Source organism: Sandarakinorhabdus sp. FBCC-B8862 (assembly GCF_059745315.1).
On record NZ_CM185574.1, the window covers coordinates 279,685 to 393,650 of the forward strand.

102 protein-coding genes and 2 tRNA genes (2 of these 104 only partly in view) are annotated in these 113,966 nt (G+C 66.2%); 57 read left to right on the forward strand and 47 right to left on the reverse strand.

All coding sequences use genetic code 11. The annotated features are described in order from the left end of the window. The 4 genes in view from AC6BOR_RS01435 to AC6BOR_RS01450 are tightly spaced (at most 32 nt apart) and all read right to left on the reverse strand, a layout consistent with a single transcriptional unit that may run on beyond the window. Positions 1-381 carry the 5' portion of a Ppx/GppA phosphatase family protein gene (locus tag AC6BOR_RS01435; RefSeq protein WP_498059461.1) on the reverse strand. Its footprint begins 1,155 nt before the window's first position, so only the first 381 of its 1,536 coding nucleotides appear in the window; it begins with the start codon at positions 379-381; its stop codon lies beyond the left edge, outside the window. Continuing rightward, on the reverse strand, positions 362-2,533 hold the full coding sequence (locus tag AC6BOR_RS01440) for an RNA degradosome polyphosphate kinase (protein WP_498059462.1): 2,172 nt from the start codon (positions 2,531-2,533) through the stop codon (positions 362-364). The genes AC6BOR_RS01435 and AC6BOR_RS01440 overlap by 20 nt, the downstream gene beginning before the upstream one ends. 32 nt (positions 2,534-2,565) lie before the next feature. Continuing rightward, positions 2,566-3,174: an HdaA/DnaA family protein gene (locus AC6BOR_RS01445; RefSeq protein ID WP_498059463.1), complete on the reverse strand. Its 609-nt coding sequence runs from the start codon at positions 3,172-3,174 to the stop codon at positions 2,566-2,568. Continuing rightward, positions 3,171-4,406, reverse strand: coding sequence for a heavy-metal-associated domain-containing protein (locus AC6BOR_RS01450; RefSeq protein WP_498059464.1), 1,236 nt, complete (start codon positions 4,404-4,406; stop codon positions 3,171-3,173). The genes AC6BOR_RS01445 and AC6BOR_RS01450 overlap by 4 nt, the downstream gene beginning before the upstream one ends. An 81-nt stretch (positions 4,407-4,487) precedes the next feature. Between AC6BOR_RS01450 and purM the strand changes: the two genes are divergently transcribed. Both purM and purN read left to right on the forward strand, forming a co-directional pair. Continuing rightward, on the forward strand, positions 4,488-5,576 hold the full coding sequence (gene purM / locus AC6BOR_RS01455; RefSeq protein WP_498059465.1) for a phosphoribosylformylglycinamidine cyclo-ligase: 1,089 nt from the start codon (positions 4,488-4,490) through the stop codon (positions 5,574-5,576). After that, a complete protein-coding gene (gene purN, locus AC6BOR_RS01460; RefSeq protein ID WP_498059466.1) occupies positions 5,569-6,510 on the forward strand; it encodes a phosphoribosylglycinamide formyltransferase in 942 nt (313 codons plus the stop codon). The genes purM and purN overlap by 8 nt, the downstream gene beginning before the upstream one ends. Before the next feature lie 61 nt (positions 6,511-6,571). On the opposite strand, the gene AC6BOR_RS01465 is transcribed toward purN, so the two are convergent. Together AC6BOR_RS01465 and AC6BOR_RS01470 are read right to left on the reverse strand one after the other, a co-directional pair. Continuing rightward, positions 6,572-6,892 carry a 2Fe-2S iron-sulfur cluster-binding protein gene (locus AC6BOR_RS01465; RefSeq protein ID WP_498059467.1) on the reverse strand — a complete coding sequence of 107 codons (321 nt, stop codon included), beginning with the start codon at positions 6,890-6,892 and terminating at the stop codon, positions 6,572-6,574. Between the two features lie 14 nt (positions 6,893-6,906). Further along, positions 6,907-8,250, reverse strand: coding sequence for a cytochrome P450 (locus AC6BOR_RS01470; RefSeq protein WP_498059468.1), 1,344 nt, complete (start codon positions 8,248-8,250; stop codon positions 6,907-6,909). 157 nt (positions 8,251-8,407) lie between these two features. Here AC6BOR_RS01470 and AC6BOR_RS01475 point away from each other — a divergent pair, with 157 nt between their 5' ends. After that, positions 8,408-9,343 (forward strand): glutaminase, encoded by a 936-nt coding sequence (locus tag AC6BOR_RS01475; protein ID WP_498059469.1) that lies wholly within the window; start codon positions 8,408-8,410, stop codon positions 9,341-9,343. 4 nt (positions 9,344-9,347) lie between these two features. Here AC6BOR_RS01475 and AC6BOR_RS01480 read toward each other — a convergent pair whose 3' ends face one another. The 5 genes from AC6BOR_RS01480 to proS all read right to left on the reverse strand — a co-directional run bounded on the left by AC6BOR_RS01480 (position 9,348) and on the right by proS (position 17,344). After that, on the reverse strand, positions 9,348-10,343 hold the full coding sequence (locus AC6BOR_RS01480) for an amidohydrolase family protein (protein ID WP_498059470.1): 996 nt from the start codon (positions 10,341-10,343) through the stop codon (positions 9,348-9,350). 95 nt (positions 10,344-10,438) lie between these two features. Continuing rightward, complete coding sequence (gene dnaE / locus AC6BOR_RS01485; protein WP_498059471.1) at positions 10,439-13,939, reverse strand: DNA polymerase III subunit alpha; 3,501 nt, start codon at positions 13,937-13,939, stop codon at positions 10,439-10,441. A 174-nt stretch (positions 13,940-14,113) separates the two neighbouring features. Then, a complete protein-coding gene (locus AC6BOR_RS01490) occupies positions 14,114-14,797 on the reverse strand; it encodes an ABC transporter ATP-binding protein (RefSeq protein WP_498059472.1) in 684 nt (227 codons plus the stop codon). Then, the gene (locus AC6BOR_RS01495; protein ID WP_498059473.1) at positions 14,790-16,037 is read right to left on the reverse strand and encodes a lipoprotein-releasing ABC transporter permease subunit; all 1,248 of its coding nucleotides are present in this window, start codon (positions 16,035-16,037) and stop codon (positions 14,790-14,792) included. Before AC6BOR_RS01495 ends, AC6BOR_RS01490 begins: the two co-directional genes overlap by 8 nt. Continuing rightward, entirely contained in the window at positions 16,034-17,344 is a 1,311-nt protein-coding gene (proS, locus tag AC6BOR_RS01500; protein WP_498059474.1) for a proline--tRNA ligase, read from the reverse strand. Before proS ends, AC6BOR_RS01495 begins: the two co-directional genes overlap by 4 nt. A 442-nt stretch (positions 17,345-17,786) precedes the next feature. Here proS and AC6BOR_RS01505 point away from each other — a divergent pair, with 442 nt between their 5' ends. The 4 genes from AC6BOR_RS01505 (at position 17,787) to AC6BOR_RS01520 (ending at position 21,733) form a co-directional block, all read left to right on the forward strand. Continuing rightward, on the forward strand, positions 17,787-18,569 hold the full coding sequence (locus AC6BOR_RS01505) for an enoyl-CoA hydratase-related protein (RefSeq protein ID WP_498059475.1): 783 nt from the start codon (positions 17,787-17,789) through the stop codon (positions 18,567-18,569). A gap of 56 nt (positions 18,570-18,625) precedes the next feature. Next, positions 18,626-20,155, forward strand: a complete 1,530-nt coding sequence (locus AC6BOR_RS01510; protein WP_498059476.1) for an OFA family MFS transporter — start codon at positions 18,626-18,628, stop codon at positions 20,153-20,155. Between the two features lie 48 nt (positions 20,156-20,203). Continuing rightward, positions 20,204-20,797 carry a hypothetical protein gene (locus AC6BOR_RS01515; protein ID WP_498059477.1) on the forward strand — a complete coding sequence of 198 codons (594 nt, stop codon included), beginning with the start codon at positions 20,204-20,206 and terminating at the stop codon, positions 20,795-20,797. A 267-nt stretch (positions 20,798-21,064) separates the two neighbouring features. Continuing rightward, entirely contained in the window at positions 21,065-21,733 is a 669-nt protein-coding gene (locus tag AC6BOR_RS01520; protein WP_498059478.1) for an MOSC domain-containing protein, read from the forward strand. Here AC6BOR_RS01520 and AC6BOR_RS01525 read toward each other — a convergent pair. The 4 genes from AC6BOR_RS01525 to trxB all read right to left on the reverse strand — a co-directional run bounded on the left by AC6BOR_RS01525 (position 21,669) and on the right by trxB (position 25,098). Continuing rightward, positions 21,669-22,697 (reverse strand): lysylphosphatidylglycerol synthase domain-containing protein, encoded by a 1,029-nt coding sequence (locus AC6BOR_RS01525; protein WP_498059479.1) that lies wholly within the window; start codon positions 22,695-22,697, stop codon positions 21,669-21,671. The two genes, AC6BOR_RS01520 and AC6BOR_RS01525, sit on opposite strands and share 65 nt — an antisense overlap. A gap of 31 nt (positions 22,698-22,728) precedes the next feature. Beyond that, positions 22,729-22,801: transfer RNA gene (locus tag AC6BOR_RS01530), tRNA-Ile, on the reverse strand. 425 nt (positions 22,802-23,226) lie between these two features. Continuing rightward, a complete protein-coding gene (locus AC6BOR_RS01535) occupies positions 23,227-24,138 on the reverse strand; it encodes a LysR family transcriptional regulator (RefSeq protein WP_498059480.1) in 912 nt (303 codons plus the stop codon). A 27-nt stretch (positions 24,139-24,165) separates the two neighbouring features. Beyond that, positions 24,166-25,098: a thioredoxin-disulfide reductase gene (gene trxB, locus AC6BOR_RS01540; RefSeq protein WP_498059481.1), complete on the reverse strand. Its 933-nt coding sequence runs from the start codon at positions 25,096-25,098 to the stop codon at positions 24,166-24,168. Between the two features lie 193 nt (positions 25,099-25,291). Between trxB and AC6BOR_RS01545 the strand changes: the two genes are divergently transcribed. Then, on the forward strand, positions 25,292-25,771 hold the full coding sequence (locus tag AC6BOR_RS01545; RefSeq protein WP_207759205.1) for an Lrp/AsnC family transcriptional regulator: 480 nt from the start codon (positions 25,292-25,294) through the stop codon (positions 25,769-25,771). Here the strand turns inward: AC6BOR_RS01545 and greA are convergent, their stop codons facing one another. From greA to carA, 4 genes are all read right to left on the reverse strand, one after another. Continuing rightward, entirely contained in the window at positions 25,772-26,251 is a 480-nt protein-coding gene (greA, locus tag AC6BOR_RS01550) for a transcription elongation factor GreA (RefSeq protein ID WP_086116302.1), read from the reverse strand. It abuts the gene before it with no gap. A gap of 98 nt (positions 26,252-26,349) precedes the next feature. Next, positions 26,350-29,592: a carbamoyl-phosphate synthase large subunit gene (gene carB, locus AC6BOR_RS01555; RefSeq protein WP_498059482.1), complete on the reverse strand. Its 3,243-nt coding sequence runs from the start codon at positions 29,590-29,592 to the stop codon at positions 26,350-26,352. Then, the gene (locus AC6BOR_RS01560; protein ID WP_086116304.1) at positions 29,592-29,954 is read right to left on the reverse strand and encodes a ribonuclease E inhibitor RraB; all 363 of its coding nucleotides are present in this window, start codon (positions 29,952-29,954) and stop codon (positions 29,592-29,594) included. The genes carB and AC6BOR_RS01560 overlap by 1 nt, the downstream gene beginning before the upstream one ends. Next, positions 29,951-31,123 carry a glutamine-hydrolyzing carbamoyl-phosphate synthase small subunit gene (gene carA / locus AC6BOR_RS01565; protein ID WP_498059483.1) on the reverse strand — a complete coding sequence of 391 codons (1,173 nt, stop codon included), beginning with the start codon at positions 31,121-31,123 and terminating at the stop codon, positions 29,951-29,953. The genes AC6BOR_RS01560 and carA overlap by 4 nt, the downstream gene beginning before the upstream one ends. A gap of 136 nt (positions 31,124-31,259) precedes the next feature. On the opposite strand from carA, the gene AC6BOR_RS01570 reads away from it, so the two are divergent. The 6 genes from AC6BOR_RS01570 to AC6BOR_RS01595 all read left to right on the forward strand — a co-directional run bounded on the left by AC6BOR_RS01570 (position 31,260) and on the right by AC6BOR_RS01595 (position 38,603). Continuing rightward, positions 31,260-31,712, forward strand: a complete 453-nt coding sequence (locus AC6BOR_RS01570; protein WP_498059484.1) for a GatB/YqeY domain-containing protein — start codon at positions 31,260-31,262, stop codon at positions 31,710-31,712. A 50-nt stretch (positions 31,713-31,762) separates the two neighbouring features. Beyond that, entirely contained in the window at positions 31,763-32,116 is a 354-nt protein-coding gene (locus AC6BOR_RS01575) for an endonuclease domain-containing protein (RefSeq protein WP_498059485.1), read from the forward strand. Positions 32,117-32,210: 94 nt separating this feature from the next. Continuing rightward, complete coding sequence (gene dnaG / locus AC6BOR_RS01580) at positions 32,211-34,046, forward strand: DNA primase (RefSeq protein ID WP_498059486.1); 1,836 nt, start codon at positions 32,211-32,213, stop codon at positions 34,044-34,046. A gap of 120 nt (positions 34,047-34,166) precedes the next feature. Then, positions 34,167-36,176 (forward strand): RNA polymerase sigma factor RpoD, encoded by a 2,010-nt coding sequence (gene rpoD, locus AC6BOR_RS01585; RefSeq protein WP_086116309.1) that lies wholly within the window; start codon positions 34,167-34,169, stop codon positions 36,174-36,176. 68 nt (positions 36,177-36,244) lie between these two features. After that, complete coding sequence (locus tag AC6BOR_RS01590; protein WP_498059487.1) at positions 36,245-37,867, forward strand: hypothetical protein; 1,623 nt, start codon at positions 36,245-36,247, stop codon at positions 37,865-37,867. A 40-nt stretch (positions 37,868-37,907) separates the two neighbouring features. After that, positions 37,908-38,603 (forward strand): hypothetical protein, encoded by a 696-nt coding sequence (locus AC6BOR_RS01595; protein WP_498059488.1) that lies wholly within the window; start codon positions 37,908-37,910, stop codon positions 38,601-38,603. Here AC6BOR_RS01595 and AC6BOR_RS01600 read toward each other — a convergent pair whose 3' ends face one another. Continuing rightward, positions 38,604-40,133: a hypothetical protein gene (locus AC6BOR_RS01600; protein ID WP_498059489.1), complete on the reverse strand. Its 1,530-nt coding sequence runs from the start codon at positions 40,131-40,133 to the stop codon at positions 38,604-38,606. A 142-nt stretch (positions 40,134-40,275) separates the two neighbouring features. On the opposite strand from AC6BOR_RS01600, the gene AC6BOR_RS01605 reads away from it, so the two are divergent. Continuing rightward, entirely contained in the window at positions 40,276-41,118 is an 843-nt protein-coding gene (locus AC6BOR_RS01605) for an AAA family ATPase (RefSeq protein ID WP_086116313.1), read from the forward strand. A gap of 9 nt (positions 41,119-41,127) precedes the next feature. On the opposite strand, the gene AC6BOR_RS01610 is transcribed toward AC6BOR_RS01605, so the two are convergent. From AC6BOR_RS01610 to AC6BOR_RS01620, 3 genes are all read right to left on the reverse strand, one after another. After that, a complete protein-coding gene (locus AC6BOR_RS01610) occupies positions 41,128-42,975 on the reverse strand; it encodes an amidase family protein (RefSeq protein ID WP_498059490.1) in 1,848 nt (615 codons plus the stop codon). Between the two features lie 96 nt (positions 42,976-43,071). After that, positions 43,072-43,788 (reverse strand): SDR family NAD(P)-dependent oxidoreductase, encoded by a 717-nt coding sequence (locus AC6BOR_RS01615; RefSeq protein ID WP_498059491.1) that lies wholly within the window; start codon positions 43,786-43,788, stop codon positions 43,072-43,074. Beyond that, a complete protein-coding gene (locus AC6BOR_RS01620) occupies positions 43,785-44,510 on the reverse strand; it encodes an SDR family NAD(P)-dependent oxidoreductase (RefSeq protein WP_498059492.1) in 726 nt (241 codons plus the stop codon). Before AC6BOR_RS01620 ends, AC6BOR_RS01615 begins: the two co-directional genes overlap by 4 nt. Before the next feature lie 42 nt (positions 44,511-44,552). Here AC6BOR_RS01620 and AC6BOR_RS01625 point away from each other — a divergent pair, with 42 nt between their 5' ends. The 4 genes from AC6BOR_RS01625 (at position 44,553) to AC6BOR_RS01640 (ending at position 48,186) form a co-directional block, all read left to right on the forward strand. Continuing rightward, positions 44,553-45,506, forward strand: a complete 954-nt coding sequence (locus AC6BOR_RS01625) for an SDR family NAD(P)-dependent oxidoreductase (protein WP_498059493.1) — start codon at positions 44,553-44,555, stop codon at positions 45,504-45,506. Next, on the forward strand, positions 45,503-46,147 hold the full coding sequence (locus AC6BOR_RS01630) for a glutathione S-transferase family protein (protein WP_498059494.1): 645 nt from the start codon (positions 45,503-45,505) through the stop codon (positions 46,145-46,147). The genes AC6BOR_RS01625 and AC6BOR_RS01630 overlap by 4 nt, the downstream gene beginning before the upstream one ends. Positions 46,148-46,211: 64 nt before the next feature. Beyond that, on the forward strand, positions 46,212-47,390 hold the full coding sequence (locus AC6BOR_RS01635) for a vWA domain-containing protein (RefSeq protein ID WP_086116319.1): 1,179 nt from the start codon (positions 46,212-46,214) through the stop codon (positions 47,388-47,390). 7 nt (positions 47,391-47,397) lie between these two features. After that, the gene (locus AC6BOR_RS01640; protein ID WP_498059495.1) at positions 47,398-48,186 is read left to right on the forward strand and encodes an enoyl-CoA hydratase/isomerase family protein; all 789 of its coding nucleotides are present in this window, start codon (positions 47,398-47,400) and stop codon (positions 48,184-48,186) included. Here AC6BOR_RS01640 and AC6BOR_RS01645 read toward each other — a convergent pair. Both AC6BOR_RS01645 and AC6BOR_RS01650 read right to left on the reverse strand, forming a co-directional pair. Then, positions 48,183-48,560: a hypothetical protein gene (locus AC6BOR_RS01645; protein ID WP_498059496.1), complete on the reverse strand. Its 378-nt coding sequence runs from the start codon at positions 48,558-48,560 to the stop codon at positions 48,183-48,185. The genes AC6BOR_RS01640 and AC6BOR_RS01645 overlap by 4 nt on opposite strands. 108 nt (positions 48,561-48,668) lie before the next feature. Next, complete coding sequence (locus AC6BOR_RS01650) at positions 48,669-49,076, reverse strand: nuclear transport factor 2 family protein (protein WP_086116322.1); 408 nt, start codon at positions 49,074-49,076, stop codon at positions 48,669-48,671. A gap of 134 nt (positions 49,077-49,210) precedes the next feature. Here AC6BOR_RS01650 and AC6BOR_RS01655 point away from each other — a divergent pair, with 134 nt between their 5' ends. Next, on the forward strand, positions 49,211-50,431 hold the full coding sequence (locus AC6BOR_RS01655) for a cytochrome-c peroxidase (protein WP_498059497.1): 1,221 nt from the start codon (positions 49,211-49,213) through the stop codon (positions 50,429-50,431). Between the two features lies 1 nt (position 50,432). Here the strand turns inward: AC6BOR_RS01655 and AC6BOR_RS01660 are convergent, their stop codons facing one another. The 3 genes from AC6BOR_RS01660 to AC6BOR_RS01670 all read right to left on the reverse strand — a co-directional run bounded on the left by AC6BOR_RS01660 (position 50,433) and on the right by AC6BOR_RS01670 (position 55,712). Beyond that, positions 50,433-53,546, reverse strand: a complete 3,114-nt coding sequence (locus AC6BOR_RS01660; RefSeq protein WP_498059498.1) for an efflux RND transporter permease subunit — start codon at positions 53,544-53,546, stop codon at positions 50,433-50,435. Further along, positions 53,546-54,769, reverse strand: a complete 1,224-nt coding sequence (locus AC6BOR_RS01665) for an efflux RND transporter periplasmic adaptor subunit (protein ID WP_498059499.1) — start codon at positions 54,767-54,769, stop codon at positions 53,546-53,548. Before AC6BOR_RS01665 ends, AC6BOR_RS01660 begins: the two co-directional genes overlap by 1 nt. A 112-nt stretch (positions 54,770-54,881) precedes the next feature. Next, positions 54,882-55,712, reverse strand: coding sequence for an ABC transporter permease (locus AC6BOR_RS01670; protein WP_498059500.1), 831 nt, complete (start codon positions 55,710-55,712; stop codon positions 54,882-54,884). A gap of 70 nt (positions 55,713-55,782) precedes the next feature. On the opposite strand from AC6BOR_RS01670, the gene AC6BOR_RS01675 reads away from it, so the two are divergent. From AC6BOR_RS01675 to AC6BOR_RS01685, 3 genes are all read left to right on the forward strand, one after another. Then, a complete protein-coding gene (locus AC6BOR_RS01675) occupies positions 55,783-56,331 on the forward strand; it encodes a GcrA family cell cycle regulator (RefSeq protein WP_498059501.1) in 549 nt (182 codons plus the stop codon). 70 nt (positions 56,332-56,401) lie between these two features. Beyond that, the gene (locus AC6BOR_RS01680) at positions 56,402-57,883 is read left to right on the forward strand and encodes a flavin-containing monooxygenase (protein ID WP_498059502.1); all 1,482 of its coding nucleotides are present in this window, start codon (positions 56,402-56,404) and stop codon (positions 57,881-57,883) included. A 14-nt stretch (positions 57,884-57,897) separates the two neighbouring features. Next, complete coding sequence (locus AC6BOR_RS01685) at positions 57,898-59,439, forward strand: serine hydrolase domain-containing protein (protein ID WP_498059503.1); 1,542 nt, start codon at positions 57,898-57,900, stop codon at positions 59,437-59,439. Positions 59,440-59,615: 176 nt separating this feature from the next. Here the strand turns inward: AC6BOR_RS01685 and AC6BOR_RS01690 are convergent, their stop codons facing one another. The 4 genes from AC6BOR_RS01690 to AC6BOR_RS01705 form a co-directional block, all read right to left on the reverse strand. Next, positions 59,616-60,194 carry an FxLYD domain-containing protein gene (locus AC6BOR_RS01690; protein ID WP_498059504.1) on the reverse strand — a complete coding sequence of 193 codons (579 nt, stop codon included), beginning with the start codon at positions 60,192-60,194 and terminating at the stop codon, positions 59,616-59,618. Between the two features lie 578 nt (positions 60,195-60,772). Next, the gene (locus AC6BOR_RS01695) at positions 60,773-60,919 is read right to left on the reverse strand and encodes a hypothetical protein (protein WP_498059505.1); all 147 of its coding nucleotides are present in this window, start codon (positions 60,917-60,919) and stop codon (positions 60,773-60,775) included. 33 nt (positions 60,920-60,952) lie between these two features. Beyond that, complete coding sequence (locus tag AC6BOR_RS01700) at positions 60,953-61,282, reverse strand: hypothetical protein (RefSeq protein WP_498059506.1); 330 nt, start codon at positions 61,280-61,282, stop codon at positions 60,953-60,955. A gap of 137 nt (positions 61,283-61,419) precedes the next feature. Next, positions 61,420-63,162 (reverse strand): PHA/PHB synthase family protein, encoded by a 1,743-nt coding sequence (locus tag AC6BOR_RS01705; RefSeq protein WP_498059507.1) that lies wholly within the window; start codon positions 63,160-63,162, stop codon positions 61,420-61,422. A gap of 324 nt (positions 63,163-63,486) precedes the next feature. On the opposite strand from AC6BOR_RS01705, the gene AC6BOR_RS01710 reads away from it, so the two are divergent. From AC6BOR_RS01710 to AC6BOR_RS01730, 5 genes are all read left to right on the forward strand, one after another. Continuing rightward, positions 63,487-64,698: an LL-diaminopimelate aminotransferase gene (locus AC6BOR_RS01710; RefSeq protein ID WP_086116331.1), complete on the forward strand. Its 1,212-nt coding sequence runs from the start codon at positions 63,487-63,489 to the stop codon at positions 64,696-64,698. Between the two features lie 3 nt (positions 64,699-64,701). Then, positions 64,702-65,994, forward strand: coding sequence for a homoserine dehydrogenase (locus tag AC6BOR_RS01715; RefSeq protein WP_498059508.1), 1,293 nt, complete (start codon positions 64,702-64,704; stop codon positions 65,992-65,994). A gap of 70 nt (positions 65,995-66,064) precedes the next feature. Next, on the forward strand, positions 66,065-67,045 hold the full coding sequence (gene glpX / locus AC6BOR_RS01720; RefSeq protein ID WP_498059509.1) for a class II fructose-bisphosphatase: 981 nt from the start codon (positions 66,065-66,067) through the stop codon (positions 67,043-67,045). Between the two features lie 154 nt (positions 67,046-67,199). Next, positions 67,200-68,975 carry a single-stranded-DNA-specific exonuclease RecJ gene (gene recJ / locus AC6BOR_RS01725; protein ID WP_498059510.1) on the forward strand — a complete coding sequence of 592 codons (1,776 nt, stop codon included), beginning with the start codon at positions 67,200-67,202 and terminating at the stop codon, positions 68,973-68,975. A gap of 84 nt (positions 68,976-69,059) precedes the next feature. Beyond that, positions 69,060-69,135: transfer RNA gene (locus AC6BOR_RS01730), tRNA-Glu, on the forward strand. A gap of 73 nt (positions 69,136-69,208) precedes the next feature. On the opposite strand, the gene galK is transcribed toward AC6BOR_RS01730, so the two are convergent. From galK to AC6BOR_RS01745, 3 genes are read right to left on the reverse strand one after another with little or no spacing between them, the layout of a single operon-like run. Further along, positions 69,209-70,330, reverse strand: a complete 1,122-nt coding sequence (gene galK, locus AC6BOR_RS01735; RefSeq protein WP_498059511.1) for a galactokinase — start codon at positions 70,328-70,330, stop codon at positions 69,209-69,211. After that, positions 70,327-71,343 carry a UDP-glucose--hexose-1-phosphate uridylyltransferase gene (locus tag AC6BOR_RS01740; RefSeq protein WP_498059512.1) on the reverse strand — a complete coding sequence of 339 codons (1,017 nt, stop codon included), beginning with the start codon at positions 71,341-71,343 and terminating at the stop codon, positions 70,327-70,329. The genes galK and AC6BOR_RS01740 overlap by 4 nt, the downstream gene beginning before the upstream one ends. Beyond that, a complete protein-coding gene (locus AC6BOR_RS01745; protein WP_498059513.1) occupies positions 71,340-73,427 on the reverse strand; it encodes an alpha-galactosidase in 2,088 nt (695 codons plus the stop codon). The genes AC6BOR_RS01740 and AC6BOR_RS01745 overlap by 4 nt, the downstream gene beginning before the upstream one ends. Positions 73,428-73,665: 238 nt before the next feature. On the opposite strand from AC6BOR_RS01745, the gene AC6BOR_RS01750 reads away from it, so the two are divergent. From AC6BOR_RS01750 to AC6BOR_RS01760, 3 genes are all read left to right on the forward strand, one after another. Further along, a complete protein-coding gene (locus tag AC6BOR_RS01750; RefSeq protein ID WP_498059514.1) occupies positions 73,666-74,433 on the forward strand; it encodes an esterase/lipase family protein in 768 nt (255 codons plus the stop codon). Positions 74,434-74,489: 56 nt separating this feature from the next. After that, complete coding sequence (locus AC6BOR_RS01755; RefSeq protein WP_498059515.1) at positions 74,490-76,022, forward strand: wax ester/triacylglycerol synthase family O-acyltransferase; 1,533 nt, start codon at positions 74,490-74,492, stop codon at positions 76,020-76,022. A gap of 73 nt (positions 76,023-76,095) precedes the next feature. Beyond that, entirely contained in the window at positions 76,096-77,409 is a 1,314-nt protein-coding gene (locus tag AC6BOR_RS01760; RefSeq protein WP_498059516.1) for an ABC1 kinase family protein, read from the forward strand. Here AC6BOR_RS01760 and AC6BOR_RS01765 read toward each other — a convergent pair. Then, a complete protein-coding gene (locus AC6BOR_RS01765; protein ID WP_498059517.1) occupies positions 77,397-77,873 on the reverse strand; it encodes a YbaK/EbsC family protein in 477 nt (158 codons plus the stop codon). The genes AC6BOR_RS01760 and AC6BOR_RS01765 overlap by 13 nt on opposite strands. Positions 77,874-77,982: 109 nt before the next feature. On the opposite strand from AC6BOR_RS01765, the gene AC6BOR_RS01770 reads away from it, so the two are divergent. The 8 genes from AC6BOR_RS01770 to queE all read left to right on the forward strand — a co-directional run bounded on the left by AC6BOR_RS01770 (position 77,983) and on the right by queE (position 88,440). Continuing rightward, positions 77,983-78,720: a hypothetical protein gene (locus tag AC6BOR_RS01770; protein ID WP_498059518.1), complete on the forward strand. Its 738-nt coding sequence runs from the start codon at positions 77,983-77,985 to the stop codon at positions 78,718-78,720. Between the two features lie 26 nt (positions 78,721-78,746). Further along, positions 78,747-81,959 (forward strand): WD40/YVTN/BNR-like repeat-containing protein, encoded by a 3,213-nt coding sequence (locus tag AC6BOR_RS01775; RefSeq protein WP_498059519.1) that lies wholly within the window; start codon positions 78,747-78,749, stop codon positions 81,957-81,959. Further along, a complete protein-coding gene (locus AC6BOR_RS01780) occupies positions 81,959-83,902 on the forward strand; it encodes a TonB-dependent receptor plug domain-containing protein (RefSeq protein ID WP_498059520.1) in 1,944 nt (647 codons plus the stop codon). The genes AC6BOR_RS01775 and AC6BOR_RS01780 overlap by 1 nt, the downstream gene beginning before the upstream one ends. Positions 83,903-84,026: 124 nt before the next feature. Continuing rightward, entirely contained in the window at positions 84,027-85,214 is a 1,188-nt protein-coding gene (locus AC6BOR_RS01785; RefSeq protein ID WP_498059521.1) for an aspartate aminotransferase family protein, read from the forward strand. A gap of 115 nt (positions 85,215-85,329) precedes the next feature. After that, on the forward strand, positions 85,330-86,256 hold the full coding sequence (gene argF, locus AC6BOR_RS01790) for an ornithine carbamoyltransferase (RefSeq protein ID WP_498060685.1): 927 nt from the start codon (positions 85,330-85,332) through the stop codon (positions 86,254-86,256). Next, positions 86,238-87,146: an Hsp33 family molecular chaperone HslO gene (gene hslO, locus AC6BOR_RS01795; RefSeq protein WP_498059522.1), complete on the forward strand. Its 909-nt coding sequence runs from the start codon at positions 86,238-86,240 to the stop codon at positions 87,144-87,146. Before argF ends, hslO begins: the two co-directional genes overlap by 19 nt. Beyond that, on the forward strand, positions 87,143-87,811 hold the full coding sequence (gene queC, locus AC6BOR_RS01800) for a 7-cyano-7-deazaguanine synthase QueC (protein ID WP_498059523.1): 669 nt from the start codon (positions 87,143-87,145) through the stop codon (positions 87,809-87,811). Before hslO ends, queC begins: the two co-directional genes overlap by 4 nt. Then, positions 87,808-88,440, forward strand: coding sequence for a 7-carboxy-7-deazaguanine synthase (gene queE, locus AC6BOR_RS01805; RefSeq protein WP_498060686.1), 633 nt, complete (start codon positions 87,808-87,810; stop codon positions 88,438-88,440). The genes queC and queE overlap by 4 nt, the downstream gene beginning before the upstream one ends. 4 nt (positions 88,441-88,444) lie before the next feature. Here the strand turns inward: queE and AC6BOR_RS01810 are convergent, their stop codons facing one another. Together AC6BOR_RS01810 and queF are read right to left on the reverse strand one after the other, a co-directional pair. Next, the gene (locus tag AC6BOR_RS01810; RefSeq protein WP_498059524.1) at positions 88,445-90,163 is read right to left on the reverse strand and encodes a DUF885 domain-containing protein; all 1,719 of its coding nucleotides are present in this window, start codon (positions 90,161-90,163) and stop codon (positions 88,445-88,447) included. Between the two features lie 22 nt (positions 90,164-90,185). Beyond that, entirely contained in the window at positions 90,186-90,635 is a 450-nt protein-coding gene (gene queF / locus AC6BOR_RS01815; RefSeq protein WP_086116347.1) for a preQ(1) synthase, read from the reverse strand. A gap of 122 nt (positions 90,636-90,757) precedes the next feature. Between queF and sseA the strand changes: the two genes are divergently transcribed. The 3 genes from sseA to AC6BOR_RS01830 are packed head-to-tail and all read left to right on the forward strand — an operon-like array spanning position 90,758 to position 93,373. Continuing rightward, complete coding sequence (gene sseA, locus AC6BOR_RS01820; RefSeq protein WP_498059525.1) at positions 90,758-91,597, forward strand: 3-mercaptopyruvate sulfurtransferase; 840 nt, start codon at positions 90,758-90,760, stop codon at positions 91,595-91,597. Then, positions 91,594-92,799, forward strand: coding sequence for a cystathionine beta-lyase (metC, locus tag AC6BOR_RS01825; protein ID WP_498059526.1), 1,206 nt, complete (start codon positions 91,594-91,596; stop codon positions 92,797-92,799). The genes sseA and metC overlap by 4 nt, the downstream gene beginning before the upstream one ends. A gap of 31 nt (positions 92,800-92,830) precedes the next feature. Beyond that, positions 92,831-93,373 carry a chlorite dismutase family protein gene (locus AC6BOR_RS01830; RefSeq protein WP_498059527.1) on the forward strand — a complete coding sequence of 181 codons (543 nt, stop codon included), beginning with the start codon at positions 92,831-92,833 and terminating at the stop codon, positions 93,371-93,373. A 3-nt stretch (positions 93,374-93,376) separates the two neighbouring features. On the opposite strand, the gene prfB is transcribed toward AC6BOR_RS01830, so the two are convergent. The 4 genes from prfB to eno all read right to left on the reverse strand — a co-directional run bounded on the left by prfB (position 93,377) and on the right by eno (position 99,582). Then, a protein-coding gene (gene prfB / locus AC6BOR_RS01835) for a peptide chain release factor 2 (protein WP_498059528.1) occupies positions 93,377-94,505 on the reverse strand; the annotation gives its coding sequence in 2 pieces (ribosomal slippage) (positions 93,377-94,435 and positions 94,437-94,505; 1,128 coding nt in all). Positions 94,506-94,550: 45 nt separating this feature from the next. Next, the gene (locus tag AC6BOR_RS01840; protein ID WP_498059529.1) at positions 94,551-96,959 is read right to left on the reverse strand and encodes a penicillin-binding protein 1A; all 2,409 of its coding nucleotides are present in this window, start codon (positions 96,957-96,959) and stop codon (positions 94,551-94,553) included. 26 nt (positions 96,960-96,985) lie between these two features. Further along, a complete protein-coding gene (locus AC6BOR_RS01845) occupies positions 96,986-98,266 on the reverse strand; it encodes an N-acetylmuramoyl-L-alanine amidase (RefSeq protein ID WP_498059530.1) in 1,281 nt (426 codons plus the stop codon). 41 nt (positions 98,267-98,307) lie between these two features. After that, positions 98,308-99,582, reverse strand: a complete 1,275-nt coding sequence (eno, locus tag AC6BOR_RS01850) for a phosphopyruvate hydratase (protein WP_498059531.1) — start codon at positions 99,580-99,582, stop codon at positions 98,308-98,310. 125 nt (positions 99,583-99,707) lie between these two features. Here eno and AC6BOR_RS01855 point away from each other — a divergent pair, with 125 nt between their 5' ends. From AC6BOR_RS01855 to AC6BOR_RS01885, 7 genes are all read left to right on the forward strand, one after another. Then, positions 99,708-100,130, forward strand: a complete 423-nt coding sequence (locus AC6BOR_RS01855) for a hypothetical protein (RefSeq protein ID WP_498059532.1) — start codon at positions 99,708-99,710, stop codon at positions 100,128-100,130. Beyond that, positions 100,130-100,534 carry a phage holin family protein gene (locus AC6BOR_RS01860; RefSeq protein WP_498059533.1) on the forward strand — a complete coding sequence of 135 codons (405 nt, stop codon included), beginning with the start codon at positions 100,130-100,132 and terminating at the stop codon, positions 100,532-100,534. The genes AC6BOR_RS01855 and AC6BOR_RS01860 overlap by 1 nt, the downstream gene beginning before the upstream one ends. Next, a complete protein-coding gene (locus AC6BOR_RS01865) occupies positions 100,524-101,012 on the forward strand; it encodes a hypothetical protein (protein ID WP_498059534.1) in 489 nt (162 codons plus the stop codon). Before AC6BOR_RS01860 ends, AC6BOR_RS01865 begins: the two co-directional genes overlap by 11 nt. Before the next feature lie 36 nt (positions 101,013-101,048). Next, the gene (locus tag AC6BOR_RS01870) at positions 101,049-101,690 is read left to right on the forward strand and encodes an MlaC/ttg2D family ABC transporter substrate-binding protein (protein ID WP_498059535.1); all 642 of its coding nucleotides are present in this window, start codon (positions 101,049-101,051) and stop codon (positions 101,688-101,690) included. Further along, on the forward strand, positions 101,687-102,259 hold the full coding sequence (locus AC6BOR_RS01875) for a gamma carbonic anhydrase family protein (RefSeq protein WP_498059536.1): 573 nt from the start codon (positions 101,687-101,689) through the stop codon (positions 102,257-102,259). The genes AC6BOR_RS01870 and AC6BOR_RS01875 overlap by 4 nt, the downstream gene beginning before the upstream one ends. Positions 102,260-102,285: 26 nt before the next feature. Next, positions 102,286-102,498 (forward strand): DUF4170 domain-containing protein, encoded by a 213-nt coding sequence (locus AC6BOR_RS01880; RefSeq protein ID WP_498059537.1) that lies wholly within the window; start codon positions 102,286-102,288, stop codon positions 102,496-102,498. A gap of 76 nt (positions 102,499-102,574) precedes the next feature. Continuing rightward, complete coding sequence (locus AC6BOR_RS01885) at positions 102,575-104,140, forward strand: AMP-binding protein (protein WP_498059538.1); 1,566 nt, start codon at positions 102,575-102,577, stop codon at positions 104,138-104,140. Between the two features lie 66 nt (positions 104,141-104,206). On the opposite strand, the gene rpmE is transcribed toward AC6BOR_RS01885, so the two are convergent. Further along, positions 104,207-104,437, reverse strand: coding sequence for a 50S ribosomal protein L31 (gene rpmE, locus AC6BOR_RS01890; protein WP_086116359.1), 231 nt, complete (start codon positions 104,435-104,437; stop codon positions 104,207-104,209). Between the two features lie 222 nt (positions 104,438-104,659). Between rpmE and AC6BOR_RS01895 the strand changes: the two genes are divergently transcribed. The 5 genes from AC6BOR_RS01895 (at position 104,660) to AC6BOR_RS01915 (ending at position 109,875) form a co-directional block, all read left to right on the forward strand. Then, positions 104,660-106,180 carry a carboxyl transferase domain-containing protein gene (locus AC6BOR_RS01895; protein ID WP_498060687.1) on the forward strand — a complete coding sequence of 507 codons (1,521 nt, stop codon included), beginning with the start codon at positions 104,660-104,662 and terminating at the stop codon, positions 106,178-106,180. A gap of 8 nt (positions 106,181-106,188) precedes the next feature. After that, the gene (locus tag AC6BOR_RS01900; protein WP_498059539.1) at positions 106,189-106,968 is read left to right on the forward strand and encodes an enoyl-CoA hydratase-related protein; all 780 of its coding nucleotides are present in this window, start codon (positions 106,189-106,191) and stop codon (positions 106,966-106,968) included. Positions 106,969-106,979: 11 nt separating this feature from the next. Then, complete coding sequence (locus AC6BOR_RS01905) at positions 106,980-107,429, forward strand: Cif family virulence factor (protein WP_498059540.1); 450 nt, start codon at positions 106,980-106,982, stop codon at positions 107,427-107,429. Positions 107,430-107,503: 74 nt separating this feature from the next. Then, entirely contained in the window at positions 107,504-109,462 is a 1,959-nt protein-coding gene (locus tag AC6BOR_RS01910; RefSeq protein ID WP_498059541.1) for an ATP-binding protein, read from the forward strand. After that, the gene (locus tag AC6BOR_RS01915; RefSeq protein ID WP_498059542.1) at positions 109,459-109,875 is read left to right on the forward strand and encodes a hypothetical protein; all 417 of its coding nucleotides are present in this window, start codon (positions 109,459-109,461) and stop codon (positions 109,873-109,875) included. The genes AC6BOR_RS01910 and AC6BOR_RS01915 overlap by 4 nt, the downstream gene beginning before the upstream one ends. Positions 109,876-109,934: 59 nt before the next feature. Here AC6BOR_RS01915 and AC6BOR_RS01920 read toward each other — a convergent pair whose 3' ends face one another. The 4 genes from AC6BOR_RS01920 to AC6BOR_RS01935 are packed head-to-tail and all read right to left on the reverse strand — an operon-like array spanning position 109,935 to position 111,279. Next, positions 109,935-110,069 (reverse strand): hypothetical protein, encoded by a 135-nt coding sequence (locus AC6BOR_RS01920; RefSeq protein ID WP_498059543.1) that lies wholly within the window; start codon positions 110,067-110,069, stop codon positions 109,935-109,937. Continuing rightward, the gene (locus AC6BOR_RS01925; protein ID WP_498059544.1) at positions 110,066-110,536 is read right to left on the reverse strand and encodes a hypothetical protein; all 471 of its coding nucleotides are present in this window, start codon (positions 110,534-110,536) and stop codon (positions 110,066-110,068) included. The genes AC6BOR_RS01920 and AC6BOR_RS01925 overlap by 4 nt, the downstream gene beginning before the upstream one ends. 15 nt (positions 110,537-110,551) lie before the next feature. Next, positions 110,552-111,007 carry a hypothetical protein gene (locus AC6BOR_RS01930; protein ID WP_498059545.1) on the reverse strand — a complete coding sequence of 152 codons (456 nt, stop codon included), beginning with the start codon at positions 111,005-111,007 and terminating at the stop codon, positions 110,552-110,554. Then, on the reverse strand, positions 111,007-111,279 hold the full coding sequence (locus tag AC6BOR_RS01935; RefSeq protein ID WP_498060688.1) for a helix-turn-helix transcriptional regulator: 273 nt from the start codon (positions 111,277-111,279) through the stop codon (positions 111,007-111,009). Before AC6BOR_RS01935 ends, AC6BOR_RS01930 begins: the two co-directional genes overlap by 1 nt. A 127-nt stretch (positions 111,280-111,406) precedes the next feature. Between AC6BOR_RS01935 and AC6BOR_RS01940 the strand changes: the two genes are divergently transcribed. The 3 genes in view from AC6BOR_RS01940 to AC6BOR_RS01950 are tightly spaced (at most 42 nt apart) and all read left to right on the forward strand, a layout consistent with a single transcriptional unit that may run on beyond the window. Beyond that, on the forward strand, positions 111,407-112,570 hold the full coding sequence (locus AC6BOR_RS01940; protein ID WP_498059546.1) for an isovaleryl-CoA dehydrogenase: 1,164 nt from the start codon (positions 111,407-111,409) through the stop codon (positions 112,568-112,570). Then, entirely contained in the window at positions 112,567-113,094 is a 528-nt protein-coding gene (gene mobA, locus AC6BOR_RS01945) for a molybdenum cofactor guanylyltransferase (protein WP_498059547.1), read from the forward strand. Before AC6BOR_RS01940 ends, mobA begins: the two co-directional genes overlap by 4 nt. Before the next feature lie 42 nt (positions 113,095-113,136). After that, on the forward strand, positions 113,137-113,966 hold the 5' portion of the coding sequence (locus tag AC6BOR_RS01950; protein ID WP_498059548.1) for a glutamate carboxypeptidase. The gene runs 400 nt beyond the window's last position; only the first 830 of its 1,230 coding nucleotides appear in the window; it begins with the start codon at positions 113,137-113,139; its stop codon lies off the right edge, out of view.

Here is a 113,966-nt window from a genome sequence, read left to right on the forward strand (position 1 = left end):
CTCAAGCCCGCATTCGGCCGCCACCCGGGCGGTGAAGGCGGCACCGTTCTTCGCCTCGCGCACGGCCGCCGTGGCCACGGTGCGCACATTGGCAATGCCCATGGCACGGGTGAGCGCGGCAAAGCGGCGGAGGCCGGCGACCGCCACATCCATCGACGCGTCGGACAGTTTGCCGTTGGCGGCGAGCCCACGCCCCAGCCCGGCCATCACCTTTTCGTTGAACATGGTGGCCGGGATGCGGGTGCGGCCCTGATAGACGACAAGGCGGATGCTGTTGCTGCCGATGTCGATGATGGCGCAGCGGTCGTCCCCCGCCGGGGCCGCCGCCAATCCCACCCGTCGCGCCAGGCCCAGCATCGTGTCAGGCAATCCCGGCGGCATCGGTCGCATCGGTCAGTTCATCCTCCTCCTCGGGCAGCAGCAGCACCGGCACGGAAGTGGCATCGCGCATGTGGCCGCGGCCCGACAGGGAGGGGTTGGTCATGAAATAGCGGTGGAGGTTGAACGGATCGTCCCGGTCGGCGGCCACGCGGGCATAACGGCCAGCGGCGTCCATCTCCCAGCTCTGCTGATTGTCCTTCAAATTGGCAACCATCACCTGATCCAGCACCTGGGCGTGGACGGTGGGATTCTCGATCGGCACCATGATCTCCACCCGGCGATCAAGGTTGCGCGGCATCCAGTCGGCCGAGCTGATGAACACCCGCGCCTTGCGGCTGGGCAATTCATGGCCGCCGCCAAAGACATAGATGCGGCTGTGTTCGAGGAAGCGGCCGATGACCGAGCGGACGCGGATATTGTCGGACAGGCCGGGCACGCCGGGGCGCAGGCAGCAGATGCCGCGCACGATCAGATCAATCTCCACCCCGGCGCGGCTGGCGTCATACAGCTTGTCGATGATGCCGGTGTCGACAAGGCTGTTCAGCTTGACCCAGATTGCCGCCGGCCGGCCGGCCCTGGCATGGGCGATTTCCTCGTCGATCAGGCCATAGAGCCGATCGCGCATGGCCAGCGGCGCCATGCCGAGCTTTTCCAGCCGGGTCGGCTGCACATAACCGGTGATATAGTTCATCACCTGGGCCGCATCGCGGGCGAGGCGCGGATCGGCGGTGAAGAAGGACAGATCGGTGTAGATGCGCGCGGTGATCGGGTGATAATTGCCGGTGCCGAAGTGGACATAGGTGCGGATCGCCGCCCCTTCCCGCCGCACCACCATACTGAGCTTGGCGTGGGTCTTCCATTCGACAAAGCCATAGACGACCTGCACGCCGGCCCGCTCCAGCTCGCTGGCCCAGCGGATATTCTGCTCCTCGTCAAAGCGCGCCTTCAGCTCGACCACCGCCGTCACCGATTTGCCGGCCTCGGCCGCATCAATGAGTGCGCGCACGATGGGGCTGTTCTTGCCGGCGCGATACAGCGTCTGCTTGATGGCAATCACATCGGGATCGGCCGCGGCCTGGCGCAGGAAGGCCAGCACCACCTCGAAGCTTTCATACGGGTGATGGACCACCAGATCCTTGGCACGGATGGCCGCAAAACAATCGCCGCCATGTTCGCGGATGCGTTCCGGGAAGCGCGGCGTGTGCGGTTCGAACTTCAGGTCGGGCCGGTCTTCCTCCACCAGCAGCGCCAGATCGTTGATGCCGAGCACGCCCGAAACCAGGATGGTGTCGCGATCCTCCACCCCCAGCTGCCCCTGCACCAGCGCATGCAGATTGGCCGGGGTCGTCTCCTCCATGGTCAGGTGGATCACCTCGCCGCGCCGCCGCCGCTTCAGCGCGGTCTGGTAGAAGCGGACCAGGTCTTCGGCCTCTTCCTCCACTTCGATATCGCTGTCGCGGATCACCCGGAACACGCCGTCGCCAACCAGTTCATAGCCCGGGAACAGCTGGTTGAAGAAGGCACGGATGGTGTTTTCAAGGGAAATCCAGCGCACGGCCCGGCCCGGCAGGCGGATGAACCGCGGCAGCATCGCCGGCAGCATCAGCAGCGCGCGCAGCAGCTCCTCATCCGATTGGCGGCGCAGTTCGAGGATGAGCGAAAAGCCCTTGTTGGGGATGAAGGGAAACGGATGCGCCGGATCAATGGCCTGGGGCGTCAACACCGGGAAAATCTGGTCAAGGAAATGGCTTTCCAGCCATTGCCGTTCCGCCTTGGTCAACCTGTTGGCGGTGATGACATGGAAATCGGCGCGGGCCAGTTCCTTGATCAGCTTGGCCCACACCGCCTGCTGGTCTTCCATCAGCCGGTCGGCCTGTTCGGCAATCGCGGCCAGCTGCTGCGCCGGGGTCAGGCCATCGGCGCTCAGCGTATCGATGTTGCCGCGCACCTGGCCGCGCAGGCCGGCGACACGCACCATGAAGAACTCATCGAGATTGTTGCCCGAAATCGACAGGAAGCGCAGCCGTTCCAGCAGCGGGTGGGCGCGGTTCATCGCTTCGGCCAGCACGCGATCGTTGAACGACAGCCACGACAGCTCGCGGTTGATATAGCGCTCTGCCGGGCTGAGCTGGGGGGCGGGTGTGGGGGCCATGTCCCGTCTTCTACGGCAGGCGTGGGGCAGCGTCAAAACAGGCTGAACTGGCCATCGATCACCTCGCGCGCCAGCGGGATGGTGATGGCCCGGCGCCGGGCCAGCGCTTCCGCGTCCAGCGCCGCCACCACCGTCTGCGCGGCGCTCAGGCTGCGCTCCATCCGCACCAGCAGCCAGCGGATCAGATCATCGCCCACCTTGATGCCGCGTTCGGCAAACAGCTTGGCCAGCACGGCGGCAAGCAGCTCATCATCCGGCTCGCCCAGCCGCACCTGCGGCGTGGCACCCAGCCGGCTGGCGAGATCGGGCAGACCATGGCCCCAATCGCGCGGGACGAGCCGGCTGGTGAGCAGCAGCGGCGTGTCGCGGGTGGCGGCGTTCCAGGCATGGAACAGGCTTTCGGGATCGCGGGTTTCGGCCTGTTCGATGATGCGCGCCCGGGTGCGGGCGGCGAACCAGCCGGCCAGGTGCGATTTGCCGCTGCCTTCCGGCCCGATCAGCAGGGTGACCGGCACCGGCCACAGGCCAGGCGTGGCCAGCCAGGCCGCGGCCGACTGGTTGGCGGCGGTGATGGCCAGGCGTTCCGGGCGATGATCAACCGGCCAGGCCAACGGCAGCGCCGGTTCGGGCGGCAGGCTCATGGTTTGGTGGCAGGCGGGGGCTTGGGCGCGGGCGGTGCCGGTTGCGGGGCAGCCGCAGGCGCGGCGCGGCGCAGCACCCGGTCATTGCCGTTGGCGACCAGCGTCCAGCCCTTGGCAGCCAGTGCGGCCTGCAACGCCGCCTCCCCGCCCGGCATGGCCAGTTCGAACCGGCTGGTGCCGCCCACCGCCGATTGCCGCACCAGCACCTCGCCGCCCGACACCGCGCGCAGCAGATTTTCGGCCCCGGCCAGTGTCGCCGCATCGGGCGTGATCGCCGCCACCAAAAGGGCGTCGGCATCGGCCATCGGATCGCCGATCAGCGGCTCGGCCTCCACCACCGGCGCCATGTCGATGCCCAGATCGCGTTCGGCCTGCAGTCGGCCGGCGCGCAGCGCCTCGGCATAAATCGCATCGATGCGGCGCACGCCTTCGTCCATCAGCGTGGGCAGCGCGTTCTCGCTCTTCACCGTCAGGGCAAAGCGGCCCAGTTCCACCCCATCAGGGCCATGCCGGGCGATGAACTGGCCCTTCACCGGCCCGCCGGGGAAGCTGCGGATCAGGCGCACCTCGGCGACCAGCACATCGACCGTGTCGAACCGGGCCATGATGCTGCGCCATGGCCCCCGCTCCGGCCGCCCGGCCTGCCACGCGTTGAGCCACAGATTCTCGGCCGCACCGCCACCGGGCAGCACATAATCAATCGGGGTGACATTGCCGCGCCAGCGCGCCCACGCCTCAGCCCAGGGCGTGCGCGCCTGCATCACAAGGGCTGCACCGCCATCCACCTCGATGGGCAGCAGCAGCATCGGCGGCGATTGCAGCAGGGCGAGGCCGCCGCCGACATAATCAGCCGCGCGGCTGCGATCGAACACCACGCCAAGCTTGGCGATATAGCGGGTGGCGGAAAACTGCTCGCCCTGGCTTTCGATGCCGGCCACCATGGCATCGATCTGGCCATCCGACAGCGCGGGCGCCTCCAGCGCCGGCCGGCCGGTCAGCCGGGCCCACAGCTGCGGCCAGGCCAGGCGCTGGGCGCGGGTCCAGGCGATGCGGCGGGCGTCGTCGACATTTTTCGCTGTCACGTCCACGGCAATGCCGCCCACGGCATAGGCGCTGCCGCCCCCGCCCGACGCGTCGGGGGGCGGCACTTCGGCCTTGGGGCTGGCCTGCTGGGCAACGGCGATTGCCGTGATCAGGCCCGCCCCGGCCAGCAGGGCCAGAATGCGCTTCACATCGGCTGTTTAAGGCGGCCGCGCGGCGGTTGCAAAGGCTGATGCTGGCATTGGCCGGCATCTGGCGCTATGGCGGCGGCCATGACCGACAAACGCCCCCTCACTTATGCCGATGCCGGCGTTGACATCGCTGCCGGCAACGCGCTGGTGAAGGCCATCGCGCCGCTGGCCCGCGCCACCGCCCGGCCCGGTGCGGATGCAGAACTGGGCGGCTTTGGCGGCTTCTTCGATCCCCGGGCCGCCGGCTACAAGGATCCGCTGCTGGTCGCCGCCAATGATGGGGTTGGCACCAAGCTGAAACTCGCCATCGACACCGGCCGGCACGACACGGTGGGCATTGATCTGGTTGCCATGTGCGTCAACGATCTGATCGTGCAGGGCGCCGAACCGTTGTTTTTCCTTGATTATTTCGCCACCGGCAAGTTGGAGAATGGTGTGGCCGCGCGCGTGGTCGCCGGCATTGCACAGGGGTGCAAGCAAGCCGGTTGCGCGCTGATCGGCGGCGAGACGGCGGAAATGCCCGGCATGTATGCGCCGGGCGACTATGATCTGGCCGGCTTTGCCGTCGGCGCGGTGGAGCGCGGCGAGCAATTGACCGGTGACGGGGTGGCGCCGGGCCAGTTGCTGGTCGGCATCGCCTCATCCGGCGCCCACAGCAATGGCTACAGCCTCATTCGCCGCATCCTGGAACGGTCGGGCGCTGATCTGGCGGCCCCGGCCCCCTTCGATGCCAGCCGCAGCCTCGCCGAAGCGCTCATGGCCCCCACCCGCATCTATGTGAAGCCGCTGCTGCCGCTGATCCGCGCCGGCCGCATCAAGGCGCTGGCCCATATCACCGGCGGTGGCTTCCTCGAGAATATCCCGCGCGTGCTGCCCACCGGTTCGCGTGCGTTGGTCGCCGCCCCCACCCTGCCGCCGCTGTTTGACTGGCTGCGCGCCGAAGGCGGCGTCGCGGCGGCCGAAATGGCCCGCACCTTCAACTGCGGCACCGGCATGGTGCTGGTGGTGGACCGCAGCGACGCCGACGCCGTGATCGCGGCGCTGGTGGCAGCCGGCGAGCAGGCCAGCGTGATCGGCGAAATCATCGCCGGCCAGAAGGGCTGCGAGGTGCATGGCGCCCCCGGCCAATGGGGCGAAGCGGCCGCCTGGACGGCCAGCCACGATGCCTGAAAAAACGCGGGTCGGCGTCCTCATCTCCGGGCGCGGCAGCAACATGGCCGCGCTGCTCTATGCCAGCCGGTTGGATCCGGCCTGCCCCTATGAGATCGTGGTGGTGGGCAGCAATGATCCCGAAGCCGCCGGCCTGACACTGGCCGCCGCCGAAGGCATCCCCACCTTCGCGCACAGCCATAAGGGCCTGAAGCGCGCCGAGTTTGATGCGATCATGACCGCCGAACTGGAACGGGCCGGCGTCACCCACATCGCGCTCGCCGGTTACATGCGGCTGCTCTCGGCCGAATTCGTGGCCCACTGGCAGGGCCGCTGCCTCAACATCCATCCCAGTCTGTTGCCGAAACACAAGGGCCTGCACACGCACGCGGCCGTGCTGGCGGCGGGCGAGCTTGAGACCGGCTGCACCATCCACATCGTCACGCCCGAACTGGATGATGGCCCGATCCTGGGCCAGGCCCGCATCGCCGTGCTGCCCGGCGACACGCCGGAAACCCTGGCCACCCGGGTGCAATATGCCGAGCATCAGCTTTACCCCCGGGTGCTGGCCGATTTCGTTTCGGCGGCCGACCGGCCGGCGGCGCTGCTCGAACGCGTGCGCGGCCTTGCGCTGAACCTGCCGGCGGTGACGGAAAAACTCTCCCACGGCGCCAACGGCTTCACCATCGAAGGCGGCAAATTCTTCGCCTATTTCTCTGACAATCATCATGGCGACGGCATCACCGCCCTGCTGCTGAAAGTCTCGGGCCTCGATGAACAGGCCATGCTGATCGAACAGGATCCTGACCGGTTTTTCCGCCCGAAATATTATGGGCCATCGGGCTGGATCGGCATTGTCCTCACCGACGGGCCAGACTGGGCAATGATCGACGCGATGATGGCCGCGGCCTGGCGCCTCTGCGCGCCCAAGCGTCTGGCGACGCTGCCGATCTGATCCGAAACAAGAAAGGCGGCCCCGAAAGGCCGCCTTTTTCAGTTCACTGCTGGTGCCACTATCAGTGCTGTGTCGCCGGCATATACACTTCCAGACCGTCGAGCGCGGCGCTGGCCTTGATCTGGCAAGCGAGGCGGCTGTTCGGCTTGGCGGTGTCGGCCAGTTCGATCATGGAATCCTCCAGATCGCTGCGGCTGCCCGTCAGAGCTTCCCATTCGGCCGGGATATAGCAATGGCAGGTGGCGCAGGCAGCGTTGCCGCCGCAATCGCCGTCGATGCCGGGCACATTGTTCTGCACAGCGCCTTCCATCAGATTCTCGCCATCGGCGACATTGACTTCGTGGCGGGTGCCGTTGTGTTCGACGTAGATGATCTTGACCATGGGTTCCTCTGTGATCAGGCCGGGATGCGGACCATGAGCTTCTTGTAGCCCTTGACGAAGGCGCTGGGCACACGCTCCGGCTCTTCCAGAACCTCGATATGATCAAAGCGCTTGAGGATTTCTTCCCAGAGGATCTTCAGTTGCAGTTCGGCCAGGCGGTTGCCCACGCAGCGGTGGATGCCAAAGCCGAAGGCCATGTGCTGGCGGGCGCGCGGGCGATCGATGATGAAGGCATCCGGATTGTCGAGCACCGTGTCATCCCGGTTGGCCGACGAATACCACATCACCACCTTGTCACCCTTGTGGATCAGCTGGCCGCCCAGCACCGTATCCTGCAGGGCGGTGCGGCGCATGTGGGCGAGCGGGGTCTGGTAGCGGATGATCTCGCTGACCATGTTCTCAACCAGGCCCGGGTTTGCCTTGAGCTTGGCATATTCGGCCGGGTTCTTGTTGAGGAAGTAAAGCCCGCCGGTGATGGAGTTGCGGGTGGTGTCGTTGCCGCCCACGATCAGCAGCACCAGATTGCCCATGAACTCCATCGGCGGCATGTTCCTCGTCGCCGGATTGTGGGCGAGCATGGAGACAAGATCGCCGGTCGGCTCGGCATTCACCCGCTCGTTCCACAACATGGTGAATTCCTGCAACATGCCCAGCAGGATGCCCTGCCGCTCTTCCTTGCCGGGGTTGCCGGGCAGTTCGGGATCGGAGGTGGAGATATCCGACCAATAGGTCAGCATGCGGCGCCGTTCCTGCGGCCAGCCGAACAGGGTGGCGAGCATGCGGGAGGTCAGCTCGATCGACACCCGGTCCACCCAGTCAAAGGCCTCCCCGCGCGGCAGGCCATCCAGCACCTCGGCGGTGCGCTCGCGGATCAGGCTTTCGTAGGAGGCGAGATTCTGCCCCGAAACGATTGGGTTGACCGCCTTTCTCTGCACATCATGCTTGGGCGGATCCATGGCGATGAACATCGGCATGATGAAATCCGGGTCCATGTCGAACAGGGTGATGCCGCCCAGCGTGGCTTCGGAACTGAACACCTGGTGGTTGGTGTCCACCGCCATCACATCGTTCCAGCGGGTGACATTCCAGAAACCGCGGTGGCGGTTGCTGTTGACATGGGTGAAGAACACCGGCGCTTCGGCGCGCAGGCGCTTGAAATAGACATGGTGGGTGTCGCTTTCCCACCACAGCGGATCGGCGATATCCACCTCGTCCAACGGGGCGGTGGCGAGATAGGCTTCCAGCGTCGCCTTGTCATGATCGGGCAGATCCGGCCGCACGCGCGGCGGCAGCGGCCAGCTCACGCTGCCCTGCGGCAGGGTCTGGGTCTGGCGGGTGTCTTTCAGCTGGGTTGCCATGGGTTTCCTCCCCGTATGTGTGGACGTTCGTGCCCGTCAGGTGCGGAGATACACTACGCAAATATTTTGCACCAGATCAAAATGCGGATTTCATCTCCGCATTTGCACGGATGGCCGCGGCCGCGCATGATGACGGCCGCCCGCGACGGAGCTTGAGATGGCCGATCTAGCCGAACTGGTGCCCCGCATTGCCGCCGCGATGGCCGCCCGCACGGCCCGTGGCCGGGTGGCGGACTATATCCCGGAACTGGCCAAGGTTTCGGCAGGCCATTTCGGCCTTGTCGTGATCACCGCCGATGGCCGCGAACATGCCGCCGGCGATGCCGACATCGCCTTTTCCATCCAGTCCATCTCCAAGGTCTTTGCGCTGGTTGAGGCGCTGGCCAGCCATGGCGAGCGCGTGTGGCAACGCGTGGGGCGGGAACCGTCGGGCAGCGCCTTCAACTCGATCGTGCAGCTGGAGGCGGAAGGCGGCCGGCCGCGCAATCCCTTCATCAATGCCGGCGCCATCGCGGTGAGCGATCTGATCACCGATGGCGATGATCCCCGCGCCGGCGCCGGCCGCGTGTTGCGGCTGCTGCGCGACTTGTCGGGCACGCAGAGCATCGCGGTGGATGGTGCCGTCGCCTATTCGGAGGCCGCGACCGGCCATCGCAACGCCGCGCTGGCCCATTTCATGAAGGCGCATGGCGTGCTCACCGGCGATGTCGCCGCCACGCTCTCCACCTATTTCCACCAGTGCGCCATAGCCATGAGCTGCCGCGAACTGGCGCGGGCCGGGCGGTTCCTGATGCACGGCGGCATCGATCCGGCCAGCGGCCGCCGCATCGTTTCGGCCGAGCAGGCGCGGCGGATCAACGCCCTGATGCTCACCTGCGGCCATTATGATGCCTCGGGCGATTTCGCCTTTTCCGTCGGCCTGCCGGCCAAATCCGGCGTTGGCGGCGGCATCCTCGCCATTGCGCCGGGCCGGGCCAGCATCGCGGTCTGGTCACCTGGGTTGAGCCCGCAGGGCAACAGCCTGCTGGGCACCGCCGCGCTCGAGGAATTGGCCAGCGCGATGGGGTGGAGCGTGTTCAACCCCGACGCATAAGGCCCTACATCGCGTTGTGACGGGCGATGGTTGCCGCATCCAGCCGCAGGAAGCGGGCGGCGTTGTCATAGAGAATGGCGCGCTTCTGGGCCTTGCTGAGGAACGGAGCGGCTTCGATCACCGCAATGGAACGTTCGATGGTTTCCGGCCACACCATCTGATCGGAGCCGAACATGATCCGGTTGCCAAACCCAGCCTCCACCAGCCCGCGCAGATAGCGGTAAAAGGCAGCGCGCGGCTGGGTGTGGACGATCACGCCAACGTCCAGATGCACCTGCGGATGGGCATAGAGCAGCGCCAGCGTGTCATCCAGCATGGGGAAACCGGCATGCATCACATTCACGCGCAGCATTGGATGGCGGGCCAGCACCGGTTCCAGCTGCAACGGGCTGGACAGGCGGGCGCGATAGGGGCTGCCGGGAAATTGGGCAATGCCGGGCGGGCCGGGGCCGATGTGGATGGCCACCGGCACATCAGCCGCCTCGGCGGCCTGCCACAGCGGCTCCAGGCGCGGATCATCAGCGCTGATGCCATCATATTGAAAGCCCAATTCGCCGATCACCGCCAGCTTGCCCGCCGCCTTGGCGGCCTTGATCTCGGCAGTGAGCGCGGCGGCATCGCCAATGTCTTCAAGATTGATGATCAGTGACGGCATCACCCGTTCCGGTGCCTGTGCCTGCCACGCCGCCACCATGCGCTGCTTGCCGGACACCACGCCGATGACATTGTGTTTCTGCATCACCGCCAGCGAGCGGTTGCGCACCCCATCATCCGTCGTGGGCGACCACACCGGGTTCTTGCACGGCGGGTTCTTGAAATAGGCCATGATCTGTTCGATCCACGGCCCCTTCTGGTCCCACACCGGCATCGGATCGATGGGCGAGCACAGCGCCAGTGGCGGCGGACCCTGATCATCGGCCGCCAGTGCATGAACATGCATGTCGATGATCGGCGGCCGGGCGGCGGCAACACCAGCCCACAGGAACAGAAAGACTGTCAACAACTTGCGCATCATTGCCCCCCGGCACATTGACGGCTGGCATGGCACGGCCGGCGGCGGATTGACAGGCCGCCGTGGCAGGCTGCGGCAAATAATCAGCCCACCAGTGCCAGTTGCGGCGGATCAAGCTGTTCCTGCACCAACCGGTCCGACCCCAGCGCGCGGCTGATTTCCGCTTCCAGATCGGCATCGATCAGGAAATTGCGGCCCAGCACGATCCGGGCGGGGCCGGCAGCGGTGGTCACTTCGGCCACCAGTTCGCCGCGCCCCTGGGCCGGGTTGCGGGTGAGCGCGGTGTGCAGGGCCTGCGCCTCCATCGCGCTGTCGAGTCGCACCACCAGCCGGCCGCGGGTGCGGCGGGCGATATCGGCCAGAGACCGGGCGCTGCGCAGGGTGAGGCGCGGCACATCCTCCCCCTCTTTCCACTGCACCTCCATCGCCAGCAGCAGCGGCGGCGGATCGCTGGCCAGGCCTTCGATGCTGGTCTGCAGCTCCTCATCGAAACAGCTGGTCACGAACTGGCCGGAGCGGTCGGAGAAGCTGAGGAACTGATATCGCCGGCCCGTCTGGGTGGTGCGCCAGCGCCGCTCTTCCAGCAGGCCAGCCATGTTGACCAGCACGCGCCCGCCGCCGGCCGGCGCCGGCATGGCCAGCACATCGGCAAAGCTTTTCACATCATTGGCCAGCAGCACATTGGCATAGCCATCAACCGGATGACCGCTGAAGAAATAGCCGAAGGCGTCCTTCTCATGGCCCATGCGCTCGGCGACGCTCCAGGCCAGATTGGGCACCATCAGCGCAAGGCTGGCATGATCGGCCACGCCGGTGGCATCGCCGAACAGCGCCACCTGCGCTGATTCGCGTTCTGCCGCAGCGGCCTGGGCGCTGGCCATGATGGCTTCGGCCAGCGCGTGCACTCCGGCGCGGTTGGAATTGATGGCATCAAAACCGCCGGCCGCAATCAGGCTTTCCAGCTGGCGCTTGTTGAGGCTCCTGGGGTCGCAGCGGCGGGCAAAATCGGCCAGATCGGTGAAGGCCCCCTGCCCGCCCCGATCGGCCACCAGGCTTTCCATGGCCTTCATGCCAACGCCTTTCAGACCGGCCAGCGCATAGCGCACGGCCCCATCCTCGACCGTGAAATCCGCGGCCGAGGCATTGATGCACGGCGGCAGCATGGCCACGCCCGACCGGCGCGCATCTTCAGCAAAAATGGCCAGCCGGTCTGTGTTGTCGATATCGTATGCCATGGAGGCGGCATAGAATTCGGCGCGGTGATGCGTCTTCAACCAGGCGGTGTGGTAGGAAACCAGCGCATAGGCGGCCGCGTGGCTCTTGTTGAAGCCATAGTTGGCAAACTTCAGGATCAATTCGAAGATGGCATCCGATGTCGCTGCATCAATACCATTTTTTTCAGCGCCTTCGGAAAAGCGCGCCTTTTGCGCCACCATTTCGGCGTGGATCTTCTTGCCCATGGCGCGGCGCAACAGATCGGCCTCGCCCAGGCTGTAGCCCGCGAGTTCGCGCGCCAGGCTCATCACCTGTTCCTGATAGACGATGATGCCATAGGTTTCGCGCAAGATGGGTTCCATCGCCGGGTGGAGCAGCTCCACCTTCTCGCGGCCGGCCTTGCGGGCGGCAAAGCTGGGGATATTGTCCATCGGGCCGGGGCGATAAAGCGCGCCCAGTGCGACGATGTCGGCAAAACAGTCGGGCCTCACCAGGCCCAGCGCCCGGCGCATGCCTTCGGATTCAAACTGGAAGACGCCAACCGTGTCGCCTTCGGCAATCAGCTTGTAGACTTGGGCATCGTTGGTCGGCAGCGTCGCCCAATCCACCGCCACCCCGCGCTGGCGCAACATCGCGGCGGCGCGATCGAGGACGGAGAGGGTCTTCAGCCCCAGAAAGTCGAACTTGACCAGGCCGGCCTTTTCGGCGGCCTTCATCTCGAACTGGGTCACCTGCATGTCGGACCTGGGGTCGCGATAGAGCGGCACCAGTTGCGACAGGGGCCGGTCGCCAATCACCACGCCGGCGGCATGGGTGGAGCTGTGGCGCGGCAGGCCTTCCAGTTGCAGGGCGATATCAACGAGGCGCTTGACCTTGGGGTCGCGCTCCACCTCGGCGATGAAGGCGGGTTCGCCCGGATAGCGCTTGCCATCCTTGTCCTTGCCGATGCCGAGCGTGCGGGCCAGCGTCCACGGATCGGTGGGGTGGCTGGGCACCAGCTTGGCCAGCCGGTCGGTCTGGCCATAGGGCATCTGCAGCACGCGCCCCACATCCTTCAGCACGGCGCGGGCCTTCATCTTTCCGAAGGTGATGATCTGCGCCACCTGCTCGCGGCCATAACGCTGCTGCACATAATCAATGACTTCGCCGCGCCGGGTTTCGCAGAAATCGATATCGAAGTCGGGCATCGACACGCGGTCAGGGTTGAGGAAGCGTTCGAACAGCAAGCCATGCTCAAGCGGATCGAGATCGGTGATGGTCAGCGCCCAGGCCACCACCGAGCCGGCGCCGGAGCCGCGGCCGGGACCCACCGGGATCCCCTGCGCCTTCGCCCACTGGATGAAATCGGCCACGATCAGGAAATAGCCGGGAAAGCCCATGGACTTGATGACATCAAGCTCGAACGCCAGCCGGGCTTCATAGGGAGCGCGCTCGTCAGGCGATTTGCCCAGTGCCTCCATGCGGCGGGCAAGGCCGCTGGTGGCCGCCGCATCCAGCGCCTCATCCTCGCCGCCGGCCGACAGGCGCGGCAGGATCGGCTTGCGGCCGGCAGCCATCACGGCGCAGCGCTGGGCAACGACGAGCGTGTTGGCGATGGCTTCGGGCAGATCGGCGAACAGCGCGTGCCAGTCGGCAGCGGACTTCAGCCAATGTTCGGGGTTGGAGCGGCGGCGGTCCTCGGCCTCGACATAGGACGAATCGGCGATGCACAGCAGCACATCATGGGCTTCGTGCATGCCGGCATCGCGATATTTGACCGGCGCGGTACCGACAATGGGCAGACCATGGGCTTCGGCCAGGCGCAGCAGTGCAGCCTCGCTGCGCTGCTCGATCGGGTCAGCCGACCGCGCGATCTCGACATAAAGCCGGCCGGGAAACAGCGCCATCAGCCGGGCGGCCATCCCCTCGATGTCCTGGCCATCGGCGGCCAGCCGGGCGAGCGCGCCATCGGCACCGCCGGTCAGGCAAATCAGGCCATCGGTGCGGCCATCGAGCTGGTCGAGCGTGAGCAGCGGATCGCCGGGCGTGGCAGCGGCGAGATGGGCATCGGAGACCAACGCGATGAGATTGGTGTAGCCGGCCTGATCCTGTGCATAAAGCGCCAGCCAGTCGACCAGCGGCCGGCTGTTGATGGTGGCCGATCCCGGCCGTTCGATGGGCAGCAACGCGCCGATGATCGGCTGCACGCCCTGATCCTTGGCCGCAGCGGAAAAATCCATAGCGGCGAACATGTTGGCGCGATCGGCCAGGCCAATGGCCGGGAAGCCCAATTGGCGCGCCAGCTTGGCCAGCGTTTCGGGCTGGATGGCACCCTCCAGCATGGAGTAGGCGCTGTGGCAGCGAAGGGGAACGAATCCGGCGTGGGCCATGGCGCAACAATGCGGCGAAGCGCGGCCAAGGTGAAGGGCGCGTGGCGATTTATCCACCGCGAAGAAAATCCTCCCCTTCTGGGGGAGGTGGCGCCGAAGGCGACGGAGGGGGCGCACGCGCCGGACCAGGCCGGCCCCCTCCGCCCTTCGGGCACCTCCCCAGAGGGGGAGGATCTATTGGGTCGGGACCAGCTTGCCGGCCTGCAGCGTCACCACCCGGTCCATGCGGCGGGCGAGATCGAGATTGTGGGTGGCCACCAAGGCCGCTGCCCCGGTTGAGCGGACCAGATCGAGGAAGGCGGCCAGCACCAGGCCAGCGGTCGCCTCATCGAGATTGCCGGTGGGCTCATCGGCGAGCACCAGCGCCGGGCGGTTGGCCAGCGCGCGCGCCACCGCAACCCGTTGCTGCTCCCCGCCCGACAATTGCGCCGGCTTGTGGGTGAGCCGGCCGCCAAGGCCGAGGCGGGTGAGCAGTTCATCGGCACGGGCCTGGGCGGCAGCCGGCGCCGTGCCGGCCACCAGCCCGGCCAGCATGACATTTTCCCGCGCCGAGAAATCGGGCAGCAGGTGGTGGAATTGATAGACAAAGCCCAGGCGCTGGCGGCGCAGGCGGGTGCGGCCGGCTTCGTCGAGCTGGCCAGCCTCTTCCCCACAGATGCAGATACGCCCCGAAAAGCCGCCTTCCAGCAGGCCAACCGCCTGCAGCAGCGTGGATTTGCCTGAGCCCGAAGGCCCGAGCAGCGCGACAATCTCGCCCGGCGCGATGGCCAGATCAACGCCGCGCAGCACCTCGATCCGCTCACCGGCCTGTTCGAAATGGCGGGCAAGGCCAATGGTTTCTAGCACCGGCTCATTCATAGCGCAGCACCGTGACCGGATCGGTGGAGGCGGCCTTCCACGCCGGATAAAGCGTGGCCAGGAACGACAGGCCGAGCGCGAGGACGACGATGCCCAGCACCTCCACCGGATCGGTCTTGGATGGCAGCAGGGTGAGATAACGCACCGACGGATCCCAGATGTTGGTGCCGGTCAGCGCCGAAACGCCATCGACCAGCGGCTGGCGGAAGCGCAGCAGCAGGAAACCCAGCGCCAGGCCAGAGGCCACGCCGGCCGCGCCGATCAAGGTGCCCACCGCCATGAACACCCGCATCATGCTGGCGCGGCTGGCGCCCATGGTGCGCAGGATGGCGATATCCCGCGTCTTGGCGCGCACCAGCATGATGAGCGACGAGAGGATGTTGAACACGGCGACCAGGATGATGATCGAAAGCACCCAGAACATCACCGTCTGTTCCACCACCATCGCCGAAAACAGCGCGGCATTGCTGCGCGTCCAGTCGCTCACCACCGCGATCCCGGCCCATTTCTGGCGCAGCGGCTCGAGGAACGCGGCGGCGCGGTCGGGATCGGTGGTTTCCACCTCGACCATGCTCACCGCATTGTCGAGCCGCAACAGGGTCTGCGCGTCGGACAATGGCATCACCACGAACGCCTTGTCATAATCATAGACGCCCACTTCAAACACCGCGGCGATGCGATAGGCGACGATGCGCGGCACGGTGCCGAACGGGCTGGAGCGGCCGGCCGGGTTGATCAGGCTGATCTCGTCCCCCACGCGCAGGCCCAATTGCTCGGCCAGGCGCGCCCCTATGGCGACGGTGGAGCCGCCGGGCACCAGATCATCCAGCGTGCCGCCGCGCACATTGGTGGCGATGGTGGGGTTGGCCTTGATATCGGCCAGCGTCAGGCCGCGGACGATCACGCCCTCCACCCGGCCGCTGGCGCTGGCCATCAGCGGCTGTTCGATCATCGGCGCGGCGCGGGTGACGCCGGGCAGTGCCCTGGCATCGGCCACGACCTGCGGCCATTGATCGAGCCGCCCGCCATAGCCCTGCACCACGGCATGGCCGTTGAGGCCAATGATCCGGTCAAACAGCTCGGCGCGAAAGCCGTTCATCACGCTCATCACCGCGATCAGCGCGGCAACGCCAAGCGCAACGGCCACCAGGCTGATGCCGGCGACGAGGAAGATGAACCCCTCCCCCTGGCCCGGCGTCAGGTAACGGCGGATGATGAGGCGTTCGTGCGCGCTGATCAAATGCGGCCCACCACGGCTTCGATCGGCACTTCGATCCGCTCGCCGGTGGCGCGGCGCTTCAGCTCGACGATGCCGGCAGCAAGGCCCTTGGGCCCGACGATCACCTGCCAGGGCAGGCCGATGAGATCGGCGGTGGCGAACTTGGCGCCGCCGCGTTCATCCCGGTCATCATAGAGGACATCAACGCCGGCCGCAGTGAAATCGGCATAAAGCTTGTCGCAGGCGGCCGTGCAGGCGCCATCATCGGCACGCAGGTTGATCAGGGCCAGCTTGAACGGCGCCACGGCTTCCGGCCAGACAATGCCGGCGTCATCATGACACGCTTCGATGATGGCGCCGGCCAGGCGGGAAACGCCAATGCCATAGCTGCCCATCAGCGGGGTGACCGGCGCGCCGTCGGGGCCCTGCACGGTGACGCCCATCGGCGCGGTATATTTGTCGCCGAAGTAAAACACCTGGCCAACCTCGATGCCCTTGGACTGTTTCAGCGCAACCCCGCAGGCGGCCTCGGCGGCAAGATCGCGCTTTTCATCGGTGGCGGCATAATCGGCGTTGAGGCCGTTGATGAAGGCAGCGAGGCCTGCGCGGTCATCGGCGTTGATGCCGGCGGTGTCGCGCGGCTTCAGCCAGTTTTCATGATAGAAGACATCGCTTTCACCCGTGGGTGCCAGCACGATGAATTCGTGGGAAAGATCGCCACCGATCGGGCCGGTATCGGCCTGCATCGGAATGGCATTCAGGCCCATCGCGGCGAACGTGCGCATATAGGCGATGAACATGCGGTTGTAGCTGTGGACCGCACCGTCATAATCGAGGTCAAAGCTGTACGCGTCCTTCATCAGGAACTCGCGGCCGCGCAGCACGCCAAAGCGCGGGCGCACCTCGTCACGGAACTTCCACTGGATCTGGTAGATGTTGCGCGGCAGGTCGCGATAGGATTTGGCGCCATTCTGGAAGATCGCGGTGAACAGCTCCTCAGCCGTGGGGCTGAACAGCATCTCGCGATCATGCCGGTCGGTGATGCGCAGCATTTCCGGGCCATAGGCATCATAACGGCCGGACTGCCGCCACAAATCGGCGGACTGGATGGTGGGCATCAGCACCTCGATGGCGCCGGCGCGATCCTGTTCGCGCCGCACCATCTTCTCGATGTTGGCCAGCACGCGCTTGCCCAGCGGCAGCCAGGCATAGATGCCCGCCGATGTTTGCCGGATCATGGCGGCGCGCAGCATCAGCTGGTGCGAAATCACCTGGGCTTCGCCCGGCGTTTCCTTGAGGACAGGCATGAAATAGCGGGACAGGCGCACGGTCGTCTCTTGGGCTGTGGAATATGAACGCGGCCTTAGCACGTCTGGGCAGAGGGGCAAGCGTTGGCCGCCATAGTGTTGCGGCGATGCAACAGTTCACGATTTCGTCACAAAGGGGTCAAACAGCCGGCCTGACAGCCGCAAAGAATCGGCATATCAACTGCCACCAGACAAGGGCTGCGTTTGCGGCCAGGGTCTAAGGGGAGAACGACGATATTCGTTCACCGCTTGCGCGCCGGGCTCACGCTTTGGCAGCGCGCGCCGGCTGGGGCAGATGGGGGCATTGGCCCCGGCCGGCGCCGAACGGTGGACAGGATATCTGGCTCGTCACCGGGCCCCCGGTCAGGCAACTGGCCGGGGGCCTTTCCTTTTCCCCCTGCTTTCATCAGGCCGCCCTCCCCGCTCCCCCATGGCACAAGCAGATGCAAAGGGAGGACAGGCCATGGCCCATGAACATGTGACGTTGGAACGCGACGGCAAGGTGCTGATCGTCACCATCAACCGGCCGGACCGGATGAACGCGCTGCACCCTCCGGCCAATGCGGAGCTGGACCAGGTGTTCAACGATTTCGCTGCCGATCCCGATCTGTGGGTGGCGATCATCACCGGGGCGGGCAACCGCGCCTTTTCCGCCGGCAATGATCTCAGGTGGCAGGCGGAAGGCAATGCCATCACCGTGCCGCTATCGGGCTTTGGCGGGCTGACCAGCCGCTGGGACCTCGACAAGCCGGTGATCGCGGCCGTCAACGGGGTCGCCATGGGCGGCGGTTTCGAGGTGGCGCTGGCGGCCGACATCATCCTCGCGGCCGAAAATGCCAGCTTCGCCCTGCCCGAGCCCAAGGTGGGCCTGGCGGCGCTGGCCGGCGGCCTGCACCGGCTGCCCCGCGCCATCGGCCTGTCGCGCGCCATGGTGATGATCCTCACCGCCCGCACGGTATCGGCTGCCGAAGGCAAGGATCTGGGCTTTGTCACCGAAGTGGTGCCAGCCGATGATCTGATGGCGCGCGCCAAGGCGCTGGCGGCGGCGATGTGCGAACTGTCGCCGCTCAGCCTGCGAGCCTCCAAACAGGCGGTCCTGAAGGGGCTTGAGGAGGATTCGGTCCGCGCCGCCTATGAAGGCCAGGGCAAATATCCGGCCGTGCAGGCGCTGTTCCGTTCCGAAGACCTGCGCGAAGGGCCGCTGGCCTTTGCCCAGAAGCGCAAGCCGGAGTGGAAGGGCCGCTGAGCCTGCGTCAACCCACCCGTTGACCCACAGCGCCCAAGCCGGCAGCAGGCGCGGCCATGGGGGAATTTCTGTCCATCGCGCGCATCACGGCGCCGGCTGATCATGATCGCTGGCTGGTGCCGCCTTGCGCGCTGGCCATCCACCTGTGCATCGGCATGGCCTATGGCTTTTCGGTCTTCTGGCTGCCCTTGAGCCATGCGCTGGGCGCGGCCGAATGCTCCAGTCTTGGAACAGCCCTCCTCAGCGCCGGCTGCGACTGGCGGGTGAGCGATCTTGTCTGGGTCTACAGCCTGTTCTTCGTCGTGCTCGGCCTCGCCGCCGCGCTGTTTGGCGCCTGGGTGGAGCGGGTTGGCCCGCGCCGGGCCGGGTTGGTGGCGGCGGGCTGCTGGGCGGGCGGCATGGCGATCGGGGCCATTGGCGTGGCGTTGCACCAGCTCTGGCTGTTCTGGCTCGGCACCGGGGTGATCGGCGGCATCGGGCTTGGCATCGGCTATATCACGCCGGTCTCCACCCTGCTCAAATGGTTCCCGGATCGGCGCGGGCTTGCCACCGGCATGGCAATCATGGGCTTTGGCGGCGGTGCCATGGTAGGCAGCCCGGCGGCGGACCGGTTGATGGCCGCGCTCGGCAGCCCGGCGCAGACGATGCTGCTGATGGCCGCCGTCTATGCCGTGGTGATGGCGGCCGGGGCACTGGGCTTCCGGCTGCCGGCACCGGGCTGGCACCCGCCGGGCGCGCGGCAGGTGGTGGCCGGCGGGCGCTTTGTGCCGCTGGGCGTGGCCTGGCGCACCCGGCAGTTCTGGCTGGTCTGGTGCGTGCTGCTGATGAATGTCTCGGCCAGCATCGGCATCATCGGTCTCGCCTCCCCCATGGTGCAGGAGATGTTTGCCGGCCAATTGATCGGCCTGCCCGATCTTCGCTTTGAAGCGCTTGATGATGCACAGAAAAAATCCATCGCCACCATTGGCGCGGCCTTCGTTGGCCTGATCAGCCTGTTCAACATCGCCGGCCGGTTTTTCTGGTCGTCGCTGTCGGATCGCTTCGGCCGCAAGCCGCTCTATCTGCTGATGCTGGCGCTCGCTGGGCTGCTTTATGGCGCCCTGCTCCCCGCCGGCCCGGCGCTGCCTTGGTTGCTCGCGGCCTTTGCCCTGATTGCGTCCATGTACGGCGGGGGCTTTGCCGCCGTACCGGCCTGGCTCGCCGATCTGTTCGGCACGGCGCAGGTGGGCGCCATCCACGGCCGGCTGCTCACCGCCTGGTCAACCGCCGGGGTGGTGGGGCCGCTGCTCGTCGCCTATGTCCGCGATGCCAGCCTGGCCGCCGGCGTGGCCCGCGCCGATGTCTATGGCCCGATCTTCCTCGCGCTGGCCGGCCTGCTGGCCATTGGCTGGGGGGCAGCGCTGCTGGTGCGGCCGGTGCCCGACGCGCTGTGGCAGGATGCGCCTGCCAGCCCCGGCAATGTGGCAGGCCCAGCGAGCGCTGCCCGGGTGCACTGGCCGCTGCGGCTGCTGGCCTGGGCCGCCGTGCTGTTGCCATTGGGATGGGGGGCGGCGATCACGATTGGCAAGGCACTTCTGCTGCTCTGATCTGTCCTACAGCTGGCCGACTCGCTTATGATCGGCGGCATGAGCCAGATGTTCGAACCCCTCCCGGAACCTGTTCCTGTACGGCCCCTGCGCCCGCGCCGCGATGGCTGGACTGCGGCGCGCCAGCAGGAATTTCTGGAGATGCTGGCCGACAGCGGCAGTGTCGCCCAGGCCGCGCGGAGGGTCGGGCTCAGCAGGCAGGCCGCCTATCGCCTGCGCCGCCACCCTGATGCCGAGGATTTTCGCCGCGCCTGGGATCTGGCGCTGGCCGAAGCCTGGCGGCAATTGCCCGCCACCGCGCTGGAACGCGCGCTGAACGGCGAGGAAGAGCAGCTGGAGCGCGACGGGGTGCTGGTCGCCGTGCGCAGGCGCCCCTGCGATGCCCGATTGATGCTGGCCCTGCTGCAGCGTGAAGATGACCGCCGCGCCAGCAGCAGCCGTATCGAACAGGAACTGGCCGCCCTGCGCCACATCATCGACCGGCTGCCCAATCGCCAGAACTGGCTGGGCGATCGACTTGATCCGCAGCATTTCCACGAATTGGACCGGGTGCCGCCGCCGGTGCGTGAAATCAGGCCCGACCCGGTCAACCTACCGCTTCCGGCCCGGCGCTCACGGGTCAAGCCCATGTCAACTTCGTGAAGAAAATTCAGCAAAAACAATCACCATTCCAGCGAAATCTGTCAACTTCGTCAACTTCCGCAACCGGCCATTGCAAACAAACGGGGCCACCGGTTTCCCGATGGCCCCACATTGTCATCCGGTCGCAAAAGGCCGGTGTCTGGTGTCAGCGCGCCCCGATCTCGACCGGGGCCACCAGCGCTTTTGCGCCAATGATGAAGCAATGAGACACTGGATCACCTCCTTTCAGCTTGTTGAACAAGGTCCTCAGTGTCAGAGGAAATGGCCATGATCGCAAGTGGCATAATCGCGCAGCTGCGCATCGGGCGGCCGCAACCCATTGCTGGGGTGGCGCTTCCGTCAGCCTATCACCGCCAGCCGGTTGCAGGGCCGGTTGCGGTGCACGCACTCGGGCTGGAAGGCGACCAGGTTGGCAACACCCGCGTGCACGGCGGGCCGGACAAGGCGGTCTATGCCTATCCGCTGTCGGGCTATGCCGGCTGGATCGCCGAATTTCCGGAGTTTGCGGATCGCTTCGTGCCCGGTGCCATGGGCGAGAATCTCGTGGTGGATGGGCTGGACGAGGCCAGCCTGTGCCTGGGCGACGTGATCCGCTGTGGCAGCGCCACGCTGCAGATCGCCCAGATCCGGGAGCCCTGCTCCACCTTTGCCGCCGTGCTGGGCAGCAAGCGGGTGGTGAAGGCAATGACTTTGTCGGGCCGCTGCGGCTGGTATTTCCGCGTGCTCGAAGGCGGCGCGATTGCCGCTGGTGATGGCCATGATGTGATCGAACGGCCGCACAGCGATTGGCCGATCAGCCGCTTCACCCCGATTGCCGCCGGACGGGCCGGAAAGCTCGATGAGCTGGTGGAACTGGCGGCGATGGCCGCGCTCACGCCTCGCTGGCGGCAGAAACTGGCCGATCGGGCAGAGCAGCTGCGGCGCGGGCCGTTCTGAGCGCCTTCCATTCCAGCACGGCGATCACGCCAGCGCCCAGCACGAACGGCACGAAGGTGTACATCAGGCGGAACAGCGCCACGGCGGCGAGCACGCCGGCCTTGTCCGCCTCTGGCATCAGGCCAACGATGACCAGTTCGAACACGCCGATGCCGCCCGGCGCATGGGCCAGCGCGCCAGAGACCATGGCAACGGCATAGATGACGAGGAAGGTGAGCAGATCGGGGATGCCGGCCACCGGCAGCAGCAGGATGTAGAGGGCGCCGCCGGCAAAGGCCAGATCGACGGTGCCGATGGCGATCTGCTGCAGGGTTTCCTTGCCGTTCGGTATAGTGAAGCGATAGCGCCACAGCCGGAATTCGCGCCGCCAGGTGGAGGCAAGAACGGTGTAGAGCGCGACGCCGGCCAGGAACAGTGCGCCGATGAACTCCTCCACCGCCGGCGGCGCCCATTCGCGCAGCTGCTGCGGCATCAGCGTGGGGGAGACGACGAGACCAACGCCAGCGACGAAGATGATGCCCAGCCAGAAGGTCCAGCCGCAGAGCAGGATGATCATGGCGATATCGGCCGGGCGCACCCCTTCGCGGGTGTAGATGCGATAGCGGACCGTGCCGCCGGTGAGGATGGTAACGCCCAGCGTGTGGCTCATGGTGAAGCTGGAGAAGCTGGCGGCGGCCAGCATCGGCCAGCCGATCTTGTACCCCAGATGCCGGGTGGCGAACCAGTCATAGCCGACCAGCACGACATAGGAGAGGAAGGTGGAAGCCGCAGCAAACACAATCAGATGCGCCGGGGTGGAGTTGATCTCGCGGATCACGTCATCCAGCGTGACCTGGCCGGAAATCTTCTTGAGGCCCCAGGCCGCAAGGCCTAGCACCAGCAGGCCCAGCGCAGCGCCGACCCAGGTGGTCCAGGTGGCGCGGGGGCGTTTGGCGGGTGTGGATTCCGCTTGTTCTGCCGACACGCCCAGACGCCTCATCCTTTCACAACACCGGTGGGCCCGGAGGGATTCGAACCCCCAACCTAGCCGTTATGAGCGGCCAGCTCTAACCGTTGAGCTACAGGCCCGGCCCGGTGCCCCTGCGGTTAGCGCAGCCGTGTGGAAATGGGAAGGCCAGCTCGGCCCATCGAGAGGACGCTTGGTCGCAGGTGAAAAAAAGGGCCGGATGCCTGGGGGAGGCATCCGGCCCGAAATTTCGCCCGGAATGGCGCCGGGAGGGGAGGAGTGGCGCATCCGGGCTGGCAAGGCGCATCAAGGGGGGAGGAGAGCGCCTGCCGGCCGGGTGAACCGCGGGAGGGGAGGAGTGCGGCGGACCCGGCGTGACCGCTATCGCGGCGACACGATCTATCTACGGATTCGCCGGGGCGTTTTGCAGTGCACAATATCGGTCTGCAGCCATGCATTTTTTGCATGGGGCTTGCATGCAATGGCAGACAGATCTTTGATTTTGCGCAAATTTCCGCCACAGCCAAAATGGCTGCGACAGCCTGCCTCACATATCAAGGGCCTGGCTGGTCATGCGATCGACCAGGAAATCCCGCAGCGCGGCAATGCGCAGGGACCGGCGCAGTTCCGACGGATAGGTGAAGAAGGTGCGGAACACCGGCCCTTCCACCTGCGGCAGCACCACCTGCACCCTTCCCGACGAACGGATCAGATAAGATGGCAGCGCGGCGATGCCGGCGCCCGACTCAACCGCTTGCAGCACGCCATGGCTGTTGTTGATGGTGAGCGCGGCCGGGCGGGGATGGCCTTCGTGGCCAAGTTCCAGGATCCAGTTGATGCCCTTCAGATAATCGGGGGCGGCATCGCCATAGGCAATCAGCCGGTGCTGCTCCAGATCGGCGATGGTCCTGGGTTCGCCGTGGCGGGCGAGATAATCGGGGCTGGCAACCAGATAGTGACGGATATTGGCGAGCGGGCGCTGCATCAGCTCGCTCTGGAACGGACGGTGGAAGCGGATGGCGACATCGGCCTCACGCTTGGCCAGATCCAGATCGGCATCGGTCAACATCAGGTGGACGCTGATATCGGGATAGAGATCGAGGAAATCGCCCAGCTGCCGCGCCAGCCAGGTGGAGCCGAAGGAAACGGTGGTGGTGAGCCGGATCGCGCCGGTTGGCCGGTCGCGGCTGGCATCGATCGCCTGGGCGGCACGGTCGATGCGCTCGTGCATGTCGGCGGTGGCGTTGCGCAGCTGCTCGCCCTCGTGCGTCATGGCAAGGCCGCGGGCGTGGCGGTGGAACAGCTTGGCGCCCAGGCTTTCTTCCAGCGCCGCGATCTGGCGCGACAGGGCGGGCTGGCTCATGTGCAGGCGGCGGGCGGCCTCGGTAAAGCTGCCGGCGTCCGCCACGACATCAAACAGGCGCAGCTTTTCCCAATCGAGATTGATGCCCGGCTGCACCCCTGGTCCCCTGCCCCCGTTCAGGCCTCAACCGTGCGCCAGAAACCGCTCGGCTTCAAGCGCGGCCATGCAGCCCATGCCGGCGGCGGTGACGGCCTGGCGATACAGCTTGTCCTTCACGTCGCCAGCGGCAAACACGCCGGGCACGCTGGTGGCGGTGCTGTCGGGCTGGGTGATGATATAGCCTTCGTCATCCATGGTCAGCTGGTCGGTGAACAGGCTGGTCGCCGGCACATGGCCGATGGCGACGAACAGGCCATCGGCCGGCAGATGGCGGGTGCTGCCATCGCGCGTGTCGCGCAGGGTCACACCCTCCACCTTCAGCGGCATGTCCTGGCCGTGGACCTCCGCCACTTCCGCGTGCCAATGCATCACCACCTTGGGGTTTTCCAGCAGGCGGGCCTGGTTGGTCTTGTCGGCCCTGAGTTCGCCGCGGCGGTGGACGAGATGGACCCGGGAGGCAAACTTGGTGAGGAACATCGCCTCCTCCACCGCCGTGTTGCCGCCGCCGACGACCACGACCTCCTTGCCGCGGAAGAAGAAGCCATCGCAGGTGGCGCAGGCCGAAACGCCGAAGCCGCGGAATTTCGTCTCACTTTCCAACCCCAGCCAGCGGGCCTGGGCGCCGGTGGCGATCACCAGCGTGTCGGCCGTCCAGCCCTGGCCGCTGTCGGTTTCCAGCACGAAGGGGCGCTGCGACAGGTCAACTTTCGTCACGATGTCAGTGATGATCTCGGCGCCGACGTGGGCAGCCTGGGCCTCCATCTTCACCATCAGATCGGGGCCCATCACCATGGTTTCGCCCGGCCAGTTTTCCACCTCGGTGGTGATGGTCAACTGGCCGCCGGGCTGCAGGCCCTGGATCAGCACCGGGGCCAGCATGGCGCGCGCGGCATAGACGGCGGCGGTATAGCCGGCCGGGCCGGAACCGATGATGAGGACCTTGGCATGACGGGACATGATTGCGAATCTCCGGATGGGCGGGAACGCCGCCTGCGTGTTTGCGCCTGACTTAAGGCAAAATGCCGGCTTTTCCAGCCCGCCGCGGCGCGCATGGGTCGGCTTGCGCAAACGACGCAGTTATCACACCGCATCTTGCGCGGTTTTGAAACAATGTTATCAATCCCGGCACTGAAAGATTGGAGTCTTGCCCTTGGTCCACCGTTCGCGCCTGCCGATCGACGATATCGACCGGGTGATCCTGCGCCATCTGCAGTCGGAAGGCCGCATCACCAATGTCGATCTGGCCAATCGTGCCGGGTTGACCGCGCCGCCCTGCCTGCGCCGGGTGCGCGCTCTGGAGGACAATGGCGTCATCCGCGGCTATCACGCCGATCTGGACAGCGTGGCGCTGGGCTATGGCATCACCGTGTTCGCCATGGTCAGCCTGAAGAGCCAGGCCGAAGCCGACCTGCGCGCCTTTGAAGAGCATGTCGCCACCCTGCCCCAGGTACGCGAATGCCATATGCTGAACGGCGAGATCGACTTCATGCTGAAGGTGGTCGCCCACGATCTGCAGGAGTTCCAGAAATTCCTGACCAGCCAGCTGACCCCGGCCCCGAACGTTGAAAGCGTGAAGACCAGCTTCGTGATCCGCACCAGCCTGCAACGCCCGGGCGTGCCGGTGGATTGATCAGACGAATTCCAGCGTTTCAATCAGATAATATTTGTCGCCCGACGGGGTGTTCACTTCCACCTCGTCGCCCTTGCGGCGGCCGATCAGGGCGCGGCCCAGCGGCGAGGAGAAGCTGATGCGGCCGGCGCGCACATCGGCCTCATGCTGGCCGACGATCTGATACTTGACCGGCTTGTCGTCCTCATCAAGCAGGTGGACGGTGGCGCCAAACACCACCTTGTCGCCCGACAGGGTCTTCGGATCGATCACGACGGCGCGGGCCAGCATGTCTTCCAGTTCGATCACCTGGGCTTCGATCTGGCCCTGGCGTTCCTTGGCGGCGTGATATTCGGCATTTTCCGAAAGATCGCCATGGGCGCGGGCTTCCTCGATGGCTTCCACCACCGCCGGACGCTCCACTTCCTTCAGTTGCCGCAGCTGCACCAACAGGGCTTCATGCCCGGTCGGCAGCATCGGCACCTTGTCCAAACTCGCCATGGTTTCAAACTATCCTGCAAGTCGTTTCAAAGATATGCCCCTGAAGCCGCGTCCGCAAACGCCGCCGCCAGGGGCTGTTCAACGGGCCGTCATGCCCGTCAGGATTGGTGATGATAGGATTGTAGCGGCCGAACTTCAAGGGAATGCCGCCGCATCGCCGCAATCGCCGCCACCGCCGCCCGGCTGGCCGGCGCCGTCGTATAATAAGGCACGCGGCCATATAGGGCAGAGGCCCGGATCGACTGGCTGTCCTTCAGCGATTGCAGGCCTTCGGTGGTGTTGAAGATCAGCGCGATCTCGCCGTCCTTGATGCGGTCAACGATGTGCGGCCGGCCTTCGGCAACCTTGTTGACCAGCGTGACCGGGATGCCGGCGGCGCCGAGCACGGCAGCAGTGCCACTGGTGGCAACCAGCTGGAAGCCCATGCCCACCAGATCGCGGGCGGCATCGATGATCTGCGGCTTGTCGCTGTCCTTCACGCTGATGAACACGCGGCCTTCGTTGGGCAGCCTGGTGAAGGCACCCAATTGGCTCTTGGCAAAGGCGGTGGCGAAATCGCCATCAATGCCCATCACCTCGCCAGTGGAGCGCATTTCGGGGCCGAGCACCGGATCAACGCCGGGGAAGCGGGCGAACGGGAACACGGCTTCCTTGACGGCGATATGGTTGCCGACATTGCGGGGTGAGAGGTCGAAATCCGCCAGCCGCTCGCCTGCCATCACGCGCGCGGCGATCTTGGCCACCGGGATGCCGGTGGCCTTGGCAGTGAACGGCACAGTGCGGCTGGCGCGCGGGTTGACCTCGATCAGGTACACCTCGCCGTCCTTCACGGCGTATTGCACGTTCATCAGGCCCTTGACCTTGAGCGCGCGGGCCAGAACATCGGTCTGGCGCTCGATCTCGGCGATGATGTCGGCGGGCAGGCTGTATGGCGGCAGTGAGCAGGCGCTGTCGCCCGAGTGCACGCCGGCCTCCTCGATATGCTGGAGCACGCCGGCCACGTGCACGGTCTCGCCATCGGCCACCGCGTCCACATCCACCTCGATGGCATCGCGCAGATAACGGTCGATCAGCACCGGCGACGTGCCCGACACCACCACCGCCTCGCGAATATAGGTTTCGAGCTGGGCGCGGGTGTCGACAATCTCCATGGCGCGGCCGCCCAGCACATAGGACGGGCGCATCAGCACCGGATAGCCGATGGTTTCGGCGACCTTCACCGCTTCCTCGGCCGAGCGGGCGATGCCGTTTTCCGGCTGCTTCAGGCCAAGCTGGTTGATGAGGGCGGCAAAACGCTCCCGGTCTTCGGCCAGATCGATGCTGTCGGGGCTGGTGCCCAGGATCGGGATGCCGGCATCCTGCAACGCCTGCGCCAGCTTCAGCGGGGTCTGCCCGCCAAGTTGCACGACCACGCCGACCAGTTCGCCATTCTTCTGTTCGGTGTGCAGGATTTCCAGCACATCCTCGGCGGTCAGCGGTTCGAAATAGAGCCGGTCCGACGTGTCATAATCGGTCGACACGGTTTCCGGGTTGCAGTTGACCATGATGGTCTCGAACCCGGCGTCCCCCAGCGCGAAACAGGCGTGGCAGCAGCAATAATCAAATTCGATGCCTTGGCCGATGCGGTTGGGGCCACCACCGAGGATGACGATCTTTTTGGCGGCGCTCGGGTTGCTCTCGCAATCGGGCGTGCCAAAGCTGGGCGCCTCATAGCTGGAGTACATATAGGGCGTCTTCGCGGCGAATTCGCCGGCGCAGGTGTCGATGCGCTTGAACACCGGCCGCACATCGAGGGCGCGGCGGGCGGCGGCGACCTCGGCTTCGCTGATGCCAGCGAGCTTCGCCAGCCGGGCATCGGAAAAACCCAGCGATTTCAGGCGGCGGAACCCGGCGGCATCGGTGGGCAGGCGGTTCGCCTTCACGCCGGCTTCCACCGCGATCAATTCCTGCATCTGGCGCAGGAACCAGGGCTCGAACTTGGCAATCTGGTGGATGCGCTCCACGCTCATGCCCGCACGCAGCGCGTCGGCCGCCACCAGCAGCCGGTCCGGCGTCGGGCTCGACAGCGCCGCCTCGATCTCCTCGATGGTGGCGCCTTGCAGATGCGGCAGCTCGTCAAAGCCGGTCAGCCCGGTTTCGAGGCCGCGCAGCGCCTTCTGCACGCTTTCCTGCCAGTTGCGGCCGATGGCCATCACCTCGCCGACCGACTTCATGGCGGTGCCAAGCAGCGGCTGCGCGCCCTTGAACTTTTCAAAGGCAAAGCGCGGGATCTTGGTGACGATATAATCGATGGTCGGTTCGAACGAGGCCGGGGTCGCCCCGGTGATGTCGTTCATGATCTCGTCGAGTGTGTAGCCGACGGCGAGCAGCGCTGCGACCTTGGCGATGGGGAAACCGGTCGCCTTGGACGCCAGCGCCGACGAACGCGACACGCGCGGGTTCATCTCGATCACGACCAGGCGGCCATCCTTGGGATTGACCGCGAACTGCACGTTGGAGCCGCCCGTCTCCACCCCGATCTCGCGCAGCACCGCGATGCTGGCGTTGCGCATGATCTGATATTCCTTGTCGGTCAGCGTCAGCGCCGGGGCGATGGTGATGCTGTCACCGGTGTGGACGCCCATCGGGTCGATATTCTCGATCGAGCAGATGATGATGGCATTGTCGTGCTTGTCGCGCACGACCTCCATCTCATACTCCTTCCAGCCCAGCACGCTTTCCTCCACCAGCACTTCGGTGGTGGGGCTGGCGTCCAAGCCGCCGGTGACGATGCGGATGAACTCTTCCCGGTTGTAGGCGATGCCGCCGCCGGTGCCGCCCATGGTGAAGCTGGGCCGGATGATGGAGGGCAAGCCGACATGCTCCAGCGCCGCCAGCGCTTCCTCCACGCTGTGGGCGATGCGGCTGCGCGGGCTTTCCAGCCCGATCTTGTCCATCGCGTCGCGGAATTTCAGCCGGTCCTCGGCCTTGTCGATGGCTTCGGCATCGGCGCCGATCAGGGCGACGCCATATTTTTCCAGCGTGCCATCGCGGTGCAGGGCAAGCGCGGTGTTGAGCGCGGTCTGGCCGCCCATGGTGGGCAGCACGGCATCGGGGCGTTCCTTGGCGATGATCTTGGCGACGATCTCGGGCGTGATCGGCTCCACATAGGTCGCGTCCGCCAACTCCGGATCGGTCATGATCGTCGCCGGGTTGGAATTGACCAGGATGATGCGATACCCCTCCCCCTTCAGCGCCTTGACCGCCTGAGTGCCCGAATAATCGAACTCACAGGCCTGGCCGATGATGATCGGGCCGGCGCCGATGATGAGGATGGATTTGATGTCGGTGCGTTTGGGCATCAGTCTGCAAGTCCAGTTTCAGCGTGACAGCCCCAGCCGTCAAACTCGACGGCATGAAGAATCTCGATTTCAAGGGCGCGGCGGGTCAGGGCGGAGATGGCCTCACGGTCAGACGTGCTGTCGATCTGCAGATCGGCCGCCATGTCGCCATCCTCATATTCGGCAAAGCCAACAAAGCGAAAACCCAGCGTTTCGGCGTTGCTGGCCAGCATCTCGATATTGGTCTGGTTGCCCTTGAAGTGCAGATCGATCGGGCGCGAAATCGCGGCGATGTCGCCATTTTCGGCCAGTGCGCTCAGCACCTCCTCATTGGCGGCCAGCTCTTCGGCAAGCAGGGCAGGATCGACCTTGGCAACGCTCATGCCACCGGCTCCAGCGCGCTCACGAACTTCTGGAACAGATATTGGCTGTCCTGCGGGCCGGGGCTGGCTTCGGGGTGATATTGCACGCTGAACGCCGGCCGGTCGGTCAACTCCAGGCCCGCCAGCGTGCCGTCGAACAGCGAGATATGGGTGGGCCGCGCCGTCGGCGGCAGCGTGTCGGTGTCCACGGCAAAGCCATGGTTCATCGAGGTGATCTCGACCCGGCCGTCAGACAGGCGCTTGACCGGATGGTTGGCGCCGCGGTGGCCCTGCGTCATCTTCAGCGTCTTGGCGCCCACGGCGAGGCCAAGCAGCTGGTGGCCCAGGCAGATACCGAACAGCGGCAGGCCGGCGTTCAGGATCTTCTGGATGGTCGGCACCGCATGGACGCCGGTGGCAGCCGGATCGCCGGGGCCGTTGGACAGGAAGATGCCCGCCGGCTTCAGGGCCATGATCTCGTCGAACGTCGCAGTGGCCGGCACCACCGTCACCCGGGCCCCGGCGGCGACCAGGTTGCGCAGGATGTTGTGCTTCATGCCATAATCAATGGCGACCACATGCGGGCCATTGGGGTTGCCGCTGTGCACCGCATAGCCGCCGTGCAGCGTCCACAGGCCATCGTCCCAGCTGTAATTCTGGGTGGCGCTGATCACGCTGGCAAGGTCCATCCCCTCCAGCCCCGGCCAGCCACGCGCCTGGTTCAGCAGCTGCTTGAGGTTGAACTGGCCGGCCTTGTTGTGGGCAATCACGCCATTGGGCGCGCCGCCGGTGCGGATGCGCTTGGTCAGTGCGCGGGTGTCGACACCGGAAATGCCGATGCGGCCCCATTTCTTCATCCAGTCGTCAAAGCGGCGCTGGCTGCGGAAATTGGCGGCCGGGGTGACGGGTTCGCGCACCACGCAGCCCAGCGCATGCGGGTTGGGCGATTCGATATCGTCATCATTGGCGCCAACATTGCCGATGTGCGGGAAGGTGAAGGTGATGATCTGCCCGGCATAGCTGGGGTCGCTCATCACTTCCTGATAACCGGTCATGGCGGTGTTGAAGCACACCTCCCCCACCGCAACCCCTTCGGCGCCAAAGCCATGGCCCCAGATCACACTGCCATCCGCCAGCACCAGAACGCCAGTTGCGCCTTTGGGTTGGACGGGCGCTTTGGCATCGGCCATGGGTGGAATCCTTCGGGTTGCGGGCAAACGGCCGCGCACCTAAGGGTGTGCAGCCGCGCCGTCAATCTATTCTTGTCCGCCCCAAGACGCTATCGAGGGGCAAACATCAATCCGCATTTTCATTCATGAGGACGCCATGCTGCGCGATGCCATCAAGACCGCCACGATCGAAGCCATGAAGGCCCGTGACACCGCCCGCACATCGGCGCTGCGCCTGATCAGCGCCGCCTTGAAAAACAAGGACATCGAGCTGCGCACCGGCACGGCCCCGGCCGATGACGATGCGGTGGTGGCCGATGTGCTGATGAAGATGGCCAAGCAGCGCCGGGAATCGATCGAGATGTATGACAAGGGCGGCCGCGCCGAACTGGCCGACGCCGAACGCGCGGAACTGGCGGTGATCGAAAGCTTCCTGCCCAAGCAGATGGACGAGGCCGAGGCGATGGCGGCGATCAAGGCCGTGGTGGCCGAACTGGGCGCTTCCTCCGTGAAGGACATGGGCCGCGTGATGGCCGCGGTGAAGGAGCGCTTTGCCGGCAAGCTGGATATGTCGAAGGCGAGCGGGATGGTGAAGGCGGCTTTGGGGTAACAACTCCCCTCCCGCTTGCGGGAGGGGTTGGGGGTGGGCATCATCCGGCAATGCCAGGCAAGACCCCCAGAAGCATCGCGCCCGAACAATTGCGGCGCGCGCGCAGCCTTCGCCGCAACGGCACCCGCCACGAAGCGTTATTGTGGAGCCGGCTGCGTAACAGCGGATGTGGCCACAAGTTTAGCCGGCAGATCAGCATAGGACCGTGGATCGTCGATTTCGTGTGCCGTAAGTCTCGGCTGATCGTGGAACTGGATGGCGCGCACCACAATGTTATCCGAGATGCACGACGCGATCTTGATCTGGCCACGCGCGGCTATCGCGTGATCCGGTTTGGCAACTGGTCCGTCGATGAGGATCTCGACGCTGTTGTCCGCCAGATCGTGGCGGCGATTGAGGGCTGACCTGTGGCATTCCCACCCCCAACCCCTCCCGCAAGCCGGAGGGGAGCCGTGGCGACACATTGCGCCAGCGGCCGGGCCTCGGCATGAGGAGGCCATGACCCTCTCCCCCGCCTTTCTGGACGAACTGCGCGCCCGCGTGCCGATTTCGCCGGTGGTGGCGCGCCGCGTGAAGCTGGTGCGGGCCGGGCGGGAGATGAAGGGCTGTTGCCCGTTCCACAACGAGAAGACGCCCAGTTTCTACGTCAATGACGACAAGGGCTTTTATCATTGCTTTGGCTGCGGTGCGCATGGCGATGTGATCCGCTTCCTCACCGATGGCATGGGCCTGCCGTTCATGGAGGCGGTGAAGCAGCTGGCGGCCGAAGCCGGCATGGAGGTGCCCGCCCCCTCCCCAGAAGCGCGCGCCAAGGCCGAGGTGGCGGACAGTCTGGTCGAGCTGACCGCGCGGGCGGCGGCCTGGTTCCAGGCCCAGCTGGCTGGCGACAAGGGCGCAGCCGCCCGCACCTATCTGGATCGCCGCGGGTTGAAAGCCGAAACGGTGAAGGCCTTCGCGCTGGGCTTCTCGCTCGACAGCCGCACGGCGCTGCGCAGCCATTTGAAAGATGCGGCGGCCGACAAGCTGCTGGAAGCCGGGCTGATCGGCAAGGCGGATGATGGCGAGCATTTTGATCGCTTCCGCGGCCGGCTGATGTTCCCGATCCGCGATGCGCGCGGGCGGGTGGTGGGCTTTGGCGGGCGCGCTTTGGGCGATGTGCAGCCCAAATATCTCAACTCCGCCGATGGTCCGCTGTTTGACAAGGGGCGGCTGCTTTACAACCTGGACCAGGCCGGACCAGTGGCGCGCAAATCCGGCCGGCTGATCGTGGTGGAAGGTTATATGGACGTGATCGGCCTCGCCCAGGCCGGCATCGCCGAAGCCGTCGCCCCGCTGGGCACCGCGATGACCGAGCAGCAGCTGGCGCTGGCCTGGCGGCTGGTGGACGTGCCGACCCTGTGTTTCGATGGCGATGCTGCCGGCAGCCGCGCCGCCACGCGCGCGGCCCTGCGGGCGCTGCCGCTGCTGAAACCCGGCAAGTCGCTCAGCATCGCCACCCTGCCCCAGGGGCAGGACCCGGATGACATCTGCCGCAGCGGCGGCGCACCGGCGTTCGAGGCGGTGCTGGCCGGGGCGGTGCCGCTCATCGATCATGTCTGGGCGTCGGAAACGGCCGGGCTTGAAACCGCAACCCCGGAACGCCGGGCCCAAGCGCGGGCGCGGTTGCGGGAAGCAGCGACCAGCATTGCCGACCCCGATGTGCGCAGCCTCTATCAGGCCGAATTCAGCCAGCGCTTTGAGGCGGCCTTCATGGCGCGGCCGCAGCGCCCGGCCTGGACCCCGCGCAAGCCGGGCGAGAAATGGCAGGCGCCGATCCCGCCGGCATCGGCCGCCTTGAAGGCTCTGGCCAGCCGGCGGCGCGATCCGTTGGTGACGGCACTGATTGCCGGGCTGTTGCTGCGCCCGGCGCTGGCCGATGAACATGGCGATGCATTGGCGGCGCTGCGGCCCGATGATAGCGATGATGCCGCCGTGCTGGCAGCCGTGCTGGCCGCCACCGCGCGTGACCCGGCCCTTGAAAAACCGGCCCTTCATGCCCAGCTTACCGATCAAGGGCTCGGCATGGCCGTGCAACAGTTGTTGGCGGGCAATGGCCTCGCCTTCAGTTTCGTGCGGGATCGGGCCGACCCGGCCGAAGCAGCGGCGGATTTTGCCATCGCGGTGCAGCAGGCGACCGCCCGGCAAGGGCTGGTGCGGGCGCTGTCCGAGGTGACCATGCGCTTTCAGTCCAGCCTGGACGAAGCGAATTACGAGACGCAGCAGGCCCTGCGCCGCGATATCGAGGCGCTGGATGCGGCGATGATGAGACTGGCGGAATCGCGGCGAGAAGGCTAAGGCGTGTATAATAGATGCGCAGCCACGCCCTGCACCGCCCGACCAACCGCCGGGTGGGCGGGGTGATTGACGTTAAATCGGGGCCGATCCGGCCCCCGACAGCCGAGGATGTTGGACCGCATGGCCAAAGCAGGCGCCAATGAAGCCACCGAAGCCAAGAGCGAAGGCGATGCCCCGCTCATCGATCTGAACGAAGCGTCGATCAAGAAGCTGATCGCCCGCGCCAAGAAGCGCGGTTACATCACCTATGACGAGATCAACGAGGCCCTGCCTCAGGACCAGATGACCAGCGAGCAGATCGAGGACATCATGTCTGCGATCAACGAGATGGGCATCAACGTTGTTGAAAACGAGGAAGCCGCCGACGACGGCGACGCGCCTGAAGAGGAGGAGCCGGAAGCCGAACCGGTGGATGGCGACCTCGCGCCGGCGCCCGTTGCCGCAGTCAAGGCCCCACTCGATCGCACCGATGATCCGGTGCGCATGTACCTGCGCGAAATGGGCGCGGTGGAACTGCTGAGCCGCGAAGGCGAAATTGCCATCGCCAAGCGCATCGAAGCCGGCCGCAACACCATGATCGCCGGGCTGTGCGAAAGCCCGATGACGTTCAGCGCCATCATCGAATGGTCCAACGCGCTGAACGAAGGCCGCATGCAGCTGCGCGAAATCCTGGATCTGGAAGCCATGCTGGCCAAGGATCCGGTGGAGGGCGAGGAAGAAGGCGGCGAAGGCAGCGATCTGCCCACCGTGCAGTTCAAGGAAGAGGAAGAGCCGGAAGCCGAAAGCGCCCCGGCCGACGAGGAAGACGAATTCACCGAGCGCCGCGCGCCCCAGCGCGCCGAGGCGGATGATGATGACGAAGGCGGCCTGTCGCTCGGCCAGATGGAAGAGCAACTGAAGCCGGCGGCGCTGGAGAAGTTTGCCGAGATCACCGGCACCTACAAGAAGTTCCAGAAGCTGCAGGAAGCCCGGCTCTCGGCTCTGCACGGCGGCCCGGCCTTTGCCGCGGGTGACGAGAAGAAATATCAGAAGCTGCGCGAGGAGCTGACGCGCGGCGTGCAGTCGATCCACTTCAACAACAACAAGATCGAACTGCTGGTCGAGGCGCTCTACACCCAGAACAAGCGGCTGATGGCGCTGGGCGGCAACATGCTGCGCCTGGCTGACAAGCACAAGATCAACCGCAAGAATTTCCTCGACGAATATGTTGGCAACGAGATGGACGAGGCCTGGATGGCCCGTGTTGCCGGCATCGACAAGCGCTGGGCGGCCTTTGCCGCCGCCGAAGCCGGCGCGGTGGAAAAGAACCGCCGCGAGCTGGGCGGCATCGCCGAGACGACGGGCGTCGACCTCAACGAGTTCCGCCGCATCGTCAACATGGTGCAGAAGGGCGAACGCGAGGCCCGCATCGCCAAGAAGGAAATGGTGGAGGCCAATCTGCGCCTTGTCATCTCCATCGCCAAGAAATACACCAACCGTGGCCTGCAATTCCTTGATCTCATTCAGGAAGGCAATATCGGCCTGATGAAGGCGGTGGACAAGTTCGAGTATCGCCGCGGCTACAAGTTCAGCACCTATGCCACCTGGTGGATCCGGCAGGCGATCACCCGCAGCATCGCCGATCAGGCCCGCACCATCCGCATTCCGGTGCACATGATCGAAACCATCAACAAGCTGGTGCGCACCAGCCGCCAGATCCTGCACGAAATCGGCCGCGAGCCGACGCCGGAGGAACTGGCCGAGCGGCTTTCGATGCCGCTGGAAAAGGTGCGCAAGGTGATGAAGATCGCCAAGGAGCCGATCTCTCTCGAAACGCCGATCGGCGACGAGGAAGACAGCCACCTTGGCGATTTCATCGAGGACAAGAATGCCGTGATCCCGGTCGATGCCGCCATTCATTCCAATCTGAAGGAAACCGTGACCCGGGTGCTGGCCAGCCTGACGCCGCGCGAAGAGCGCGTGCTGCGCATGCGCTTTGGCATCGGCATGAACACCGATCACACGCTGGAAGAAGTGGGCCAGCAGTTCAGCGTGACGCGCGAGCGCATCCGCCAGATCGAGGCGAAGGCGCTGCGCAAGCTCAAGCACCCGTCGCGCAGCCGCAAGATGCGCAGCTTCCTCGACGTCTGACCGGGGCCGGCCGGGCTGCAACAAGCAGGCGGTTGCCATTGGCAGCCGCCTGTTTCACATTTGCGGCCATGGCCCATCCCCTCACCTATCCCGCCGCGCTGTCGCTTGCCGCTGCCCTGCTGGCCGCGCCGACCGCGCCGCCGGCTCCCAGCCCCGAAGCCGCACTGGCCACTGCCGCCGCCCAATCGCGCTGCGGCACCGGAGAAGGTGCGGCCCAGGGTGGCGATGGCAAGGCCGTGCTGGTCGCCGGTCTGACCCCGGTGCACATGGCCGTCAGCCAGGTGACGCAGGCCCAGGCCTTTTTCGATCAGGGTCTCGGGCAGTTGTGGGGCTTTGATTATGACGAAGCGCTGAAAAGTTTCGAGGCAGCCGGCCGGCTCGATCCGGCCTGCGCCATGTGCAGTTGGGGCGCGGCGCTGGCCTTGGGGCCCTATATCAACAGCGGGCCGATTAAGGCCGACCAGATCGCAAGGGCGCGCGGCCTGGTGGAAAAGACGCTGTCCAGCCCCGGCCTGACCGACAAGCAGCGGGCCCTGGCCGAAGCCTTGCTGGCCAGTTACGCGCCGGGCGGCACTGACGATGGCGCCCATGGCGGGACCTATGCCGATACGATGGTGGCACTGGCGCAGCGTTGGCCCGATGATGATCTGCTCGTGATCATGGCAGCTGAAGCGATCATGAGCAGCCAGCCATGGGATTATTGGCAGCCCGATGGCCGCACGCCCAAGGCGCGGGCCGGCACCGCGCTCGCGCTGGTTGATGCCGTGCTGGCGCGCAATCCCGATCACCCGCAGGCCATCCATTTGCTGATCCATCTCACCGAAGCATCGGCCACGCCCGAACGCGCCGCCGGCCCGGCTGCCCGGCTGGAACGGGTGGCGCCCGCCGCGCCGCACATGGTGCATATGCCCAGCCACACCTGGTACCGGCTGGGCCGCTTTGTCGAAAGCGTCGCCGCCAATCAGCGCGCGGTGGCCGCCGACGAGGCTTATGCCCGCGCGGTGGGTGATGATCCCCGCAACTATGGCTATTTCAACCATCACACCCATTTCATCCTGTCGTCCGCCCTGCAGCTTGGCGATGCGGCCACCGCGCTGAAGGCTGCCGATGCGCTCGAAGCCTCCATCACGGTCGAACGGGCGGCCGGATCGGCCTTTGCCGAGGTGCGGCGGCTGTCGGCGCTGCAGGCACGGCTGCAGCTGTTGGCCCCGGCCGATGTGCTCGCCCTGCCCGCCCCGGATCAGCGCCTGCAGCTTACCCGCCTGCTGTGGCATGGCGGCCGGGCCGAGGCGGCTGCCCGCACCGGCCAGCTGGTGCTGGCCCGCACGGAGCTGGCAGCCATCCGGCAGCTGCGCGCCGCCCTGAAACCGCCCGAAGACCCTGAAGACCCGCGCGCCGCGCTCACCACCCTGATCGATGGCAGCGCCCGCGCCGCCCTGCTGGCCGCTGAAGGCAAGACAGCGGCAGCGCTGAAACTCTATCGTGCGCTGGAAGCTGTGGAATCCCGCCTGCCCTATCGCGAACCGCCGCTGTGGCCCGTGCCGATTGCCGCCACCTCGGCGCGACTGCGGTTGGCCGTTGATGACCAGGCTGGCGCCCGCGCGGATTTCGCCCGCGCCCTGGCGCTGCGGCCCGGCAGCAAGCTGGTGCTTGATGGGCTGGCCGCAGCGCGCACTGATCAGAAGGCGTGACAGCTTGTCGCAGCGCACCATGCACGCTAACAACTTGGCCATGACAAGAACCGGTCGCGCCCTGATCCTGCCCCTGATTGCCTTGGCGCTGGCCGGCGCCGGCCCGGCCCCCGATCTGCGGCTGGAGCCACTGCGGGAGGCAATCATCACCGATGCCCGCGCTCTTGATCCGGCCGGCATGGCCTTTGAACGCACCACCACCGCGGTGCGGCGCGGCCCCGGCATCAAGGAAAAGACGGTGACGGTGGAGCGCTGGGATGGCGCGCGCTGGACTTTGGTTTCGGTGAACGGCAAGGCGCCTTCGGCCAGCCAGTTCAAGAGTTTCTGCAAGGCCACCGCTGCCAATCCGGTGCCTGGTTATCACCGGCTGGCGGCCCTGCTCGCCGCCGCGTCTGATGTTCAGGTGGATGATGATGGCCGCAAGATCCTGAAAATCCCGGTGTTGCCGGCCGGTTCGGTGCGCACCGACACTGGCGATATCTCCAGCCATCTTTCCGGGGAGGCGGTGATCGCCAACACGGATGGCAAGCCCTGGGTGGCGCGCCTGAAGGTGCGCGCACGCGAAAATTTCAAGCTGAACCTGCTGATCAAGGTCACTGGCTTCGAGCAGACCTTTGATTACCGCCTTGGCCCGGACGGCAAGCCGCGCCTGGCCAGCCAGACCGCCGACAGCCGTGGCAGCATGTTCGGCTTTGCCGGCGGCCAGACCGACGAGGTCACCTACGCCTATCGCTGATCAGCGTTTGGCTGGTTCCGGCGCCTTGTATTGGGCGCCCAGCGTGGCTTCGATATCGGCGACCTTGATGGCGCGGCTGGCCTGCGCCGCAAACAGCGCATCGGCCGGGGTGACGAAATCCATGATGCTGAACCGGCTGACGAGGCCGGGCCGGCCACTGCCAGCCGAGATATAGTTCATCAGCACCGCAAAACGATCCTGTCCCTTGGCAGCCGCAGCGCGCGCAGCGGCGACCAGCAGCGCCTCGGTCACGGTATCAAGCGCAGCCGTGCGGAACGAGCTGATGCCGGTGGCTGCGCCATCGCGCGTGGGCTTTGGCTGCATGGCCTTGGACGTCGGGGCAATCTGCTTGCCGAATTCCTGCGCTTCGGATGGATCCTCCCAATGCGGCAGCAGGCTGACCAGCAGGTTGAGCACCCCCTTGCCGGTAAGCGCGTCGCGGGCCACCTTGTTGGCATCGTTGCGGATCTTCGCCGGATCAATGCCGGGCGCGGCGCCGGGGCCGCCCTTGGCTTGCACATTGGCGATGATCTGCGCCGTCAGGCTGGCGGGCGACAGCCAGCGCGGCCGGCCGGCAACCAGGCCCTTGGCCTCCTCGATCTTGCCTTGGTTCAGCGCGACCTGCGCTTTGGCCAGTTGCACCATCTCATCGGCGCGGGCCACCTGTTGCGCGGCTGTCTGCGCGGCCTGATCGGTGCCGCCCGCCTTGGCGGCCAGTTCGTCAATCTCCTGGCTCACCTTGGCCAGCGTGTCTTCGGCGCCCTTGGTGTCGCCGGCCAGTGCCTGCACGGCGGCCTGGTGGGCCAGAATTACGACTCCCGGCTTGCTCAACTGCGCCACCAGCACCTTCAGATTGGCCGCCGCACCGGCCCAGTCACCGGCGGCTTCCAGCGCCGTCGCAGGGCGCAGATTGGGCAGAACCAGCCAGATGCGGTCGTGCAGCTGCTTTTCCTCCGGGGTGATTTCCGGGGTCAGCGCCATGATGCGCAGCGCCTCTTCGGCCATATAATGCCCAGTGGGCCGGGCCTGCGCGGCCTGGAAGGCGAGCTTCTCGGCTTCGGCCTGGTTGTTTTGCGACAGGCGCGCGAGCGCTTCGAGCAGCAGCGTGCCCGAACCCAGCGTCCGGTCAAAATGGCTGCGGACGAGCGGGGTCAATTCCACGCTGCGGGCGGCGCGGGCATCGGCGATGGCATCATCGAACCGGCCCATTTCAAACTGGCGCACACCGCGCATCATCAACACTTCGGCACGGCGCACCGGATTGCCGGTGGTGCGGCTGTCGGTCAGGGCTTCGGTGCAGGCGGTGATGCCCTTTTCGCCGGCCTCACGGGCCGACGGGTTGTCGGCCTCGGCGCTGCCGAACAGGCCCAACGTGCCCAGGATCAGGATGCCGCGCCCCACTTGTTCACCCGGGGTCTGGCGGCGCCCATAGCCATCGCAGCGGATCAGCGCCGATGGCGCCGCCAAGGCTGGTGCAGCCGTGGCAGCCAAAAGGAGACCGGCAATCGCCAGACGGACAGTCCGACCCATGAAAACCCCCAGGATTAACCCCATGCACACGAATCTGCGTGTGTTGCGGCGTTATGGCACTGCCCCTGCCCTTCGCACAATGACAGGATTGCATGGGCGCGCCGGCTTGCCTAACCCTGTGGTGCAACGAAAGGGATTGTTCATGCGCTTCCAGGGCACGTCAGGTTATGTGGCCACCGATGATCTGAAGGTGGCAGTGAATGCTGCCGTCACGCTGCGGCGGCCGCTGCTGGTGAAGGGCGAACCGGGCACCGGCAAAACCGTGCTGGCCCACCAGATCGCCCAGGCCTTTGACGCGCCGCTGATCGAATGGAACGTCAAGTCCACCACCAAGGCACAGCAGGGCCTGTATGAATATGACGCGGTGAGCCGTCTGCGCGACAGCCAGTTGGGCGATCCCCGCGTGTCTGACATCGCCAACTACATCAAGCGCGGCAAGATGTGGGAGGCCTTCACCTCCGAGAAGCTGCCGGTGCTGCTGATCGACGAGATCGACAAGGCCGACATCGAGTTTCCCAACGATCTGCTCACCGAACTCGACCGCATGGAGTTCGATGTTTACGAAACCGGCGAGCGGGTGAAGGCTGCCCAGCGGCCGATCGTGATCATCACCTCAAACAACGAGAAGGAACTGCCTGACGCCTTCCTGCGCCGCTGTTTCTTCCACTATATCAAGTTCCCGGATCGCGACACGATGGAGGCGATCGTGCGCGTCCACTTCCCCGACATCCAGCGTGCGCTGGTCGGCGAAGCGCTCAACATCTTCTTCGACATGCGCGAGGTGCCCGGCCTCAAGAAAAAGCCGTCGACCAGCGAACTGCTCGATTGGCTGAAGCTGCTGATGCACGAGGATCTGCCGGTCGACGTGCTCAGGAACCGTGACACCAAGACCCTGATCCCGCCGCTCCACGGCGCGCTGCTCAAGAACGAGGCCGACGTGATGCTGTTCGAACGCCTGGCCTTCATGAGCCGGCGCGGTCAGTAATCAGGACTGCTATCGCGGGGCCAGTATCACCCGCCCGGCACCAAGGGGTTGGCCGGTGGTGTGCAGCGTTGCATAGAGCCGCCCGGCAGCGAAATCGGCGCGCGCACGGGCATCGAGACGCAGGTCTGCCTGACCAGAGCGAGCGCCGGGCCCAAGCAACTGCGCCAGCACCGGGCCGGGCTTGCCATCGGGGCTGCGGTGCACGGCCAACGCCACAGGTGCATGCTGGCCGCTGCCAGTCACCCGGGCCGTTACGGTGAGCAGGGCATTGAGCGGGTCATAGCGCCAGTTGAGCGTGGCTCCGGCCTTGCCCGCCGCGATGCGGGCGCTGCCGGATTGCGCGGCCGGGGGCTGGCCATTCACCAGCGGCGGCGTGCTGAACGGGGCTTGGCGAGGCTGCGCCGCCTGTTCCCAGCCATGGGCCAGTGCCAGCAGCCGCGGCTCGCTGAAGGCGGCGCCCAGCAGTTCGATGCCCACCGGCAGGCCGCGCACGGTGAAACCGGCCGGAATGGCGATGGCCGGCAGGCCGGTGCCGGCCGACAGGCGGCAATTGCTGGCGATATTCTCCGCCCCGATCACCGGCGGCCGCCCCAGCGCAGACGGATAGAGCAGCGCATCCAGCCGCTGCCCGGCCAGCAGCGATTCCACATTGGCGCGTGTCGCGGCCTGCCTTGCCAGCACGGCCCGATAGCCCGGATGGCTGCGCCCCGGCGAGGCAAGCGCATCGGCAAAGCGGGTTTCCAGCTGATCATGGTGCAGGCCGGCCGCAACAATAGCCTTCAGACCGCTCACCCGCGCCCCCGGATGGCCGGCCAGATAGCGTTCCAGATCCTCGAGAAACTCGTAAGAGCCAACCGTGATCTCCGCCGTCGTCGGCAGCCCGCCGGGGATGTCCACATCCACCACCTCGGCCCCGGCAGCCTTGAGGGCGGTGATGGCCCGATCATACACCGGTCGCCCCTCCGCATCATCGGGGTTCACCACGAACATCGCCCGCACCACGCCGATGCGCGCGCCCTTCAGCGCGCCGGGTGTGAGGCTGTCCAGATAGGATGTCGGCCTTTTCGCATCCGCCCCCAGCGTCACCGGATCGGCCTTGTCCTCGCCCACGGTGGCATCCAGCATCAGGGCCAGATCGGCCACCGAGCGTGCCAGCGGTCCGGCGACGTCCTGCGTGTCCGACAGCGGCATCACCCCGCGCCGGCTTGCCAGTCCGCGCGTGGTGCGGATGCCGAACAGATTCTGATAGGCAGCCGGAATGCGGATCGAGCCGCAAGTGTCGCTGCCCATGCCGGCAGCCGCAAAACTGGCGGCGACCGCAGCGCCAGTGCCGCCGCTGGAGCCGCCGGGCGAACGGGTGGGATCATAGGGATTGCGCGTCTGCCCGGTGTGGGAACTGATGGTGATGGTGCCGGCGGCCAGCTCGTGCATGGTCGTCTTGCCCAGGATGATGGCGCCGGCCGCGCGCAGCCGGGCCACCTGTTCGGCGTCCTTCGCCGGTCGCAGGGTCGCCAGCGCCAGCGTTCCGCCGCCGGTTGGCATGTCGTGCGTGTCGTAATTGTCCTTCACCAGCACCGGGATGCCGTGCAGCGGCCCGCGCGGACCCTTTTCGGCGCGTTCCCGATCCAGCGCGTCGGCATCGGCCAGCGCATTGGGGTTCAAGGTGACAATGCTGTTGAGCGCCGGCCCGGCCTGATCATAGGCGGCAATGCGGGCCAGATAGGCCTGCACCAGTTGGCGCGCGCTGATGCGCCCGCTGCGCATGGCCGCCTGCAGATCGGCGATGGAGGCCTCTGCCACCTCGGGCGGCGGGGCGGCGCCACTGGCCGTTGCCATGGTCATGGCCGCCAGGCCCATGCTGATTGCTGCCCCAAGGCCGTGCCGCTTGCCCACCATCCCTGCCCTTCCATCATGACGGGTGGCAGCATGGCGGCAGCGGCGGCGCCCCGTCAATCACCGCAGCATGAGGCCGCCATCGATGGCGAGGCTTTGCCCGGTGATATAGCTGGCAGCCGGGCTGGCGAGGAACAATATGGCGTTGGCAACCTCGGCCGGCTGGCCCCAGCGCAGCATTGGAATGGCCTTCATCAGCCGCTTTTCGCGCTCCGGGTTCTGGCGGGCGCCTTCGGTCATGCGGGTTTCGATGAAGCCGGGGGCAACCAGGTTCACGCGCACGCCATCATTGGCCCATTTGTCCCCCAGCGCACGGGTGAGGCCCAATAGGCCGGCCTTTGACGCGGTGTAGGCCGGGGTTTCCTTTAGCGCCAGGAAGCTGGCCAGGCTGCCGACATTGACGATGCTGCCGCGCGCTTCCTTCAACAATGGGTGAAGCCGCACCGACAAGTCCATGACTGCGTTCAGATTTGTATCGATGACGGCTTCGAACTCGTCCTGCTCATATTCCCGCGCCGAACCCCGGCCGGCGTTGTTGATCAGCACATCCAGCGCGTGGAAATGCGCCGCCACCTCGGCCCGCGCTTCCGGCCAGGTGAGATCGGCCTGGATATAGGCCACACCGGCCGGCGGATCGTCATAGCAGCTGATATGGCTGCGCGTGCCGGTGACGGTGACGCTGGCGCCCTGCGCGGTGAATTGTTCGGCCACCGCCTTCCCGATGCCCTGGGTGCCGCCGGTGACAAGAACGGTGCGCCCCTGTGCCCAGTTGCTCATGCCGAAAGTCCTCCGTCGATCACCAGCGACGTGCCGGTGACATAGCGCGCCGCATCGGACGCCAGAAACAGGATGGGGCCGGCGATATCGTCGGGCTCGCCGATGCGGCCCAGCGGCACCTGGCGTTCGGTGGCCGCCAGCCGATCGGGATGCTCCCAGGTGATCGCGGTCATCTTGGACCGCACCAGGCCGGGGGCGACGAGATTGACCCTGATCCCTTCCCCGCCCAGCGCCTGCGCCAGCGTGCGGGTGAGGGTGAGCAGCCCGCCTTTGCTGGCCGAATAGGCCGGCTGGCCGATGGTGCCCTTGAAGCTGGCGACGCTGCCGACCAGGATGACACTGCCGCGCGCTGCCGCCAGCGCCGCCCGGAACCGCATCACCAGCGCCATCGGTCCGGTGAGATTGGTGGCGAGCACATCGGCAAAGATTTCGGGCACGAACTCGGCACGCTTGTAGGCTACCTTGGCACCTGAGACGACCAGCGCGTCCAGTTGTGCCATGCCGGGATCAAACGCCGCCACGGCAGCAAGGTCGCCCTGATCGAGCTGGTGATATTCCATGCCCGCCAGATCGCCATCGGTGCCGGCATAATCGGCGGCACTGCCCCGCGTGCCGGTGACGATCACCCGCGCCCCGTTATCCCGGAACGCCCGGGCAGCGGCATTGCCGATCCCGGTTGACCCCCCTGTCACTAGCACGGTCTTGCCGGCCCACTCTCCCACGCCCACTCTCCCCCGCGGCGATTGATGAGGGAGATTTGGGCCATGGCGCTTCTGGCGGGCAAGGTCGCGATTGTGACAGGCGCGGGCCGCGGACTGGGGCGATGCCACGCCCTGGCCCTGGCCGCCCATGGTGCATCGGTGGTGGTGAACGATCTGGGCGGCAGCGTGACCGGCGGCGCCCCTTCTGAAAATGGGGAGGACGCCGCCACGGCCGTGGTGGCCGAAATCATGGCCGCTGGCGGTCGTGCCGTGGCCAACCGCGCCAGCGTGGCCGATTGGGCCGGCGCCAGGAGCATCATCGATGATGCCATCGCGGCCTTTGGCGGGCTGGACATCGTGGTCAACAACGCCGGGATCAACCGCCCGGCCAGCCTGATCAACCTGACGGAGGCCGATTATGATCTGGAAACCGCCGTCCATCTGAAGGGCACCACGTCCGTGTGCCACCACGCGGCGGCCTGGTGGGCCAAACAGGGCCGGCAGGACGGGCGGGCCATCATCAACACCACATCGCCGGTGGGCGTGCATCCAATGCCGGACGGCGGCCCCTATTGCGCGGCCAAGGCGGGGATTGCGGCCCTGACCGTGGTGGCGGCGCAGGAGCTTGCGCATCTGGGCGTGCGCGCCAACGCCATCGCACCGGCCGCCCGCACCCGCATGGTGATGGCCAGCCCGAGCGTGGACCAGTTGATGCCGCGTGCCGACGGCTTTGACCGGCATCTGCCGGACCATGTCTCACCGCTGGTGGTCTATCTTTCCAGCCATCTCAACCGCTTCACCGGCCGCATCTTTGGCTCCGAAGGGCCGGACGTAGCGGTGTATCAACCGTGGAGCGCTGACTGGCTGGTAAGCGGCGACGGGCAATGGCCGGTCGAAGCGCTGGCCTCCGCCCTCGCCAGCGTGCCCGAACAGGCGCCGATCCGGGCCTTTTACCCCGGCGGCCGCATCGACACGCTGATCCCGCCCAACCGCACGCTCAAGGCCCTGCGCGGATGACGCCGGTCGTCTCGGTCTTTGCTGCCTCCCCCGATGGCGGGCGCGGGCTGGCGCGGGACATGGCGGTGCGCTGGGCGCTGCTGGAGGCGGAGGTGGCGCATGACCTGCGGCCATTGTCGTTCGCAGAGCTGAAGACAGCGGACCACAAGGCGCGCCAGCCCTTTGGCCAGATCCCGACGCTGGAAACGGACGGGCTGATCCTGTTCGAATCCGGTGCCATCGTGCTGCATGTGGCGGAACGCCATGGGCTGTTGCCGGCTGAACCGGCGCTGCGCGGGCGCGCCCTGGCCTGGATATTTGCCGCCGTGGCGACGGTGGAGCCGGTGATTGTCGAGCACGAGGTCGCGGTGCTGCTGGAAGGTGACCGGCCGTGGACGCCCGAACGCCTGCCCTTGATCGAGGCGCGGCTGCGGCAGCGGCTGGATGATCTGGCGGCCGCCCTGGGCGAGGCTGAATGGCTGGTGGGTGACTTCAGCGCGGCCGACATCATGATGATCTGTGCGCTGCGGCGGCCGGCGGCAGCGCGGCTGCTGCCGGACTATCCGGTGCTCGCCGCCTATGTGGCGCGGGCGGAAGCACGGCCGGCGTTCGTTCAGGCCTTTGCCGACCAGTTGGCGCGCTGGCAGGCCGGCACCGGCTGACAAATTTCCGCATTGCGCTGCCAGCCCCGGGCAGCGACAGTTGCCGAACGAAAGGCCCTGACTGATGTTCCTGAATTTTCTTGAAGAGCTGCGCGCCGCGAAGATCCCGGCCTCCATGAAGGAGCATCTGATCCTGCTGGAGGCCCTGAAGAGCGATGCGATCGATTTTTCGATCACCGATTTCTATTATCTCGCCCGCGCCACCTATGTGAAGGATGAAGGCCTGCTCGACAGGTTCGACATGGTGTTTGCCAAGGTGTTCAAGGGCCTGGAGCCAACACTTGAGACAGGTGAAGCAGAGATTCCGGCCGAATGGCTCAAGGCCCTGGCCGAACTGAACCTCACGCCCGAGGAAATGGCCGAGCTCGAGAAGATGGGCTGGGACAAGCTGATGGAAACCCTCCAGAAGCGGCTGGAGGAGCAGAAGAAGCGCCACGAGGGCGGCAACAAGTGGATTGGCACGGCGGGCAAATCGCCCTTTGGGGCGCAGGGATCAAATCCGGAGGGCGTGCGCATCGGCCAGAAGGACGGGCGCAAACAGAGCGCGGTGAAGGTGTGGGACAAGCGCGAATTCAAGAACCTGGACTCGACAGTTGAGCTGGGCACCCGCAACATCAAGGTGGCGCTGCGGCGGTTGCGCCGCTTTGCCCGCGAGGGCGCGGCCGACGAACTGGACCTGGATTCGACCATCCGCGGCACCGCCAAGCAGGGCTGGCTCGACATCGTCATGCGGCCGGAACGGCACAATGCGGTGAAATTGCTGCTGATGCTGGACATCGGCGGTTCGATGGACCCGCACATCAAGCTGTGCGAGGAGCTGTTTTCGGCCGCCAAGTCGGAATTCAAGCATCTGGAATTCTTCTATTTCCACAACTGCCCCTATGAGGCGGTGTGGAAGGACAACAAGCGCCGCTGGACGGAACGCACGCCGATGATGGACGTGCTCCACAAATTTCCTCATGATTACAAGCTGGTGTTCGTCGGCGATGCGTCCATGAGCCCCTATGAGATCACCTATGCCGGCGGCAGCACCGAGCATTGGAACGAGGAGCCGGGCGAGGTGTGGCTGCGCCGGATGCTGGACATCTACCACAGCTCGATCTGGCTGAACCCGATCCCGGAGAAGCATTGGGACAATGGCCAATCCATCCGGATGATCCGCGAGATCATGACGAACCGCATGTTCCCACTGACCCTGGAAGGGCTGGACCGCGGCATGCGCGAACTGAGCCGGAAGAAGTGATTTTCCAATGACATACGAGACAATCCAGGTCGAGAAGAAGGGCGCGGTCGATTGGTTGACGCTGAACCGGCCCGAGCAGCTGAACAGCATCAACAACCAGATGGTGGCCGAACTTTCGGATTATTTCGGCCGGCTGTTTCATGCCGCTGATACCCGCATTGTCGTGATGAAGGGCGCCGGCCGGGCTTTTTGTGCGGGGCTGGATATCAAGGCGCAAGGCTCTGAAATCGCGCCCTTTGGTGGCGGTTTTGGCTTTCAGGGCTGGCTGGCGGATGTCTATGTGAAGATGCGCCGCTGCCCCCAGCCGATTGTCAGCCTGGTGCACGGGCCGGCCTGTGGTGGCGGCTTTGCCTTTGCGCTGGCCAGCGACATCCGCATCGCCGGGCAGTCGGCGCGGATGAACGCCGCCTTCATCAAGCTGGGGCTGACCAGCTGCGACATGGGTGTCTCCTATTTCCTGCCGCGTCTGGTCGGTGCCAGCCTGGCTGCCGAACTGATGATGACCGGGCGTTTCGTGGACGCAAACCGCGCTTTGGTGACCGGATTGGTCAGCCAGGTGACCGCAGATCAGGATCTGGTGGCCGCGGGCGAGGCGCTGGTGGCCGAAATGCTGGCCACCTCCCCGATTGGCCTCAGGATGACGAAAGAAGGCCTGGGTTTTGCCATCGACGCACCCAGCCTTGAGGCCGCCATTGCGATGGAAAACCGCAACCAGCTGATGGCGGCGGCGAGTGATGACTTCAAGGAAGGCCTGGCCGCGTTCCTCGAGAAGCGGCCGCCGCGCTATTCGGCCTAAACCCCCAGCCGGGCAATCAGGCCGACGGGGTCGGCGGTTTTCATGCGGTCCCAACGGGCGCGGGCCACGTCGTCGCAATAGCGGGCTTCGCCCAGATCCTGGCGGCTGACGCCTTGGCTGGCCGGTGAACCGGTGCGGACGGTGCCGGTGGCCAGTTCAACCACAGCGCGCACCGGGCCGGCACGGGTTTCGATGAGGCCACAGACGCCCGGCTGGCCGTTCGCGTCGAGGCCGGCGATGGGGGCCAGCAGCGTGGTGCCCGCATGGCCGGCGCGGGCCATCAGGGCTTCGGCGCGGCGGGCGGCCAGTTGTTCGGGCGGCAGTTCCGGCGCGCAGGCGGCGAGCGGCAAGGCGAGGAGGAGCAATCGGCGCATGGCAGGGGCGAATAGCAGAGCCGGGGCGGGACTGGCCTGTTGACACGCTGTCGCGGGATTGCCCCTCCGGCGCTGCGCGCCACCTCCCCAAACAAGTTTGGGGAGGATCTAGGCGGGTTGGCTGGCCATTTTCTGGAGCATCTCGCCCATCATCTGGTGCACCATCTGGATGGCCTTCAGCGGGCGGACCATCACCTTGAAATGCACGATCTGGCCAGCATCGTTCCAGCTGATCATGTCGATGCCGTTCACCTTGATGCCGTTGATGACATTTTCAAATTCGATGATCGCGCTCGTGTCGTTCAGCCATTGGCCGGTGTAGCGGAACCCCTCCCCGCCCAGCACCTTGTCGGCGCTGGCGAGATACTTGAACACGATCTCACGGCCGCGCTGTGGGGTGTGGACCACCGGGCTTTCGAACACGGCATCGGGGTGCAGCATGTCCCACAGAGCCTGGTGATCGGGGTTTTTCACATAGTGCTGCCAGCGGGCGAGATGATCGGCGGCGGTGGGCATGGCGGTGGCTCCTTTGCGGGCAGGTTACGCCGGTGCGGCGGGCGCGCAAGCCTGCCGCAAGCGGCAGGGCTGGCGAAAATAGTTTCAGGGGAAAGCGATTCATGGAAACGTAATATCTGCAAGGGAGAGGGCTGATGAAACATCTGACGGCGGCAAGCGCGATGGCCATGGCGATGGCGCTGGCCGGCTGCGGCGGATCAGGTGGCAGCAGCACCAGCAGCGCGACCGCGGTGGTGACGCCAACGCCCACCCCCACCCCAACGCCAACCCCCACGCCGACCGTGGCCACCCCGGCCAGCGTGTCGGCGGTGCTGGCGCTGGATTTCGCCAATCTGGTCGATTACGCGCCGGCCAACCTGCCGGCCTATTATGATGCGACGGTGACCGCGCTGGACAACACGCCGGCCGAAAATGCCCTCAACAACCGCATCGCCATGCTGGGCCGGGTGTTGTTCTATGACCGGCAGTTGAGCGTGAATGGCAGCATTTCCTGCGCGTCCTGCCATCGTCAGGCCAACAGCTTTGATGATCCCAACCGTTTTTCCACCGGTTTTTCCGGCACGGCCTTCACATCTGCCCACGCAATGCGGCTGGCCAATATCCGCTATTGGCGGCCGGGCACGATGTTCTGGGACCGCCGCGCCGCATCGGTGGAGGCGCAGGCCAGCCAGCCGATCATCAACCCCATCGAAATGGGCTGGGACAGCGCGGCGGGTGGCATCAACGCCCTGATCGCCCGGCTGCAGGGCATCGCCTATTACCAGGAGCTGTTCACCTTCGCCTTTGGCAGCCCGACCGTGACCGAAGCGCGGCTGACGCAGGCGCTGGCCCAGTTCGAACGCGCGATGATCAGCAGCAGCAGCCGGTGGGACACGGCCTATGCCGCGGTGTTCAGCGCCACCGCGCCCAACCGCAATCTGAATGCGACGCTGGCCGGCTTTTCCGATCAGGAGAATCGGGGCCGGCAATTGTTCATGACTGGCCAAGGTGGTGGCGGCGCAGGCTGTTCGGCCTGCCACGTGCCGCCCACCTTTGCGCTGGCGGCCAATTCGCAGAGCAATGGCCTCGATGCCGGCGAAACCCGCGTGTTCAAATCCCCCAGCCTCAAGAGCGTCGGCCTGTCGCGCGCGTTCATGCACGATGGCCGCTTCGCGACGCTGGCCGAGGTGGTGGAATTCTACAACAGCGGGGTGCAGGCCGGCCCGGCGCTGGACAACAGGTTGCGCGGCCCCGGCGGTGCGCCGCAGCGGCTGAACCTGAGCGCGGCCGACAAGGCCGCGCTGGTGGCGTTCATGGAAACCCTGACCGACAGCAATCTGGCGGCAGACAGCCGCTTCAGCAGCCCGTTCCGATAGGTTATTCGGCGGCTTCCGGCCGGAAGGCGGCCGCGCCGGGCAGTTCCTTGATTTCGGCCGCGCCGCGGCGGACGCGCACCCACTGCATGACGCTTTCGATGCCGAGATAGACGACCGGCGTGATGAACAGGGTGAGCACCTGGGAGACAACCAGGCCGCCCAGGACGGCGATGCCGAGCGGCTGGCGCAGTTCGGCGCCGGCACCCAGGCCAAAGGCCAGCGGCGCCGCGCCGGCCATGGCGGCAAAGGTGGTCATCATGATCGGGCGGAAGCGCTTTTCGGCGGCTTCGCGGATGGCGTGTGCCGGCGTCCAGCCATGCTCGCGCTGCCCGGCGAGAGCAAAATCGATCATCATGATGGCGTTTTTCTTCACGATGCCGATCAGCAGCACGACGCCGATGATGCCGATCACATCCAGCGGCATGTCGAACAGCCACAGGAAGGCCACTGCACCGATGCCGGCCGCCGGCAGGCCCGACAGGATGGTGATCGGGTGGACGAAGCTTTCATAGAGCACGCCCAGCACGATGTAGATGACGATGATCGCCGCCAGGAACAGGATCGGCATGGATTTGGTGCTGGCTTCGAACTGCTGGGCATTGCCGCCCAGAGCGCCCGAAACGCCCATCGGCGTACCGATCTCGGCCGAGGCCTTTTCAATGAGCGGCTTGACCTGGCTCAGCGCGATGCCGGGGGCAAGGTTGAAGCTGATGGTGACAGCGGGCAGCTGGCTCTGGTGCGAGATGGTGAGCGGCGCGCCTTCGACCCGGATGTTGGTGACGCTGGACAGCGGCACCAGGACACCGCTGCTGCCGCGCACGGTGAGCAGGCCGATGGCATCCGGGTTCATCTGGGCTGCCGGATCGATCTCCATGATGACCTGATAATCATCGGCATCGGTGTAGATGCGGCTGATCTGCTGGTTGCCATAGGCGGCCAGCAGCACGCGGCGGACGGAATCGACCGGCACGCCCAGGCGGGCGGCGGCATCGCGGTCCACTTCCACAAAGGCCTGGCGGCCACCACGCTGATAATCGCTGTTCACATCGACCATGCCGGGAATGGCGCGCATCGCCTGTTCCAGCTTGGGCGCGAAGCCGTAGAGCGCTTCCTTGTCCACCGCCGAGATGGTGTATTGATAATTGGTCGGGCTGGGCCGGCCGCCGAGATTGAGATTTTGCGGCACGTTGGGGAAGGCCGAGAAGCCGGGGACCTGGCTGACCGCCTTGCGCAGCCGGGCCTGCACCGCCTCGATGCTGTCCCGCTCGCCGCGCGGCTTCAGCGGGGCGAACATGCGGCCACGATTGGCCTCCCCGCCCAGGATGGAGTTGACCCGTTCCACCGCCGGATCCTTGCGGACGATGGCGGCGACAATATCCTGCTTCTTCTGCATTTCGCTGAAGCCGATATCGGGCGCGCCTTCGGTGCCGAAGAAGATGGAGCCGGTGTCTTCAGTGGGGAAAAAGCCCTTGGGCACCGCGATGAAGCCCCAGATGGCGACGCCGACAGAAACGACCGTGAGCACGCCGACCACCTTGCGGTGCTGCAGCGTCCAGTCGAGGCCCTTCAGATAGCGGCTGGTCAACCGGGCGAAGGCGGCGGTGGTGATGCGCGCCAGGCGGCCGGGTTCATGGTGGCCGGATTTCAACAGCCGCGCCGCGATCATCGGGATGAGGGTGAGCGACAGCACGGCCGAAACGCCGATGGCGATCGTCATGGTGACGGCGAATTCGAAGAACAGCCGGCCGATGATGCCGCCCATGAACAACAGCGGAATGAACACGGCGACCAGGCTGACCGAGATGGACAGCACGGTGAAAGCGATTTCGTTGGCGCCGGTGACGGCGGCGCTGCGCGGGTCCTCGCCATCTTCGGTGTGGCGGACGATGTTTTCGAGGACGACGATGGCATCATCGACGACGAAGCCGGTGGCCAGCGTGAGCGCCAGCAGCGAGAGATTGTCGAGGTTGAAGCCGAAGAAATACATGCCGGCAAAGGTGCCGATGGCTGCCACCGGCAGCACGATGGCCGGGATGGTGGTGGCGCGGCCGTCGCCCAGCACCAGATAGATCACGAACACCACCAGCAGCGCGGTGCCAACAAGGGTGATCTGGGCATCGAAGACGCTTTCGCGCACGCTTTCCGAACGGTCGACGATCTCTGCGATGGTGACAGATGGCGGCATGGCTTCGATGATGGCGGGCATCACGGCGCGCACGCTGTCCACCAGCTTCACCACATTGGCGCCGGGCTGGCGCGACACCGCGATGGTGAGCGCCTGTTCGCCATTGAACTTGGTGCCGCCGCGCAGCCGTTCATAGCTGCTGATGACGCTGGCGACATCGCCGACGCGCACCGGCAGGCCATCGCGGGTGGCGATGATGATGTTGGCGAAATCGGCCGGCTTTTCCATGTTGCCGGAAGCATCGAGCGTGAAGTTGCGCGGGCCGCCGGTGATGCTGCCCACCGCGATGTTGCTGTTGGCCGCCGCCACCGCCTGCCTGAGATCATCGACGGTGAGGTTGCGGGCGGCGAGCGCCTGCGGGCTGAACTGGATGCGGATGGCAAAGCGCCGATCCCCGAAGGTCTGCACCTGGCCGGCGCCCGGCAGGGTGGACAGACGCGGGATCATCAGCGTGTCAACCAGGGTCTGCAGCTCGTTCATCGCCCGTGTCTTGTCGCGCACGGACAGGATCAGCACCGGCTGGTCGGCCGGGTTGATCTTGCGGAAGCTGGGCGGGCTCGGCATTTCGGGCGGCAGCCGGCGGGTGACGGCCGACAGCACGGACTGGACATCAAGCGCGGCCGAATCAATGTCACGATCCAGCGCGAACTGCACGGTGATCTGGGTGCTGCCGGTGTTGCTGGTGGAAATCACCTGCTCGATGCCGGCGATGGTCGAAAGCTGGCGTTCGATGGGCGTTGCGACCGATGCTGCCATGGTGCCGGGGTTGGCGCCGGGCAGGCTGGCCTCGATCTGGATGGTGGGCAGGTCCACCTCTGGCAGGGCCGAAACGGCCAGTTGGCGGTATCCGAAGAAGCCGCCGAACACCACCGCCAGCGTGAGAAGGATGGTGGCGATCGGCCGTTCGACGCAGAGGCGGACAAAGCCCATCAGCCGGCGCTCCCGGTGGCGGCGGGCGGCTGGGCGGCCATCTGCGGCTTGCCCGGGCCCTTGAGCCGCACCGCATCGCCATCCTTCAACCGGGCGAGCGCATCAACCACGATCTGCTCGCCGGGCTGCACACCGCTGGCAAGATAGACCTTGCCGCCCATGCGGCCGGCCACGACGACGTCACGCATCTTGACCTTGCCGCCCGGCCCCTTGCCGCCGGCGCCCTTGCCGCCTGGGCCGCCGGCGCTGACCGACCAGACGAACGGGGCATCGCGGCCGGTCTGCACGGCGCCTTCGGGCAGGGCGATGTGCGGGCGGGGCTGGCCCAGCGGGAATTCGACGTTCACGACGGCGCCCGGCCACAGCACATCGCCTTCGTTGCGGAATTCGGCGCGGGCCGCGACGCCGCCGTTGCCGGGATCGACATTGTTGTCGAGGAAGACGAGGCGGCCTCTGGCGATTTCGCTGCCGCTTTGCGGATCGCGGGCCACCACCTTGCCGCCCCCACTCGCCAACAGGCTGCGGGCCTGCTGGACATTGGCAGCCGGCACCAGGAAGCGGACATGGATGGGCGACAGCTGGTTGATGGTGACCAGTGCCGTCGCATCGCCCTGCCGGACATTGGCGCCAAGGCGGAAGCCGAGTTCGCCGGTGCGGCCGGAAATCGGCGCAGTGACGGTGAGGAACGACAGCTGCACCTTGGCGGAATCGAGAATGGCCTGGGTGGTTTCGATGTTGCTGCGCGCCGAATAGGCATTGGCGCGGGCCAGATCGCGGGCGGCCGTGGACACAAAGCCCTTGCCGACCAGCGCCTCGGCCCGTTCATAATCAAGGCGGGCGCGGCGTTCGGCGGCAATCGCGCCCTTCACCTCGGCTTCGGCCTGGGCAACGGCAGCGCGGGCCTGGCGCGGATCAAGGCGGAACAGCACCTGGCCGGCGCGAACATTGTCCCCTTCCTTGAAGGCGATGCCGATGATCTCGCCATCGGCGCGCGGGCGCACGGCAACGCTCTGGCTTGGGGTGACGGTGCCCAGCGCGATCAGCGTGGGGGCGAATTCTTCCATGCTGGCCGTCTGCGCGGCGACCAGTTGCGGCGGGCGCTTCATGCCAGCGCCGGGGCCGGCCTTGTCGTCGCCGCCGCTGCTGCTGCAGGCAAACAGCAACAGGGAAGCCGCGCCAAGGCCGGCCAGGCGGCCAAATGGGTGAGTGGTGATCATGATCATGTCTGCCCAGACCTACGTTGTCGCGGCGGAAATCCCCCGCGCCAAAATGCGTCGCACGGTTAGTCGCTTGTTGTGCAGGCTGCAAATACGTCGTTGCCGCATGCCGAACCGGTCAGGCGCGCAATTTCCAGCCTGATTTCACCACTTTGTAACAAACCACCCACAGCACGGCATTCACCAGCGCCAGCACCAGCGCCCCCTGCAGCAGCAGCCCATCGCTGTTCCCGATGAAGCCGGAGCGGAAGCCATCGATGACATAGAAGAAGGGGTTGGCGTGGCTGAGCGTGGCCATCAGCGGGTTGACCCGATCGATGACATAGAAGGTGCCCGACAAGAGGGTGAGCGGCTGGATGACGAAGTTGGTGACGGCCGCGGCATGATCAAATTTGTCGGACCAGACACCGGTGAGGATGCCCAGCAGCGCCAGCAGGACCGACCCCATTGAGCCGAAATAGAAGACCAGCAGCGGATCCCTGATCGGCACATCGACGCCCGGGGCAAGCGCCATCGCCGTCCACACCGCAAAGCCGACCAGCCACGCGCGGGTGAGCGCACCGCCGACCCAGGCCAGCATGAGTTCACCGGCGGACAGCGGCGGCATCAGCACATCGATGATCGAGCCCTGCACCTTGGCCACCAGGATGGACGACGAGGTGTTGGCAAAGCTGTTCTGGATCATGCCCATGACGATCAGGCCGGGGCCAAGGAAATCGGCATAGGGCACGCCCAGGATCAAAGTGTTGTTGCGGCCGAGTGCCACGGCAAAGATGATCAGGAACAGCAGCGTCGTCATCGCCGGGGCCCAGATCGTTTGCAGCTGCACCTTGAAAAACCGGCGCACCTCTTTCAGATAAAGGGTCTTCAACCCCTCCCCGTTCAGCCGGGCGATCACCGGCACTCCGGGTTCCCGGAAGGGAGGCAGCTTGTTATCCGCGTGCATCATGGTTAGGGGCTTACGGTTGAACGTGCCCCCTGCCAAGAGGCTGGCGGCTTTTGTGAGGCAAAGATAATCCATGGCCTGGACCGAAGAGCGTATCGCCAAGCTGAAGCAGGGCTGGGAAGGCGGCATGACCGCGACCCAGATTGCCGAGATGCTGGGTGAAGGCGTGACCCGCAACGCCGTGATCGGCAAGGCGCACCGGCTGGGGCTGGAAAGCCGGCCGTCGCCGGTGAAGGCCGCCGCCGAGGAGGCCGCGCCGCGTCCGGCGCCCGCCCCTGCCCCGCCGCCGCGCGCCGCCGAACCGGCCGCGCCGCCGCCGCCGCGCGCGGAGGCCCCGATCCCGGCGCCGCAGCCGGCCCCCGCCCCCGTGGTGGCCAAGGCGCCGGCCAAGCCGGTGAAGGGCGGCAAGCAGACCCGCACAACCTTGCTCGATCTCAACGACAAGGTGTGCAAGTGGCCGATCGGCCATCCGGGCGAGCCGGATTTCCATTTCTGCGGCAAGGGCGTGCAGCCAGGCTTCCCTTATTGCGGGGAGCATTGCCTGGTGGCCTATCAGGCGCAGATGCCGCGCAAGGACCGGCCTCGGCCGCTGCCGCCACTCCCTGGCGCGCCGCGCCGCTGATCCTGTCGCTTTTGCCCCATTGCAGCGCCGGCACCGCCGCTTTACGTTTGCGTAAAGCGGAGAGTTGATCATGGCCGACGTTGATGTGGATGTGCTGATTGTCGGGGCCGGCCTGTCGGGCATTGGCGCTGCCGTGCAGCTGAAGCAGCAGTGCCCGTCCAAGCGCTGGGCCATCCTGGAAGGGCGCGGCGCCATTGGCGGCACCTGGGATCTGTTCCGCTATCCCGGCATCCGGTCTGATTCAGACATGTACACGCTGGGCTATCGCTTCAAGCCGTGGAAGGCGGCCAAGGCGATTGCCGACGGCCCGTCGATCCGTGCCTATATCCGCGAAACGGCCGAAGAGCATGGCATCACGCCCCACATCCGCTTCAACCACAAGGTGACGGACGCCGCGTGGGACAGCGAAACCGCCCGCTGGACGGTGACCGCCGACACGCCGCAGGGCCCGGCCACCCTCACCGCCCGCTTCCTCTACATGTGCTCCGGCTATTACAACTATGGCGAAGGCCACCGCCCGCGCTGGGAGGGTGAGGCGGACTTCGCCGGCCAGATCATCCACCCGCAATTCTGGCCCGAAGATCTCAACTATGCCGGCAAGCGCGTGGTGATCATCGGATCGGGTGCGACCGCCGTGACGCTGGTGCCGGAGATGGCCAAGCAGGCCGCCCATGTCACCATGCTGCAGCGCACGCCGACGTGGATGGTCTCCCGCCCCTCGTCCGACGCGATTGCCAATGTGCTGAAGGCGGTGCTGCCGGCGCAGATGGCGTATGACATCGTGCGCTGGAAGAATGTCACCTTCGGCCAGTGGTTCTACAAGCAGACCCGCGAAAACCCCGGCAAGGTGCGCGAGACGCTGCTGAAGCGGCTCGCCAAGCTGCTGCCGGCCGATTACGACCTCGAAACCCATTTCACCCCCGGCTATAACCCCTGGGATCAGCGGCTGTGCCTGGTGCCCGATGCCGATCTGTTCAGCGCCATCACTGCCGGCCGCGCCAGCATTGTGACCGACCAGATCGAGCGGTTCGAGGCTGGCGGCATCCGCCTCAAGTCGGGCGAACTGCTGGCCGCCGACATCATCGTGACCGCCACCGGCCTGAAGCTGGAGGCGCTGGGCGGGATGCAGGTGCGGGTGGATGGCATCCCCCGCCGCACCGCCGACAGCCTGGCCTACAAGGGCATGATGTATTCCGGCATTCCCAACATGTTCCAGAGCTTTGGCTATATCAACGCCAGCTGGACCCTGCGGTCTGATCTGATCGCCGATTATGTCTGCCGGCTGATCAACCATATGGACGCCAAGGGCGCCGAGATTGCCACGCCCACCCCGGCCGCCGATGTGGTGCCGGAACGGCTGGCGATGGATCTGGCCTCCGGCTATGTCCAGCGCGGTGCCGATGCCCTGCCCCGATCCGGCAACCGCGCGCCGTGGATGGTGACGGCCAATTACAAATATGACCGGGCCGAACTGCTCGATGGCCCGGTGGACAATGAGCTGACCCTCACGAGCGCCACCGCGCCGGCCCGGATGCTGGAAGCGGCGGAGTGATGCTCCCCTCTTCTTTGGATCGTCGCCCCGTGCTCGACACGGGGCTCGGCTTTCTTAGCGGGAACAGAAAAGCCAAGCCCCGGATCAAGTCCGGGGCGACGGGGCGTTTCGGTGGGGTTGCCCTGATCGCCGCGCTGCTGTCCACCACGGCCAGAGCACAGCCGGCTGCCGATCCCGCCACCGCCGAAGCCATCCGCCTGATCGATGCCTGGGCCGATGCGGCGCAGGTCTATGGCCGCTGGCCGGCCTACAGCATCGCCATTGGCCACAAGGACAGGCTGGTCTGGTCCAGGGGCTATGGCCATGTCGATGCCGCGAAGAAGGTGCCGGCGCGCGGCGACACCATCTATTCGATCTGCTCCATCTCCAAGCTGTTCACCGCGGTCGCCGTGATGCAGCAGTGGGAGGCCGGCAGGCTGCGGCTGGATGAGCCCGTCACCACCTATCTGCCCTGGGCCGCCCACAAGCCCGATGGCCGCGATTCCATCCCCGTCACCCTGCGCGGCCTGCTCACCCATTCGGCCGGCGTGCAGCGGGACAGTGACACCGGCAACTGGACGCCGCCCGATTTCCCCTTCCCCACCCGGGAACATCTGCAGGCCGAAATGGGCCAGCACAACGCGCTCTATCCGGCCGGCCGCGTCTATCAATACAGCAACATCGGCGTCACCCTGGCCGGCGAAGCCGCAGCCGCCGTGGCGGGCCGCGATTATGCCGGGCTGGTGACCAGCGGCATCCTGCAGCCCCTCGGCCTCAACGACACCCGGCCCTTCCACCCCTATGCCCTGATCGGCACCCGCATGGCGGTGGGCTGGAGCCCGCTGAAGCGCGACGGCAGCCGCACGCTCCTCAATCGCTTTGATGCCAGGGCCATCACCCCCGCCGCCGGCTTCACCAGCACCGCGGAAGACCTGGTGCGCTTCGGCCTTTGGCAGATCGGCCTGCTCGCACAGGAAACCGCGCCCGCCACCCCCGGCGTCCTCAAACCCAGCACCCTCCGGGAAATGCAGCGCATCCAGTTCGTCGACAAGATGAACGGCGGCAGCTGGGGCCTGGGCTTCTTCAACGAAGACGCCGACGATGGCCATTATATCGGCCACGACGGCAGCTGCCCCGGTTATCACACCACCATCCTGATCCGGCCCGACAGCGAAAACGCCGTGGCGGTGATGACCACCGACAATCACGAAGTGTGGGGCGACACCGTCCAGGTGCACAAGCTGCTCGACGCCCGCCGCAGCCACAGCTTCAAATCCCCCGCCCCCGTCACCCTGCCGCTGGAAGACTATGCCGGCCGCTACACCACCGGCACGTGGGACAATGAAACCATCATCCTCCCCTGGAACGGCGGCCTCGTCACCCTCTCCCTCCCCGATCCCGAACCGGCTGGGCATTTGAGCTACCTCAAACCCACCGCCCCCGACCGCTTCCGCCGCATCGCCCCCGACGGCAGCGAGATGCACGAAGTGGAATTCCGCCGCGACGCCTCCGGCCGGGTGGTGGAAAAGGTGGAGTTCTTCCAACGCTCGGTGCGGGATACGGGGGCGGCCAAGTAAGAGGGGCTTCCGGCGGGCAGGGGCTGAGCCCCTGCACCCATTCGTTTCAGGGCAACCCCCTTCCCCCGTCACCCCGGACTTGATCCGGGGTCCCGCTTAATTGGCAATAGTGGGGTAAAGTGCGGGCGGATTGCAAGAACTGCACCTATTTGAGCTTGGCAAGATCAACTTTTTGATCAATCTGAAAACCTAACAGAAACAACGGAGACATTGGCAGTATCTTCGGTTCCGTAATAGTCAGCAAATGACTCGTCGTTTCTAATTCCACTAGGCGGAATAGCATTCACGTAACTCGACCTCGTAGTCAATAGTTTTCCGGTTTTATCAAATGAGGAAAACTGAATTTCTACTGACTCAATAGGACGATCAGTTTTGTTCTTCACAGATACTCTCCACTTTATTGTCCCACTAGTTCCAAAGTCAGGACCTGCTGACCAACTCCAGTCGGCAATTTCAACTGATGAGATATTTGAAGCAGAGTCTCCACGAATGTTTGACATTTGATTACTCGCCGAAAACAGAACCAATACCGCACCTCCCACCACTACAGGAGCAAGCCATCTTGGATTTTCTTTCCGAAAAATGCTGATAACACCACAAGTCGCAACCAACAACAGCGGCATAGTCACTAAAATTAAAGGAGAGAAGAGTGCGAATAAGAGCGCCAAGCCGCCTACCGCAGCAAACACTGGACTTCTCTTTGCGTCCACAACACCATCTTCTGACATACTCTTTGCTCCAAAATTCCCAAGCATGCTAGCCGCCCATATTGGCATATGTCAAATGCATGCGTCTGCACCCCATTCCTTGACATTGCCAATTGCCTGATTTTCACGACTGCGCACTATAGACCACTAAATTCGCTACTTCACATGCACCCCGGCGCATCCTAGGTGGCCTTTTAGGGCACCTTTTCCGGCACACGCGTTCTCACCTAGCCGCCGGAGCGTGGGATCAACCAAACGATCCAGTCGGGTCACCACCTGCCCCTTGTCTCGGCCACGCTGGTGAGGAAAGCGGCTCCGGGTGCGACGCAGGACAGACCGGCCGCACCGTTGCCGCCCGGACGGACAAGCTACTCCGGGCCGGAGCCTTCCCGGTGCGATTGATCCCGACTGCTGCAGCAGCGCTCAATCCCCACGTCCGCAACGACACCGGGCAGTCTGGATAGTGGATTTCGCGCTTCCATCGCAAGGGGAAGCAGGAGGGCGGATCGTGTCCGAGGTTGGCTGCGCCAGGCGCGTTGCAATCTCTGCGACAGGCGATTGCCACAAAAAAGCGGGTGCCCGGTCTCAGACCGGACACCCGCCCTCATGCTTCGTTCAATTGCGTGTCAGCAGCAGCTCATGGCCGCATCACAGCAAGCGAGAACGAGGTCGCAGCAGGACATTGCCAGATGAGCAACCTGTTCCGGTGCAGCGGCGAAGGCTGCGGAGCTGGAACCAAGCAACACGGCTGCGGCGATGATGTACTTCTTCATGTTGAAATCTCCGTTGATGTTGAATTGCAGCGATCAGCGGAACAGTCGCGGAGGTGGCGGCTCCGGGCCGATGGTCACCAGAGGCGGGACGCTCACGAGCAACGCCTCATAGGAGACGGACGAGATACCGGGCGGAACCGGCGAAACCGCGCTGGCGGCCGGCAGGGACTGGCACAGGGTGAGGCAAGCGATCTGGCACGGCTGCCGTTCATGGTCGCCGCAGCCTCCGCAATCGCCATTATCTGCCTGCATCGCAGCCATGGGCGTGCAGCCAGCGACCGCATTCGCGGTTTCAAGCGGCAGCAGCGCAACAAGGATGGCCGCAAGCATGAGGAACAGGCGTTGAATCACGGTTGCGATCATAGTGGTGCATTCGTTTGGATCAACGTGATTGTTACACGGTGGAAACCAAGGACAGCGTCAGCCGAGTGGGCCACTCCAAAACAAACGGGTGCAGGGACTGCGTCCCTGCCCGCCGGAGGCCCCATTTCCTTCCCCCCTCAAATCCGCTCCTTCACATACGCCCCCGGCGCATCCTCGATCGCCGTGTACGCCCCCTTCCCCGGCACGCGCGGTTTCACCTGCTTGCCAGAGCGCGGGGCGAGCCAGGCGATCCAGTCGGGCCACCAGCTGCCCTTGGTTTCCTTGGCGCCGGCGATGAAGGCGTCCAGGGTGTCGGCTTTGGTGTCGTTGGTCCAATATTGATATTTGCCGGAGGATGGTGGGTTGACGACGCCGGCGATGTGCCCGCTGCCGGCGAGGACGAAGCGGGTTTCGCCGGTGAAGGCGTGGGTGAGTTTGAAGGCTGACCGGGCCGGGGCGATATGGTCTTCGCGGCCGCCCTGGATGTAGCTGGGGGTGGTGACGGTGGCGAGGTTTACGGGGGTGCCGGCGATGGTCATGCCGCCGGGCTTGGCGAGCAGGTTCTGGCGGTACATCTGGTCGAGATAGTCCCGGTGCCAGCGGGCGGGGACGTTGGTGGCGTCGGAGTTCCAGTAGAGCAGGTCGAAGGGGAAATAGTCTTTGCCCAGCATGTAGTTGTTGACGACATAGTTCCAGATCAGATCGTTGGAGCGCAGCAGGTTGAAGCTGGTGGCCATGTAGCGGCCGTCGAGCACGGGTTTGCCGCTGGTGAGTGTGTCGATGGTGTCGAGGCTGGCATCGTCGACGAAGAGTTTGAGTTCGCCGGCGTCGCTGAAATCGACCTGGGCGGTAAAGAAGGTGGCGGTGGCGACCTTTTCGGCCTGCCCGCGGGCGGTGAGGACGGCGAGTGCGGCGGCGAGCGTGGTTCCGGCGACGCAATAGCCGATGGTGTGGACGGAGGGCACGGCGCAGATCTGGCGGACCAGATCGATGGCGGTGAACATGCCTTCTTCGACATAGGTGTCGATGGTGGCGTCGGCCAGGGTTTCGTCGGCATTTTTCCAGCTGACGACGAAGACGGTGAGGCCTTGCGCGACGGCCCAGCGAATGAAGCTTTTTTCGGCGGTGAGATCGAGGATGTAATATTTGTTGATCCACGGCGGGAAGATCAGCAGCGGGGTGGCGAACACCGTCTCGGTGCTGGGGGCATATTGGATCAGCTGGAACAGGCGGTTCTGGAAGACGATTTTGCCCGGTGTGATGGCGACGTTGCGGCCGACTTCGAAGGCGTTTTCATCGGTCATCCGCATGCGGCCGGCGGAAAGATCGGCGAGCAGATGTTCGAGGCCCTTGATGAGGTTGGCGCCGCCGGTTTCGGCGGTTCTGGCCAGCACTTCGGGATTGGTGGCGAGGAAGTTGGCGGGGCTCATCGCATCGATGAACTGCTTGATGAGGAATTGCGCCTTGGCCTGTTCGGCGGCGTCGAGCCCATCCAACTGGCCGGCGGCCTGCATGATGTGGCTGGCGGTGAGCAGGTAGGATTGGCGGAGGAAATCGAAGGCGGGGTTTTCGGCCCAGGCTTTCCCGGCGAAGCGCTTGTCCTTGATCTGGGCCGGTTCGGCATTGGGGGTGAGGAAGCGCTGCCACAGATCGAGCGCTTCGGTGAGATAGCGTTGATGCTGCTCCATCAGGCGGGCGGGATCGGCGAGCATGGCGCTCCACGCCTTGGCCCAGGTGGACATGACGCCGAGCGGATCGGGCACCAGCGGCGGGGCGGCATGCTCCTTCGTCCAGAATTCCAGCATCATCTGCTGGCCCTTGCCCATCAGATCGGTGAGCTGCTGAAAGCTTTGCTGGGCCTGTTCGGCGGGATCGGACATGGTTTCGCGCTCCTGATGGCCTGTTGTGCCCTTGAAGCGCGGGCTTTGCCAAGCCCGGCCTTTTGGGTTATGGCCGCCAAGCCGGCGATGGGCCGGCGTGGAGAGACGTGTGCGCCAGCAGGCGACCATTGCAGCCATCATGGCCGGCGCAGCAGCAGCTGCCGCCGCGATTGCCGCTGCCGCCGGCGCGCCGCCACCGACCTGAGGGATAGAGCAAGAATCAAACCCTCTCACCGGCGGCGGCGAAACAAAGATGTTTCTCCGCCGCTTTTCTTTTGCCCGATCACTGCCTAAGGCAGCATCACCAACCCAACGGAACTGGCCATGCAGGACGAATTTTACCGCATCAAACGCTTGCCGCCCTATGTGATTGCGGAAGTGAACGCCATGCGGGCCGCCGCCCGGGCGCGCGGGGAGGACATTATCGACCTGGGCATGGGCAATCCCGATCTGCCGCCGCCGCCGCATGTGATCGCCAAGCTGGCCGAGGTGGCGGCCAAGCCGGATGCGCATGGTTACAGCGCGTCGAAGGGGATTCCGGGGCTGCGGCGGGCGCAGGCGGCTTATTATGACCGACGGTTCGGGGTTGATCTTGATCCCGATACGGAAGTGGTGGTGACGCTGGGTTCCAAGGAAGGCCTGGCCAATCTGGCGCAGGCGATCACCGCGCCGGGCGATGTGGTGCTGGCGCCCAACCCGTCTTATCCCATTCACACCTTTGGCTTCATCATTGCCGGCGCGACCATCCGCAGCGTGCCGACGACGCCTGACGAGCGTTATTTCGAAGCGCTGGAGCGGGCGGTGCGCTTCACCGTGCCGCGCCCCAGCGTGCTGGTGATGGGATACCCCAGCAACCCGACCGCCGAGGTGGCCGATCTCGCCTTTTACGAGCGGGTGGTGGCGTTTGCGAAGAAGCACAATATCTGGGTGCTTTCGGATCTCGCTTATTCCGAGATTTATTTCGATGGCCAGCCCACCCCGTCGATCCTGCAGGTGCCGGGGGCGAAGGATGTGGCGATCGAGTTCACTTCATTGTCGAAATCCTATTCCATGGCGGGCTGGCGCATCGGCTTTGCGGTGGGCAACAAGACGCTGATTTCGGCACTGACGCGGGTGAAATCCTATCTGGATTATGGCGCGTTCACGCCGATCCAGGCGGCGGCGGTGGCGGCGCTGAATGGCCCGCAGGATATCGTGGCGCAGAACCGCGCGCTCTATCACCGGCGGCGCGATGTGCTGGTGGAAAGCTTTGGCCGCGCCGGGTGGGAAATTCCGGCGCCGCGGGCCAGCATGTTTGCCTGGGCGCCGCTGCCGCCGGCGCTGGCGCATCTGGGCAGCCTGGAATTTTCCAAGCAACTGCTCACCGAAGCCGGCGTGGCGGTGGCGCCGGGCGTTGGCTATGGCGAGGATGGCGAGGGCTTTGTGCGCATCGCGCTGGTGGAAAATGAGCAGCGGCTGCGCCAGGCGGCGCGAAATATCCGCAAATATCTGCAATCGATGGGCGTGAACACGCCATCGGTGAAGGCGGGGGGCTAAGCCATGGCAAGCGCACTTCGCATCGGGATCGCCGGGCTGGGCAATGTGGGCGCCGGCGTGGTGAAGATATTGGCGCAGAACGCCGATCTGGTGGCGCGGCGGGCCGGGCGGCCGATCGTGGTGACGGCGGTGAGCGCGCGGGATCGCAACCGGGATCGCGGCATCAGCCTGGATGGCATCGCCTGGGTGGATGATGCCGCCGAACTCGCCACCCGCGATGATGTGGATGTGGTGGTGGAATTGATCGGCGGATCGGATGGCCCGGCGTTGACGCTGGCCCGCCGCACGCTGGGCGCGGCCAAGCCGCTGGTGACGGCCAACAAGGCGATGCTGGCGCATCATGGCCTGGAACTGGCACAGATGGCGGAAGCGGCAGACCTGCCGCTGAAATATGAAGCGGCGGTGGCCGGCGGCATTCCGGTGATCAAGGGGATTTCGGAAGGCAGCGCCGCCAACCGGATCACCCGCGTTTATGGCCTGATGAACGGCACCTGCAATTATATCCTGTCGCGCATGGAAGCCGAAGGCCTGGGCTTTGCCGAGGTGTTGGCCGATGCCCAGGCGTTGGGCTTTGCCGAGGCGGACCCGAGTTTCGACATTGATGGCATCGACACGGCGCACAAATTGTCGATCCTGGCGGCGCTGGCCTTTGGCGCGCGCATCGATTTTGCCGGCGTGGCTTGCACCGGCATCCGCGCCATCGAAAGCGCCGATATCGCCCAGGCCGCCGCGCTGGGTTTCCGCATCAAGCTGGTGGGCCTGGCGGAAGCCGAAGATGGCCGGCTGTTCCAACGCGTGCACCCGGCGCTGGTGCCGATGGCGCATCCGGTGGCGACCACGATGGGCAGTCTGAACGCCGTGGTGGTGGAAGGCGATTTCGTTGGCCGGCTGTTCTTCCAGGGGCGCGGTGCCGGCGAAGGGCCGACGGCGAGCGCGGTGGTGGCCGATCTGGTCGATATCGCGCGCGGTGATGTGCGCCCGCCCTTCGTGATGCCGGTGGCCGATCTGGCCGCCCTGCCCCGCGCCGATGCGGCCGGCCGGCGCGGGCGTTATTATCTGCGCCTGAACGTGGCGGATCGCGCCGGTGTGCTCGCGGAGCTGACGGCGGCGCTGCGCGATTGCGGGGTTTCCATCGAAAGCCTGGTGCAGCGCGGCACGTCGAGCAGCGGCGATGCCATGGTGGTGATGGTCACCCACGAAGCCCGCGAAGCCGATGTGGTGGACAGTCTGGCCCGCATGGCCGCCTCCCCATCGGTGGTGGGGCAGCCGGTGATGATGCACATACTGGATTTTTGACGCCTTTCGCGCGTGGCGTGGCGGGCGTAAGGCTGTGCGCCATTGATTCGGATTACGGGGTGGACAGAAAATGACGGCTCCCAGCCATGTGCTTGATCGCGTGCTTGTGCTCGAAATGGTGCGGGTCACCGAATATGCCGCGATTGGCGCATCAAAGCTGATCGGGCGGGGCAACGAGAAGGCCGCCGATGCCGCCGCCGTGGAAGCGATGCGCAACGCGCTGAACCAGCTGGATTTTGACGGCACGGTGGTGATCGGCGAAGGCGAGCGTGACGAGGCGCCGATGCTGTTCATCGGTGAGAAGGTGGGCAAGGCCATCGGCACCGGCCCGCGCATCGATATCGCGCTCGATCCGCTGGAAGGCACCACCATCACCGCCAAGGCCGGGCCCAACGCGCTGGCCGTGCTGGCCATCGCCGAAGAGGGCGGGCTGTTGAATGCGCCCGATGTCTATATGGACAAGCTGGCGGTTGGCCCCGGCTATCCCGAAGGCATCATCAGCCTGGACAAGACGCCGACTCAGAATGTCGAGGCGGTGGCGGCGGCCAAGGGTGTGCACCCGTCTGACATCATTGTCTGCGTGCTCGACCGGCCGCGCCACGAAAGCCTGATTGCCGAGCTGCGCGCGCTGGGCTGCGGCATCATGCTGATCCCCGATGGCGATGTCGCCGGCGTGATCGCCACCACCGATCCCGAGACCGGCATTGATCTCTACATGGGTTCGGGCGGGGCGCCGGAAGGCGTGCTGGCGGCGGCCGCGCTGCGCTGCGTGGGCGGGCAGATGCAGGGGCGGCTGTTGTTCCGCAACGATGATGAACGCGGCCGTGCCCGCCGCTGGGGCATCACCGATCTTGATCGCATCTATGGCCTGGAAGACATGGCCAAGGGCGATTGCATCTTTGCCGCCACCGGCGTCACCGATGGCTCCCTGCTGAAGGGGGTGAAGCGGCGCAAGAATGGCGTGATCACCACCGAAACCATCGTAATGCGTGCCTCCACCGGCACCGTGCGCCGGGTGAGCGGCGAACATCGCGCCGTGCGGCATCCGTAACGGCCCCTCCGTCGCCCTGCGGGCGCCACCTCCCCAAACAAGTTTGGGGAGCATCTTGTCTCATTCCTCCCCAAACTTGTTTGGGGAGGTGCCGAGCAGAACGAGGCGGAGGGGCAACTTGCGCCGGGCCGTTCCACAGTGGATGAAGGACGCCATGGACTCCCCCCGCCCCGTCTTCGGCATCAGCACCTCCCTCACCGGCCAGCGTTGGGCCTGGCGGGGGGGCTTGCCGCCGGGGAATGGGCTGGATGGGCGGGGCGATGATGAGCTGCTGCACCATCTGTTCCGCACGCGCGGCGGCGAACCGGCGGATTTTGCCCGGCTGAAGGCGCCGACACTGCGCGACTGGCTGCCCGATCCGTCGATCTTTGCCGATATGGACCGCGCCGCCGAGCGGCTCGCCGAGGCGCTGGCGCGGGACGAGATGATCGTTGTTTACGGCGATTATGATGTGGATGGCGCCACATCGGCCGCCGTGCTGATCCGGTACCTGCGCAGCTGTGGCGGCAAGGTCGGCCATTATATCCCCGACCGGCTGCTGGAAGGCTATGGCCCGTCGGCGGAGGCGCTGGTGGCATTGAAACAGGCTGGCGCCGACCTGGTGGTGACGGTGGATTGCGGCACGCAAGGCTTTGCCGCGCTGGAAGCCGCCAGGGCCGCCGGACTGGATGTGATCGTGGTGGATCACCACAAGGCCAGCACCGCCCTGCCCCCGGCGGTCGCACTGGTGAACCCCAACCGGCTGGATGAAGCCGCCGATGCGGCGCAATTTGGCCATCTGGCGGCCGTGGGCATGGCCTTTCTGCTTGCCGTCGCCCTGAACCGGCTGCTGCGCGCGAGGGGCTGGTTTGCCCACCGGGATGAACCCAATCTGATGGCGCTGATCGATCTGGTGGCGCTGGGCACGGTGGCCGATGTGGCGGCGCTCCGGGGCCTCAACCGCGCCTTTGTCACCCAGGGGCTGAAGGTGATGGCGCGGCGGGAGAATATCGGCATGGCGGCGCTCGCCGATGCCGCCCGGCTCAATCGCGCGCCGGTCGCCCGCGATCTGGGCTTTGCGCTGGGGCCGCGGGTGAATGCCGGCGGGCGCGTGGGCCAGGCCGATCTCGGCGTGCGGTTGCTCACCACCCATGATGCCGCCGAAGCCGCCGAGATTGCTGCCCGGTTGGACCAGTTGAACCAGGAACGCCGCGCCATCGAACAGGCGGTGACCGATGCGGCGCTGGCCACCGCCACACCGGCGCCGGGCTGCACCCTGGTGGCGGGGGAAGGCTGGCACCCCGGCGTGATCGGCATTGTCGCCAGCCGGCTGAAGGAGCGGCTGGGCCGTCCGGCGATCGTGATCGCCATTCAGGAGGATGGCACCGCCAAGGGGTCCGGCCGGTCGATCACCGGCGTTGATCTGGGCGCGGCGGTGCTGGCGGCTGCCGATCATGGCCTGCTGATCGCCGGGGGCGGCCATGCCATGGCGGCGGGGCTGACGGTGGCGGCCGACCGGATTGGCGCGCTGGATGAATTTTTGAACGATCGCATGGCGGCCGCGGTGGCGGCAGCCACGGCCGAACGCAGCCTGTCGATCGATGTTGCCGTGGCGCCGCGCGGGCTGAATGCCGGGCTGGTGGATGTGCTGGAAACGGCTGGGCCTTATGGCCAGGGCTGGCCGGCGCCGCGCGTTGCCGCCGGGCCGTTCCAGATCGTGGACAGCCGGATTGTGGGCGACAATCACCTGCGGCTGCAACTGGCTGGCGCGGATGGCGGGCGCATCAAGGCGATGGCCTGGCGGCAGGGCGACAGCGAGATGGGCGCCCTCTTGCAGGGCGCGCGTGGTCGGCCGATCCATGTCGCCGGCCGAGTGAAACGCGACGATTGGACCGGCGGCAACGCCGTGGAACTGGAGCTGGACGACGCCGCCTTTGCCGATGGCCGCTGAGGGAGGGCGATTTTTCCACAGTTTCCAGCAAAATGCTGGTTGACGCGGCGGCCCCATGCCAATAACAGGCGGCCTCTCGCTGCTGGTCCCTTCGTCTAGCGGTCTAGGACGTCGCCCTTTCACGGCGAAAACACGGGTTCGAGTCCCGTAGGGATCACCATCTTGAAAAGGCCGGAACCTTCGGGTTCCGGCCTTTTTCGTTGATGGTTTTGGCCTTGCCGTCAGAGCGCTCCTCAGCCGGCGTTTTCCAGCAGGATATCCAGCGGCCCGCCATCGGGTGGGCGGTAATCGCGTGTCACGATGGCGCGCACCCGTTCGGCCTGAGGACTGGGCAGCACGGCAACCACGGCACCGCCAAAACCGCCGCCGGTCATACGCGCGCCGCCGCTGGGGCCGATGGCGGCGTTGAGCACATCGACAAGCCGGTCAACATCGGGGTGGCTCACCTCGAACAGATCGCGCAGGGAGGCATGGCTGGCGCGCAGCAGATCGCCGAGGGCAGGCAGATCCCTGGCGGCGATGGCCGCTTCGGCGGCGGACACGCGGGCAATCTCGCCGATCACATGTTCGGCGCGGCGCGCCACAACCGGATCAAGCCCGGCACCGGCCAGCGCCGCCAGCCTGGCCTGGCGCAGCGATGGCAGGCCCAGCGCGGCGGCAGCCTGTTCGCAATCGGCGCGGCGGCGGTTGTAATGCCCCTCCACTAGGCCGCGGCGCACGCCCGATTGCACGATCATCACCGCCCAATCGGCAGGCAACGGCACCTGCCGCGTGGAAAGATCGGCGCAATCGAGCAGCAGCGCATGGCCAGGGGCGCCGGCTGCCACCGCCATCTGATCCATGATCCCGCAGCGCACGCCGGCCCATTGATGTTCGGCCTGCTGGGCCGCCAGCGCCAGTTGCCGCGGCGTGGCGTTAATGCCGGCCGCCGCACACAGCGCCCGGCCCACCGCCACACACAGGGAGGCAGAAGACGACAGGCCAGAGCCGCGCGGGATGGACCCGGCAATGGCCAGCTGCGCCCCGCCCGGGTTGAGGCCCTGGGCCGGCAGCCCGGCCGCCATGCCGCGCAGATAGGATCGCCAATCGGCTGGCTGGTGCGGGGTGGCGGTGCCGGGGGTGAAGCGATCAATGGCAGCATCGAAATCAAGCGCGACGGCAGCAATCTCCGGCGCCTGGGTGGCACGCCAGGCGATGGCGGTGCCCACCGAAATCGGCATCGGCAGCACGCGGCCATCGTTGTAATCGACATGCTCGCCAATCAGATTGACCCGGCCGGGCACGAACACCACGCCATCGGGCGCGGTGCCAAGGGCCGCCACAAAGCCCTGCCGTGCCCGCTCGATCACGCTCATGCGTCACCTCCTGCCGCCCGCAGCCGTGCCGCAGCCATTTCGGGCGTGATGTCCCGCTGCGTCTCGGCCAGCAGTTCGAAGCCGACCATATGCTTGCGCACCGTGGCCGAGCGCAGCAGCGGCGGGAAGAAATGCGCGTGCAGCCGCCAATGCGCCGTGTCATCGCCCAGGGCATGGGGCGCGCCGTGCCAGCCCATGGAATAGGGAAAATCACAGGAAAACAGCGCGTCATAGCGGCGGAGCAGGCGCGAGAGGATGGCGGCCAGCGCGGCGCGGGCCGCGCCATCAAGCTGTTCCAGGCGGGCCACCGGCGTGCGTGCCACCAGCAGGGTTTCAAACGGCCAGGCCGCCCACCATGGCACCACCGCCAGCCAGTGTGCGTTCACCTCCACCAACCGCTCGCCGGCCGCCAGTTCGGCCGCAACCACCGCATCCAGCAAATTCTGGCCATTGGCCGCCAGCCATTCGCGCTGGCGCAGATCTTCCTTCTGCACGAGTTCGGGCAGGAAATCGCTGGCCCAGGCCTGCCCGTGCGGGTGCGGGCTGGACGCGCCCATCATGGCGCCCTTGTTTTCGAACAATTGCACATGCGCCCAGCGCGCGCCCAGTTCGGCCGACAGGCTGCACCAGCAATCGACCACCTGGGCGATGGCCGCCTGCGGCAGCCGCGCCAGCGTCGCGCCGTGATCAGGGGCGAAGCAGATGACCTTGGCCTCCCCCCGGGCTGGCTGGGAGCGGAACAGCGGGTGGGGCGGCGCTTGCCCGCCTTCATCGAGCAGGGCGGCAAAATCATTGGCGAACACGAATGTGCCGTCATAGACCGGGTTGGTCTCGCCGGTGGCGCGGTGGTTGCCGGGGCAGAGATGGCAGGCCGGATCATGCGCCGGGGCGGGTGGCGGCGGTGGCGGGGCAGCATCGCCCTGCCAGGGCCGAAGCGCGCGGTGGGGCGACACCAGCCGCCATTCGCCGGTGAGCAGATCCTGCCGGCGGTGCGGGCGATCAGCAAGTGTCACGCGGAGCGTCTCCCGTGGAAAATCGCCACGCTTTCGGCTGCGAGCGGCGGCATCGGCAGGCCGGCGTGGGCCAGCCAGCTGCCAGAGAAATCAACCGGGCTGTGCCACAGTGGCGGCAGCTGCTGATCCAGCCGGCGCGGGCCACCGGCGATGCGCAGCAATTGCAGCCGGCAGGCCGCTCTGCCAGCCAGGAAGGGCAGCTGCAGCGGTTGCGGCCGGCGATCCTGCGCCGGTGCGGTGCGAATGGCGAAGAGGAGGAACTCATCACCCTGCCCTTGCGCCTGCCAGATGAGGCCATCGGCCCCCTGCCCCAGCCAGACCTGGCCGCCGTGCAGCAGGTGCCGCCATTGCTTGTGAAAGCCGATCCAGTCGGCCAGTTCGGCCCGCTCGTCAGCAGCAAGGCGGCGCGGATCAAGTTCGATCCCGAAATGGCCGGGCATGGCGACGGCGGCGCGGAAGCGCAGGGACTGGCGGCGGCCGGTGGCATGGGCCGGGCTGGCACCGATGTGCGATCCCATCACTTCGGGCGGCAGAAAGGCGAGGAAGCCGCGCTGGATGGCGGTGCGGCTGACGGCATCAAGATTGTCGCTGGCCCAGAAGCGGTGGGTGTGGGCGATGATGCCGGCATCACAGCGGCCGCCACCGCCGCCGCAGCTTTCAATCTCCACCGCCGGATGGGCGCGGCGCAGGCGGGCCAGCAGATCATATGTGCCCAGCACCTGCGCGGCACCGCCTGCGGGCGCCAGATCGCGGTTGTGATCCCATTTCAGATAGGCGATCGGCACATCGCGCAGCAGCGCATCGAGCATGGCGAACAGATGGTCGCGCACTTCGGGCCGGCGCATGTCGAGCACCAGCTGGTTGCGCGCGGTTGGCCGGTCCCGGCCGGGCAGGTGCAGGGCCCAATCGGGATGGGCGCGATAAAGATCACTGTCGGGATTGATCATCTCGGGTTCGACCCACAGGCCGAACTCCATCCCCATGGCGATGATGCGATCCGCAAGCGGTTTCAGGCCGCGCGGATATTTGGCCGGGTCCGCCGTCCAGTCGCCCAGGCCGGCGGTATCGCCCTTGCGGCCGCGGAACCAGCCATCATCCAGCACGAAGCGTTCGATGCCGATATCGGCACAGGCCTGGGCCAGCGCAGTGATGCGTTCCTCGTCATGATCGAAATAACAGGCTTCCCAGCTGTTGGCGTGCACCGGGCGCGGGCGCATGTGGCCGCCCGGCCAGGTGATGCGGTCGCGCACGGCGGCGTGCTGCTGCTGCATGGCGCCGTTGCGGCCCTGGGCCGAGATGGCGAGGATGGCATCGGGCGCCTGCCAGCTGCCGCCCGGTTCCAGGATGATCCCGGCCGGCACGGCGCCGGCTGACAGGATCCAGCCGCCTTCATCATCCCGTTCGATCGAAAGGCGGCTGTCTCCGGACCAGGCCAGTTGCAGGGCAAAGACCAGGCCCTGATCGAAACCGGCATCCCGATCCAGCACCAGCACGGCCGGTGGCCCGCCATGGCCGGTAAGGCCGCGCCGCGCTTCGCGCCGCCAGGCTTGCTGGGGCATTGGTTCGGCACATTCCACCTGTTCGGCATTGTGGCGGCCGCGCCAGCAGTGCAGCTGCGCCGCGCTGGCCGGCAGTGGCACCAGCAGGCTGGCCAGCCAATCGAGCGCCAGCGGCTGCCCACCGATGTTCGTCAGCTGCGCGGAGAAGACAAAGGCACCGCCCGCTGCAACCCGCACCTGCTGCACCAGTTCGAGCCCATTGGCGGCATCAGCCAGGGTGATGGCCAGCGCATCGGGGCCATGGTTGATCGCGACCGCATCAAAGATCGGCACCAGCGCCGCGCCGTTCTGGCTGACCGCCAGTGCCGGCGGCCCGAACCAGCCCAGGCCAGCGGGCGGCAGGCTTTGCAGCGGCACATCGGCATCCAGCGAGAAGGTGGCGGGCATGCGGCCGGCGGCCAGCGGGGCCAGTGCTGCGGGGTCGACGCGCCGGCCCAGATGCCGCCACAGCGGCGGCGCGCCGGCCTGGCGTTCGAGCACGAGGCTGGCCTCCCCGCTGTGCAGCGAGATGATGTCCGCCGTCATCAGGCCCGTGGTGCCGCGATGATCATGTGGTTGAAATATGTCATCCCCAAGCCCATCCGATTCAGCGTTTGTCCGCCGATGTTGCTGCCACAGGGATTGCCCATGATGCGGCCCGGCGCAAGGCCGCAGCGGGCGCGGCCCCGGCGGTGCAGGCCGGATGACGCGATGGTGAGTTGCGTTGCCGGGCTGGCGGGTGCAGAGCTTGTCGCCTTAAAGGCTGCCAGAAAGGCTGCACCGCATGTCCACCGCCACCGCCGAAGCGCCGCGTTTGCGGGCCCCGTCCATGCTGCTCACCCTGTCGGAAGGCCGCGGCCTGATGGAGCTGGCCGCCGCCGTTGCCACACGGCCGCTGATGATGACCGCGCCCAAGGGCGATGGCCACCCGGTGCTGGTGCTGCCCGGTTTCATGGCGAGCGACACCTCCACCGCGCCCTTGCGCAAATATCTCAGCGATCTGGGCCATGATGCCCGGCCGTGGGGCAATGGCCGCAACCTGGGCCGCTTTTACAAGATGCGCGACGTGATGCGCCAGCAGCTGGTGGAACTTCATGCCGAAACCGGGCGCAAGGTCTCGCTGGTCGGTTGGAGCCTGGGTGGGGTGTTTTCGCGCTATCTGGCGCTGACCGTGCCGGATTCGGTGCGCTGCGTGATCACGCTGGGCAGCCCGTTTTCCGGCGACATCAACGCCACCAACGCCAGGCGCCTCTATGAATATATGTCGAAGGAAGGCGATCCCGATCCCAATGATCTGACGCTGCTGGCCGGCGATCTGCCGGTGCCCAATTCGTCGATCTACACCAGGCTTGATGGCGTGGTGAACTGGCGCACCTGCATCGCGAAGCCGGCGCCCAATGCCGAGAATATCGAGGTGCATCTGGCCAGCCATCTTGGCATCGGTGTCAACCCGGCGGCGCTGTGGGCGGTGGCCGATCGGCTGGCGCAGCCGGAAGGCAGTTTCACCCCCTTCCGCCGCAATGGGCCGTTCGCCTTCGCATACGCCGATTGACTTTCGCAGCCGCTGGCCATCACTCTGTCCCCCAGGGGATCGAGGGGAATGGGCCAATGGCTGATGCCGTGAAATTGTCGACGCTGGATGCCGGGTTTCTTTATATGGAAACGCCGGAAATGCCGATGCATGTCGGCTCGCTTTCCATGTTCCAGCTGCCCGATGGCTATGAGGGCGATTTCTTCGAGGCGTTCAAGGCGCAGATTGCCGACCGGCTGGCCGATGCGCCGATGCTGAAGCGCAAGCTGGCGCGGACCGCACTGGACATGGACCATCCGAGCTGGGTGGAAGATGAGCAGTTCGACATCAACCGCCAGATTTTCCGCGCCAGCCTGGCAGCGCCGAGCGACATGGCCGCGCTCCGCCGCACCGTGGGCTGGATGCATGCCAAACTGCTGAACCGCGCCCGGCCGCTGTGGGAATTTTATGTGTTTGAAAACATGCCGGGCAACCAGGTTGGCCTGTATGTGAAGATCCATCATGCGCTGATCGATGGCGGTGCCGGCGTGGCGCTGACCAAGATCATCTATGACGTGGTGCCCAATGCGGGGCCACGGGTGCGCGCGCCGGCGGCGGAACCGGCGGAGGCTGAGGACAAGCCGGGTTTGGCCGAAACCGCCAGCAATGCCATGCAATCCTATCTGCGTTTCTGGCAGGCGCCGTTTTCGCCCGAAGCGGTGGATTTCAAGCTGCCGCGCACCGGCAAGACCGATCTGGGATCGGTGCTGCTCGATCACATGGCCGGCCAGGTGGAGATGGGCGTGAAATTCGCTGCCGCGCTGCCGGCGATGGCGGGGGCGGCCACCCGCTCCATGGCCAGCTTCATCGATCCGGCGCGACTGTCGGATCTGCAGAATCTGGTGGCGCCCAAGACCGCGCTCAACAAATCGATCAGTTCGGAACGCGCCTTTGGCAGCATCACCCTGTCGCTGCCGCGGGTGAAGGCGGTGGGCAAGGCCGCCGGCGGGTCGCTGAACGATGCGGTGATGGCGATTTCGGCCGGCATCCTGCGGCGCTATCTGCGCGACACGGGCGGCGTGCCCGACAAGCCGTTGACCGCAGGCGTGCCGATCTCGCTGCGCGATGAAGGCAATGCCAATGCCAACAACCAGGTGTTCGCAATGATCTGCCCGCTGGCGACCAACATCGATGATCCCAAGCAGCGGCTGGAAACCATCGTGGCCGAAAGCGGCAAGGCCAAGGAAATGGTCAACCCGTTCAAGGCCTTTGTGCCGCTGATGACCAATGCCTCGGCGCTTGGCCTGCCGGTGGCGGCGCAGCTGCTGGCGCTGCTTTATTCCCGGTCGGGCCTGGCGGACGTGCTGCCGCCGGCCACAAATGTGTGCATTTCAAACGTGCCTGGCCCGCGCATGACGCTTTATGCCGCCGGGGCCGAGCTGCTGCATCTTTATCCGGTTTCCATCGTCACCCACGGCATGGCGCTGAACATCACCGTGCAGGGCTATCGCGACCAGCTGGATTTCGGCCTGATCGCCGGGGCCAATATCCTGCCCGAGGTGCAGGGGCTGGCCGACCTGCTGGAGGAAGAACTGGTGGTGCTGGAACAGGCGTTCGGGCTGGCGGCCTGACGCCGGGCGTTTTTCCCAGCGCGGCAATCACCCGCACTGGCGGGGCCGGGCCTTTGCCGGCAAGGGCTTGGCCATGCTCCCGGCCCGCCCCCGCACTGTCCCCTCCTCCCGTCTGTCACGGCTCGCCGGATTTGGCCGGTTGGCCGGCGGCATTGCCGGCAATGTGATCGGCGGCGGCGCGCGCGAGATGCTGAAAGGGCAAAAGCCCGATCTGCCCAGCCTGCTGCTCACCCCCGCCAATGCCAAACGGCTCGCCGATGAGCTGGCGCGGCTGCGCGGTGCGGCGATGAAGCTGGGCCAGTTGATCAGCATGGATGGCGGCGAGGTGCTGCCGCGCGAACTGGCCGACATATTGGCGCGCCTGCGGGCCGAGGCCGATCCGATGCCGGAAAAGCAGCTGAACGCCGCGCTGGAGGCCGGCTGGGGGCCGGGCTGGGAAGGCCAGTTCCAGCGCTTTGACCGCACGCCGATTGCCGCAGCCTCCATCGGCCAGGTGCACCGGGCGGTGGCGCTGGATGGCCGCGATCTGGCGATCAAGGTGCAATATCCGGGCGTTGCGGCCAGCATTGACGCAGATGTCGACAATGTGGCGACGCTGGTGAAGCTTTCGGGCCTGCTGCCGGCCGGCTTTGCGCTGGATCCACTGCTGGAAGAGGCCAAGCGCCAGCTGCACGAGGAGGCCGATTACGCCCGCGAGGGCGCGATGCTGGCGCGCTTTGGCCAACTGGCGGCGGATTGGCCCGATGTGGTGGTGCCGGCGCTGGCCGCCGATCTGTCGCGCCCGACGATATTGGCCATGGGCCATGTCAAGGGGGTTGCCATCGACAAGGCCGCCGCTCTGCCCCAGACCGAGCGTGACCGGCTGATGACGCTGATGCTGCGCATCTTGATGGCGGAGTTGTTCGATTGGCGGCTGATGCAGACCGACCCGAATTTCGCCAATTACCGCTATGACCTCAACAGCGGCCGGCTGGTGCTGCTGGACTTCGGCGCGGCGCGGGTGGTGCCCGATCGCATCAGCGATGGTTATCGCGCGTTGTTGGCATCGGGCCTGGCTGGTGATGATGCGGCGCTGCTGCGGGCGATGGCCGATATCGGCATCTTGCCGCCCGCCGCCCCGGCCGCCATGCAGGAGACGATCTTGGCGATGGCCCGCGATGGCTTTGCGCCGCTGCGGCTGGATGGGCCGTTCGATTTCGGCGCCGGTGGGCTGGCCAGCAATCTGAAGGACCAATCGCAGACGCTGATCGGCCAGCGCGACCATTTCACCGCGCCGCCGCCCGATGTGCTGTTCATCCAGCGCAAGATCGCCGGCATGTATCTGCTCGCTGCCCGCCTGAAGGCGCGGGTGGATGTGGCGGCGCTGGTGCGGCCCTATACCGGCTGATCCGGCAGTTTGCAGGCATCGACCCAGCCGTTGGCCAGCAGATCGGCCAGGCGCTGCGGTGCGATTTCGACCGAGCTTTCGCGGCTGCCGGCCGCAGGGAACACGGTGTCGAAGGACTTCAGCGACACATCCAGCCACACCGGCAGCGGGGTCTTGAGGCCGAAGGGGCAGACGCCGCCGACGGCATGGCCGGTCAGCGCCAGGGTTTCCTCTGCATCCAGCATGCGCGGCTTGCCGCCCAGCGCGGCGCGGCACTTGGCGTTGTCGAGCCGGGCGGTGCCGCTGGTGACGAGCAGAAGCGCCTCGCCATTCACCCGCATGGCCAGCGACTTGGCGATGCGCGCGGGCTCGACGCCCAGCGCGGCTGCGGCTTCGAGCACGGTGGCAGTAGAGGCGCCGGGGATGATCACCGACACGTCGGGCGCATGCGCCGCTAGCCAATCGAGGACATCCTGGTGTGCCATGCCGCTGTGTTTGGCCGGCTTTTTCGCAATGCACAAGAGTATTGCATTGACAATACACCTGAGCTGAGTCAGCCTCTGGCCATAACCGCAAACCTTGTCCGGGGGATTTATGCGACTTTCACATGCAGCGCTGCTGGCGCTGATGCTGGCCCATGGCGCCCATGCCCAACCGGTGGCCCAGCCCACCGCCGATGATCTTGTGCAGAAAAATCTGGCGGCGCGCGGCGGTCATGCGGCAATGGCGGCACTGAACAGCCTGACGCTGGACGGCAAGCTGATCTTCCCCGGCGGCTTTGAGCTGACCTATCACGAAGTGCGGTCGGGCGGCGCGGTGCGCGTGGAAGCGGCGCTGCAGGGCCTGACCCTGGTGCAGGCTTTTGACGGCAAGGGCGGCGGCTGGCGCATCAACCCGTTTGAAGGCCGCAAGGATGCCGAGAAGATGGGCGACGACGAGGCGCGCAGCCTGGCGGATGCCGCCTCCATCCCCGGCGTGTTGCTCAGCGCCAGGGCCGATGGCGCCACCGTCACCTATCTGGGCCGCGAGGATTTCGATGGCACTGATTGTTACAAGCTGAAGGTGACCCAGAAGGATGGCGACGAGTTCGTCTATCTGATCGATCCTGATTCGATGCTGGAAGTGAAGGTCATCGAAACCCGCAAGATCCGCGGCGCGGTGCAGGTGAACGAGACCGAACTGGGCGATTATGAGGCGGTGAACGGCGTGATGTTCCCGATGTCGGTGGAAAGCGGGCCGCAAGGATCGAGCCAGCGCCAGCGCACCATCATCACCAAGGCCGCGGCCAACGAAGCCGCACCGGCCACGCTGTTCGCGCAGCCGGGCAAGTGAACCAGGGGATTTGGGGGAACATGACCATGACGCGTTTCGCGCTTCTCGCCGGCTCTGCGCTGGCGCTTGCTGTTGCCAGCCCGGTGCTGGCCGCCGACACACCCAGCGCCGGCATTTCGGGCTTGGGCATCCGCAACATCGGTTCGGCCGAAATGTCGGGCCGCATCGCCGCCATCGCTGCCCGGGCCGAGGATGATGGCAAGCTGACGATCTTTGTTGGCGCCGCCAGCGGCGGCGTGTGGAAATCCGAAGACGGCGGCACCAGCTTCACGCCGAAGTTTGACCGGCAGCCGGTGCAATCGATCGGCGCCATTGCGCTGGACCCTTCGAACAAGCGCATCGTGTGGGTGGGCACCGGCGAAGCCTGGACCCGCAACAGCGTGTCGGTGGGCAACGGCATCTACAAATCCACCGACGGTGGTGACAACTGGACCCTGATGGGCCTGCCCAATGTGGAGCGCATCACCAAGATCGTCGTGCACCCGACCAACAGCGACATCGTCTATGCCTGCGCCCCCGGCCCGCTGTGGAGCGACAGCGCCGACCGCGGGCTCTACAAGACCAGCGATGGCGGCAAGACCTGGGTGCAGATCCTGAAGGGCGCCAATCTTTCGACCGGCTGTTCGGGCGTAAGCCTGGACCCGTCGAACCCGGACCGCATCCTTGCTGGCCTGTGGGATTTCCGCCGCAAGGGCTGGACCTTCCGGTCGGGCGGCGATGGCCCGGATGCACCGTCGGGCAGTGCCATGCTGGTCTCGAACGACGGCGGCAAGACGTGGGCAAATCTGGATGCGACCAGCGCCAAGGGCCTGCCCAAGGGCCCGTGGGGCCGCATCGAGGTGGTGCATGCGCCGTCCAAGCCGGAGCGTGTCTATGCCGTGATCGAGCATGCCAAGACCGCGCTTTATGTGTCGGAGGATGGCGGCAAGACCTGGGAAGAGCGTGACCGCAGCCGCAACATGGTCTGGCGCCCCTTCTATTTCCAGAAGCTGGTGGTGGACCCGACCAACGCGGATCGCCTGTTCAAGATGAACCTGCGCGTGATCGTGTCGGACAATGCCGGCAAGAGCTTCACCGACACCGCCGGCGGCAGCCATGCCGACTGGCACGATGTGTGGGTGAACCCCAAGAACCCCAGCCACCTGATCGGCGCCGATGATGGCGGCCTGTGGATCAGCTATGACGGCGGTTCGAAATGGTGGCACGGCATGAACCTGCCGATCAGCCAATTCTATCATGTCGCCATCGACGACAAGGACCCCTATCAGGTTTATGGCGGCCTGCAGGACAATTCGAGCTGGGTGGGCGACAGCGAGTATCCGGGCGGCATCACCAACAGCCGCTGGGAAAATCTCTATGGCGGCGATGGGTTCTGGGTGCTGCCCGACCCCGCCAGCCCCGATCATGTCTACGCCGAATATCAGGGCGGCAACATCGCCTGGATCAACCGCAAGACGCTGGAACAGAAGGCCATCCAGCCCAAGCCGGGTTACAAGGAAAAGCTGCGCTGGAACTGGAACACGCCGCTGGCGCTGAGCCCGCACGACAAGTCGGTGCTCTATATGGGCAGCCAGTATCTGCACCGCACGCGCGACCATGGCACGACGTGGGAACGCATCTCGCCGGATCTGACCACCAACAACCCGCTGAAACAGCAACAAGAAAAATCGGGCGGCATCACGGTGGACAACAGCTCCGCCGAAATGCACACCACCATCTATTCGATCAGCGAGAGCCCGAAGGCCGCCGGCACCATCTGGGTCGGCACCGATGATGGCAATGTGCAGGTGACCACCAATGGCGGCACCAGCTGGACCAATGTGACCAAGGCGCTGAAGCTCGGCCCGGAAAACTGGATCAGCTGGGTGGAGGCAAGCCAGCATGATGCCAACACCGCCTATGTGACGGTGGACCGGCACATGTGGGGCGATTTCGCGCCGCATGTGTTTGTGACCCGCGATGGCGGCAAGAGCTTCACACGCATCGCAGGGCCGGCGACGGCGGCAGTGCGCGGCTATGCCCATGTCGTGAAGGAAGACCGGGTTTCGCCCAACATCCTTTATCTGGGCACCGAATTCGGCCTGTTCATCAGCCGCGACACCGGCGCGACCTGGGAAGAATTCCGCCCCGGCAATTTCCCGGCGGTGGCGGTGCGCGACATTGCCCAATCGAAGAAGGGCGATGATCTGGTGCTGGCCACCCACGGCCGCGGCATGTGGGTGATCGATGATGTGTCGCCGCTGCGCGCGCTGAAGCCCGAAACGCTGGCCGCCAATGCCGTGCTGATCCCCAGCGGGCCGGTGGAGCAGCGCATCCAGGGCAATGGCGGCTGGAGCGCCGGTGATGCCATGTATGTCGGCCAGAACCCGTCTGACGGGGCGGTGATCACCTATTACCAGAAGGCGCGCCACGTCATCGGCCGCATGAAGCTGGAAATCATCGGGCCCGATGGCCAGGTGGTGGAAGAACTGCCGACATCGAAGCGCAAGGGGCTGAACCGGGTGGAATGGTCGATGCGGACCAAGCCGCCGGTGGTGCCGCCGGCCGCCAGCATCGCCGGCAACAGCATCGTGGGCCAGCGCGTGCTGCCCGGCGCCTATACGGTGCGGCTGACCAAGGCCGGCCAGGTGACGGAAGCGCCGCTGACCATCACCACCGATGCCCGCGCCAGCTTCACCCTGGATGACCGCAAGGCGCAATTTGATGCGGCCGAGCGGGTGAAGACGCTGTTCCGCCGCATGACCGGGCTGACCTTTGGCCTGGTGGCCATGAAGCAGGGTGCCGAACAGGCGGCCGCCGATGTCAAGGCCACTGCAGCGGCGAAGAAGGCGGCGCTGGAGCTGGCCGGCAAGGCCGATGCCCTGCGCCGCCAAGTGGTGGCCACCACCGAAGGCGGCGCCATCACCGGCGAGGAGCGGCTGCGCGAAAACATGGACAGCGCCTATGGCCAGATCATCAGCACCGAAGGCCGGCCGCCGGCCTATGCTGTTGCCCGCGTTGATGCGCTGGAAAAGGAGCTGAAGGAGGTGGAGGACGCCTTTGCTGCGCTCAAGACCAGCAAGGCCGCCGCACTCAACGGCCAGCTTGGCAAGCTTGGGATGCAACCCATTGATCTGGCCGAGGTGGAGGTTGAACTGGAGCCGACCGGCGGCAAGCTGGAAATGATTGCCGAACGGCTCGTTGGCACCCGTTTCTGGGGCAATTGGGACGCGCTGCTGCGCAAGGATGAAGTGGACTGATGCAACGCCCGCTTGTTGCCGCCATGCTGGCCGGCTGCGCCCTGCCCGCCATGGCAGCGCCGGCCGGCCCGGCTGATGCGCTGATCACCGTCACGGCCCCGGCCACGCCCGGCCGCGTGTTCAGCCCTGGCGTTGCGCTGGGCGACGATGCCCTGCTCGACCGGCAGCCGCGCAGCATCGCCGATGCGCTGAAGGGCCTGCCCGGCGTGTCGATCCGGCCCAATTCGCGCGGCGAAAGCGTTGTGCGGGTGCGCGGCAGCGAGGAACGGCAGACCCAGGTGTTTCTGGACGGCGCGCCGCTGGCGGTGCCGTGGGATGGCCGGGTGGATATCGGGCTTGTGCCGGCCGGGCTGATCGGCCGGCTGACGGTGCGCAAGGGCGCCGGGGCCATCGAATATGGCGCCAATGCGGTGGCCGGCGTGCTCGACCTGAACACGCGGGACGATGGCGCGGTGGGCCAGGCCCAGGCTGGCAGCTTTGGCATCCGCAACCTGTCGGCCGCCGGCGTGGTGGCGTTGGGCGGGCTGAACTTGACCATCGGGGCGGCGCACCAGGCGCAAGGATCGGCCGTGGTGGCCCGGCAATCGGCCCTGCCCTTCAGCCAGGCGCCATCAGATCGGCGCACCAATAGCGATATCAACGCCACCAGCATGTTTGCCGGCATCGGCGGCACGGCCGGGGTGCTCGATTGGCGCGCCAGCCTGCTGCACATCGATGCCCATCGCGGCATTGCGCCTGAATCCGATCGCAACCCGGCGGTGACCGCGCCGCGCTATTGGCGCTATCCGGATTGGAGCCTGACCCAGGCGCAGGTGGCGCTGCAACTGGCGCTGGGCGATGCCACCGCGCGCGCCACCATCTGGCGGCAATGGTTTGGGCAGACCATCGAATCCTATCGCGACGTCAGCTACACAGCCCTGCGCGCCCGTGAGGGCAATGATGACGACACGCTGGGTGCGCGACTGACGCTGGTGCACCCGGCCGGCCCCGCCACCTTGCGCTGGAGCCTTTCAGGCCAGACCGCCGATCACCAGCAGATCGACGTGGCGTTCCCGCCCGGCACGGTGCCGCCGCCCCTGCTCTACCGCCAGACCCTGCTGTCAGGCGGGGTGGAAGCCGATGTGCCGCTGGCCGCCGCCACCGCGCTCACGCTGGGCCTGGGCTATGACCGCAGCGCCAACCCGCGCACCGGTGACAAGCCGGCCCAGCCGGTCAATGGCGCCGCCACCTTTTCGGCGGCGCTGCGCACCAACCCGGCCGCTGGCCTGACCATCACGGCCTCTGCCGGGCGGCGCAACCGCTTCCCCACCGCACGCGAATTGTTTGGCGAGGCGCTCGGCCGCTTTCTGGCCAATCCCGATCTGAAGCCGGAGCAAGTCTGGCTCACCGATGTCGAGCTGCAATGGCAGACGGGCCCCCTCACCCTCACGCTCAATCCCTTCTGGCAGCGCGGGCTGGGCACCATCGGCCAGCGCATCGTGCGGGTGGGCACAACCAGCCTGCGCCAGCGGTTCAACCAGGTGGCCACCACCAGCTATGGCATCGATGCCGCCGTGCAATGGCGGGTGCAGGAGCATCTGACCCTGGAACTGACCGGCACCGCGCTGGATGCCAGCAACAGCCTCGGCCAACCGCTGGTGCAGCGCCCGGCGCAGGAGGTGATGCTGGCGCTGGATTGGGCACCGCGGTCCGCGTTCGATGTGCGCGCCGAAATCCGCCACGCCGGCCCGGCGCGCGATCTGGCGCCCGATGGCACGCTGGCCCGCCTCGCCCCGGGGACAGAGGTGAACCTGCGTGCCCGCCTGCCGGTTGCCCATATCCGCAAGACGCCGATCGCGCTCACCGCGGCGGCCGACAATATCTTCAACGGCCTGATCACGCCTCAGCTGGGGCTGCCGCTGCCGGGCCGCACCCTGCGCTTTGGTCTGATGGTTGGGGGTTGAGAGCGGCCTGCCAAGCCGCTATAGCGCAAGGCAAAGGCGGCTGCCGTTTGGGCCGCCTTTTTGCGTTGCCAGTTATTGCGTGTTCGGCGTCCGCATCCAGACGCCCGGTACGGGAACGAAGACGATGACGATCAGCCCGCTGATGCCTGTGTATGGCCGGTGCGAGGTCGCGCCGGTGCGAGGCGACGGCTGTTATCTCTATGATGCGCAAGGGCGCGAGTGGCTCGACATGGCGAGCGGCATTGCCGTCAACTGCCTGGGCCATGGCCACCCACATCTGGTGCAGGCGATCCAGAAACAGGCCGCCACGCTGATGCACACATCCAATCTCTACAAGGCGCCGGCGCAGGAGCATCTGGCCCAGCGCCTGGTGGACCTGACCTTTGCCGACACGGTGTTCTTTACCAACTCCGGCGCCGAAGCCATTGAATGTTCGGTGAAAACCGCATTCGCCTATCATTATGCGACCGGCAACCCGCACAAGCATCGCATCATCACCTTCTCCAACGCCTTCCACGGCCGCACGCTGGCGACCATTTCGGCGACCGATCAGGAAAAGCTGCGCAAGGGCTTCGAGCCGCTGCCGGACTGGTTCAAGGTGGTGCCGTTCGATGATCTCGCCGCCGCCGAAGCCGCCATCGACGACACGGTGGGCGCCTTCATGGTGGAGCCGATCCAGGGCGAAGGCGGCATCCGCCCGGCCAGCCCGGAATTTCTGCAGGGCCTGCGCGCGCTGGCCGACAAGAATGGCCTGCTGCTGATCCTCGATGAGGTGCAGTGTGGCGTCGCCCGCACCGGCCATCTGTTTGCCCACGAGATGTATGGCGTGACGCCCGACATCATGGCGATTGCCAAGGGCATTGGCGGCGGCTTCCCGGTCGGCGCCTGCCTGGCCACCGAAAAGGCTGCCGTCGGCATGGTGATTGGCACCCATGGCAGCACCTATGGTGGCAACCCGCTGGCGATGGCGGCCTGCGAAGCGGTGCTCGATATCGTGACCGAACCGGATTTTCTGCTGCAGGTGCGCGAGATGGGCGCCCGGCTGACCCAGGCGCTGGAGCAGATGATCCCCAATCACGATACGCTGTTCGAAAGCGTGCGGGGCCATGGCCTGATGCTTGGCCTGAAGCTGAAGAGCGACAGCCGCGCCTTTGTTGGCCACGCCCGCAGCCATGGCATATTGGCCGTGGCCGCCGGTGACAATGTGGTGCGCCTGCTGCCGCCGCTGACCATTGGCGAGAAGCAGATCCGCGAATGCGTGGAGCGCCTGTCCGAAGCGGCGCGCACCTATCAAACGGCCGCCGCTGCCTGAACCTGCTCCCCTCCCGCTTGCGGGAGGGGTTGGGGGTGGGCCGATGCAGCTGGCCCGTCTCCGATCATTTCCACCCCCGACCCCATCCGCCAGGCGTTTGGGGAGGATGACCAAAATGCCCCATTTCCTCGATCTGGCCACTGCCACCCCCGCCGGCCTGCGGGCGATTTTGGATGAAGCCCACCGCCGCAAGGCGGCGCGCGCTGGCTGGCCCAAGGGCCGGGTGGACGACGATGCGCCGCTGGCCGGCCATGTGCTGGGCATGATTTTTGAAAAGCCGAGCACCCGCACCCGCTTTTCCTTCGACATGGCCGCCCGCCAGCTCGGCGCCACCACCATCGTGTCGAGCGCCGGCGAGATGCAGCTGGGCCGCGGCGAGACCATCGCCGACACCGCGAAGGTACTGAGCCGCATGGTCGATGCGCTGATGCTGCGCACCAACCGCCACGAGAAGCTGGAGCAGCTGGCCGAACATGCCGGTATTCCGGTGATCAACGGCCTCACCGATCTGTCGCACCCCTGCCAGGTGATGGCCGACATCATGACCTTTGAAGAGCGCGCCGGCCGGCCGGTGACGGGCTCCACCTGGGCCTATGTTGGCGACGGCAACAACATGACCAACTCGCTGATCGAGGCCAGCAGCCTGTTGAAATTCGATCTGAAGGTGGGTGTGCCGCACGGGCTGGAGCCGGATTCGGGCGTGATGGCCACCGCCTGCGCGCGCGGCGGCTGCATCGATCTGGTGCACAATGCCCAAGCCGCGGTGGAAGATGCCGAAGTGGTGGTGACCGACACCTGGGTGTCGATGGGCCAGGCCGACACGAAGGAAAAAATGGCTGCCTGCAAGCCGTTCCAGGTGAATGATGCGCTGATGGCCAAGGCTGCCCCCGGCGCGATCTTCCTCCACTGCCTGCCCGCCCACCGCAATGATGAGGTGACCGACAGCGTGATGGACGGCCCAGCCTCTGCCGTGTGGGACGAGGCGGAAAACCGCCTGCACGTGCAGAAGGCCATCCTGCTCTGGTGCCTGGGCCGCATCTGATGGTGACCGAAGGCCTTGCCCCCACGGCCGATCGTTCGCTGGGCTTCATGGTGCCGGCGCGCAACGCGCGCGGCCAGGTGGTGCGGCTGGATGCAACGCTGAACGCGATCCTGGCCGCCCATCCCTATCCGGAGCCGCTCATTCGCCTGTTGGCCGAAGCCCTGACGCTGACCGCGCTGGTGGGCGCGGCGATGAAACAGGATGATGGCCAGGTGACGCTGCAGGCGCAGGCCAAGGGCGGAATTGTCGAGCTGCTGGCCTGCGACTGGCGGGCCGGCGAGCTGCGCGGCTATCTGAAACATGACCCGCAAGCCGTTGTAACCGAAGCCATGACCCTGCCCGATCTGTTCGGCAGTGGCTATCTGGCCATCACGGTTGACCAGGCGGTGTCGGACGAGCGCTGGCAGGGCATCGTGCCGCTGGAAGGCGCGACGCTGGGTGAGGCGCTGGAGACCTGGTTCAGCCAATCCGAACAATTGCCCACCCTGATGCGCGTCGGCGTGGCCGGCAGTGCGGCCACCGGCTGGCTGGCCGGCGGCCTGATGGTGCAGCATCTCGCCCGCGCCGAAATCGGCGGCGAGCGGCTGGATGCCGGCGAGCAGCATCCGGACTGGAGCCATATCGAGGCGCTGGCCGCCACCACATCAGTGGAAGAATTGACCGACGCCGAGCTTTCGGCCGAGGCGTTGCTGTGGCGGCTGTTCCACGAAGAAAAGGTGCGCGTGGTGCCGGGCCCCACCCCGGTGAAGGGCTGCCGCTGTTCGGCGGCGCATATCCGCGACGTGCTGATGCGCTTTCCCGAAGCCGAACGCGCCGAGATGCGCGACGACAAGGGTCTGATCAGCGTCGACTGCCAATTCTGCAGCCGGGTGTTCGGGATCGCGGCATGAGCGGCAAGCTGGCTGTTGTCCTGCTGTCGGGCGGGCTCGATTCCACCACGGTGGCGGCCATCGCGCGGGCGCAGGGCTGGCGCATCCTGGCGCTGACCATTGATTACAACCAGCGCCACCGCATCGAGCTGGAACATGCCGCGCGGGTGGCGAAGGCGCTGGGCGCCGAACGGCATATCGTGTTGCCGCTGGATCTCACCGGCTTTGGCGGATCGGCGCTCACCGCCGATATCGATGTGCCCAAGGGCGGCGTCGAGCCCGGCATTCCGGTCACCTATGTGCCGGCGCGCAACACCATCTTCCTGTCGGTCGCGCTGGGCTGGGCGGAAGCGGCCGGCGCGCGGGATCTGTTCATCGGGGTGAACGCGCTGGATTATTCCGGCTATCCAGATTGCCGGCCCGAATTCATCGCGGCGTTTGAAACCATGGCCAACAGCGCCACCAAGGCCGGGGTGGAGGGTGAACGCTTCCGCGTCCACACCCCGCTGATGACGCTGGACAAGGCCGGGATCATCGCGGCCGGCCAGGCAGCCGGCGCGCCGCTCGAATTGACCTGGTCCTGCTATGACCCGACACCGGAGGGCCGGCCCTGCGGCCTGTGCGACAGCTGCCGGCTGCGCGCCAAGGGCTTTGCCGAAGCCGGGATCGCGGACCCGGCGCTCTGATGTACGCCGTCAAGGAATTGTTCCTCACCCTGCAGGGCGAAGGCGCACAAACCGGCCGGCGGGCGGTGTTCCTGCGCTTTGCCGGCTGCAACCTGTGGTCCGGCCGCGAACAGGATCGCGCCGCGGCCGTGTGCACATTCTGCGATACGGATTTCGTCGGCACCGATGGGCCGGGTGGCGGCAAATTTGCCGGGCCAGAGGCACTGGCCGATGCCGTGGCCGCCTGCTGGGGCGAAACGACGAAGCACCGGCTGGTCGTGTGCACTGGCGGCGAACCGCTGTTGCAGCTGGATGCGCCGCTGGTGGCAGCCCTGCACGCGCGCGGGTTCGAAATCGCCATCGAGACGAATGGCACGCAGGTGCCGCCGCCCGGCATTGACTGGATCTGCGTGTCGCCCAAGGCCGATGCGCCGCTGGTGCTGACCGCTGGCAGCGAGTTGAAGCTGGTGTTTCCGCAGGCCAAGGCGATGCCCGACCGCTTCGCGCATCTGGAATTCCAGCATTTCTTCCTGCAGCCGATGGACGGCCCGGCCCAAGCCGAAAACATCCAAGCCGCCATTGCCTATTGCCTGGCGCACCCGCAATGGCGGCTGAGCCTGCAGACGCACAAGCTGACGGGGATTCCCTGAGCCGTCAGCGCCCGGCCCGGCTGCGCTCCGCCGCCACCCAGGCGCGCATTTCCGCCTCCATCACCGGCAGCGGCACCGAGCCGAGGCCGAGCAGCGTGTCGTGGAAGCGGCGGATGTCAAAGCCGCTGCCCAGCGCCACCTCCGCCTCGCCGCGCAGCTTGCGGATGCTCATCTCGCCCAGCTTGTAGGCCAGCGCCTGGCCAGGCCAGCTGATGTAGCGGTCCACCTCGATCTCGATATCGTGGCGGGCGAGCGCGGTATGCTCTTCGAGATAGGCGATGGCCTGATCCCGGCTCCAGCCCATCAGGTGCAGGCCGGTATCGACCACCAGCCGGCTGGCGCGCCAGTTTTCAAAGCTGGCGCGGCCAAACTCCTCATAGGCATTGCGGTACATGCCGAGTTCCTTGCCCAGAAACTCGGTGTAGAGCCCCCAGCCCTCGCCATAGCCGGAAAAATAGGTCTGGCGGCGGAATGGCGGCGCCGCCGGCGCCTCCAGCGCCATGGCGCCCTGGTGGCTGTGGCCGGGCACACATTCATGCAGGGTGAGCGCGGTGAGCATGAACAGCGGCCGCGATTTCAGATCATAGGTGTTCATGTAACAGGCATCGAGCCCGCCGCGCCCGGAGGTGTAGGTGGGGGCGATGGCATCGGGCACGGGGCGCAGGGTGAAGCGATAGCGCGGCAGGGTGGTGAAAATCTGGTTCAGCTTGCCGTCCATCCGCTTGATGACATAGGCGGAAAAGCCCAGCAGCTCATCGGGCGTGCGGGCATAGAATTGCGGATCGGTGCGAAGAAAGACCAGGAAATCCTTGTATTCGCCCTTGAACCCCGATTGCACCATGGCGGCGCGCAGATCGGCATCAATGCGTGCGACTTCCTTCAGGCCGATCTGGTGGATGGCTTCGGGCGTCAGATCAGTGGTGGTGAATTCCTTCACCTGATCGCGGTACCAGGCGGTGCCATCGGGCAGATCGCGCGCCGCCGTGGAGGTGCGGGTGCCGGGCAGATAGTCCGTGCGCAGGAAGGCCAGCATCTTCGTCTGCGCCGGGTTGACGATGCCATCGATCACCGTCTGGGCCTCGGCACGCAGCTGCGCCTGTTCGGCAGCCGTTATGGTGGCCGGCATCAGCGCGAACGGCGCATAGAATGGGCTTTCGCTGCCTGGCTTGATCTGTTTTTCCAGCGTCTGGTCCCGGCCTTTCAGCGTGATGGCCGGCGGGGTGAAGCCGCGCTTCATGCCGGCGCGCATGTTGGCGATATTCTCGTCAAACCAGCGCGGGATGTCGCGCATGCGGCTGATATAGTCGCGATATTCCTGTGCGGTGCGGAACGGCGCCTGCGCCGGCAGATAATTCCACACGTTCACATCGCTGTTGATCGGCATCTCATAATTGCGCCACTTCAGGCCCACCACCTCGGCGCGCAGCGACTCCTGCAGGACGGCCTTGTTCAAACGCTCCGGCATTGAGAGATCGGTATCGGGAATGGCGGCCAGCTGTTCGAGCACGCCCTGCCAATAACGCAGCCGCTCCGTCTGGCAGGCCGGCGTCACACAGGGCAGGCGCGGGCCCTGTCTCGTGTCCAGCCCATCCTGCACCTGGCCGGTCTGGGCCAAGCGCCATTGCCATTCGGCATCATAAACTGCCTTCAGGCGCTGATCTGCGGTTTGCGCGGCGGCACTGCCAGCCAGCAACAGCGCGGCGGTGATGGTGCGAATCAGCATGATGGTCCCCCCTCTTCCCGTGTCAGCCGCGCCCGCGATAGGTCGGCACGCCCTGATCCGGCAGCCACAGGCCATCGGGCACCGGGCCTGATTGCCAGAACACATCGATCGGAATGCCGCCGCGCGGATACCAATAGCCGCCGATGCGCAGCCACCGGGGCTGCATTTCGGCCACCAGCCGCTGGCCAATGCCCACGGTCACATCCTCGTGAAAGCCGGCATGATTGCGGAACGATCCGAGGAACAGCTTCAAGGCCTTTGATTCAACGATGGTTTGATCGGGCACATAGTCAATTACGATATGTGCGAAATCGGGCGCACCGGTGACCGGGCACAGCGACGTGAACTCCGGACAGGTGAAGCGCACCAGGAACATCGCACCGGGCCGCGGGTTGGGCGGATAATCCAGCACCGCCGCTTCCGGGCTGGCCGGCAGGGCGCTTGTCTGGCCCAAATGCAACACGTCGACCACTTAATCTCTCCAAGCTGTAATAAAGCCGTGTCCGGGCCCGACATTGGGGGTGACATGCGCTGCCTGCGCAATTATGTCACGCCCCTATAGCGAACCTGAAAACATCCCTTGGGAGTAGCCGCATGAACCTTCTGGTGTCCACTGAATGGCTTGCCGCAGAGATGGGCAAGTCTGATCTGCGGATCATCGACGCCACCATGTTCCTGCCGGCCCATGGCCGCAACGCCCGCGCCGAATTTGAAGCGGCGCACATCCCGGGCGCGGTGTTCTTCGATATCGAGGAGGTGTCGGACACGTCGAGCCCCCTGCCCACCATGCTGCCGCCGGCCGAGAAATTCGCCTCGCGCTGCCAGGCGCTGGGTTTGGGCGATGGCAGCCGCATCGTAGTGTATGACAACAGCCCGATCCGTTCGGCCGCGCGCGTGTGGTGGATGCTGCACCTGTTTGGCGCGCACGAGGTGGCGATCCTGGATGGCGGCTTTGGCAAGTGGCAGGCCGAAGGCCGGCCGGTGGAAAGCGGCAAGCCGATCGTGCGCCACCGCCATTTCACCGTGTGGGCCGACAAGAAGCTGGTGCGCGATGCCGCGCAGATGACCGACAATCTGCGCACCAAGGCCGAGCAGGTGGTGGATGCCCGCTCCGCCGCGCGCTTCACCGGCGCCGAAGCCGATCCGCGCCCCGGCGTGCGCCCCGGCCATATCCCGGGCTCGAAGAACATCCCCTATGCCGCGCTGTTCAATGATGATGGCACCTACAAGGCCGCGGCCGAGATCAAGGCGCTGTTTGATGCCGCCGGCATCGATCTGGGCAAGCCGCTGGTGGCCACCTGCGGTTCGGGCATCACCGCCCCGGTGCTCGCCTTTGGCGCCGCGCTCAATGGCAAGACCGATGTGGCCGTGTACGACGGCAGCTGGAGCGAGTGGGGCGCCAACCCGCACAACCCGGTCGTGATGGGCGCGTGACGCAGCGCCGGCCGCCGCGCGCTGACTTGTCGGGGCTGGGCACGGCCACGCAGCTGGCCCAGGCCGGGCGTGACCATGCCGTCGACATGGTCAACGTGCCGGTGGCGCGGGCATCGACCATCTTGTTCGAGAATCTGGCTGATCTGGACCGCGCCATCCGCGATCCCGATGCCGGGCTTTATTACGGCCGGCGCGGCACCCAGAGCCATTGGGCGCTGGAAGACGCGCTGACCGGGCTTGAGCCGGGTGCGGCCGGCACCAAGCTGTTCCCATCGGGCGTCGCTGCCATCACCACCAGCCTGCTCGCCTGCCTGAAGGCCGGCGACGAGCTGTTGATCACCGACAGCGCCTATGAGCCGAGCCGGACCTTTGCCGACCATCTGCTCAGCCCCCTGGGTATCACGACCCGCTATTTCGATCCGCGCTGCGGGGCCGGCATCGCTGAGATCATTTCTGAACAGACGCGTGCCATTCTGCTGGAATCGCCCGGTTCCCTGAGTTTCGAGGTGCAGGATCTGCCGGCCATCAGCCAGGTGGCACGGGCGCGCGGCATCACCACGTTGATCGACAACACCTGGGCGACCTCGCTGCGCCTGCAGCCATTGGCGTTGGGGGTGGACATCAGCATCCAGGCGCTGACCAAATATGTCGGCGGGCACAGCGATGTGATGATGGGCAGCGCCACCGCCAATGCTGCGCTGTGGCCGCGGCTGAAGGCGGCGACCTACCGGCTGGGCCATTTCGTGTCCGCCGATGATTGCACGCTGGCGCTGCGCGGCCTGCGCACCCTCGCCCTGCGGCTGGACCGGCACGAAGCCTCGGCGCTGGCCGTGGCGCGCTGGCTGGAAGGCCACCCCGCCGTGGACCGGGTCTGGCACCCCGCCCTGCCCTCCCACCCCGACAATGCGCTGTTCAAACGGGATTTTTCCGGCGCCACCGGCCTGTTCGCCATCGTGCTCAAACAGGGCAGCCGGCCGCACACCGCCGCATTGATCGACGGGCTGCAGCATTTCGGTATCGGCTTCTCCTGGGGCGGCTATGAATCCCTGGTGCTCCCGGTGGAGCTGGACCGCATCCGCACCGCGACCCAAACACCCCTGCCCGGCCCCATCGTGCGGCTGTCGATCGGGCTGGAGGATCCGGCCGATCTCATCGCCGATCTCGACGCTGGCCTGACGCGCTACATGGCACAGTTCGCGTAACCACAGCGGCCGGGGCGGCGAATGATGGGCCATGCAACAGCCCGCATCCCCCACGGTGTTCAGCGGCGGCGATCTTGGCGCCTGGTCCGTGCTGTCACACCAGACATTGAACGGCCCCGCCATTCCCGAATTTGCCCGGCTGGCGATCACGCCGGCCGCCACGGCGCCGGCCGGCGCCCGCTGGCAGGCGCGCGGGGTGAACAGCAACCTGCGCTATACCAGCCAACAGGAGCAGCGGGAGCTGAGCGGTCACGCCGCCCCGTCTGACCGGGGAGACCGCTGCGCCGTGCTGATCCCCATGTCCAAATGCGCGGCCTGGTGGGGCATGGCGCAGGATCAACGGCTGGCGATCTATGCCCGGTCGCGCCACATGCGCATCGGTATGAGTGTGCTGCCCGAGGTGGCGCGCACGCTCTATCACGGCCGCGATCTGGGCGAGCCGTTCGATTTCATCACCTGGTTCGAATTTGACGAAGCCGCCGAAGCGGCATTCGACGTCATGCTGGCCCGGCTGCGCGCAAGCGAGGAATGGGATTATGTCTGCGCCGAAACCATGATCCGGTTGCGGCGCTGACGATCAGTCCACATCCTCCACGTCAACTGCTTCGCCCGTCACACGCTGCGACAGCGCCGCGGCCATGAACGGGTCGACATCGCCATCCAGCACGTCGGACGGGCTGGTGGAGGTGACCCCGGTGCGCAGATCCTTCACCAGCTGATAGGGCTGAAGCACGTAGGAGCGGATCTGGTGGCCCCAGCCGATGTCGGTCTTGCTGGCCTCGGTCTTGGCGGCTTCGGCCTCGCGGATGGCGAGTTCGCGCTCGTAAAGGCGGGCCTTCAGCATCTTCATCGCGGTGGCGCGGTTCTTGTGCTGGCTGCGCTCGTTCTGGCAGGCGACGATCACGCCGGTTGGCACGTGGGTGATGCGGATGGCCGAGTCGGTGGTGTTCACGTGCTGTCCGCCGGCGCCCGAGGCGCGATAGGTGTCGATCTTCAGATCGGATTCCTTGATCTCGATCTCGATCTCGTCGTCCACCTGGGGATAGACCCAGACGCTGGCAAAGCTGGTGTGCCGGCGCGCCGCGCTGTCATAGGGGCTGATGCGCACCAGCCGGTGCACGCCGCTTTCGGTCTTGGCCCAGCCATAGGCCTGGGTGCCCTTCACCAATATGGTGGCATTCTTGATGCCGGCGGTTTCGCCCGAGTTGAAATCGATCAGCTCGACCTTGTAGCCATGTTTTTCCGCCCAGCGCTGGTACATGCGCAGCAGCATACTGGCCCAGTCCTGGCTTTCGGTGCCACCGGCGCCGCTGTTGATTTCGATATAGGTGTCGTTGTTGTCCGCCTCGCCCGACAGCAGGGCGGCGACCTTGTCCTTCTCGGCCTTGCTCGCCAGCGCCTTCAGCGCGGCCACGCCGTCTTCGGCCATGGCCTCATCGCCTTCCATCTCGGCAAGTTCGATGAGCTCGCAGGTGTCAGCGAGGTCGCGTTCGATGTCGCGCGTCGCGGTGATGGCCTCGTCCAGCCGGCGGCGCTCGGTCATCAGCGCCTGCGCGGCCTTGGGATTGTCCCACAGCTTCGGGTCTTCAACCCGCGCGTTCAGTTCATCGAGACGGCGTAGGGCGCGATCCCAGTCAAAGAGACCTCCTCAGCAGGTCCAGCGCCTGCTTGATTTGGAGGGCAGTGTTTTCGGCTTCGGCTCTCATGGCGGTGCGGATAGGGCCGGCCTGAGCCGCTGGCAAGATGCCGCGTCAGTAAATCCCGCCTTCGGCTTCCAGAAACTCCGCATCAGACCGCACGCGGCCGCCGCTGCGCCGTTCCAGCACATCCTGGGCGCGGTTGATGCGCCTGGGCTCGCTGTCGGGCTTAAAGGCTTCCCAGATCACGGCGGGGCGCGGGCCGGGATCGGGCCACACGCCGAACACGCGCTTGCCCGAACGGCGGTCGATGCGGACCATGCGTACCCCGGCAGGAATCGCGAATGGCAGCGCAGGCCAATCCTTGAGCGCCACCTGCCCCCAGTGCCGCCAGATCGGCGCTGCCGTGGTGCCACCCTGCGCATAGCTGCCAAGACTGCGTGGCTGGTCATAGCCAAGGTAAAGCCCGGCCACGATGTCGGGGGTGCCGCCGACGAACCACACATCATTGGGGCCGTTGGTGGTGCCGGTCTTGCCCGCAAGCGGGCGATTGAGGCTGGCCAGCACGGTGCCGGTGCCGCGCTGTATCACGCCCTCCATCACATGCACGATCTGATAGGCGGTGCGCGGGTCCATCACCTGGACGACCCGGCCCTGCGGGCGCGGCATCGGCCCGCCGTTCCAATCGGGTGCGTTGCAGCCGGGGCAGCCGCGATTGTCACGCCGCCAGATGACCTTGCCGCTGCGATCCTGGACATAGTCAATGAGGCCGGGCTCCAGCCGGCGGCCAGCATTGAAAATCTGGGCATAGGCGTTGGTGAGCTTCATCACCGTGGTCTCGCCGGCGCCCAGCGCGATCGAAAGCACCGGTTGATATTCACCGATGCCGAGCGCCTTGGCCTGCGCCGCGATCCGGTCCATGCCGGTCGCATCTGCCACGCGCACCGTCATCAGGTTGCGCGACTGTTCCAGGCCCCAGCGCAGGGTTTGCGGGCCGGCGCTGCGCAGATTGTTGAAATTCTTGAAGCATTTCGTGCCGAGCAATTTCGTCTGGAACACGCAATAGGGGCCATCGACGACGATGCTGGCCGGGGTGAAGCCATTGTCCATCGCGGTGGCATAGACGATCGGCTTGAAGGTGGAGCCGGGCTGGCGGTTGGCCTGGGTGGCGCGGTTGAAGGCCTGGGCACGGGCATCAAAGCCGCCGACCATGGCGCGGATGCGGCCCGAGGCCACCTCCTCCGCCACGAAGCCGCCCGAAATTTCCGGCGGCTGCCGCAGCGCCCACCCGGCCGGGGTGCGGGCGACGGCAATCACATCGCCGGGGCGCAGCACCTGCGCGGCGGAGCGATTGGTCGCCTTGAACGGTCGTGCCGCCAACCGGCCGGGCAGCGTACCGCTGCTGCCGTCGGTGAAGCCGATGCGGGCATCCAGGCCGGATTTGGCCAGCACCACCGCCTTGGCCCAGTTGGGATAGCCCAAGGGCACCAGCGTGCCCGACAGGCGGCCGGGCCAAGCCCCAGAGTCGATGGCGCCCAGGTCGATCCGCGCGATGGGGCCACGCCATGGGCGGTTCGCCTCATAGCGGGTCATGCCGTCGCGCATCGCCTGTTCGGCCGCCGCCTGCATGATGGGATCGAGCGAGGTGCGGACCCACAGACCGCCGCCATAGACGCTGTTGGGGCCGTTCTCCTGTGCCTCGCCAAAGCGGGCGATCAGGGTCCGTCGCACCTCCTCGATGAAATAATCATCGCGCGGGCGGGGCAGTGCGCGGTTGGGGATGGCCGCCAGCGGCATGGCGGCAGCGGCGGCGCGTTCAGCCTCGCTGATGTAGCCGTTGGCCGCCATCTGGCGCAGCACATAATCGCGCCGGGCGAGCGCGCGGTCCCGCCGGCGGATGGGATCATAGGTGGAGGGTGCCTTGGGCAGGATGGCGAGATAGGCCATTTCCGCCAGATCAAGCCGGTCCACCGACTTGCCGAAATAGGCCTGGGCCGCGGCCTCCACCCCATAAGCGTTGCGGCCGAGGAAGATCTGGTTGAGGTAAATCTCGAGGATCTGCTGTTTCGTCAGCGCCGATTCCAGCCGGCGGGCGAGGATCGCCTCCCTGATCTTGCGCCACAGCGACACCTCGTTGCCAACCAGGCTTTTCGCCACCTGCTGGGTGATGGTGGAGGCACCCACCGGCCGGCGATCGGTGAAGACCGATTCGATGTTGGTGACCACGGCCGAGGCAATGCCCAGCCAGTCGATGCCGCCATGTTCGAAGAAGGTCTTGTCCTCGGCCGAGATATAGGCCTGCACCAGGCGCGGCGGCAGTTCGGCATAGGGCACGAAGATGCGGCGCTCGCGGGTGTAGCTGGTGACGATCTCGCCATTCACGTCGCGCACCATCGATGGCAGCGCCGGGCTGAAGGCGGTCAGATCGCTTTCGGATGGCAGGCCCTTGGTGGCCTGCCAATAGAAGCCGCCGGCCAGCAGCAGCGGCAACAGGATCAGCAACAGAAGGCGGCGACGGTTCACGGCAAAAGCGATAGCGGGCCAGCGGCTCATTTGCCAGTGAGGTGGCGTTCAATGGCGCGGGCAACGCCCCTGGCCACCTGGCGGCGCCCGGCATCGGAAAACAGCCGTTCGGCATCCTGCCGGTTGGTGACATAGCCGGTTTCCAGCAGCACCGACGGCACGTCGGGTGCCTTCAGCACGGCAAAGGCGGCGAAATGGTGGAATTCGCCGCGGAAATTGATGTCCTGCTCTTCCAGCGCGTCTTGCAGCGTGTCGGCAAATTGCACCGAGACATTGCCGGTGGCGCGGCGGACGAGATCGACCATGATTTCGCCGACCTCCGGCGCCTCCACCCCCAGGTTGACGCCGCCGATGATGTCCGCCTTGTTTTCGCGCGCCGCCAGCCGTTCGGCGATGGCATCGCTGGCCACGGCCGAGAGGGTGTAGACAGATGCGCCCTTGGCCTGGTCGTTCGGCGCGCTGTCGGCATGGATGGAAATGAACAGATCGGCGCGGGCATCGCGGGCGATGCGCACCCGGCCGCCCAAGGGAATGAAGATGTCGGTGTCCCGCGTCAGCTTCACGCGCACCTTGCCGCTTTCGCGCAGGATGCGGGCGGTTTCGCGGGCGATGCTCAGCGTCACATCCTTCTCATAGCCGCCGTCCACCGAAATGGCGCCAACATCCTTGCCGCCATGGCCGGCATCGATGACCACCAGGGGCTTGCCGCCGGTGCGGGATTTGACGCCGCCGGGCCGGGCGATGATGGCCACCGCCTCGCGCTTGGGCGGCGGGGGTTTGGCGGCCTCGGCCGGCGGTGCTTCGGGCGCTGGCGGTTCAGCGGCGGTGGCCGGCTTGCCGAAATCGGATGGCAGCTGGAACCCGGCATCGGGCAGGGTCGGCGGTGGTGGCGGGCCGTCGCTGCGCAGCAGTGGCAAGGGCTTGCGGCCCCGCGCCACCACGGCGGCAAACAGGTCGGGCGTGCTCCGATCAAGGATCAGCACCACCTGGTTGCCGGCAGCGCGCGCCTCCCGGATGATCACCGGCGCCTTCAGATCGATCACCAGCCGGGCGGTGCCGGGCGCGAACATGGCCATGCGCAGGCCGGCGACGCTGTTGGTGCCGGGCGCGGTGAGCGCCGGATCAACCACGCCGACGAAATCCACCACCAGCCGAAACGGATCGGCGAGCGCAAAGGCCTGCGCCGCCGGCAGCGGGCCATCGGCGGTGATGGTCACCCGGCCGGGCTGGCTTTCAACCGCCGTGATCCGCGCCGCCCACAAGGGGGCGGCCCAGAACAGGCACAGGATCAACAGGATGCGGCGCACGCCCAAAGGGATAGGGCCGTGCGCCGGCCGCTGCAACCGGCTTAGCGCAGAACCGAGGTGCCAGCGTAGACGGCGTCGCTGCCCAGTTCTTCCTCGATGCGGATCAGCTGGTTGTACTTGGCCAACCGGTCAGACCGGGCGAGGCTGCCGGTCTTGATCTGGCCGCAGCCGCAGGCAACCGCGAGATCGGCGATGGTGGCATCCTCGGTCTCGCCCGAGCGGTGCGACATCACGCTGCGATAGCGGTTGCGGTGCGCCAGATCGACGGCGGCCAGCGTTTCCGATAGCGTGCCGATCTGGTTGACCTTGACCAGCAGGGCATTGGCCAGGCCATCCTTGATCCCCTGCCCCAGCCGCGCCGGGTTGGTGACAAACAGATCATCGCCGACGAGCTGGACGCTGCCGCCCAGCTTGTCGGTCAGGATCTTCCAGCCGTCCATGTCGTCCTCGCTCATCCCGTCCTCGATCGAGAGGATGGGATAATCGCCGCACAGGGCGGCCCAATAATCGGCCATGGCGGCCGGTGACAGGGTCAGGCCCTCGCCGTGCAGATGATAGGCGCCATCCTTGAAAAACTCCGTGGCGGCGGCGTCCAGCGCCAGCATCACGTTGCCGCCGGGGGTGAAGCCGGCCTTTTCAATGGCCGCCATCACGAAATCCAGCGCGGCGCGGGTGCCGTTCAGATTGGGGGCAAAGCCGCCCTCATCACCCACGGCGGTGTTGTGGCCATGGGCCTTCAGCTCGCTTTTCAGCGTGTGGAAAATCTCCGCACCCCAGCGCACGGCTTCGGCGATGGAGCTGGCACCCACCGGCATCACCATGAATTCCTGCACGTCGATGGGATTGTCGGCATGGGCGCCGCCGTTGACGATGTTCATCATCGGCACGGGCAGCAGCCGCGCCGACACCCCACCAACATAGCGGTGCAGCGGCAGGCCGCGCGCATCGGCGGCGGCCTTGGCGACGGCAAGGCTCACGCCCAGGATGGCGTTGGCGCCCAGCCGGCTCTTGTTCGGCGTGCCGTCCAGCTCGATCATCGCGGCATCGATGGCGCCCTGTTCCTCGGCCTCCATGCCCGACAGCGCGTCGTAAATCTCGCCGTTCACCGCCGCGACGGCCTTCAAGACGCCCTTGCCCAGATAGCGCGCCTTGTCGCCATCGCGCAGTTCCACCGCCTCATGGGCACCTGTGGAGGCGCCCGACGGCACGGCGGCGCGGCCGGTGCTGCCATCTTCCAGCACCACGTCCACCTCGACCGTGGGGTTGCCGCGGCTGTCCAGGATTTCGCGGGCGTGGATATCGATGATCGCAGTCATGGCTTTGGCCTCGTGGCGACAGGGTTTTTCCGGTGCGGCCAGCCTTGCGCCGGCGCGCGTGATTGGCCAGATAGAAGGCGAATGTTGTGCGGGCAAGCACATGTGTGAGGCAAATGACCATGGCCATGCAGCCGATTGACCCCAGAGCCGCGCCCATCCCCATCGACGCCGGGGATTATGACGGCGATGAAGGCATCGCGACGCCGGCCGCTGGCGGCTTCGACAGCCTGATCGATTTCGCCCGCAAACGGCTGGTTGCCATGGTGGAAGATGCCCGCGACGCGCTGGTTGGCCAGGTGCGCGGCCTGAAGGACATTGCCGATCTGTTGACCGACAATCTGCCCGAAGCCGCCCAGCCGGTGGCCGGCTTCGTAGCCCAGGCCAGCGGCAGCATCGATCAGATTGCCGATGCGCTTTCGGAAAAATCGGTCGAGGAGCTGGTGGACGATGGCCGCGCCCTGGTGCAGGCCCAGCCGGCTGCCGCCGTGGCGGTGGCGATTGCCGTCGGCTTCCTGGCCGGCCGCATGCTGAAGGCCGCGCGGGACTGATGGCGCGCGGCCAGCCCTCCATCGCGGCGCAGGCGCGGCACCTGGTGGCCGGGCTGCTGACGCTGGTGCAATCCCTATTGAGGCTGACAGCGGCCGAGCTGAAGGCCAACGCCGGGCAGCTGCGCGGGCCGCTGCTGGCGCTGCTGGCGGCGCTGGCGCTGGGGTTGACGGCGCTGGTGCTGCTGCTGGTGGCGGCCGTGCTGGGGCTGGCCACCATGCTGCCGCCTTGGGCCGCCGCGCTGGTGGTGGCGGCGCTGGCCGGCGTTGCGGCTCTGGCGCTGGCACAGGGCGCTTTGTCGCGACTGGACGGGGTTTCGCTTGCACCCACGCGCGCGATGACCACATTGCAGGCGCAGATTGAACGCTTAGCCGCCAAACCGAAGGACAAGACCCATGCCGAGTGACGCCACCATCGAGGATCTGGCCCGCGCCGCCGATGATGCCGGTGCCGCCCTGGCCGAAGAGGTGAACGACCTGACCGACCGGCTGGCGCCGCGCCAACTGGTCGACGAAGCGCTGGAAACGGTGAAAACACGCGGTCTCGGCCTCGCCCGCGATGCCGGCGCCACGGTGAAGGCGCACCCCTATGTCACCGCCGCCGCCGTCGCCGCCGTCGGCCTGGCGCTCTATGCCGGCAACCGCATTTCCAAGGCCGAGCTCGACATCGACCGCGATATCGAGGGCTATACCGATTATGAGGACGAGGCGCTGGTGGCAGCGTCTTCGGGCGGCGTCGATGCCCGCGAACTGGTGAAGGAAAATCCGGTGGTGGCGATCCTGGCCGGTGTGGCGGCCGGCGCGGCGCTGGCCATGCTGTTCCCCACCAGCACGGCCGAAAAGCGCAGCCTGGGCGCGCTCGCCCGCCGCATCACCAGCCGCTAAGCTGTTGTTCAGCCGCGCTCTGGCACTGCCTTTGCCATGATCAAGCCCGCATCCACCTTTGCCGCCCTGCTGCTGGCCACCGCCCTGCCCTTCACGCCAGCTGCTGCCCAGGTCGGCGCGGCAACGGCCGCCAGCCCCGGCGATCCGGCGGCGCGGCCGTTCATCGAAAATCTGGTGGGCAGCGGCTTTGCCGTGCTGCGCGACAAGTCGCTGAGCAAGCCGGCCGCACGGGCGAAGTTCCGTGACCTTCTCACCCAGAATGTCGCGCTGGATGATATCGGCATGCGCCTGATCCGCCGCCAGCGCGCCACGCTGACACCGGCCCAGCTGGAGGCCTATCGCGCTGCCTTTCCGGAATTCGTGCTCAACGCCTATGCCGACCGGCTCTATGATTATGCCGATGCCAAGGTGGCGGTGCAGCGCACCGTGGGCCGCGGGCCCTATACCGAGGTCTACACCCGCGTCACCCGCCCCGGAGCCCAGCCGGTGGACACGATCTGGCAAGTGAAGAGCGACGGCGGCAAGCGACAGGTCAACAACCTGATCGTCGGCGGCGTCAACCTGTCCCTCACCCAGGAAGCCGATTTCACCGCCTACATCGCCAAGAATGGCTTTGACGCGCTGGTGACGTTCATGAAGAGTGCCAACGCAAAATCCCTGGCTGTGCAGAAACCATGATCGATATCCACCCCACCGCCTTCGTCCATCCTTCGGCGCAAATCTATGGCAAGGTGACAGTGGGGCCGCGCGCCAGCATCTGGTGCAATGCGGTGATCCGGGCGGAAACCGCCCATGTCGAAATCCACGAAGGCGCCAATATCCAGGATTTCGTGATGATCCACACCGATCCCGGCAAACCGGTGATCGTCGGCGCCTACACGAGTGTGACGCATCATGTTACCCTGCACGGCTGCCAGGTCGGTGATCATTGCCTGATCGGCATCAACGCCACCGTGTACAACGGGGCAAAGGTGGGCGCCGGCTCCATCGTTGGCCAGCACGCCTATTTGAAGGACCGGTTCGAAGCGCCGGACAACAGCATCATCGTCGGCAGCCCGGCCAAGGTGATCGCCACCCGCGACAACCGCCTGCCCAACCGCATCAACGCCGAATTCTATATGCGCAACGCCGAATGCTACGCGCAAGGCAACCACCGCGCCTGGGATGGCCCCGAATTCGAAGCCTGGTTTGCCGTGACCATGCAGCGGTTGCAAGCCGAGTATGCGCAAGGCGCCACTGGCGCTTGAGCCCAACTGCGGCTAGACGCCGCGGCATGAGCAAGCTGCATCTCGTTTTCGGTGGCCGTGTGGCCGATCCCCAGGGGCTGGAGTTCACCAACCCCGATGATCTTCATGTTGTTGGCATCTTTCCCGATTATGCCAAGGCGGAAGCCGCCTGGCGCGCCAATGCGCAGCGCACGGTGGACGATGCGACGATGAAATATGTCGTCGTGCATCTGCACCGGCTGCTGCAGCCCGAAGGCTGATCCGGCCAACCCCCAACAAGTGCAGGCTTTCCAACCCCCGCGCCGGCCATAAAGTGGCGGCCGGGGAGAATGAGACATGCCGCACGACCTGAGCTTTGGCGCGATCATCGAAACGGTGGTGGCGACGGTTGATCCGGCCCAGCCGGCGCTGATCCACGGGCAAACCCGCCGAAGCTGGGGCGACCTCGCTGCCCGCTCGGCCAGCCTCGCTGCCGCCATGCTGGCCGGTGGCGCGGTCGCCGGCGATCGCTGCGCCATCTTGATGCGCAACAGCGCCGAATATGCGGAAAGCCTGGTGGCCTGCCTGCGCGCCCGGCTCGTCCATGTGAATGTCAATTATCGTTACACCGGCGAGGAGCTGTTCTACATCCTCGACAACAGCGATGCCGCCGTGTGCTTCTATGATGCGGAATTTGCGCCGCTGGTCGCCAGCATCCGCCATCGCCTGCCCACCAAGGTCTGGATCCAGCTGGGCGGCGAGACGCCGGATTACGCCCATGATTTCGAGACCACCGCCAGCACCGGCCACGCCCTGCCCGCCCAGGATCATCGCGGCGATGACATGCTGTTCATCTACACCGGCGGCACCACCGGCCTGCCCAAGGGGGTGATGTGGGATCAGGCGGCGCTGTGGGGCCTGATGAACCCCGGCATTGACCTGGCAGTCACGCATGACGTGGCTGCGCTGATCAACGATCTGAAAACCGGCACCGGCCGCCGCCGCGCGCTGATCCTGCCGCCGCTGATGCACGGCACCGGCCTGATCATCGCGCTGGGCACGCTGTGCCGCGGCGGCACGCTCGTCACCCTGGCCGGCGCCAATTTCGATCCCGGGGAGGCCACCACCACCTGCGCACGCGAAGCATGCGATTATGTCGTCATCGTGGGCGATGCCTTTGCCCGGCCGATCCTGAAGGCGCTGGATGCCGGCATCGGCAGCATCAAGACGGTGGAGATCATGATCTCGTCCGGCACCATGTGGAGCCCCGAGGTGAAGGCAGGCCTGCTCAGCCATGCCCCCAATCTGATGATCGTTGACAGTCTCGGCTCCTCCGAAGGGCTGGGCCTGGGCGCGGCGGCGCAAACGAAGGACAATGCCGGCGCCCCGACCAGGTTCATGGCCGATGGCAACACGCTGATCATCGGGGACGACATGAAGCCCGTGCTCGCCGGCACCATGGGCCGCATCGCGCGCGGCGGCCTGATCCCGCGCGGGTACTGGAAGGATCCGGTGAAGACCGCAGCGACCTTCCCCGAAATCGACGGCAAGCGCTATTCCATCCCCGGCGATTTCGCCATCATCGAGGCCGATGGCAGCTTCACCCTGCTGGGTCGCGGCAGCCAGTGCATCAACAGCGGCGGCGAGAAGATTTTCCCCGAAGAGGTTGAAGAGGCGCTGAAAACCCATCCCGCCATCGACGACGCGCTGGTGTTCGGCCTGCCCGACGAGAAATGGGGCCAGGCCGTGACCGCCGTGGTGGAGGCCCATGCGCCCGTGGACGCCGAGACATTGCGCGCCCATGTCCGCCAGCAGCTTGCCGCCTACAAGGCGCCGAAGACGGTGCATATCGTCAAGAAAGTGCCGCGCGCGCCCAACGGCAAGGCGGATTATGCCGCGGCGAAGGCGATGGTGACGGGATAAATCCTCCCCAAACGAAAAGGGCGGCCCGCAAGGACCGCCCTCATCCTTTCAGCCTGACCGGCAGGCTTATTTTTTACCGAGACCAAAGCTGGCGAAACGCTTGTTGAAGCGCGCCACCTGGCCGCCGGCATCCATCAGGCGGCCGGTGCCGCCGGTCCATGCCGGGTGGCTGGTCGGATCGATTTCCAGGTTCATCACGTCGCCATCCTTGCCCCAGGTCGAACGGGTCTGATAGGTGGTGCCGTCCGTCATCTTGACGGTGATAGTGTGATAATCGGGATGAACGCCGGACTTCATGATGGGCTTCCTTCATTGCGGACCGGTTCCGACCGGCCCTTGGAAAACTGAACGCGCCGCATAGCGGCTTGTCCCCAGCTTTGCAACTGTTCCACGCGCCTGCGCCAGGTTCGCTTTGCGGTGGCTGCGCCACTTGGCGACTGGCGCGGGGCCGCCTATACCGCAACAATGCCCGCCATTGGTAAACCCCTGCCCCCGTCCGCCAAGTCCACCGCCAGCGCCATGGCGGATCTGCTCAGCGATCTGCGCGAAAAGGCCGCCCGCATCGCGCTGGGCGGGCCGCAGGCGGCGCGGGAAAAACATGTGGCACGCGGCAAGCTGCTGCCGCGCCAGCGGGTGGAGGCGCTGCTCGATCCCCACACCGCGTTCCTCGAGATCGGCCAGTTCGCTGCCCATGATGTCTATGGCGAGGATGTGCCCGCCGCCGGCCTGATCGCCGGGGTGGGCCAGGTCGAAGGCCGGCTGTGCGTGATCGTCGCCAATGATGCCACGGTGAAGGGCGGCAGCTATTATCCGCTCACCGTGAAAAAACATCTGCGCGCCCAGGAAATCGCCGCGCAAAACGGCCTGCCCTGCTTTTATCTGGTTGATTCCGGTGGCGCCAACCTGCCCCGGCAGGACGAAGTCTTCCCCGATCGCGACCATTTCGGCCGCATCTTCTTCAACCAGGCCACCATGAGCGCGGCCGGCATCCCGCAGGTGGCGGTGGTGATGGGCAGCTGTACCGCCGGCGGCGCCTATGTGCCGGCGATGGCCGATGAATCGATCATCGTGAAGAACCAGGGCACCATCTTCCTGGGCGGGCCGCCGCTGGTGAAGGCCGCCACCGGCGAGGAGGTGACCGCCGAGGAGCTGGGCGGCGGCGATGTGCACACGCGGCTTTCGGGCGTGGCCGATCATCTCGCCGAAAATGACCAGGATGCCATTGCCATCGCCCGGCGCATCATTGCCACCGTGCCGGCCGCGCCCGCCGTGGCGCGCGGCCCCAGCCGGCCGCCGCTGTTTGACGCCGCCGAGCTGAACGCGCTCGCCCCCATCGACACGCGGGTGCCGGTGGACGTGCGCGAGATCATCGCCCGGCTGGTCGACGGATCGGAACTGCACGAATTCAAGCCGCGCTATGGCGAGACGCTGGTCACCGGCTTTGCCGAGATCGAGGGCTATCCCGTCGGCATCATCGCCAACAACGGCATATTGTTCAGCGAAAGCGCCCAGAAGGGCGCGCATTTCATCGAACTGGCCTGCCAGCGCCGCACGCCCTTGCTGTTCCTGCAGAATATCAGCGGCTTCATGGTTGGCCGCCGCTTTGAGAATGAAGGCATCGCCAAGCATGGCGCCAAGCTGGTGACGGCGGTGGCCTGCGCCGCCGTGCCCAAGATCACCGTGGTGACCGGCGGCAGCTTTGGCGCCGGCAATTATGGCATGTGTGGGCGCGCCTATTCCCCACGCTTCCTGTGGATGTGGCCCAACGCGCGGATCAGCGTGATGGGCGGCGAACAGGCGGCGAGCGTGCTGGCCACGGTGAAGGGCGGCGGCTTCAAGTCTGCCGCAGAAGAAGAAGCGTTCAAGGCCCCGATCCGCGCCCAATATGAACGCCAGGGCCATCCCTATTACGCCAGCGCCCGGCTGTGGGACGATGGCATCATCGCGCCGGAAGACACGCGCGCCGTGGTGGCGCTGTCCCTCGCGGCGTCGCTGCAGCAGCCGGTGCCGGAAACCCGCTTCGGCACCTTCCGGATGTGAGGCGGCCCATGCTTGACGAAAGCCTTGACGATTATGGCACCGCCCGCCTCACCCTCAACCGGCCGGAGCGGCACAACGCCTTCAACGCCGATCTGATCGCCGCGCTCACGGAAGGCTTCACCCGGCTGGGCCAGGCGAATGAGGTGCGCGCCATCGTGCTGAGCGGCGCGGGCAAGAGCTTCTCCGCCGGCGCCGATCTCGACTGGATGCGCGCGGCGGCCGGCTGGAGCGCGGCCGAGAATGAAGCCGACGCCATGCGGCTTTCGGACATGCTGGCCACCATCAATGATTGCCCGAAGCCGGTGATCGTTGTCGCCCACGGCCATGTCACGGGCGGCGGCGTTGGGCTGGTTGCCTGTGCCGACATGGCGGTGGCGGTGGATGGCACCCAGTTCCGCCTCTCCGAAGTCAGGCTGGGCCTCACCCCGGCCACCATCTCGCCGTTCGTGATGGCGAAGATCGGTGCGCGCGCCCGGCGCTGGTTCCTCACCGCCGAGGCCTTTGATGCCGCAACAGCGCAATCACTTGGTTTGGTGGACGAAGTCGCCATCGATGCCGATGCGGCCGAGGCCGTGGTGGCGCACTGGCTCACCCACATCGGCCAGGCCGCCCCCGGCGCCGTTGCCGATGCCAAGCGGCTGGCACTGGACTTTGCCGGCCAGCCGATCAGCGACGACCTGCGCGCCGACACCGCCCGCCGCATCGCCGCCCGCCGCACCGGCGCCGAAGGCCGCGAGGGCATCAACGCCTTCTTGAGCAAGGGAAAACCGTCATGGGTGATCGAATGAGGGGTGATCGAATGATGCGCGCCGGCCTGATCGCACTGCTGCTCGCAGCCCCCGCCGCCGCCAATCACAAGGCGGAGGTGATGGCCGCCACCAACGCCTTCATGGCCGCGCTCAACAAGGGCGATGCCAATGCGGCCGAGGCGATGACGCATCCGCAGCTGGTCATCCAGATCCTGCGCTTCCCGCCCGAAGGCGGCTCCAAATACAGCGTGCTCACCCGCCAGGCGCTGTTCGACAATTTCCGCAACGCCCCGCCGCGCGTGTTTGACGAGCGGATCGTGAAGTCCAGGGTGCTGGTCACCCGCGATTATGCCCATGTCTGGGCGCCCTACACGCTGGATATCGATGGCAAGCGCATCCATTGCGGGGTGGACAGCTTCGGCTGGAGCAAGATCGACGGCAAATGGCTGCTGACGACCTTCGGCTGGACCGCCGATCCCAAGGGCTGCCCGCCGAAATAACCCCTCACCCTCCCACCGCTGTGCGGCGGGGCCCACCCTCTCCCCGAACGGGAGAGGGGCTGAAGAGTGAAACGATGCACAAGATCTTGATCGCCAATCGCGGCGAAATCGCCCGCCGCATCATCCGCACCGCCCACCGCTTGGGGCTCGCCACCGTGGCCGTGCACAGCGCCGCCGATGCCGATGCGCCCTTCGTGCGCGAGGCCGGCCAGGCCGTGCCACTGGCCGGCGACCGGCCCTATCTCGATATCGACGCCATCATCGCGGCGGCCAGGCGCACCGGCGCCGATGCCATCCACCCCGGCTATGGCTTCCTCAGCGAGAATGCCGAATTTGCCAAGGCGCTGAAAAAGGCCGGCATCATCTTCATCGGCCCGCCCGAAAGCGCCATGCGGGTGATGGCCCTGAAGGATACCGCCAAGGCCGCCATGAAGAAGGCCGGCGTGCCGATCACGCCGGGTTACCAGGGCACAGACCAGTCGCTGGTGCGGCTGCAGAAGGCGGCTGAGGGCGTGGGCTTCCCGCTGCTGATCAAGGCGGTGGCCGGCGGCGGCGGCAAGGGCATGCGCGCCGTCCATGCGCCGGAAGAATTCCAGGACGCGCTGATGGCCGCCCAGCGCGAGGGCGAAACCGCCTTTGGCAATCCGGCCGTGATGCTGGAAAAGCTGATCCAGCGCCCGCGCCATGTCGAGGTGCAGCTGTTTGCCGATGCCCACGGCAATGCCGTCCACCTGTTTGAACGCGATTGCTCGCTGCAGCGCCGCCACCAGAAGGTGATCGAGGAAGCCCCCGCCCCCGGCCTGTCAGACCGGTTGCGCCACACGCTGGGCATCGCCGCCGTCACCGCCGCCCATGCCATCGGCTATCAGGGTGCCGGCACGGTGGAATTCATCCTCGATCTCGACACGCTGGACGAAGCCGGCGATCCCGCCTTCTACTTCATGGAGATGAACACCCGCCTGCAGGTGGAGCATCCCGTCACCGAATGCATCACCGGCGAGGACCTGGTGGAATGGCAGATCCGCGTCGCGCGCGGCGAACCGCTGCCCAAGCGCCAGGACGAGCTGAGCGTGACCGGCTGGGCGATGGAGGCCCGGCTTTATGCCGAGGATCCGGATGGCGGCTTCCTGCCATCGACCGGCACCATCCACCGCCTGGCCTTTGGCGCCGGGGCCGGCGTGCGCATCGATACCGGTGTGGAACAGGGCAGCCGCATCGGGCTGGATTATGATCCGATGATCGCCAAGGTGATCGCCCATGGCGCCAGCCGCGGTGAGGCCATCGACCGGCTGGTCGGCGCGCTGGATGCGACCATCGTCGATGGCCTGAAATCCAACCGCGCCTTCCTTGCCCGGCTGGCCGATCATCCGGCCTTCCGCGCTGGCGAGGTGGACACCGGCTTCATCGCCCGCCACATGGCCAGCCTGTCGCCGACCGCCGCCTGCCCGGCCCCGGCGCTGCTGGCCGCCGCGCTCGGCCTGGGCCTGCCCAGCGGCGCGGCCCCGGCCAGCCTGTTTGCTGCCCTGCCGATCCGCCTCAACCTGGCGCGGGAACAGACGGTGATGCTGTGGTGGCAGGGTGACGCGCACGCGGTCAGCCTGCGCAGCGTCGGCCAGGATCGCTGGCGCATCGGCGGCCTGCCCGGCGTTGGCGAGGTGAGCGCCCGCCGCACCGGGCCCAATGGCCTGATGATCGACATGGGCGGCACGTTGCTGCCTGCGACGGTGGTGCCCCAGGCCGGCAGCGTGGAGGTGCGGTTGGCGGGCCAGAGCTGGAGCATCGCGACGATGCCGCCGAAAAAGGCCGAGGCCGGCGCCGGCCACGCCCAGTTGATGGCGCCAATGCCCGGCCGCGTGCTCAGCGTAGACGTGACGCCGGGCCAGGCCGTGGCCGAAGGTGACCGGCTGCTGGTGCTGGAAGCGATGAAGATGGAGCATCGCCTGACGGCACGCACCGCCGGCACCATCAAGGCCGTGCACGTCGCCACCGGCGATCAGGTCGCCGATGGCATGATGCTGGTGGAGTTTGCGTGACGCCTGACCGGCGCGGGCTGCTGACGGCGCTGGCGCTCGGCCTTGCCGCCCCGGCCATCGCCGTGCCGGCCGGCGTTGCGGTGGAGGAATGGACCTTCCTCAAGGCCAGCACCGCCGATCCGGCCCCGCTGCTGCGCTTTCTGGAGGCGAATTGGCTGGTGATGGACCGGCTGGCGGTGGCGCAGGGCCTGTTTGCCCATGCCCGGTTGCACCGCGCCGATCCGGCCGATGGCGCCAGCTGGGATGTGGTGATGATTGTCGGCTATCGCACGCCGGCCGGTTATGAGGGCGTGCGCGCCGCATTCGAGGCCATTCGCGCCGCCCACCGCCCGGTGCAACCCGATGGCCAGCCGCTCGCCGCCCTTGGCCGCATTGTCGAAAGCCGGCGCGTGCAGCTGATGGCCAGCGCCTGACACGGGTTGGCCCGAACCGGCGGGGCTCGTGCCGGTCCGGGCCCTTCCGGCCAGGAAGCTCAGGGTTTGATCAGGCGCGGTGCCACGCCCAGCACCGCCAGCGCAAAGATCAGCATGGGCGTTTCCGGCGTTTGGCTCGGCGGCGCGGCCACCCCCAGCACCAGCATGGCCACCATCAGCAATATCTGGCTCATGCCTCATCCTCCGCATCGGCCGGCTGTTCGCGCCAGGCGAGGATGATGCCGGGCAGCGCCATCGCACTGATCGCAAAGCCCGATAGAAGATCGAGCGCCTGTTCCTGCCCCGGCATCCAGCCGTTGATGAACTTGGCAATGATCGACCAGATGAAGAAGCCGAACAATGTCAGCACCATGATCTGGTGGGTGGCGACATAGGCCTTGTCGCGCAGCTGGCGTTCGCGTTCGTCCAGCATGGCATCGCTGGATTGCGTCATCTGCCCGCGCCCGTCGATGAACAGGGCGACAGCGGCAAACAGGCCGATCAGCCGCACGAACACGAACCCGATCGGTGTGGTGCCTTCGGGATCGGCGGTGATGGCACCGCCCAGATAGCCGATACCGATGCCAGCCAGCACCGCGATGGACAGGATGCGCGCGGTGCGCAGGCTCAGCGTCAGGGGGGCCTTGGGGGCCATGGTCATCGTCCTTTCCATCGCTCAATCCTCCTCATCAGCGGGCGCACGCCAGGCCAGGATCATCCCAGGAACCATCACATGCACCCAGAACAGCATTGCCATCAGCCATGCGGCCTCGACATGATCTGGCACCCACAATGTTCCGCGCGTCGCGAGCAGCAGCCACATATAGGATAGGCACATGGCGACGCCGCTGATCCGGTGAGCCACAACCACAGCGCGTTCACGTTCAGCGCGCTCGCGCTCATCTAGCCGGTCAAAGGTGACATGGCGCCAGCCGGGGCTGCCGGCCGCCACAATGGCTGCCAGCATCCAGCCGATGCCCCGGGTGATCACCATCGGGCCAGCATTGCCATCCACAGGCAGCAGGATCGGGCCAATGCTGCCCACGAGCAGGGCCACCAACGCAAGCAACGACAGGACACGCACGCGCATCGGCGAGAACTCGGGTGGCGCAAAAAATTTCGTCTGGGCCATCAGCGGCCTCCTTCCATGAAACGCGCCGCAGCCAGGCTGGCCGCCAGCGGGGCAAAGGGTTCCAGGCTGAACAATGTCTCCACCGGCACGCCAAACACGCGGGCCAGCTTCAGCCCCAGTTCCAGGCTGGGGCCATATTGGCCACGCTCCAGGAAACCGATGGTCTGCGGGTTCACGCCCACTTGGCTTGCAAGATCCTTGCGGCTCAGCCCGGCTTCCGCCCGGAACAGGGCGAGGCGATTGTGCAGGCTCGAGGCGTCGTTGTTCATCATCACGAATCGTTATGTATACGCAACGCTTCATGCTGTCAACGCACAGTTGTGGATTTTGGCAATACCCCCTTCCCGCTCTTGCCCACCCGGCCTAGAACGGCAGCAAATCAGACAAGGAATCCTTGGGATGCTCACCCAGCTTCGCTTCGACCACGGCGACACCATCGAAATGCTGCGCGACACGGTGCGGGCCTTTGCCGCCGCCGAAATCGCCCCGCGCGCGGCCGAAATCGATGCCAGCAACATGTTCCCGCGCGATCTGTGGCCCAAGCTGGGCGAACTGGGCCTGCATGGCATCACCGTGCCGGAAGCCGATGGCGGCGCCGGCCTCGGCTATCTCGCCCATGTCGTGGTGGTGGAGGAATTGTCGCGCGCCTCGGCCAGTGTCGGCTTGTCCTATGGCGCCCACACCAATTTGTGCATCAACCAGATCGCTCGCTGGGGCACCGCCGAACAGAAGGCGCGTTACCTGCCCGGCCTGATCAGCGGCGAACATGTCGGCAGCCTTGCCATGTCCGAACCCGGCGCCGGCAGCGACGTCATTGGCATGAAGCTGCGCGCGGACCAGCAGGGCAATGGCGACTATGTGCTCAACGGCAACAAGATGTGGATCACCAACGGCCCGCACGCCGAGACGCTGGTGGTCTATGCCAAGACCGATCCGGCCGCCGGCCCGCGCGGCGTCACCGCCTTCCTGATCGAAAAGGGCATGAAGGGCTTTTCCACCGCACAAAAGCTCGACAAGCTGGGCATGCGCGGGTCTGACACTTGCGAGCTGGTGTTCGAGGATTGCGCCGTGCCGGCCGAAAATGTGCTGGGCGGGGTGGGCAATGGCGCCCGCGTGCTGATGAGCGGCCTCGATTATGAACGCGTCGTGCTGTCGGGCGGCCCCATCGGCATCATGCAGGCCTGCATGGATGTGGTGGTGCCCTATGTGCACGAGCGCCAGCAGTTCGGCCAGCCGATCGGCCAGTTCCAGCTGATGCAGGGCAAGCTGGCCGACATGTATGTCGCCCTCTCCACCGCACGCGCCTACAGCTATGCCGTCGCCCAGGCCTGCGACAGGGGTGAGACCACCCGCAAGGATTCCGCCGGCTGCATCCTCTATTCGGCGGAAAAAGCCACCTGGATGGCGCTGGAGGCGATCCAGTGCCTCGGCGGCAACGGCTATATCAACGAATATCCCACCGGCCGCCTGCTGCGCGATGCCAAGCTCTATGAAATCGGCGCCGGCACCAGCGAGATCCGCCGCTATTTGATCGGGCGGGAGCTGTTCGAAGAGACGAAGTGAGCCGGCTCGGCGTCGTCCTCGCTGGCGGCCAGTCGCGCCGCTTTGGCAGCGACAAGGCGCTGGCGCTGCTCGATGGCCGCCCGCTGATAACCCATGCGCTGGCGGCGCTGGCCGGTTGCGATGCGCTGGCCGTGGCGGGGCGGGATTGGCCCGGCCTGCCATCCCTGCCCGACCGGCCGGGGCCTGATCTGGGCCCACTGGCCGGCCTCAACGCCGCCCTGCATCATGCCGCCGCCAAGGGTTTCGGCGCGGTCGCCAGCCTGCCGGTTGATTGCCCGGGCCTGCCGGCGGACTGGCTTGAGCGGCTGGGCCAGGCCCCGGCCCCAGCCCCCGCTCATGCGAAGGGCCAGCCGCTCATCGGCCTGTGGCCAGTCACGCTGGCCGATGCACTCGACCAGTTTCTCGCCACCGATGGCCGCCGGGTGCAGGCCTGGGTGGCCACAACCGGTGCCAGCGCCGTCGATCTCGGCCCGCTCCCCAACATCAACACGCAAGCCGATCTGTCGCAGCATTTCATGGGATGACATTCGCCCCAAGCCGGTTATCCTGCCTGTGGGGAGAAACGAATGAAAAGAGCATTGGCGGCCATTGCGGCCCTGATCGCCACATCAGCCTGGGCGGCACCGCCCAAGCCGGACACCGCCCTGCTCAAGGCCGCGACGGCCGAAGCCCCTGCTCTCACCAAGACCCTGCAGCAGCTCGTCGAAATCGAAACCGGCAGCGGCGATGCCGAAGGCCTGGCCGCCATGGCAACTTTGCTGGAAGGCCGGCTGGCGGCGCTGGGCGGCAAGACCGAGCGGGTGAAGCCGATGGGCGAGGCGCTGGGGGACATCATTGTCGCGCGCTGGCAGGGCAAGGGCCAGGGCAAGATCCTGCTGATCGCCCACATGGACACGGTGTATCAGCGCGGCGCGCTGGCCCGGGCCCCGTTCAAGCTGGTCGGCAGCCCGCAGGGGACGCTCGCCTATGGCCCCGGCGTGGCGGATGACAAGGGCGGCGTGGCGCTGATCCTCCACACGCTCACGCTGCTCAACCCCAGGGACTATGCCGAGCTGACGGTGGCCATCAACACCGATGAAGAGCGCGGTTCCCTCGGCTCCGGCCCGATCATCACCGAATTGTCGAAGGGCAAGTCGGCGGTGCTCAGCTTTGAACCCACCGGTTATCCCGAAGCCATGACCGAAGGCACATCGGGCACCAACACGGTGATCGTCACCATCAAGGGCAAATCCGCCCATGCCGGCGCCGCGCCCGAAAGCGGCATCAACGCGCTGGCCGAAGCCGCCCACATCATCAATGCCACCCGCGATCTGGATCAGGGGCCGGGCAAGCTGCGCTTCAACTGGACGGTGGTGAACCAGGATCGCGGGGTGCGCAACATCATCCCCGACAGCGT

Bases quoted from the DNA above. Each gene is read 5' to 3' on its own strand.
- AC6BOR_RS01440 (WP_498059462.1), bottom strand. From the start codon at position 2,533: ATGGCCCCCACACCCGCCCCCCAGCTCAGCCCGGCAGAGCGCTATATC.
- AC6BOR_RS01445 (WP_498059463.1), bottom strand. From the start codon at position 3,174: ATGAGCCTGCCGCCCGAACCGGCGCTGCCGTTGGCCTGGCCGGTTGAT.
- purM (WP_498059465.1), top strand. From the start codon at position 4,488: ATGACCGACAAACGCCCCCTCACTTATGCCGATGCCGGCGTTGACATC.
- purN (WP_498059466.1), top strand. From the start codon at position 5,569: ATGCCTGAAAAAACGCGGGTCGGCGTCCTCATCTCCGGGCGCGGCAGC.
- AC6BOR_RS01465 (WP_498059467.1), bottom strand. From the start codon at position 6,892: ATGGTCAAGATCATCTACGTCGAACACAACGGCACCCGCCACGAAGTC.
- AC6BOR_RS01470 (WP_498059468.1), bottom strand. From the start codon at position 8,250: ATGGCAACCCAGCTGAAAGACACCCGCCAGACCCAGACCCTGCCGCAG.
- AC6BOR_RS01475 (WP_498059469.1), top strand. From the start codon at position 8,408: ATGGCCGATCTAGCCGAACTGGTGCCCCGCATTGCCGCCGCGATGGCC.
- dnaE (WP_498059471.1), bottom strand. From the start codon at position 13,939: ATGGCCCACGCCGGATTCGTTCCCCTTCGCTGCCACAGCGCCTACTCC.
- AC6BOR_RS01490 (WP_498059472.1), bottom strand. From the start codon at position 14,797: ATGAATGAGCCGGTGCTAGAAACCATTGGCCTTGCCCGCCATTTCGAA.
- AC6BOR_RS01505 (WP_498059475.1), top strand. From the start codon at position 17,787: ATGGCCCATGAACATGTGACGTTGGAACGCGACGGCAAGGTGCTGATC.
- AC6BOR_RS01510 (WP_498059476.1), top strand. From the start codon at position 18,626: ATGGGGGAATTTCTGTCCATCGCGCGCATCACGGCGCCGGCTGATCAT.
- AC6BOR_RS01515 (WP_498059477.1), top strand. From the start codon at position 20,204: ATGTTCGAACCCCTCCCGGAACCTGTTCCTGTACGGCCCCTGCGCCCG.
- AC6BOR_RS01520 (WP_498059478.1), top strand. From the start codon at position 21,065: ATGATCGCAAGTGGCATAATCGCGCAGCTGCGCATCGGGCGGCCGCAA.
- trxB (WP_498059481.1), bottom strand. From the start codon at position 25,098: ATGTCCCGTCATGCCAAGGTCCTCATCATCGGTTCCGGCCCGGCCGGC.
- greA (WP_086116302.1), bottom strand. From the start codon at position 26,251: ATGGCGAGTTTGGACAAGGTGCCGATGCTGCCGACCGGGCATGAAGCC.
- carB (WP_498059482.1), bottom strand. From the start codon at position 29,592: ATGCCCAAACGCACCGACATCAAATCCATCCTCATCATCGGCGCCGGC.
- AC6BOR_RS01560 (WP_086116304.1), bottom strand. From the start codon at position 29,954: ATGAGCGTTGCCAAGGTCGATCCTGCCCTGCTTGCCGAAGAGCTGGCC.
- carA (WP_498059483.1), bottom strand. From the start codon at position 31,123: ATGGCCGATGCCAAAGCGCCCGTCCAACCCAAAGGCGCAACTGGCGTT.
- AC6BOR_RS01570 (WP_498059484.1), top strand. From the start codon at position 31,260: ATGCTGCGCGATGCCATCAAGACCGCCACGATCGAAGCCATGAAGGCC.
- AC6BOR_RS01575 (WP_498059485.1), top strand. From the start codon at position 31,763: ATGCCAGGCAAGACCCCCAGAAGCATCGCGCCCGAACAATTGCGGCGC.
- dnaG (WP_498059486.1), top strand. From the start codon at position 32,211: ATGACCCTCTCCCCCGCCTTTCTGGACGAACTGCGCGCCCGCGTGCCG.
- rpoD (WP_086116309.1), top strand. From the start codon at position 34,167: ATGGCCAAAGCAGGCGCCAATGAAGCCACCGAAGCCAAGAGCGAAGGC.
- AC6BOR_RS01590 (WP_498059487.1), top strand. From the start codon at position 36,245: ATGGCCCATCCCCTCACCTATCCCGCCGCGCTGTCGCTTGCCGCTGCC.
- AC6BOR_RS01595 (WP_498059488.1), top strand. From the start codon at position 37,908: ATGACAAGAACCGGTCGCGCCCTGATCCTGCCCCTGATTGCCTTGGCG.
- AC6BOR_RS01600 (WP_498059489.1), bottom strand. From the start codon at position 40,133: ATGGGTCGGACTGTCCGTCTGGCGATTGCCGGTCTCCTTTTGGCTGCC.
- AC6BOR_RS01605 (WP_086116313.1), top strand. From the start codon at position 40,276: ATGCGCTTCCAGGGCACGTCAGGTTATGTGGCCACCGATGATCTGAAG.
- AC6BOR_RS01610 (WP_498059490.1), bottom strand. From the start codon at position 42,975: ATGGGCCTGGCGGCCATGACCATGGCAACGGCCAGTGGCGCCGCCCCG.
- AC6BOR_RS01615 (WP_498059491.1), bottom strand. From the start codon at position 43,788: ATGAGCAACTGGGCACAGGGGCGCACCGTTCTTGTCACCGGCGGCACC.
- AC6BOR_RS01625 (WP_498059493.1), top strand. From the start codon at position 44,553: ATGGCGCTTCTGGCGGGCAAGGTCGCGATTGTGACAGGCGCGGGCCGC.
- AC6BOR_RS01630 (WP_498059494.1), top strand. From the start codon at position 45,503: ATGACGCCGGTCGTCTCGGTCTTTGCTGCCTCCCCCGATGGCGGGCGC.
- AC6BOR_RS01635 (WP_086116319.1), top strand. From the start codon at position 46,212: ATGTTCCTGAATTTTCTTGAAGAGCTGCGCGCCGCGAAGATCCCGGCC.
- AC6BOR_RS01640 (WP_498059495.1), top strand. From the start codon at position 47,398: ATGACATACGAGACAATCCAGGTCGAGAAGAAGGGCGCGGTCGATTGG.
- AC6BOR_RS01645 (WP_498059496.1), bottom strand. From the start codon at position 48,560: ATGCGCCGATTGCTCCTCCTCGCCTTGCCGCTCGCCGCCTGCGCGCCG.
- AC6BOR_RS01650 (WP_086116322.1), bottom strand. From the start codon at position 49,076: ATGCCCACCGCCGCCGATCATCTCGCCCGCTGGCAGCACTATGTGAAA.
- AC6BOR_RS01655 (WP_498059497.1), top strand. From the start codon at position 49,211: ATGAAACATCTGACGGCGGCAAGCGCGATGGCCATGGCGATGGCGCTG.
- AC6BOR_RS01660 (WP_498059498.1), bottom strand. From the start codon at position 53,546: ATGGGCTTTGTCCGCCTCTGCGTCGAACGGCCGATCGCCACCATCCTT.
- AC6BOR_RS01665 (WP_498059499.1), bottom strand. From the start codon at position 54,769: ATGATCATGATCACCACTCACCCATTTGGCCGCCTGGCCGGCCTTGGC.
- AC6BOR_RS01670 (WP_498059500.1), bottom strand. From the start codon at position 55,712: ATGATGCACGCGGATAACAAGCTGCCTCCCTTCCGGGAACCCGGAGTG.
- AC6BOR_RS01675 (WP_498059501.1), top strand. From the start codon at position 55,783: ATGGCCTGGACCGAAGAGCGTATCGCCAAGCTGAAGCAGGGCTGGGAA.
- AC6BOR_RS01680 (WP_498059502.1), top strand. From the start codon at position 56,402: ATGGCCGACGTTGATGTGGATGTGCTGATTGTCGGGGCCGGCCTGTCG.
- AC6BOR_RS01690 (WP_498059504.1), bottom strand. From the start codon at position 60,194: ATGCTTGGGAATTTTGGAGCAAAGAGTATGTCAGAAGATGGTGTTGTG.
- AC6BOR_RS01695 (WP_498059505.1), bottom strand. From the start codon at position 60,919: ATGAAGAAGTACATCATCGCCGCAGCCGTGTTGCTTGGTTCCAGCTCC.
- AC6BOR_RS01700 (WP_498059506.1), bottom strand. From the start codon at position 61,282: ATGATCGCAACCGTGATTCAACGCCTGTTCCTCATGCTTGCGGCCATC.
- AC6BOR_RS01705 (WP_498059507.1), bottom strand. From the start codon at position 63,162: ATGTCCGATCCCGCCGAACAGGCCCAGCAAAGCTTTCAGCAGCTCACC.
- AC6BOR_RS01710 (WP_086116331.1), top strand. From the start codon at position 63,487: ATGCAGGACGAATTTTACCGCATCAAACGCTTGCCGCCCTATGTGATT.
- AC6BOR_RS01715 (WP_498059508.1), top strand. From the start codon at position 64,702: ATGGCAAGCGCACTTCGCATCGGGATCGCCGGGCTGGGCAATGTGGGC.
- glpX (WP_498059509.1), top strand. From the start codon at position 66,065: ATGACGGCTCCCAGCCATGTGCTTGATCGCGTGCTTGTGCTCGAAATG.
- recJ (WP_498059510.1), top strand. From the start codon at position 67,200: ATGGACTCCCCCCGCCCCGTCTTCGGCATCAGCACCTCCCTCACCGGC.
- galK (WP_498059511.1), bottom strand. From the start codon at position 70,330: ATGAGCGTGATCGAGCGGGCACGGCAGGGCTTTGTGGCGGCCCTTGGC.
- AC6BOR_RS01745 (WP_498059513.1), bottom strand. From the start codon at position 73,427: ATGACGGCGGACATCATCTCGCTGCACAGCGGGGAGGCCAGCCTCGTG.
- AC6BOR_RS01750 (WP_498059514.1), top strand. From the start codon at position 73,666: ATGTCCACCGCCACCGCCGAAGCGCCGCGTTTGCGGGCCCCGTCCATG.
- AC6BOR_RS01755 (WP_498059515.1), top strand. From the start codon at position 74,490: ATGGCTGATGCCGTGAAATTGTCGACGCTGGATGCCGGGTTTCTTTAT.
- AC6BOR_RS01760 (WP_498059516.1), top strand. From the start codon at position 76,096: ATGCTCCCGGCCCGCCCCCGCACTGTCCCCTCCTCCCGTCTGTCACGG.
- AC6BOR_RS01765 (WP_498059517.1), bottom strand. From the start codon at position 77,873: ATGGCACACCAGGATGTCCTCGATTGGCTAGCGGCGCATGCGCCCGAC.
- AC6BOR_RS01770 (WP_498059518.1), top strand. From the start codon at position 77,983: ATGCGACTTTCACATGCAGCGCTGCTGGCGCTGATGCTGGCCCATGGC.
- AC6BOR_RS01775 (WP_498059519.1), top strand. From the start codon at position 78,747: ATGACGCGTTTCGCGCTTCTCGCCGGCTCTGCGCTGGCGCTTGCTGTT.
- AC6BOR_RS01780 (WP_498059520.1), top strand. From the start codon at position 81,959: ATGCAACGCCCGCTTGTTGCCGCCATGCTGGCCGGCTGCGCCCTGCCC.
- AC6BOR_RS01785 (WP_498059521.1), top strand. From the start codon at position 84,027: ATGACGATCAGCCCGCTGATGCCTGTGTATGGCCGGTGCGAGGTCGCG.
- argF (WP_498060685.1), top strand. From the start codon at position 85,330: ATGCCCCATTTCCTCGATCTGGCCACTGCCACCCCCGCCGGCCTGCGG.
- queC (WP_498059523.1), top strand. From the start codon at position 87,143: ATGAGCGGCAAGCTGGCTGTTGTCCTGCTGTCGGGCGGGCTCGATTCC.
- AC6BOR_RS01810 (WP_498059524.1), bottom strand. From the start codon at position 90,163: ATGCTGATTCGCACCATCACCGCCGCGCTGTTGCTGGCTGGCAGTGCC.
- sseA (WP_498059525.1), top strand. From the start codon at position 90,758: ATGAACCTTCTGGTGTCCACTGAATGGCTTGCCGCAGAGATGGGCAAG.
- AC6BOR_RS01830 (WP_498059527.1), top strand. From the start codon at position 92,831: ATGCAACAGCCCGCATCCCCCACGGTGTTCAGCGGCGGCGATCTTGGC.
- eno (WP_498059531.1), bottom strand. From the start codon at position 99,582: ATGACTGCGATCATCGATATCCACGCCCGCGAAATCCTGGACAGCCGC.
- AC6BOR_RS01855 (WP_498059532.1), top strand. From the start codon at position 99,708: ATGCAGCCGATTGACCCCAGAGCCGCGCCCATCCCCATCGACGCCGGG.
- AC6BOR_RS01860 (WP_498059533.1), top strand. From the start codon at position 100,130: ATGGCGCGCGGCCAGCCCTCCATCGCGGCGCAGGCGCGGCACCTGGTG.
- AC6BOR_RS01865 (WP_498059534.1), top strand. From the start codon at position 100,524: ATGCCGAGTGACGCCACCATCGAGGATCTGGCCCGCGCCGCCGATGAT.
- AC6BOR_RS01870 (WP_498059535.1), top strand. From the start codon at position 101,049: ATGATCAAGCCCGCATCCACCTTTGCCGCCCTGCTGCTGGCCACCGCC.
- AC6BOR_RS01875 (WP_498059536.1), top strand. From the start codon at position 101,687: ATGATCGATATCCACCCCACCGCCTTCGTCCATCCTTCGGCGCAAATC.
- AC6BOR_RS01880 (WP_498059537.1), top strand. From the start codon at position 102,286: ATGAGCAAGCTGCATCTCGTTTTCGGTGGCCGTGTGGCCGATCCCCAG.
- AC6BOR_RS01885 (WP_498059538.1), top strand. From the start codon at position 102,575: ATGCCGCACGACCTGAGCTTTGGCGCGATCATCGAAACGGTGGTGGCG.
- rpmE (WP_086116359.1), bottom strand. From the start codon at position 104,437: ATGAAGTCCGGCGTTCATCCCGATTATCACACTATCACCGTCAAGATG.
- AC6BOR_RS01895 (WP_498060687.1), top strand. From the start codon at position 104,660: ATGGCGGATCTGCTCAGCGATCTGCGCGAAAAGGCCGCCCGCATCGCG.
- AC6BOR_RS01900 (WP_498059539.1), top strand. From the start codon at position 106,189: ATGCTTGACGAAAGCCTTGACGATTATGGCACCGCCCGCCTCACCCTC.
- AC6BOR_RS01905 (WP_498059540.1), top strand. From the start codon at position 106,980: ATGATGCGCGCCGGCCTGATCGCACTGCTGCTCGCAGCCCCCGCCGCC.
- AC6BOR_RS01910 (WP_498059541.1), top strand. From the start codon at position 107,504: ATGCACAAGATCTTGATCGCCAATCGCGGCGAAATCGCCCGCCGCATC.
- AC6BOR_RS01920 (WP_498059543.1), bottom strand. From the start codon at position 110,069: ATGAGCCAGATATTGCTGATGGTGGCCATGCTGGTGCTGGGGGTGGCC.
- AC6BOR_RS01925 (WP_498059544.1), bottom strand. From the start codon at position 110,536: ATGACCATGGCCCCCAAGGCCCCCCTGACGCTGAGCCTGCGCACCGCG.
- AC6BOR_RS01930 (WP_498059545.1), bottom strand. From the start codon at position 111,007: ATGGCCCAGACGAAATTTTTTGCGCCACCCGAGTTCTCGCCGATGCGC.
- AC6BOR_RS01935 (WP_498060688.1), bottom strand. From the start codon at position 111,279: ATGATGAACAACGACGCCTCGAGCCTGCACAATCGCCTCGCCCTGTTC.
- AC6BOR_RS01940 (WP_498059546.1), top strand. From the start codon at position 111,407: ATGCTCACCCAGCTTCGCTTCGACCACGGCGACACCATCGAAATGCTG.